Here is a 115,343-nt window from a genome sequence, read left to right on the forward strand (position 1 = left end):
GCTCCAGTTGGTGCGCGATCTTTTACAGCAGGAATTGAAGCTACAGCCGAATGTGCTAGTAAGCGGAGGTGTCCGCGCTGATCTTTCCGAGTGGGAAGTTGAAGAAGACAGAGGTGCGTTCCTCTATGTGCATAATGAAGGGAACACGTTGGCAGAAGCCAAAGTTACGCTGCCTGCCAATTATACTTCAGCAGAGCCATGGTTTGACGATGGGAATGCAAAAATTCAGCCAATAAATCCATTTGAACCTTCAACAACTCAACTGTCTATACGGGTAGAAGCAGGAGGTGTTCAAGTATTTCGATTATCTTAGCCGGCAGCAGTTAAGGTCGGAGATTATAGAGCTGGTGTAAGCCAGCCAAAGGAGTGTATCCATTTGGGTTTGTTAGATTATGTTAATCCATTACAGGGGACTAAGTCGGATTTCCGCTACTCACACGGTAATACGCTGCCGCTTACAGCGATGCCATTTGGCATGGCGGCTTGGAGCCCGCAAACCCATGAAGCAGGGGGGACCTGGTTCTTCCATCCGCACCATCGCCACCTGGAGGGCATACGACTAACTCACCAGCCCAGTCCTTGGATCGGAGATTATGGACATCTAACACTTTTGCCGCAGACTGGACCGTTATTGCTTATTCCTGATTCGCGCTCATCTTCCTTTAAACCGGAAGAGATGCAAGTGTCCCCACACTACTTCGGAGTGTCTCTTCAACGATATCGTACCCGACTGGAGCTGACCCCTACAGAGCGCTGTGCAGTGATTAGAATAACATACGCTAAGGGACAGCAGAACAGGCTCATAATAGCACCACTGAAAGGCGAGTCTCAACTCACCTTTCAACCGGAGAAACGCAGGATCATCGGCTTTACAAGAGGCCATACCGCCGGGGTACCCGATAATTTCGCGATGTATTTCGTCTTCCAGTTCGACACAGACATTCTCATGGAGGATTCGGGAATCTTTGACGGGGAGTACCAACCTTTAGGGACGTATGAAGGAACCGGCGATAAGCTGGGCGCATACGTAGAATTAAACATACCGGAATCCGGTGTAATAGAAGTGAAATGCGGCACTTCCTTTATTAGTGGGGAGCAAGCGCAATTGAATCTCGATCGGGAGGTTGGTGGGCACAGCTTCGGAGAGATCTTGAGCAAAGCAGAGGCAGGCTGGGAAGAACGGCTGAGCCGCATTGTTGTCGAAAGCGCGGATGAAGAGAACCTCCGTACCTTTTACAGCTGTATGTACCGGATCTGCCTGTTTCCTAGAACATGGCATGAATATAACGAGCAGGACGAGCAAATTCATTACAGTCCTTTTAACGGCAGCATTTGCCGGGGTCCAATGTATTCAGATATCGGACTGTGGGATGTATACCGGACTAGCTTCCCGTTATACAGTATCCTGTTTCCATCCTTGCTCGGTGAGATCATGCAGGCTTGGACATTAGCTTACGGTGAAAGCGGTTGGCTGCCAAAATGGCTGTCACCAGGCGAACGCAGTGCCATGCCCGGCACACTGATCGATGCGGCAGCTGCGGATGCCGTGGTTAAGGGCATCGGCGGCTTCGACGTAGAGCTACTATATGAAGGTTTGCTGAAGCATGCAGATCGTCCGGCTACAGACGAGAAGCTAGGTAGACGGGGGCTAGAATTGTATTTGCAGCACGGCTATCTGCCGCATGATCGTTTTCATGAAAGTGTAAGCAACACGCTGGATTATATATACGGGGACTTCTGTATAGCCCAGATAGCCAAAGCACTCGGCAAAATGGATGATTATGAGCGTTTTATGGACCGGGCGCAGAATTACAAGCTGCTGTTTGATGCCGAGGTTGGTTTTATGAGAGGCCGTAACGAGGACGGTACTTGGCAGGAAGGATTTGATCCTTTAGCGTGGGGTGATCCGTTCTGTGAAGGTGGGGCTTGGCAAGGTAGCTGGGCAGTTCCCCATGACTTCCCGGGATTAGCCAGTCTGATGGGTGGCGAGGAAGCTTTTGTTCGGCGAATGGACCAGTTAATGGCCGAGGAACCGATATTCAAAGTGGGATCTTATGGCTTGGAAATTCATGAAATGTCGGAAATGGCTGCGGCCGATTTAGGGCAGTTTGCCATCAGCAATCAGCCCAGCTTCCATATTCCTTATATTTTCGCCAGACTCGGGGCGTTGTCCAAAACACAGTACTGGGTTCGCAAAACCATAGCTAAACTATTCAACAGTGGAATGGATGGGTTGCCCGGCGACGAGGATAATGGCAGCATGGGTGCCTGGTATATTTGGAGCGCCATCGGACTGTATCCGTTAAGTCCCGGGATTCCCGAATATGTGCTAGGCAGCCCTTTATTTGATAAAGTAACGATTCGGCTTGAAAATGGGCGGCAATGGATCATTGAAGCGCAAAACAACAGCCCTGCCAATGTGTACAGTAAATCGGTCCACTGGAACCATACGCTTTGGGAGCACCATTCTTTGCCTCATGAAGAGATTATCAAAGGCGGCGTCCTGAGCTTCAGTATGTTTTCGGGTTAGCCGCAACATAAGAGCAATGCTAAGCAGTCCGGAACATTCTGGGCTGTTTTTGTATTTATAGATGGAGCATCTTGCTCTTTTTAGGCAAATGGTGAAATGGCAAACCATTTCGCAGTATTCCCGCCTGTTTTTTCAAGGGTAACATGTCTAATATCGAAGAGAATGAAAGCGCTTAATAAGAGTGCGGAGAGGAGGAATCAACTTATGACTTTAAGGCTTCATTCCAAAAGAAATCGGCTTATCGCTATTCTGACCGCTCTATTAGCGGGAAGCCTGCTGCTGATTGGCGCGATGAATGTGCAGGCTCCACAAGCAGAAGCACCACTTCTGACCCTTAACGGACAGGAGGTCACTGCAGCGGAGTTCAATTGGCATCTTCAAATGAATCGGGCACTGACTGCTGATTACTTCAAACAGACCTACGATGCCGACTACTCAGAGAAATTCTGGTCTACCGACTATTCCGGCGAAAAACCAATCCACAGGTGGATAAAAGAATCCCAGACGCAGCTACTGACAAAGCGGATGGAGTTGCAGCTTGCTCAAGAAGCAGGAGTGGTATCGGATATCAGCTTTGAAGGTTTTCTAAAAGGAATGGGGCGTGAGAATCAACGGCGGAGTCAGGCGGTAGCGAATAAGGAAGTGGTGTATGGTCCTCTTCATCTGGAAGCGCAGTCCTATTACAGTTATTACATGAGCAACCTTGAGGATGCCACGATTGAGGCAATGCGCAGCAATGGAGTTATCGTGATTTCAGATGAACAGGTAAGGCTGGAATATGAAGCAAATCTAGCTGCTAAATATTCTCGGCCGGGAGCTATACGTCTTGAATGGGCGTCACTGCCTTTTGGTCCGGAAACAGAATACAAAGATCAGCAGGAGGCCTTGGAGAAAATGGAATCGCTCCGGGCAGCAGTAATAGCAGCAGAAATAAGATCAGACACAGGCATCCGTCAGCAGGCAAAAGAGTTTGGTATAAACGTGGGCGAAGTCAAAATAACAAGTGCTTCACGACGAACAGCAGCGCTGGAAAATCCTAAGGTATTGCTTGCTGCAGATCAGCTTGCACCGGGACAGATTAGTGGCTTGTTTGCTGAAAATGGGGCCATTCATCTACTTTACTGTCTATCGATAGAGGATGCAGGAGTTCAGCCTTTCGTTCAAGTGAAGGATGCCATCACACTTCATTTGGCGCAGCAAAAATTTAGATCCATGGTGGACGATAAGTTAGGCAAAGCTATCGCAGAATGGAATTACCCGATGGCCGAAAGACTCGCAAACCAAGCCAATCAATAAATATTCAAGGGGGAATCCTACAACAATGTTAAAAAAACTCGCAAAATCACTGCTAATGATAATGCTGATCTTCACGACAGTGTTCCCTGTAATGGGTGCTTCTGCCCATGCTGAAGAGACGTATGCCGATGATTTCTCTGCTCTGCCAGCAGCGGAGCTGCGTTCGGAGAATTGGTTGATTGACAGCAGCAATCCTCAATTCTTCGGCGGAGATGCTACGCGGTTGGTCAGGACATCCACGGATACCGGTTATGCCGTTTATTCATTAACAGGAATTCAGTCGTTTACGCTTCAGGCCTATTATTTCTCTGGCTCAACAGCCGTAATCAAGTTCTACGGATCGGGCGATGCGACAGCGTGGACGGAGCTTCCGTCCATTAATGACATTCCTACAGCAACCGGTTCTGGTTGGTATGGAACAATATACACGCCCGCAGGTACACTTCCGAATGATATCAATTATCTCAAAATCGAGATCAGCGGCGACCTCGACAGCTGGCTGATGCAGCTCGGACACCTTACGCTCTCCAATGTATCACTTGCACCTCAAACGATTAACGATGAGCTTGATGACGTTTCACAGCTCTATGCATTTAGTACAAATTGGTCTTTAGATACAAGCAATCCCACTTTTTTTGGTGGAGATCATTCTCGTGCAGTGAGAACAGCAGATTCGGCAGAATCACTTGTGTACCATTTGCATAATTTGCAGCATTTCATCGTCCGTCTGCATTCCTTTGCCGGGTCTAGCGGAAGCATCAAGTTCTATGGATCGGCGGATGCATCCACCTGGACAGAGATTTCAGCAATACATGAAGCTCCACAATCTACAGGAGATGCAGCTTGGACCGGGACGAATTATACCCCAGCACAAGGGATTCCTTCCGGCATTCATTACTTAAAAATCGAGATCAGCGGCGATTCCGCCCCTTGGCTGATGCAGCTAGGATCGGTCTCCTTGTCCAACCGCTTGCCTGGAGATGGAGGGAACAGCGGTGGAGACGAAGATTATTACGTCGATTCATTTGCAGGCAGCGACAGCAATGATGGAAAAACACCTGAGACAGCCTGGAAGACCTTCTCTGTAGTTAACCAGACTACCTTTGAGGCTGGAGACCGAATTTTGTTAAAGAAGGGTGGAATCTGGAACGAACAATTATATCCTAAGGGTAGCGGAACAGACGATAAACCGATAACAATCACTGCCTATGGCAGCGGAAGTAAACCGACTATCAATGGTGGAGGCATGGCCGGAGCAGCTGTATACCTGCGCAACGCCTCAAACTGGAGCATCCGGGATCTGGAGGTCACTAACTATGATTCCGAGAGAGGAACCATTTACCGGGAAGGCATAATGGTGGAGAACGCAAACGGAGGAACTTTAAGAAATATCCGCATCCAGGATAACTATATACATGATGTATCAAGCAGCTTCCGTTATCCTACAGTTTCCGGTGCAGAAGGTGGTCCACATGCGTTCGGTGGAATCTCCGTATATGTGGGCGGAACGACGGGCACGGACAAATTTGATGGGGTATGGATCGAAGGTAACACGGTCGAACGAATTGGACGGACAGGAATTGTGGTATGGGATCAGCGTTTCAACGGAGCCGACTATGCTACGGTCAATGTTACGATCCGCGGAAATTATGTCAAACAAGCAGACAGCGACGGCATTCTCACTTTCGGTGCGGACGGAGCGTTAATTGAGCATAACATAGCTGAAGAAGGTGGGAACTACTCCGAAGAAGGCGAGTTTAACGGCTCAGCCGCAATCTGGCCGACCCGGGGCAAGAATAATATCGTGCAGTTTAATGAGTCCTTTAACACAAATAAACCAGAGGGAGATGGACAGGGCTTCAATCTGGATATCGATACTATGGACAGTGTAGTTCAATATAATTACAGCCATGGCAATAAGGGCGGATTCATGCTTTTTGTCGATGCCCGTTTAACTCCAGGAGTGCTTACCGGCTCCTCTAACAATGTAGTCAGATACAACATCAGCCAGAATGATCTGACGCATACGTTTAATTTTGCAGGCGGGGTTACGCCGGATACGCAAATCTATAACAATACGATCTATATCGGCACTGGGCAAAACACCAAAATAATCGACCATGAATGGGACGACGCGGGAAATATCAACGCTCCCTATACGTTCAGGAACAATCTGGTCTACAACCTTGGACAGGGAGGTTATAATCTGCCCGGGGTAAATGGCAGCTTCGACCACAACCTGTTGTATGGAAATCATCCAGTAAGCGAGCCGGAAAATACGAATCCCGTCACAGCGAATCCGCTCTTGGTTGCTCAGGGCAGCGGTGGAATTGGCTGGAATACAGTGGACGGTTACAAGTTAAGAGAAGGCTCCCCTGCGCTTGGAGCAGGTGCAATCATTGCAGACAACGGAGGCCGTGACTATTGGGGCAACTCTATCTCAGCAGAAAATCCACCGAATATCGGAGCCTATAATGGACCCGGACTTGATCCTGCCACACTGCCTGAAGCACCTGTGGATGATCTGCGATTATATTTTCAAGGCTTAAAAATTGCTCCTCATATTACAGATGGTAGAAACGGAGGCTTATCCCTTCAACTTCAGTTTACAAACAGTTCTGGAGTAGACCCTCTGAGAATTAACAAAATTTCCTGGAAAATAGGAGAAGGAAGTGATCAGCTCAGTGGTAGCCAGTCGCAACTAGCTGAAATCGCTCCGAATAGCGGATTTACTTATCCAATTCCTTTGCCGGGATTCTCTGAAAGCGTAAAATATCCACTAGAGTTGACCGTTGACCTTGAAGGCTATGAGACAGTTCACCTCAAGCAAAACATAGATATTAACCGGATGAAGCATCAGTCAGACACAGGAACTCCCGCGCTGATTGATCTTGCAGACGGAACCCCTTTGTTGAGCGGGTATAACGGTGCGGATGATCTTAGCGGAACAGCGCAATTACGCTGGGACGCGGATAACATTTATTTGACCGCCGATATCCGTGATGATGTATTCAGCCATAACGCTTCCGGGATTAATATTTGGCAAAATGACAGTATTCAATTCAGCCTTGCTCCCGGTGTACCGGGCGATAGCCAATCCTGGTATGAATACGGAATATCGCAGACACCAGAGGGGCCACAAATTTACCGTTGGCTCTCTATGAAGGGAGCCGCTACCGGAGTGTTAACCAAGGGAACACTAAGTGTAGACCGAAATGAAGCGACTAAGATTACCTCATATGCACTGGCACTGCCGTGGAGCGAAGTAAGTCCAATTCGAGGAAAGGGAGGCAATGTCTTGAGCTTCTCGATGTTGGTTAACGATAATGATGGTACGGGCCGAAAAGGGTATATTGAGTGGGGATCAGGCATTGGCGCTGCGAAGGATCCGGCACTTTTCCGCACCTTCCAGTTTATGAATGTCGAAGATGAGGAGGAGACACAACCGAGTGATAATGCTGATTTAAGCCTTTTGAGTATAGAGGGTTCAGAAATTCCCGGGTTTGACCGGAACACACTGACCTATACAATAAATGTACCCTTTTCTAAAACAGCCGTGATTGTAACAGGGATACCTTTAGATCCGAAAGCCAAATTAACAGTAACTGGCGGAAGTGAACTTAAGGTAGGAGAAAATAGCGTCGATATCAAAGTTACGGCCGCAAACGAAACAACAACAAAGACCTACACTTTGAAAGTGGTACGGAGTGAAGACCGCGGGGGAACGGATACCCCCGGCAGTTCGTCCGGCAACAATAATGGCGGGAACAATAGTAACAGTGGAGGGAAAATAGTTAATCCAGTGAATATAATCTCAGCCGGCCGTATTCAGATTCAGGATTCACCTGATGCTGAGGGAATGCGCCTTGCACAGCTTCCTACTGGAGAAATTCAAAAAGCGATGAAGGGTGTGCAAGATGGTGCATTGGTACTTGAGCTTACTAAATTAGATGCCACAGCTAAGGGTGTAACCTTTCAATTGCCCGTTACCGAACTGAAAGAGAATGTTACCTCTCTTACAATAAAAGCAGGTGCAACCACCGTAACGTTCCCAATTGACAAGAGGGGTAGCAATATTCCGGAGGGTTCCAAGCAGTTGGAGCTGTCCATTCATTTTGTTGATCCTTCAACCCTTTCTGTTGCATTAAAAGAGAAATGGAAAACGCATGCCGTGTACCGGATCTCCTTGATGGTAGACGGAAAGCAAATAGAAACATTAAGTCAATCTGCGGCAATGAAGGTATCGTTTGGATATAAATTGAATCCTAGTGAAGCGCCGAATCAAGCCATCGTCTATTCTATTACCCGTGAGGGGCTGGCGGAAGTGGTCAAGAACTCCAAATACGTTTCAGGTACAGAGAGCATCACCTTCACAACACGGAACTTCGGATTATACGCTGCAGCGAATGGAGATATACACTTCTCTGATGTCAATTCGGACTTCGCTGCTATCCTAGAAGCGTTGGCTTCCCGTGACCTGGTGCACGGCACAGGCGATGGCAAATATGAGCCTGCCCGCCAAATCACAAGAGCGGAGTTTGTTCAACTGCTGGTATCGGCACTGGACCTTCAGGCTGAGAACAGCAATACTTTCGAAGATGTGAGTCCAGACGCTTGGTATTACCAAGCTGTCTCAACAGCTCAGGCGCTAAAGATTGTTAACGGACGCAGCGAAGGCTTATTTGGCGCAAAAGAACCGATTACTCGCCAAGAAATGGCTGTTATTTTGTTTCGCGCTCGGAGTTTAGCTGCTCTTCAACCGGATTACTCCAGCAAAACCGTAGTATTTGCTGATCAGAAGCAAATCGGAGCTTATGCCAGGGAAGCAGTTGAGTACCTGCAGCAGTCAGGGATAATCAATGGTTATTCCGACGGAACCTTCAGACCACTGAATCTGACCACCCGTGCGGAGGCTGCTGCTTTGATTTATAGAATTATGGGATTGTAATCATCATAAAAGAGCTGGAGCCTAGTGTATTTGGCTCCAGCTTTTTTTTGCTTGCATAGTATGAATCATGTCTATATCAAGCGATATGGAGTTTACAACACGATTGGCAGAGTCTCGTTGAACCTGAACTAGAAGATAATTAATCATATCTACATAAGTTAAACCGTTATAATTGTTGATTGTGAATATTAGATAATAGCTGGAAAAAGTATCGGTACCGTTTCACGATTACGCCAAAAGATTGTTGGCTTCGGAAATGCCTGTTAATATTGGAAATAGAATCATCTCTTAGATTGGAGAGTCAATGATATGAAGGTTATTATTTTTGGAGCTACAGGTATGGTTGGTCAAAGCGCGTTGCGTGAATGTTTGAAGGATGATAGAGTTCAAGAAATACTTACGATTGGGCGTAAAAAGACAGAGCATCAACATACAAAACTAAGACAAATTCAACTATCCAATGTAGCTGAATTATCAAGTATTGAACATGAAATCACAGGTTATGATGCATGCTTTTTCTGCCTTGGGGTTTCCTCTGCTGGTATGAAGGAAGAGGAATATAAAAGAGTAACATATGATATCGCGCTATCCGCCGGAACAATATTAGCAAGATTGAACCCTCAAATGACCTTTATATATGTTTCTGGAAGTGGGACGGATAGTTCGGAAAAAGGACGCTCTATGTGGGCGAGAGTGAAAGGGAAGACAGAAAACGATCTGTTGAAGCTACCTTTTAAGGACGCATATATGTTCAGACCAGGTGTAATTCTACCCCTATATGGCATACAATCCAAAACAAAAGTGTATCAGATTTTTTATGATGTGATGAAGCCACTTTATCCCTTGCTAAAGAAGTTAAACAGTGTCATTACATCGGAACAATTGGGACGAGCTATGATTCAGGTAACGATTAACGGTTATCCAAGACCCAGAATAGAAAGCAATGAGCTCAAATCCATGATCAGGAGGTTAAATCAATGAACATAATCATTAGACAAGAAAAAGCTCAAGATATTAACGAAGTCTACCATGTAGTCCAAAAATCATTTGAAAATGCGGAACATTCAGATCATGATGAGCACAATTTGGTAAATAGACTAAGGAGCTCGACAAAGTTTATTCCGGAGTTATCTCTTGTAGCTGAATATGAGAATAAGATCGTCGGTCATATCCTTTTTTCAGAAATTCTAGTGGGTGATCAAACTCTGGTTGCGCTTGCACCTGTTGCAGTACTACCAGAAATGCAAAGCAAGGGTATAGGGAAGCTACTGATTACTGAAGGCCACAAAATCGCAACACAGCTTGGATATAAAGGCTCTGTCGTTTTGGGTCATGATAAGTATTATCCGAAGTTTGGTTATAAAAAAGCTAGTCAATTTGGTATAGAAGCACCTTTCGAAGTTTCAGACGATAATTTTATGGCCGTTGAGCTTATAGATGACGGTCTCTCAGATGTCCATGGCGTTGTCGAATACGCTAAAGAATTTTTTGAAATTAGATAAACGTAAAAAAGTGGAGCAAATGCTACGGCAGTTGCTCCACTTTTTTATTTGTTTACAGAATCAATTAACACCTTTAAAAAAAGGTTTGTGGAATATCGAGACTGAAAATGGCTTGACGAACGACACTATCCTGTATAAAATGAAGCAGTGATTTAGTAAATTAGTAAATGAGTAAATTAGTAAATAGGAGTGGTGCAATGAAAATACCAACAACGTTTAAACATAATCATGTTGTCATGTTGGAGAGTTTTGAGAAGGTGTAAAAAATAGTAAAGGATATGGGGAATTAAAATGTTTTCTAATCGTTATGTTCGAACAATTATCCTCTCCCGAGTGTTATTGCAGCTCGGAATATGGATCCGGAATTATGCCGTCCTTCTTTATGTATCTGAATTGACGAATAATAATCCGGTAGATGTATCTCTGATATCGGTTGCCGAATTTGCACCGATCTTTCTTTTTGGTCTTATTGGTGGGACCTTTGCCGACCGATGGCGGCCGAAGAGAACCATGGTATGGAGCGATTTGTTATCTAGCTTGTCCGTTGGGGTGGTGCTGATTGCGGTCATGAATGGCGGATGGATTGCGCTTCTTATCGGATCTTTTGTATCTGCCAGCTTATCTCAATTTTCTCAGCCTTCGGCGATGAAACTGTACAAGAGACATGTGCAAGCTGAACAGCTGCAAGGCGTTATGGCGATGTCCCAAACCCTTGTCGCTGTCTTTATGGTTTTGGGACCTGTTATCGGTACGTTTATTTTTATTAAGTTTGGAATTCACGTATCTCTGATCCTGACAGCCGTTATGTTTCTGGGCTCTTCGCTTATATTGTCTTCCCTTCCTCGGGATGAAGAAGAACCGAAGTCAGGTAAAGCCAGCGGCTTCATCAAAGAGTTAACGGCTGGCTTGCGTTACATCGGATCGAGTAAACCCTTAAGAACACTTAGTTTAACTTTCTCGGCGGTGGGATTGGCATCAGGACTAACTCAGCCGCTTCAGATTTTTCTTGTCATCGAAAATTTAGGTAAGGACAAACAATTTCTTCAGTGGCTTGTGATGGCTAGTGGGGCAGCCATGTTAGTAGGCGGAGCTGCAATAATCGGGATAGCCAAAAAAGTAAGGCCACAGCTATTGCTTTTGATAGGCTTACTCGTCAATGCCGTCTGTACGGTTGGAATGGGTGCTTCTAAGCAAATTTGGCTGACGATTATTTTCTTGGTGATCAGTGGTTTGTTTTACCCTTGCATTCAAGGAGGGATTCAGACACTTCTTGTGCGAAATACCGAAGGGGCCTTTATTGGCCGAGTTTCAGGAACAATCATGCCTATTTTTATGGGAATGATGGTGGTTGGCATGTTCATTTCCGGCTACCTAAAGGATACGTTCTCCTTGATGGGCGTATTTATGGCGAGTGGTGTATTTGTGATTATTGGTGCGCTTTTTCTGCTTCCTATTGTGGTTAAGAAAAGAAGTAAAGTGGAGCTGGAATCGCTGGGAAAATGAAAATCCAACTACATTTTCCATGAATTTATTATCTACGATAAGGAGAGAAAGATATGGATATGAATAAACGCAAAGAGCTGATCGAGGAGTACAAACAAATTAAGATTTATATGGGTGTTGCTCAAATCAAAAACCAAATCAACGGCAAAATATTTATCGACAGCTATCCTAATTTGAAAAACAAATGGCTTACCCTGCAAATGCAGTTGGATTCAGGGAGATTTGCAAATGCCCAGCTCCAGAAGGATTGGAAAGAATTCGGTGCGGATGCGTTCACCTATGAGGTACTAGAACAGAAGGAGATAGATAAGGTAACTGATATGCGCTGGGAACGGAAGAAAATCTTAAAGCCATGGTTAGAGAAGTTACAGCCCTACGGAGATACAGGTTATAACAAACCTCGAATTGACTAACGATGAAATCCAAGATAAGATGAAACCGTCGTTTAGTAAATTAGTAAAATAGTAACTGGAAGGAAGAAAAAAACATGAAAATACCTACAACTTTAAAACATAAGCCTGTTGTCGTGTCGGAGAATTATGAGAAGGTTGACGGCCGAATGGCTGGAAACACAGATGCAAAAGGTCTTTCCTTAGGGTTGGCGCAGTGGAATGATAGAGGAAAGGTCGATATTTCGGCTAAGGTATGGAGATATACCGGGGAAAAATGGTCCAGACAATCGGAGGAACTGCCTCTTCATCGCGTGCTTGATTTGTCCATTCTAATTTGCCGGTCGTTAGAACATTTCCGCGAAGCGTATCGATATGAGAATTTATATGACCCGGAGCAGCCCGTCATTGACAGAGTTGGCCTGCAAGGGGATGCGATGACTGTAGCGGTATGTACAGATAATGAGCGAATTAATGAAGATATTAAGCTGTTTAATCAAGCTCTTAGCGATGACGATGAAATGATCGGTGAGCGTCTGAGCACGTTATCCAAAATATTAAAGGATATGGGATATTAAACAGTGAGTGGTAGTCAAACAGGGCAAAAACGCCTTCGTGACTGCCACTTTTTTTGTATAGTTTAAAACAATTCCGGCCCCCGTCCAGGAGTATCTATTGGCAAAGTATCTTGGATTTTGATTTCATTTCTTAATTTCCGGAAATCTTTAGGTGTTCTTGTCTGATGTTTTTTAAAGGACTGAATGAAGTTGTTAACATGATTAAAACCAACTCTATGGGCAATTTCAGTTACTGTATAATCAGTTGAAATTAATAGCTCCATACTTTTCTTAATCCGGTACTTTATTAAATATTCATACGGTGTGATATGAAGGGTTTTTTTGAAACTACGGGTACATTCTGAAACACTTAAATGAGCAGCATCAGAAATATCTTGCAAAGTTATATTAGTTGCGTAGTGCTGATGGATGAAAGTAAGCATGAGTTGAAGTCGTTCTTGCTGCCGTTTTACGTATTTAGCTGTGTCCTCAAAGGAGAGAGAAATATTAGATATCAAGGTTAACCAGAGTTGTACGGTTCTGATAGAAACCTCATACTCCCATCCCCATTTCTTTGGCATATCAAATCTATTCTTCAGCTCCAAAAGCATGTTTAGTACATCTCTTTGCCAATCAGCATCTCCTTTAATTACTAGAGACAGTAAGGAAGAGTTCGTATAAGGTGATACATAATTTTTTTCCATAGCACTATCTGCATAAAAGACCAACAGCTTTTCAGGAAAATTGAAACTCACATACTGACCGTCAGGAGTCAGGTGCGTCGTAACATGAAGGGCACCTTTATTGATGAAAATGGCTTGGCCATTTTTCAATTCATAATCAATACCATTAACTTGTATAACTAGTTGACCTTGAGTAACCAAAGTGATCTGAAGTTCTTCGTGCCAATGTAAGTCATTAAATCCTCGCCCCTCAGGGATAATTTTCCGAGAGTTAGCTGTGTACATAATGTATGGAAATGAAGCATCAGGAAAAAGAATGTTCTCGTGCAGCAGTTTTGACATCTAATGACGTCCCTTCTAAAATGATGATATTTATATATAATACAACGATATAATGACACAATTTAAACAATGATGATGATATTATTATATCCAATCTTGATTTTATCACTCTGTGCACAGGAAGTAGATAGAACATTTTGGAGGATTATATGTGAAATCAAATAAACCGTCGCATCCGTACATTTTGCTTTTTATTAGTATTTTGTCTATTTCAATCTCTTCCATCATGATAAAATTTTCAAATACTCCCACTTCAGTAGCCGGCATGAATAGATTGTTTGCTTCTGTAATTTTATTGCTTCCTTTTGTATCATGGCAAAAGCTTCGCTGCCTGGAGATGAGTAAAAAAGACTGGAGTATTATTTTCTTAGCGGGTCTCTTTCTTGGGTTACACTTCTTATTTTGGATGGAGTCTTTAGTTTATACTTCAGTTGCAAGCTCCATGGTGATATTATCACTGCAGCCTTTATTTGTAATGGTTGGTTCATACTTCATCTTCAGAGAACGGGTAAATGTGGTAAACATTCTTTGTTTAGTGACTGCACTTCTGGGTTCAATAGTTATTGCTTGGGGAGACTTTGGAGTTTCTAGAGTGGCGTTAATAGGAGATGGCTTGTCATTATTAGGAACTGTTTTTGTATCAGCGTATATGCTGGCAGGACAAAAAGTAAGTCATAAAATAGGAGCAAGTTTATACAGTGTTATTGTTTTTTTCCTTGGCGGGAGCGTCTTGTTAATCTTCAATTTGTCAAACCATTTCTCTTTGATAGATTATAACTCTTCAGACTGGATCTATTTCTTTTTACTCGCATTAATCCCAACTATTTTGGGACAATCTATTATTAATATGTTATTGAAATCTTTAGGTGCAACTACTATTTCTGTAGGGATTATTGGTGAGCCTGTTCTCGCCATAATACTTGCTTATCTATTCTTGGGAGAAACAATCACTAGCTTTCAATTTATAGGAGGGATGATGACTCTACTCGGCATGGGGATGTATTTCTGGGTAAAAGCCTTCAATTACACTACTGTTAGATATCAGAATCAAAGTAGATAAGCAAATAAATTAAAAAAATATCATTTAAAGGGAGAATGCTATATGGCTACAATTGATGATTTTTTGAAACTGGATATTCGTGTTGGAACAATAATTAACTCTGAATTCTTCGCCGAAGCAAAAGTTCCTGCGATCAAGCTTGAGATTGATTTTGGAGAAGAGATCGGAATAAAGAAATCAAGTGCACAAATTACTAGAAGATATGTGGCTGAAGATATCATCGGAGAACAAGTAATTGCGGTAGTCAATTTTCCTCCTCGACGAATTGCAGGCTTTAATTCAGAGGTATTAGTCCTTGGAGGTGTACCTGAAAAGGGTGACGTAATTCTATTGAAGCCAGATATGAAACTGCCTAATGGAACACCTATTGGATGATTTTCCTGAAATATAATTAAGTCTAATACTTAACTATTTGGTCCCTTAAAAATAAGCTGAACATAAATTGATCGTATTTGAAACGAAAGGTTAAGAAAATTTCGAAGTAGTCCTCAAAGGATACAGATCCGAGACTATTCGATTTATAGGAGTTGAAGCAATGGTGACGTATGAGAAACCGAGATTGGCCATAAGTGAAATTGAAAAACTATTAGAAAATCATCTTGGGCCTGGTTCGACTGAGATTAAACCGCTTTCTGGTGGCAACATAAGTAATGTGTTTTCATTCAACCACGAAGGGAAGGGGTATGTTGTGAAATTCAGTGATCTGGAAGGAGCATATGAAACGGAACACTATGTATCCCATTTGCTCTCAGGTCAAAACATCCCATTCCCCAAATGTTTGGCGTTAGGGAGAATTAACCAGTTAACCTATTTAATTATGGAACGAATGGAAGGACGGAATCTCTCCGATTTCACAGCAGAGGAACAAACTCATCAGTTGCCTGAGATTATTGATATTTTGAAAAAAATGGCTGAAGCAGATATTGGGTCAACTAACGGCTATGGGTGGATCGCTGCTGACGGCAACGGATCCTATGTATCTTGGAAAGACTTCGTCGTTGCCGTAAATGCGGAGGATCAAAGGGGAACATTCTGGGAGAACTGGCATGATCTCTTCCGTACTTCTTGCTTGGAGAGAGATGTATATGAAGAAATATACGATCGGTTGATGGACTACGTACCTTATAATGAATCGTACAGAAGCTTTATACACGGAGATTTTCAACAGTGGAATATTTTGTCCGATGGAACACGAATTACCGGCATCATCGATGGGAATTGCATGTACGGTGATTCTCTCGTAGACCTTGCGATTCTCGATCGGCATATGCCGTGGAGTGATGTCATTAAGACATATCAAATCAATCAAGAGAAAACCAGCATAAAGATACCTTATTTTAAAGAGCGACTAATGGGAGCTTATTATTTCAAGGGGCTCGACGGACTACGCTTCTATGCTAAAATGGGATGGAACGATGCTTATCAGAACACACGGCAATTTCTTTTAAACCTGAATGCTTAACGTCAGGATACATAACTTGAAATCCCAAACAAGTCCAGTATTGATTCTAAATGACATAAAAAGATTGAGAGCCCCCATTTGTTTAAATGAGGGCTCTTTTATTTATGGAGTGCTGTCTGATACTAGCTTCAGGCTTTCAATCTGTAATATTTGCACCTGGACTTGTCATTAATCCACTATCTAGAGCTTTGTCCAACTTGATAAAATGTAAGCGCAATCATAAAATAATCGATTGGAGGAGTACGGCATGAAAAAGATTGGTGCAGGTTTTATATTCTTATTTGTGATGTGCGTAGCATTATCCACTACTGCGTTCGCTAAACAGCCTTATTCATCCTACTGGTTTCCAGAGCAATTGCTTCAGTGGAGTCCTGCATCCGACCCGGATGCGATATTCAACCGAAGTACAATTCCGTTGCAAGACCGCTTTGTGACAGATGGAGTCAATGCTCATGCGACAAAAGCGCCAAAAGTTATGGCTTTATCAGCACTGAACTCGGGAACAAGTGGTGTGCCATCACAGGGATCAGACAAATTTGGAGCTAATACGTTTACTTATTGGCAATATGTTGACAAGCTGGTCTATTGGGGCGGATCTGCCGGTGAAGGAATTATCGTACCACCAAGCGCTGATACGATCGACGCAGCACATAAAAACGGCGTACCGATCGTCGGAACGGTGTTCTTCCCGCCAACTGTTTATGGAGGGAAATTTGAATGGGTGAAGCAAATGCTTCAGCAGAACAGCGACGGTTCCTTTCCTGCCGCAGATAAGCTGATCCAGGTTGCGAAGTATTACGGATTTGACGGTTGGTTTATTAACCAGGAGACTGAGGGTGGAACACCAGCTGATGCCCAGAAAATGAAAGCTTTCCTAAGTTATCTAGAATCGCACAAATCTGCATCAATGCAAATCGTATGGTACGACTCCATGACCAAGGAGGGCAGTATCAGTTGGCAAAATGCGCTAAATGACAAGAATGCAATGTTCCTGCAAGACAATAATAAGAAAATAACAGACAATATGTTCCTGAACTTCTGGTGGAAAAATCTTAAAAGCTCGGCAGAGAAGGCCAAAAGTTTAGATAGAAGTCCGTATGACCTGTATGCAGGGATAGATGTTGAAGCCAAGGGCTACGATACGAATGTGAACTGGAATCTGCTGTTTCCGGATGGTCAACCTGCCGTCACTTCCCTTGGTATCTACCGTCCAGACTGGGCTTTCAACAGCGCAGAAAGCATGGAGGATTTCTTCGTACGCGAGAACAAATTCTGGGTGGGGCCAAACGGGAATCCGGGTAACACCGTGAGCGATCAGGCTTGGAAAGGAATTGCGAACAATGTGGTAGAATCATCCCCTGTAAATAAGCTACCTTTCATCACCAACTTCAATACAGGAAGCGGGCAGAAATATTATGTCCGAGGGCAGCAGGTACGAGATAAGGGATGGAATAACCGGAGTCTGCAGGATATCCTGCCAACATGGCGCTGGATCGCAGACAGCAAAGGAACTTCACTTACTCCAGAGCTCGATTGGTCTGATGCGTATTACGGCGGCAGTTCGCTGAAGGTTTCAGGTGATCTGAGCCATAACAATGCAACGCATCTGAAGCTCTACAAGACAGACCTTAAAATCGAAGCAAGCACAAAGCTATCGGTTACTTATAAAACGCTGAACAAGCCTAGCTTGAAGGTAGGTCTTGCTTTTGCAGACCAACCAGACCAATTTATCTTTCTTAACGTGAAGGATAAGACAGCACCAGGCTGGACTACCGAAACTTTGAATTTGACCCCATACAAAGGGAAACGAATCGTAGCAGTATCACTATATTTTGATACCAAAGATACGATTAGTAATTATAGTATTCAAATTGGCCAGCTCTCCATCCAAAATGCCAACGACCCGGTTAAAACGCTACCAGCGGTTCGTGAACTGAAGGTTTCTCATTCTGATTTCCGCGATGGAATTTATGGAGATGCTAGATTGGAGTGGAAACCACTTGACCAGCAGGTGAAGCAATACGAAATCTATCGAGTACTGCCAGATGGCAGTGAGGTATTATTGGGCGCAACGCCAAATCATGTGTTTTACGTTCCTGAGATGAGAAGAATAGACAAAGAAACGCTCACAGCATTAAAGGTCGTTGCAATCAATGGGAGATACGAGCAAGGTCAGGCCTCCAGCGTGAAGATCAGCTGGCCAGCTTATCCGAAGCCGATTGCAGAGTTCAAGGCAGATCGGACCTTGGTAGCTCCAGGTGAGAGCGTAAACTTCACCGACCTGTCGACCGAAGTGACAGAAGAATGGTCATGGAGCTTCGAAAGCGGTAGCCCAGCTGTCAGCACATCGAAAAACCCGGTTGTAACGTTCAATCAGGAGGGCATATATAACGTATCACTAACTGCAACCAACAGTTCGGGCCAAGACACAATTATGAAAAAGGCGCTCATTACAGTGAGTAAGGAAGCTGGTGCGGTGAAGAATTTAGCACTTGGAAAACCTGCAACAGCCGATCATGCATGCGGAGACAAGGAAGGCGCGCCAAACGCAGTTGACGGTAAAGTGACGGATAATAGCAAATGGTGTGCACTTGGAAATCTGCCTCATTGGCTACAAATCGATCTAGGAGCCGAGCATCAAATCAGCACTTTTATCATCAAGCATGCTCAGAGTGGAGGAGAATGGTCCGGGTTTAATACAAGCGATTATACCATTCAGGTGAGTAACGACGGAACGAACTGGACGGATGTTGTAAACGTGCAAGGAAACTCGGCAGCTGAGTCGACAGACGCGATTGCTTTGGTGAAAGCTCGCTATGTAAAATTAATAACTCTTAAGCCCACACAAGGAGCCGATACAGCAGCACGAATTTATGAGTTTGAAGTCTATGGGTTGTAGTTCGGTTCGAACCATGGTTTTTGAATAACAAAAAATAGCGGGAAACACAAAAAAGAACCTGAATAGCTTTCAGGTTCTTTTATATTGCATATAAAAAGACACGATGATATAATCGGATCACGACTACAAAAAATATAAAGGCATAGATAATGCATCTTATATTTATAAGATACCATGCAGCTAAACTCTTGTCAAATTTTTTCTCATTTTAATGGTTAGGAGAGATATTGTATGCGTTCATTGGTTCTAGGTTTTCAGGAAATAGAAACCACACAGCTTTTGCTCGTGGGCGGAAAAGGGTTGAATTTAGGGCGATTATCAACTATCGAAGGAATAAAAGTACCAGAAGGATTTTGTGTTACAACAGTGGGCTACCAAAAAGCCATCGAAAAGAACGAAAAGTATCATATTTTATTGGATCAACTATCCATATTAAACGTAGACGATCGAGAGCAAATTGGTGAAATCAGTAAGAAGCTTCGACAACTCCTTATGGAAGTAGAAATTCCTTCCGATGTTGTGACAGCAGTTACTCACTATCTCTCCCAACTTGGTGAAGAACAGGCTTATGCAGTACGCTCTAGTGCAACTGCTGAAGATTTACCACATGCCTCTTTTGCCGGTCAACAGGACACCTATTTAAATATCATCGGAAGAGAAGCAATCATGCAGCATATAAGCAAATGTTGGGTATCTCTATTTACGGATCGCGCGGTAATCTACCGCATGCAAAATGGATTTAACCACAGACAGGTATATTTATCTGTTATCGTGCAAAAGATGGTTTTCCCTCAGGCTTCAGGGATTTTATTCACAGCGGATCCGATGACTTCTAATCGAAAGCTGCTATCTATTAATGCCAGTTTTGGGCTCGGCGAAGCTCTGGTCTCTGGCTTGGTATCTGCCGATTGTTATAAAGTACAGGAAGAGGAAATCGTCGATATGATGATAGCAACCAAAAAATTGGCTATCTATGGATTAAAAGAAGGTGGAACAGAGACCCTGAAAATCGATCTCGATCAGCAAAAGACTCAAACCCTTTCCGAACAACAAATTTTACAACTGGCACGCATAGGTAGAGAGATTGAAGCTTATTTTGGTTGTCCACAAGATATCGAATGGTGTTTGGATCATGATACTTTTTATATTGTTCAGAGTCGGCCAATCACTACTTTATACCCGATCCCTGAAGTAAATGATCAAGAAAATCACGTTTACGTATCTGTCGGTCATCAACAAATGATGACGGATCCCATGAAACCACTAGGATTGTCTTTTTACCTGTTAATCACTCCTGCACCCATGCGTAAGGCCGGTGGAAGGTTGTTTGTTGATGTTACACATATGCTGGCTTCACCTGTCAGCAGAGAAAATTTCATAAATACCCTTGGGAAATCCGATCCGCTCATAAAAGACGCATTTATGACCCTAATAGAACGAGAATATATAAAATCGTTACCAGATGATAGAAAAGAACGGAGTCCCGTTAATAGCAGTAAAGATAGTTCGTCAGAAGGTTTTCAAGCATTAATCGAAAATGATCCGGCAATCGTTTCTGATTTGATTAAGAACAGTCAAACGTCGATAGAAGAATTAAGACAAAACATCCGAACGAAATCAGGAGCAGATCTATTTGATTTTATTCTTGAAGATCTTCAGGAATTAAAGAAGTTCTTATCTGACCCACAAAGTACAAAGGTTTTTATGACTGCTATGAACGCTTCGTCATGGATTAATGAAAAAATGTACGAGTGGTTAGGTGAAAAAAACGCAGCAGATACGCTTTCTCAATCTGTACCAAACAACATTACCTCGGAAATGGGTCTGGCGCTTTTGGATGTTGCAGATGTGATTCGTCCTTACCCGGAAATAGTTGATTATTTACAACATGTAAAAGATGATAATTTTTTGAATGAACTGGTTAAGTTTGATGGTGGACAGGCAACTCAAGACGCAATCTATGCTTATCTCAACAAATTCGGAATGCGATGTGCCGGTGAAATCGATATTTCGAGAACTCGTTGGAGTGAAAAGCCGATTACACTTGTCCCCATGATTCTCAGTAATATCAAAAACTTTGAGCCTAATGCTGGCAATCGGAAATTTGAGCAAGGCCGACAGGAGGCTTTAGAAAAAGAACAAGAGTTATTAGATCGATTGAAGCAATTACCGGACGGAGAACTAAAAGCTGAAGAGACAAAACGAGTAATCAGTTTTATCCGGAATTATATCGGTTACCGTGAATATCCAAAATACGGAATGATTAACCGCTACTTCATTTATAAGCAGGCTTTACTGAAAGAAGCCGAACAACTCGTAAAAGCTAGCGTTATTCATGAAAAAGAAGATATATTCTATCTCACTTTTGAAGAACTTCACGAAGTCGTACGCACAAATAAACTGGATGATCAGATCATCAGTATACGAAAAGACGATTACAATTTTTTTGAAAAACTTACTCCGCCACGTGTAATCACATCTGATGGTGAAATTATTACAGGTGAATACAAACGAGAAAATCTGCCAGACAAAGCGATTATAGGTCTCCCTGTTTCTACTGGAGTAATAGAGGGGCGAGCTCGTGTCATCTTAAACATGGAAGAGGCAGATCTGGAAGATGGCGATATATTAGTCACCGCCTTTACTGACCCTGGCTGGACATCATTGTTTGTATCTATTAAAGGCCTGGTCACCGAAGTTGGCGGACTGATGACCCATGGAGCCGTTATCGCTCGTGAATATGGCTTGCCAGCAGTTGTCGGAGTGGAAAATGCCACCAAGCTGATAAAAGACGGGCAACGAATTCGTGTGAATGGAATAGAAGGTTATATTGAAATATTGTAGAGGTATTTAAAAATAAAAATAATTATTGATGTTCTCTTTCGCTGATCTGAAATTCGGTTTAATGTAGGAAAAGAAAGTAAATAATATGGGGATATGGACAACCTCCGGAAACAAAGCCAACTTATATTTGCAAAAGGGGAGTTCGAATTAGTATTCCTTGACGTGAATATTCGTCATGAGGTATATTGAAAAAGCAATAAATTATCCCGACCAAGAAGGAGAGTATAACTTATGATTAATAAAATTGGACAAATTATGTTATATGTAAATAACCAAGAGGAATCCAAAAAATTCTGGACAGAAAAGCTAGGATTTGAGGTGATTTTAGACGAAACAAATGGCCCTATGAGATTTATCGAGCTTGCTCCGAAAGGTGCAGCGACTAGCATTGTTCTTCATAATAAAGAGTTAGTTGCCCAAATGAATCCTGAAATGAATCTCGGAACACCTTCTTTAATGTTCTTTTCGGATAATTTTGATCAATTGAATCGAGAGTTGAAGGACAAAAATGTTACGGTTGGAGATATTGTAGAAATTCCCGGTGGAAGAGTATTCAATTTCGCAGACGGTGAAAATAACTACTTTGCTGTAATGGAAAAAGGACAATAAAATTGAATGAACATGCAATAAGGCTATAGTTAAATAAATTACGTCAGCAGCTAATCAAAATGATTAGCTGCTTTTTCATTCCCATAATGACCGTTATAAACTTCAATATCTTACTTGTTAAGTAAAGAATATCATGTTATTCTGCAAAAAGAGGAGATGATCAGATGTTTGAAAAGGGGTCGTTCCAACCCGTTCAAGCCACTAAGTTAGTGGACGATGTTGTTAATCAAATACAACAAAAAATTTCAACAGGAACAATCCTGCCAGGAGACAAATTACCTCCAGAACCTGAATTAATGCAATTATTTAATGTAGGGCGATCAACGATAAGAGAAGCAGTCCGTGTGTTAGTTCATGCTGGTCTATTGGAGAAAAAGCAGGGTTTTGGAACTTACTTAAAATCCAGTCCTATTATTCAAGAACCACTTACCCATCGTTTACTTCGTGCAGAATTGATTGAGGTCTTTGAAGCTCGAAAAATGATTGAATTAGAAATCGCAAGATTAGCAGCTCTACGGCATGATGACACTGACTTATTCAACATGCGAAAACATTTGGATACAAGAGATATGGCTCTAAAGCAGAATGATCGTGAACTGTATGCCAAATCGGATATAGAATTCCACATGGCTGTAGCGATGGCAAGTAAAAACGCTGTAATCATTGACTTATATAGAACGTTTACTCATATTTTGTCAGATGCAATGAGTAAATTAAACCGTAATTATAGTTCCCATGATCCTCAATCCGATTACCATGAACAAGTGTATGAATCTATTAAAAATGGGGATTCAGATCAAGCAGTACAATCGACGCTCAAAATTTTAAATGGAACACTTTCTGAGCTTTAAGTTCAATATAGACATTCATGTAGAGGAGGAATTTGGGCATGATTATATCACTCAAAAATGTATCATGGCAACGTGATACAACAATGATCTTACGCGATATGAATTGGGAAGTGAAACAAGGGCAACACTGGTGTATCGTCGGACTAAACGGTTCAGGCAAGACGACGATGCTGAACGTAGTAAACGGCTATATATGGCCGACGACTGGGCAAGTCGAAGTGCTAGACCACCGCTTTGGCGATGTGGATCTTAGAGAGTTACGGAAGCGAATCGGTTGGGTCAGCACCTCGCTGCAACAGAAGCTATACGGCCACCAGACTGCGCTGACCATCGTCCTCAGCGGGAAATTCGCAACTATCGGTTTATACGACAAGACGAATGAAGAGGATCAAAAGCAAGCCGAGGAGCTGATGGAATTTCTAGACTGCTCTTCCTTAGCCGCTCGTACATACGATACCTTGTCGCAAGGTCAGCGTCAGAAAGTCCTCATTGCACGCGCACTTATGGCCAATCCAGATCTATTGATCCTTGATGAGCCTTGCACAGGACTCGATATTTTTGCCCGAGAACAGCTGTTGCAAATGATTGAGAAGATTACGAAGCAACCCAACGGACCAACTTTGCTGTATGTAACGCATCATATCGAGGAGATAACACCATGCTTTACACATACTTTGCTGGTGAAGAACGGAGAAATCTACAAAGGGGATGAGACAGAAAACTGCTTGCAGTCGGATGTGTTGAGCGATTTCTTTGATACCCCCGTTGAAGTTCAGGAGCATCACAATCGCAAGTGGCTTACACTTGCTGGTGATAAGTAGGATAAGCTGCCTAGCAATTGCTAGGCAGCTTTTGTTATCTTGAATGTTAGAAGCTAGTGCTCACTTCGAATAGAATTACTATATTGTCGGGGACTCATTCCTATCTTTTTTTTAAATATTTGGTGAAAAAATTTGAGGTCAGCATATCCAACTGCAGCGGCAATTTCGCTTACACCTCTATGACCTCCTGAAAGCATACGACATGCAGCATCCATTCGAATACTTTGCGTATAATCTGTAAAGCTCATTCCAGTCTGATGCTGAAAAAGGCGACTGAATTGCCGTTCGCTAAGGTTCGCTTTACTGGCAAGATCGCTAAGTTTAAGCCCATTGGCATAGTTGTAATTTATAAATGCAATCGCATCATCCACTGCCATCCATTGCGGCTTATCCCCTGATGGCGCAACAATCTGCAACCGGTGTCTAAACAAGCCTGTTAATATTTGTACGACAAGAGCATCGAGGACAGCTAGATATCCTGGCGGTTTTGCCGAGAATTCACGAAACAGTTCACGAAACATTATATGGTATGCGCCATTGACATCTTTCATAGAGAACCATAGCAATTGCATGTCTGTGAAAAATTCACAAATATCTGTAGCGTGAGGAAAGGTAGCCTGAAGTTCTGATAAATACTCTACTGGAAATAAACAGTTATAAACGATGAGCGGGCGGTCTTTCATCGGCGTCTTAGGTCGAAATACATGACTGCGCCCAATGGGGATAAAAAATAACGTACCGTGCTCGACAGGAACAGCCTCATCGTCAATGTAGTGAACGCCTGCTCCTTCACTGATATAAGTAATTTCGATAAACTCATGGGAATGCGCATTCAATTCGAACGTTTCGTAAGCCCTGTTCACATAAATTGGCACACCAGGCTCGAAAAAGCTATCTCCAGACATGACAAAAGTGCTGCGTCTAATACTCATAATCGTGGCCCCTTTCAAATTGCTAAGGCTAGACATATCGTACGAAACTAATGAATGAATGTCTAGATCCACCTATAAAAATGTCTGAAATACCCCCAATTCTAAATTCTCTCAACTCATACAATAGAAATAGCTGCCGGATCAAAGATCTATGAATACAGTTCAAAGTGTTCCGGCAGGTTACTGGATGAATATAGGAGGTTGATACAAATGTCCAATTTTGAAGTTACAAATCTTAAAGTGAACTATAGAAAGAATCCGTTGGGGATTGATGATTTACATCCGCGGCTTAGTTGGTGGATCAGAACAGAAATACGGGGATTTATCCAATCAGCCTATCAAGTTCAAGTCGCGAATGATCACAAATTCTTTTCAAAAATCATATGGGATTCTGAAAAGGTAGAGTCGGATAGCAATGTGCATATTGAATACGAAGGTCCCGCCTTACAATCCCGCACTCGGTATTACTTTAGGGTTCGAGCTTGGGACGATCATGGGATAGTTTCAGAATGGAGTGAACCTGTGTTCTGGGAAACGGCATTGTTATCGGTAGATGAGTGGCAGGCAAAATGGATAGCAGCATCTCCGAGTCATCAAGAGAATGGGGCTGATCCTTGCGACTATATTCGTACGGAATTTTCAATCCCTGATAATGTTGTATCAGCGCGTGTGTATGCAACGTCTCTTGGGATGTACCGCTTATATATAAACGGTAAACCAGCAGATAACACGTTATTTAACCCTGGCTGGACCAGTTATAATAAACGGCTTCAATATCAGACCTATGACGTGACTTCTTTGATTGCTGCTGGCAATAACGCTCTTGGTTGCATGGTGGGAAACGGGTGGTATAAAGGATATTTAGCTTGGGAAGGAAAGAAAGACATCTTTGGTGAGGATCGTGCTGTGCTTATCCAGCTACACGTCACATTATCTGATGGTTCTGAACAAATCATTGTATCGGATGACAACTGGCGTACTTCTACAGGTCCACTCTTGATGTCAGAATTGTATCATGGCGAAACGTATGATGCGAGGCTCGAGGTAGAAGGTTGGTCTTCTCCCGGTTTTGAGGATGTAAAGTGGCAAAAGACTATTCTCAAGGACCGTCCAGAGACTTCATTGGTTGCTCAGGAAAACGAACCGACCAGGGTTATAGAAACCATCAAGCCTATCGCAGTCATTACTACACCCAAAGGCGAACACGTGCTGGATATGGGACAAAATATGGTTGGATGGGTAAGATTTACGGTTCATGCTGAAGCTGGAACGATAATTACTTTAGAACATGCTGAGGTGTTGGACCGCGAGGGAAATTTCTACATCCGAAATTTACGCTCTGCAAAGCAGACTGTTACTTATATATGCCATGGCGGGGAGGCAGAAACTTTTGAGCCGTATTTATCCTTCCAAGGATTCCGTTATGTAAGAGTGACTGGCATACCGCTAGATCAATTATTGGAACAATTCATCGGCTGCGTCATCCATACGGACTTGGAGCAAACGGGAAACTTCAACTGTTCAGATGAACTCTTGAATCAGCTTCAGCACAACATTTTATGGGGACAAAAGGGGAATTTTCTAGATATCCCAACAGATTGCCCTCAACGAGACGAAAGATTGGGATGGACGGGGGATGCTCAAGTTTTTATTCGAACGTCTGCCTACAACATGAATGTCGTTCCGTTCTTTGAAAAGTGGTTAAAGGATTTGGCCGCGGATCAAGAAGAGGACGGAAGAGTTCCACATGTTATTCCCGATGTGCCAGCGGCAGGATACGGCTCTGCTGCTTGGGGAGACGCCGCGGTGATTTGTCCTTGGACGCTTTATCAATGTTATGGGGACATTCGTGTGCTGAAAACGCAATATCCAAGTATGAAAGCATGGGTCGAGTATATTCGGGCGCAAGGTGAAGACGAATATCTATGGAATACAGGTTTTCACTTCGGAGATTGGTTAGGTCTGGATGCCAAAGAAAACAGCTACGTCGGAGCAACACCAAAAGAGTTGATCGCTACCGCGTTCTATGCTTATTCAACGGAATTGCTAGCTAAGACAGCGGCTGTCATTGGAAAACCCGAAGATGCCTTAAAATATGAAGCATTGCATGAGAAGATTGTTCTGGCATTCCGTCAAGAGTTCGTAACTCCAAATGGTCGGGTGGCCTCACCGACACAAACTGCGTATACACTTGCCCTAATGTTTGACTTATTAGAGGAAAAGGATCGTCATCGGACGGTCAAGATGCTAGCTGACCACATCGAAGAAAATGGAGTGCACCTAACGACCGGCTTTGTGGGAACTCCCTATCTGTGTCTAGTTCTCTCTAGATTCGGTTATACGGATGTAGCCTACCAATTGGTACTGCAGAAAGAGTATCCTTCCTGGTTATATTCTGTAATCCAAGGGGCTACAACTATTTGGGAACATTGGGATGGGATAAAACAGGACGGTTCGTTCTGGAGCGATGATATGAACTCCTATAACCATTATGCTTACGGTGCTATTGGAGATTGGCTCTATCGCACTGCCGGTGGCATCGAACTATTAGAACCAGGCTACAAAAAAATACGGATCCAGCCGCAGATCGGGGAACATTTGACGTGGGTTGATGCTTCGCTTGAATCTGTCCATGGAATGATCAAGGTAACTTGGAAAAAACAGAACGAAGATTCAGTAGAAATGCAAGTACTGATTCCATCCAATACAACAGCTGAGATTATTATTCCAACGATGAATCAGGACAGTATTTTGGAGTCTGGGACACCAATAGAACAAGTCATAGGTCTATCCAGTGTGGAACAAATGTCAGTAGGCCTTAAACTACTAGTTGGATCTGGTGACTATTACTTCAAGTTTCCGATGACTTAAACGTTAATAAGGAATGATCCGCCAAAGAGAAAATAAGTTGAGCCAATTCATCGCTTGATATAATGAAATTTTCTAATATCCATTCCTGTATAATTGCTAAGCTTCCATTAACCAAATAAGCGTAAGTAAAACGCTTCATATTTTCGGGAACGTCAAGCTGAAGGAAAGTGTCAATATTCATCAGTACTTCCTTAAGCAAGCGTTTTGAAAACAACTCGTTTTCATTTGATTTGAGTAGCATGATGGCAAATAAATCATCATTCTTTTTGATGTAGTCTAAGAAGGTCAATATATAAGTGATGCCATTGTCATTAGCTTCGATTTTTTCTAGATATGCATTTGTGTTATCAATAATCTCCTGCTCAACATGTTCAAGCAGATCGTATGCATTTGCATAATGCAAATAAAAGGTAGAGCGATTGATGCCTGCTGAAGCGCATAATTCTTTTACGCTGATTTGGCTTATGTTTTTTTCTTTGAGCAGACGAATCAAGCTTTGCTTCAGCAGCAATTTGGTTAACCGTTCACGTTGATTCATTGTTGATTCACCCCCAATAAGAAATTTTTTTTAAACTAATCGACAGAATATCTTCGACTGTCTATATTACATCAGTTTGATAATCAACTGGTGGTTGTGAAATAGACACTGTGTCTGTATTCTGAAGGGAGACGAATGACTTGTCAATAATCTTATAATGCAGGTGAAGAATATGGTAAAGAAGAAACGAGTCATGATAACAGGTGCAGCGGGCAATATGGGTGGCGAAACATTGAAATTTCTTAGAAACGATTTAGCGAAATGCGAGCTGTTACTCTTTGATTTAGACAATTCAACCAGCCGCCAAAAGCTGAAAGAATATGAGAGACTAAGTGGCGTTAAAGTAGTCTATGGCGATTTACTAGACTGCGACCTTGTCTATGAATGTGTGAAAGATGCTGACATTGTGCTCCATATAGCAGCCTTTGTATCTCCTGCTGCAGATGAGTTTCCCGAACGAACGATGCAGATTAATTATGGTTCAGCGAAGAACATCGTCGATTCCATCAAGAAAAGTGGTCGTGCCCATGTAACGCGTTTCGTAAATATCGGTACAATTGCGGAAACGGGTGACCGTATGCCGCCGATCCATTGGGGACGTGTGGGCGACCCTCTCAAACCAAGTGTTTATGACTACTATGCCGTTTCGAAAATTGCCGCCGAGCGTATGGTAATTGAATCAGGTCTATGCTATTGGGTGAGCCTCCGCCAAACAGGTATTATGGGGCCAGCGATGAGCAAGATAGAAGACCCTATTATGTTCCATAACTGTCTAGAAAATGTGCTTGAATACGTATCAGATCGGGATTCAGGACGTTTAATGCGAAACCTCTGCATCTCGGATATAGACGGAGAACTAAATGAAGGATTTTGGCAACATATTTACAACATTGGCGGGGGCGAGAGCTGTCGAGTCAGCACGCTTGAGATGTATCAGGTGCTTTATGGTAAGTTAGGTTTAACAAATCTTGATTATGTGATAGATCCTAAATGGTATGCAACACGGAATTTTCACGGACAATATTATCTGGACTCTGATAAGCTGGAGGACTATTTTCACTTTCGCCGAGATTCAATAGATTATTTCTATCAAAGCTACCTCGATAATCTAGGCGCACTTGTGCCTGTTGCGAAAGTCATCACTAAATTGCCCGGAGGTCAAAAATTGATGGGTGCGATGATTAAGCGGACGATGAAAAAGCAAGCAGTAAAAGAGCGAGGAACGATACGTTTTATCGAGGAAAATGACATTGAGAAAATAGACGCTTATTGGGGCAGCAAGAACAACTGGGAGGCGATTCCTACAAAGGTGTCTGAAATGAAGAAATTTGCGGATTGGGATAAAGTCATCAAACTTGACCACGGGTATGATGAAAATAAGCCAACATCGCAATTAAATCTTGAAGATATCAAGGGTGCTGCGAAATTTCGTGGTGGTGAATGTCTTTCAACAGATATGGAAACGGGGAATTGGGCAGGCAAACTTGATTTCAAATGTGCGTTCGACCATACCTTTACGGCTAGCCCCAAGCTTATGCTAGAAGGTGGACATTTCTGCCCGCAGTGTGAACTCGAAAGCTGGAATTACAAAGAACGTGCGAAGCGTGAACCGTTCTTTGCTCAGGTTTGGAACCCTATTCAAAGTAAGGAAGACGGACGCGAGTATATGAAATCGTATCAGAATTAGATGGTATTACCTCACTTCAGAGATGTTAATACTTCATACAAAGGTTGATCTTTTTGAAGATCAGCTTTTTTTGATTTCATAAAGAGGGTGAGAATAAAAGCGTATTGGTTGACAATTAGTCTAATTAGACTAATAATATAAACAGTCTAATTAGACTATTGAAGAGAGGATGAGAATAATGATCAAATCATTTCTAATGATTGGACAGTCAAATATGGCTGGACGAGGATATATACATGAAGTACCCCCAATTTATAACGAGAGAATACAAATGCTACGTAATGGTAGATGGCAAATGATGGCTGAACCTATTAATTATGACCGTCCTGTTTCAGGAATAAGTCTGGCAGGATCATTTGCGGATGCATGGTGTCGTGAAAATGAAGAAGACATCATTGGCTTAATTCCTTGTGCTGAGGGTGGGAGCACCATTGATGAATGGGCCGTAGATGGGGCACTTTTTAAACATGCATTACAAGAAACTAAATTTGCTATGCAAAATAGTGAATTATCGGGGATTTTATGGCATCAAGGAGAAAGTGATAGTAGTAATGGCAGCTACAAAGTCTATTATCAGAAATTACTTTTAATGGTTACGGCGCTTAGAAAAGAGTTAGATGCTCCAAATATTCCATTTATAATTGGTGGTCTAGGGGATTTTTTAGGCAAAGAAGGATTTGGGAAACATTGCACTGAATACGAGTTGATGAATCAAGAGTTACAAAAATTTGCTTTTGAACAAGATGATTGTTACTTTGTTACAGCTTCAGGTTTAACTTCTAATCCGGATGGTATTCATATCGATGCAATATCTCAAAGAAAATTTGGGTTACGATATTTTGAAGCTTTTATTAATAAGCAACATGTACTTGAGCCGCTAATTAATGAACAGGAGTTGTTAAGTCTCCATAATGCAAGAACTCACACTAAAGCGGAAAAAATGTATATATTGAGTATGGATTTTGCTTTGGGAAAAATATCATTTGACGAATTTCAAGCCAAGTTCATACAAATCAACAATGATTAAACCTAGTAGCATTTTGACGGAGGCGTTGAGTTGATAATATTACTAATTTTAGGATTATTAAAACAAAATCCAGGGGCTCACGGTTATGAATTGTTATCCTTAATGGAAGAAAAACACTATAAATATATAGTGAATTTCACCAAAGGGTCCTTTTATTATAATCTTGGGCAATTAGTAGAGAAAAAGTATATTGTAAAAGTTGACCAAAGAGACAGCACCAGAGAGACACATAATTATAACATCACGGAATTAGGGGAAAAAGAGTTTGAAAAGTTGATGTTCAAATATGGGTCTAAGACAGACTATATAAACCTATCTTTTTATGTAGCAATGTTATTTTCAGTTGAATATAAAAAAGAAGAGCTAACTAAATTAATAGAAATACAAATCGAACAAACTAAACAGAAGATTTCTTTAATACAGCTATCTCTTGAGAACGATGAAAATATCACTGCTTATTTTAAAAAAATGTTAGAAAATTCACTTTCCCACCATATAGTAAATGTTCAATGGTTTGAAGGATTGCTTGAAGATATAAAAAAAGAAAACTGATCACAGCTCAACGATTATTCTGGTAACCTATTTGAACATACGTTTTTCTAGTTCATATAGATAAAGATCATGAATTTCTTTGTTTTCAATATCTTGACCTACAAAAAAAACTAAAGTTGGGTCACTCACGGGATATGCATAAGTAAGGTATGTTCGGTGCATAAAATCATAGTCCATCTTTTTTAACTTGAAGTCAATTTGATACTTATCTTCTAAATAGACTTCGAATTGTTTTTTATGGGCTATGGACTTCCATGGTAATCCGAAGAACAAAAAGTATATTCCTATAAGGAATATCAAAAAAATTATTAGAATGAGCGATTTTTTACTTAGAATGGGGTGTTTCATATATTAATAACCCTCCTTGTAAAATAAGACAAAAACGAGCCTCTAAAATCACTTTTAGGCTCTTTTTGCGTTTCGTGAATTGTATTTACTTATTTTAGAATCCTGCCCACTACTAGTATATATTTTAAATAGTCGCCATAATTACCTGCTGTAAACTCCGTTTTCTGCTGAAATACTTGATCTTTTGTGAGGGCTGGACGAGGACGTAGTTGTTCTGTTGTTGGGTTAAGATCAGCTTCCATTTGAAAGGTATTATTAAATATAACAATAACATGTAGATCTTCTTTACCTTTAGGCATAGAAATTCCACTAATATTTTTTGCGCTTAAATTGATATTTCCCTGTTGAAGCTTATTTTCACTTAGTTCACTAAGCGTCAAATTAAAAGTGGTTGGTAAAATTCCGTTCTGATTAGCAATTGGGGGACAATTAATCTTTGTTTGCTATCAATATAAGGTTGCTTTGGATAAGTGTAGAGAATATTGTACTCATTGATTTGCAATAGAACAGGGGAGTTTATTGTAGTAGACGCTGCAAAAGATTGATATGAAGGAGCAAATAATAGGGTGCTCGCTAAAGTAACAGCTAAACTGAGCTGTAATAATTTCAATCAAGACACCTCCAGATATTTTTAAAACAAACCCGAATAAGTGTTACTGTTATAAACACCAATTATAATATCGTGCAAGCGAACTTACAGTAAGTATATGATAAAAAATGTAATAAGGATGTAAGTAATTTTGTCCGCTACATACTACGAGTCATTAAAGGTTCTGGTAACAATCAACAGCATACTAACGGTACCTGTAAAAAACATTTTGACATATCTAACAGGTACCGTTATAATAAAAAACAACAGGTACCGTCACGAAGATTAACAGGTACCATACAAACTTTATGGAGGATCCAATATGGACATGAATACTGAATTATACGAAAAACTCGCGAAACTGCAATGGCTGCTGCAACGCCAACACTTAAAAACACACGCTGCTGTTGGCCCTATGGCCGACACATCCCGCGGGCAAGGCAGGATACTGGCATTTCTCCGGATGAAAGATGGTATCAGCACCAAAGATTTATCCTATATGCTGGACATCCGTGTATCATCCCTCAATGAATTGCTTGCAAAACTGGAGAAAGCCGAATATATCACCCGTAAGCCATCAGAAACAGACAAACGCATCATGTTGATTTACTTAACCCAAAAAGGACAAGAGGAAGAGGGGCAAGAGATAGACAGCGTCAACATATTTTCTAGCCTATCTTCAGAAGAGCAGGTTGCTTTCGGGGATTACTTAACCCGCGTAATTATGGCTTTAGAAGAAGAGCTTGGAACGGACGGAGAACGTGATGTAATGGCTATGTGGATGGAGGCTGCAAAGGAGCGTATGGGAACAGAGGAATTCGAAAAACTAATGGCCATGCGTGGACAAATGCAAAAAATGTGGGGGAATTCTAGGGACGAACGCTTTAGCGGGGAAGGGCATCGTGACATGCGCGGATTCGGCTGGCCTTCCAGAGATGGAAGGAATTCGTCACCAGACCAGTCACATGATCCGGACGATAAGTAAGCAAAGTCTTTTCGTCAAACAGTAGCAGTGGCGTGCCTTTCACAAAAGAAAGATGAACGGCAAAGGCGGCGCAATGACGTACTTTCTTGGAAACTGAAGAACAGTTAATTTCGCACACCAACCCCGTAAAGTCGATGTTACGGTACGGGGTTGTTTGTTGCTGCGTCATGGTTCATATTCAATAAATAGTTAGAATTCTAAGTAATTTGAATGCCAAATAGATGAAGAAAGTGGTGACCCACATGGATGCAGAAAACCTTCATTACTTTGAAAAAGCACCCATCTCAAAAGCCGTAGCTCACTTCGGTATACCGATGATGTTAGGCATGTCAATGAGTGTCATATATTCCATCTTGAATGCCTTTTTCCTTGGCACACTGGGCAATACGGCTATGTTAACCGCACTTGCACTAACCTTGCCGTTATTCGCGATCATTATGGCGCTAGGAAATTTGATTGGCATGGGCAGTGGTACATTCATCTCCCGCTTGCTAGGGGAGAAAAAATATGATGATGTAAAGCATGTATCTTCATTCGCTTTTTACAGCAGTTTAGTTATCGGTCTTATCGTGATGGCTGTTGGCCTCCCGTTGATTGATCCAATTGTTCATGGCCTGGGAGCGACGCCCGACTCCTTCGGATTTACAAAGGACTATGTAACGATTATGCTTATCGGCTCACCATTCGTTGTATTATGCTTCACATTGGAGAATATCGTGCGCTCGGAAGGTTCAGCAATCACATCGATGATTGGGATGATTCTAAGTGTTGTCGTGAATATTATTCTCGATGCGCTAGTTATCTTCGTCTTCCATTGGGACGTGATTGGCGTTGCTACTGCTACGGTCATCTCTAACTTGGTTGCGAGCGCATTCTACGCCTACCATTTGGGTTATAAAAGCCAATTCTTAACTGTCTCTTTAAAATGGTTCAAAGCTACCAAGGAAATACTGAGCAATGTATTCAAAATCGGAATTCCCGTCTTTATTATGAGTATCTTCTTGGGTGCAATGTCACTCGTATTGAACCATTTTCTTGTCGAATATGGAGATCAAGCCATAGCGGGGTTCGGAATTTCCTCACGTTTATTACAATTACCTGAGTGTATTCTGATGGGATTATGCGAAGGTGTCGTGCCGCTCATTGCCTTCTCTTTTACAGCAAATAAATTACGCATGAAGCATACTATTGGATTCACGATCAAAGCGATAATAGCTTTAGCTGTCGTGTTCGGCGTTATCGTCTATCTGATTTCCGACCACTTAATTGGCTTATTTACGAATGACCCGCAATTAATTGAAATGGGCAGCTACATTCTGCATGTGACATTCTTATCCTTGTTCATTACAGGAATGACTTCGTTGTTTACCGGGATCTTCCAAGCTACAGCGCAAGGAACTGCTGCATTTATAATGTCAATTATTCAAGGAGTTACTCTGATTCCTGTGTTGTATATAGCCAATCGAATGAATGGTTTCCATGGTGTGGTCTGGTCGCTCGTCATTTCGGATGCCGTTGCGTTCCTTGTTGGTGCCATCATGCTGTATGTTCTGCGCAACAAGATGCAGCCGGATTTAGATGCTTTAGCGCAGTAGAATACAGAGTCTTAAGTTGATATATTAAGTTCATCTTCTAATATAAATTTCACAGTATAAAGGTGGAGCCTAGAGTATGGTTGATTTTGAATGGTATAGAAGCTTTTGCACAATATATAAGTATCAATCGATTTCTGAAGCCGCAAAAACCCGCATGATGACGCAGCCAGCCATGAGTCAGCACTTAGCCGCCTTGGAGGCGGAGGTGGGAGAAACTTTATTTATTCGGTCGACTAGAAAAATCACCCCAACAGAGCGGGGAAAGGAGTTATACTCCCAGCTCGCTCCACTTATAGAATCATTAGAGAATACGACAATGAGCTTTAAATCGGCTTCTTTGCCTACGCTGAGTGTGATCAAGCTGGGAGCGGCGCATGAGTTTTTTAGTGAAAAAATACTGCCACAACTTACTGATTTTAATACTTGTACCATTTCGCACTTTGGAACCGCCGAGCAATTGCTAGAGCTCCTGAAGGAAGACAAGCTAGACATTCTCATTATGTCAAAAAGGTTCCAAACTCCCGGTATCGAGTATTTGAAATTAATGGATGAAGAGTTTGTTATAGTAGCTCCAAGCAATTATGAAATCCTTGAATTTGATAATCTGAAGCTTGAAGAACAATGGCTCTCTGAACAGAAATGGATCAGCTATGGCTTGGAATTGCCGATAATTAGAAGAATTTGGAGACAACATTTTAAGAAACGTCCTGAAATTAGACCTATTCATATCATTCCTAATTTACACATGATCCTGAAGGCAGTTGAGCAAGGGGTGGGCTTGAGTGTCATACCTACATACCTCTTGCGAAACTCGTTAAAAGAAGGCAAATCAAATGTTGTTTTTAAGCATTTAAAAGTAAAAAACGAGTTATATATCGCTTATCAGTTAAAGAATAAGCATTTGCCTCTGATTCATGAGATCATATCTGTCCTAAGGGAAAAGAAGATGGATTAGCTAGTATTATATATAAAATTATTTATCAATAAGTGGCTATTTCATAATTTGTTTTATTTATGTTCTAGAGCTTACAATAAAGAAGCAGCAAAATTAATAAATAGTTGAGACTGGCACCACACTTTGTCGAATGGACAAGCATCAACAGCATAGATGAGGAGGAAATATTATTATGAAAGTGTTTATCACAGGAGCTTCAGGCTATATCGGCGGGTCGGTGGCTAAAGGTTTACTTGATGCCGGGCATACTGTCTTCGGTCTGGTTCGCAATCCCGATAAGGTGGAAGCATTAAGGGACATTGGTATAGAGTCTATACTCGGCACGTTGGAAAATACGGATACGCTAACGAAATATGCTAAGCTCAGCGACGCAGTAATTCACACAGCCGATTCAGATCATTTGCTGGCAGTTGAAACTTTTATAGCTGCTTTACGTGGAAGTGGAAAGCCATTTTTGCATACATCGGGTTCAAGTGTGGTTGGAGATGATGCCCGTGGCGAAACGGCGAGCGAACAAATTTTTGACGAGGAAACACCATTTGTACCTATGGATATTAGGGAAAACCGCGTAGCGATAAACAACCTCGTACGCAAGGCTGGAATTGAGGATTGGGTGAGAAGCATCGTGATAGTCCCATCTATGATTTATGGTGATGCACTAGCGTTGCCTGTGGAAAGCGATCAATTGCCGCAAATTATTCGCAAGTCGAGAGAGCTGCAGGCAGGCGTTCACGTAGGTAAAGGCGTAAATCGCTGGTCTAATGTCCACATCAAAGATTTGGTACAACTGTATGTATTGGCACTTGAAAAAGCACCGTCTGCATCGTATTTCTTTGCCGAAAATGGGGAGGAATCTTATGGGGACATCGCCAAATCTGTCAGCGAGGCGTTAGGCTTTGGGGGCAAGACCATAAGCTGGCCCGCAGACGAAGCGATAGCAGAACTTGGAGACTGGGCGCGTTTTGCTATCGCCTCGAACAGCCGTGTGCGTGCCACCCATGCAAGAAATCTACTTGCTTGGGCTCCGAAGGAAGAGTCGCTGCTTAGCTGGATAAAAAATAATTTGCAATAATAAACCACTGAAAAATGATTTCTCCATGTTTAAATTTGACGATCACCACGAATAACATATACGCAAAAGAAGCCGCCTACAAGGTGGCTTCTTTTGCGAAAAACGTCATAAGCTAGCCTATCTTAAAAAGAACAATAGCTAAATTTTAACACTGACTTCTCCATTTGAAAGATATTCCTCGTCACCATTTTCATATCTGACTTTCAGATGGCAATCGTTATCGATATCAATGGCTGTTGCCTTAAGCTGTTCATTATTCTTTATCACTGTTACGGGTTTGCCAAGTGAAATTAACCGTTTTCTATATTCGGAAAGAAACAATCTGTCCGTTAATTGCTCATAATATCCCATGAAATTGTTCAGTACTTCTGCTACCAGTCGGTTGCGGAGATCACCATAAGAATTGTTTTCAGAAATTACAGTTGTTGCAATCTCGGTAAGGTCGTTAGGAAAGCCGTCGAACGGCAGCGCTACATTGATACCAATACCAAGAACGGCATAATCAAGCCAGCTGTTTTCCAGTGACACGGATGCTTCAGTAAGAATCCCGCACACCTTTTTACCTTCCATGAAGACATCATTCACCCATTTAATCTGCGTTTCTTTACCGGATACGCTCTCGATGGAAAGGGCGACTGCAACAGCGGCGCAAGTGGTCAGCAGAGCGGAATCTGTTGCTGACAGCTTGGGACGCAGCAGGATACTCATATAGATACCCGTTCCCGGTGGAGAAAAGAATTTTCGGCCCATTCTCCCGCGTCCAGCGGTCTGTTCTTCGGAAAGGATCACCTTACCCTCAGCTTCTCCATTTGAGGCAAGGCTTTTTACGGCTTCATTCGTTGAAGATAGTGTCTTAAAAACTTCTAAACGTAACTTTTGCCCCTGGGTATCCAGATATTTTGAAATTGCACTTGCAGATAGGATATCTGTTTGAGGTGACATGGAATATCCTTTATTAGTTACAGCTTGTATGGAATATCCGTCTGTCTGTAACGATTTTATGGCTTTCCAGACAGCGCTGCGCGTCACGGATAACTGAACGGCTATTTCCTCGCCGGAAAAGTATTCACCCTTATTACTGTCGAGCAAGGCAAGAATATGTTCTTTTACTGTCATGAACTTAAACCTCCAAAAGTATAACTCTCCGACCAAAACCCATTGAATATAATAACATCCAACGATTGCGACTGAATACTCTAATTCTATATAACAATTGGAAAAACTCAAGCTTGGTATTTCATTCTATTGTGAACTATAGATTAATTTTTGGTTTACAATCATGAATATCTCCATTATAATTCAGCTTACTGGACGTATTTACTAACCAGAATACAATTATTTATATCCAATGGAGGTCAATTTTTTGAAGACAAAAGAACTTATTTATGCTGCATTATTCGCAGCACTTATCGCGGTGCTGGGCATGATTCCACCCATCCCCCTCGGCTTCATCCCCGTTCCGATCACTGCCCAGACGCTTGGCGTCATGTTAGCTGGATGTTTTCTGGGGAAACGGATGGGCGCCCTCAGTCTAGTCATTTTCATCATTCTGGTAGCCATTGGACTGCCTGTACTGACTGGTGGCCGCGGCGGAATCGCAGTGCTCATTGGTCCTTCTGCAGGATACATATTTAGCTTCCCTATCGCGGCCGGCCTTATCGGCTGGTATTCTGAAAAAATCTGGCCGAAGGTCCGAACTTGGAAGCTGATAGCGATCAACATAATCTTTGGTGTATTACTAGTGAGTGTGATTGGTGCACCAGTCATGGCATTAATAACCAATACGTCGATCTGGGCTGGACTTGTCGGAGCGTTAGCCTTTCTTCCGGGAGACATCATCAAAGCCGTTATAGCAGCCGTCATAACGATGCAGCTGAAAGCAATTAGCCCTATTGAAGAAAAAACACAAATATAAAGTGATGTGAAACTCGGGTAAATGAAACCCGAGTTTTTTTTATTGAAAAATAATATGGTTATAGATGTGAATTTGTTTATACTATAAAAATTAAAATGAAATTGAAATAGGGTGGATAACAATGGATAAGGGATTTAATTTAGCTAGCCAACTATTAACGCTGCTTGATACAGAACAAAGATGGTTTACCTTAGCCGAAGTGGAAAAAAGTTTAGGGATCTCAGATAAGACAATACGGAAGATGGTGGAGGAAATCAGTAAGCAACTACCCTCTACTGTAACCATTGAAGTTTCTAGAGGTAAGGGAATCGTTCTTCTACGTGATGGGCAAAGTACGATAAGTGAAGTGATTTCTTCTATGTTCAGACAAACCATTTTTTATCGGCTGATGCATTTATTGTTTACGAATGCTGGTCGAATGTCTGTGGAGGAGCTTTCTGAAGCCATGTTTATGAGTACCTCGTCTTTGAAGAAGCTGATTGTAGAATTAAATAATAATGATCTAAAAGCGTATAAGTTACGCATTAGTTACTCTACACCTGTGATCAAAGGGAATGAAATGAATATTCGATATTTTTATTGGAATTTATATTGTGATGCGTATGAGTTTACAGGATGGCCCTTTGTAAATATCGATTTTGCTTATATAAATCAGTTGATCACAAATATAGAGAATGAGAATAACATTGTATATTTTATCAATTCCAAAAGGAAATTGTCCTTTTTGTTGGCAATTGTAATAGAAAGAGCTGGGAAAGGATATTGTGTAACCATCGACGAAAATGCATACCCCTGGGAAAAAGGGATGTTTTATATACCAGTGAGAGCCATAGCAGAGCGTCTTGAAGAAAAGCTGTCCATCGAATTTCCAAAGAGTGAAATATTCTTTATGCAATCCATGGTTAGTCTCTGCCAATATCATTATTATGAAGGATCAGAGATCACTCCGATTAAAGAAGTCGAATTACACAAGGATAAAGAAGAATATCAAATGGGGAATCTGCTTCTAATGTTGTTGGCAAAGGTATACCCGAACTTGGATATGCATGAACGATTTATCTTGGAGATTTACGGGTTCTTTGACAAGTTATTAATCGAAAATGCCATTCCGGAATGGATGATGATTTCAAAAAGTCATTTAACAACATATGTAGAGCAGGAGTGCCAGCAGATTTATCAAGAAATGCAAACCTGTATGCAAACGTGGAATAAAACTTACCCTTCCGTTCTCTTCAATAATTTTCATTTAACAAAACTAACCTTAATTGTCCGCTCGAGTTTACGTTATAAGAGTAAGAGGGCTTTCTTAGTGATCGGGGAGGAATTTTCAATTCGTCATTACATAGCAGATTTGATAAAGAAGGAAATAGGGGATCAGTTGATCCTTAATACCTCCATTATGAAAGGGCTAACCGACGAGATCATGCAGCAAAATAATATTGATCTTGTCATTAGTAATATCCCGGTTGCACTAAAGACCGTGCCTGTTGTTATTATTTCTACGATCCCTTCTAAAAGAGATTTGGACAATATCCGTAAAGAATTGCTTTTATAATTTGACCAATTATTTTCCGTTACCTACGTAAGTTTTTGGTCTAGTTTGTAATGTTAAAAAACCTTATGCTCAATCTAGTTTCGAAACTGATTTTACTTGAGGGCAAGTGGAAAGCGATTTCGGTAAACCTCAGTTTACTATTAAAAGTTGGAGGAAGAACTATGAGTAGGCATTTAGGTGCAAATAAGGGAGAAATAGCAGAGCGCGTTTTGCTCCCAGGAGATCCTTTACGTGCAAAATTTGTAGCAGAACACTTTTTAGAGGGGGCTAATTGTTATAACGAAGTAAGAGGGATGTATGGATACACTGGATTATACAAGGGTGTACCGGTGTCAGTTCAGGGGACAGGGATGGGAAATCCATCGATGAGTATCTATGCTACAGAATTGATCGTCGATTATGAAGTTAAGAAATTGATTCGCATTGGTACATGTGGTGCGATGCAAAGTGAAATTAATATCCGCGATATTATAATAGCCCAAGCGGTGTCTTCAGACAGTAATATGACGGAGAAGATCTTTCATGGTTGTAATTTTGCACCTACAGCAGATTTCTCATTGTTAATGAAAGCGTATCAACAAGCACAAGCTAAAAATGTAAATGTTTTTGTTGGTAACATTTATAATTCTGATGAATTCTATCGTGAAAATTTAGATCGACTTCACAAGTTTATGGATTTTGGTGTATTAGCAGTAGAAATGGAAAGTACAGCCCTATACACTTTAGCCGCTAAATATGGTGTAAAAGCGTTATCGATTTTAACAGTCGGCAGTCAATTGCTAAGACAGGAACACCTGACTCATAAAGAAAGTGAACAATCCTTTTATGAAATGGTCGAAATAGCCCTTAACACAGTCATTGATGGCTGATTTATGGATAAGAGCAGTGTTGTTAGAAAAGAGAGTGAGAAAGAAATGAAGGTAATACTGTCAGGATTGCAGTGGATGATTTTTATGATCGCTGGTGCAATTGCTGCACCCATTGCTATCGCAGATTTATATAACTTAACACCCATAGAAACTTCCGGGCTTATCCAGAGCACAATGATTACTTTAGGGATAGCTGGATTTTTACAAGGCCTGATGGGTCATAAATTCCCTATCCATGAAGGTCCGGCAGGGTTATGGTGGAGCATTTTTACGATTTACGCAAGTTTAGTGGGGGGACTTTATTCTTCTAACAATGGTGCTTTACAAGCTTTAAGTGGGGCAATGATCATTAGCGGTGTGTTATTTATCCTAATTTCAGCATTTAAGCTAATGGATAAAATCGCTCGTCTATTTACTCCCACCATCACTTTTATTTATTTACTTTTATTGATCTTTCAATTAAGTGGATCTTTTATGAAAGGGATGATGGGGATTACCATAGCCCACACCACGTTAGATGTTAAAGTATTCATCCTTAGTGTGATTGTGGTTTGCATTACTTTTTGGTTAGGGAAAAGTCGCTTTGTAGTACTCAGCCAGTTTTCAATAATTTTCAGTATATTAATAGGCTGCCTATTATTTATTATCTGCGGTAATATACCAGTGTTTTCTCATGCGGATACTCTATTTAAGCTACCGAAAATATTCCCATTTGGCAGACCTCAATTCGATGCCGGGACAATCACTACTGCATTTTTATTAACGCTGTTATTAATAACCAATGCAGTTGCATCGATCCGTTTAATGGAGACCGTTATGAAACAAAAGCAAGTGGATCACCGTCGTTATTTGCGCGCCGGGTTTACTTCTGGAATTACGCATCTTATTAGTGGCGGTTTAGGAGCGGTCGGTTCTGTCCCTATCTCGGGAGCGGCGGGATATGTTGAACAAACAGGGATGAAGGAGCGCAGATCATTTTTAATTGGATGTTGCTTTGTGATCTCAATATCCTTATTTCCGCCAATGATGAATGTTATATCAGCGATTCCAGCTCCCATAGGCTATTCCGTTACCTTCGTCATTTTTGTGAAGATGGTCGGACTAGCGCTAAAGGAATTGAAGAAGGTCATTCATGAAGAACGAACATTTATCGTAAGTGGAATTTCCCTTTTAGTGGGTGTGGGTTTAATGTTTATCCCTTCATCAGCTACGGCCCACTTATCTCCGATCGTGATAGCCATTTTAAATAATGGATTAATATGCGGAAGTCTGTTGGCGATTATTTTGGAACAAGGGTTAATGTGGAAAGATGCATTTCGATATGAGGATTCCAAGAAAATTAACCGATAATTTGGAGGGCTAAAAATGCATTATCTAATTTCTATTGCTGGTTTGGTCATTGTTCTATTACTGGCATGGCTAGGAAGTAACAATAAGAAAAAGATTAAATATCGACCAATCATTGTAATGATTGCTATTCAGATCGGTTTGGGATTAATTATACTAAAAACAAGTATAGGTGAATTCTTAATTAAAGGGTTTGCCGATAGTTTTGCAAAATTACTTGGATACGCCAATGAAGGGACTGACTTTGTTTTTGGTGGGATTGCAAATGAAGGGGCCCATACATTTTTCCTTTATGTTTTGATGCCAATTGTTTTTATGTCGGCATTAATTGGGATATTGCAGCATTACAAAATTCTCCCGTTCATTATCAAGTATATTGGTTTGGTACTAAGTAAAATAAATGGCATGGGCAAATTGGAGTCTTATAATGCAGTTGCAGCCGCAATTGTAGGACAAAATGAAGTGTTTATTTCGGTGAAAAACCAGCTTGGATTATTACCAAAACATCGCTTGTATACATTATGTGCGTCTGCAATGTCGACGGTATCCATGTCAATTGTTGGTTCATATATGACGATGCTAGAACCTCGGTATGTAGTAGCTGCATTGATATTAAACCTATTTGGCGGATTTATCATTTCATCCATCATTAATCCGTATGAAGTTACACCTGAAGAAGATATTGTTGAAGTTCAGGTAGAAGAAAAACAAACGTTTTTTGAAATGCTGGGCGAATATATTATGGATGGCTTTAAAGTAGCCATAGTAGTTGGTGTAATGTTGGTTGGTTTCGTTGGGATCATTGCATTAATTAACGGGATCTTCAGCGGAGTATTCGGTATCTCGTTTCAAGGAATTTTAGGGTATGTCTTTGCACCCATTGCCTTTCTTATCGGTGTCCCATGGCATGAAGCTGTTGATGCAGGCAGTATCATGGCGACAAAGCTTGTTGCGAATGAATTCGTTGCTATGCTTGACTTTGTTAAAATCCAAGATGGTTTAAGTGGGCGTACTACAGCCATTGTCTCGGTTTTTCTAATCTCATTTGCTAACTTTGGGTCCATTGGTACCATTGTGGGTGCAGTGAAAGGCTTAAATGAAAAACAAGGGAATATTGTGGCTCGATTTGGATTGAAACTGTTATTTGGCGCCACACTTGTAAGCGTTTTATCCGCTCTGATCATCGGTATCATTTTTTAGTTAAACTTAGCGGATTTTCGTCATCGTTATGAATTCTGCACAAGACATCTTTGTATATAAAAAGCCGCTTTCTTAGCGGCTTTTTTTGTTGTGATTATAGAACAATTATTAAGATAGGAAATAGGAATAAGAATAATTGATTATCAAATGGGTTAATTAAAGAAGAACCGCCAGTTTTTACTCTTTTTCCGAGTCAGATAGCAAAAGTATTGACAACCTGTATATACAGGTTTAAACTGTGTGAAGTGTTTGAACTTGTATATACAGGTTTAATATTTGACATAAAGTAATTCTTTTGGAGGTGTTCAACTTGAGTCAGTCCCAGTATTCGGAGTGGTGGCGCCGGTCCACGGTGTATCAGGTGTACCCGAAGAGCTTTAAGGACACTACAGGCAACGGAACAGGAGATGTTAAAGGACTTATTGAAAAATTAGATTATTTTCAGAAGCTTGGAATTGATATTGTCTGGTTACAGCCGGTCTATGTCTCGCCACAACATGATAACGGTTACGATGTTGCGGATTATGAAAATATCAACCCGGATTTTGGTACGATGGAGGATTTCGACGAGTTAGTACAGGAACTGCACAGACGTGAAATGAAGCTAATGATTGATATCGTGGTTAACCATACTTCAACAGAACATGAGTGGTTCAAACAGTCCATTTCAAGCAGGAATAATCCCTACCGTGATTACTATATCTGGAAGGACCCGGCTCCGGACGGTGGCTTACCCAACAATTGGCAGTCGAAGTTCGGAGGTCCTGCCTGGCAGTTTGATGAAGCTTCGGGACAATATTATCTTACTCTCTTCGATAAAACCCAGGCCGATCTGAATTGGGAGAACGAGAAGGTACGTAGAGCAGTGAATGATATGATGCTATTCTGGGCTAAAAAGGGTGTCGACGGCTTCCGCATGGATGTAATTAATTTAATCTCCAAGGATCAACGTTTCCCTAACGATGACGGGAGTGTTCCACCGGGGGATGGACGCAAGTTCTATACTGACGGTCCACGGGTTCATGAATACATCAAAGCGATGTACGAAGAGGTATTTGGTCCATATGAGATGGTGACAGTCGGAGAGATGTCCTCAACTACATTGGAGCATTGCATCCGATACTCGAGTCCTAAAGAGCGGGAATTTTCCATGACTTTCAATTTTCATCATTTAAAAGTCGATTATCCGAATGGACAGAAGTGGGAGCTAATGCCCTATGATTTTGAGGCGATGAAAAGCTTGTTCACAGAGTGGCAGACCGGAATGCAGAAAGGTCAGGGCTGGAACGCCTTATTTTTTAACAATCACGATCAACCGCGTGCCCTCTCCAGATTCACTGATGATAAGGTCTACCGTGTAGAGAGTGCCAAGCTGCTTGCAACAACTCTGCATGGCCTTCAGGGAACACCTTATGTGTATCAGGGGGAAGAAATCGGGATGCCAAATCCGGTATGGAAGAGCATCGATGAGTTCCGTGACATTGAGTCACTGAATATGTACCGTATTTTGTGTGAACAGGGGAAAAGCCCTAAGACTGCCCTGAGTATTCTTCAGGAACGTTCACGGGACAATTCCCGTACGCCGATGCAGTGGGATGACAGCCGAAATGCCGGATTCACCACAGGTACTCCATGGCTGAAAGTTGATGAGCGGTATTCGGACATCAATGTGCAGAAGGAGCTAGCCAATCCCGATTCCATCTTCCATCATTACCGCAAGCTGATTGCGCTACGCAAGGATTATGGGATATTCATTGAAGGTGTATTCAAGAGACTCGATGATGGTCATCCTGAAGTGTTCGCTTACGCCAGAACAGGTGATGGAGAGGCGCTTGTAGTGGTCTCGAACTTCAGCAGTAAAGAGATTACCTTCCGCTTTGAAGATAGTCACTGGGCAGAGTTATCATCAAGTGGTAAAGACGAGCTTCTGATTGGAAATACAACAGAAACACCTGCATTAACACAAGAGCTTCAGCTTAGTCCTTATGCTTCCTACATGTGGTTAATCCGCTAACGAGGTGTACTTGAGAAGGAGCACAAATCAATTATGTAAGGAGTGAAAATATGGCTATAGACCGCAAAAATGTTGAGGATATTGTACGGGCAGTTGGGGGCAAGGAGAATATAGAGGTTGCGACACATTGTGTAACCCGGCTGAGATTCTCGCTGTATGATGAGAGCAAGGTGGATTCGGAAGCCTTGGACCGCAACGAACTAGTAAAGGGACAATTTTCTAGCCAAGGGCAGTTTCAGATCGTTATCGGACCGGGAACTGTAGATAAAGTATACGATGAAATGATTCAGATCACTGGCGGTTCTCGTTCTTCCAAAGATGAAGTGAAATCCGCTGCTGCCCGAAAACAGAATCCGCTGCAGCGTGCGATCAAGACGCTGGCTGATATATTTATTCCTATTCTTCCAGCTATCGTAACCGCAGGTTTGCTGCTTGGGATCAATAATATTTTGACCGGGCCTGGTATCTTCTTTGATAATCAGTCGCTGGTGGATGTCTATCCCGCATGGAAAGACATTGCTGCGATTATTAATACGATTGCCAGCACAGCTTTTACCTTTTTACCAGCACTTATCGGTTGGGCAGCTGTTACACGTTTCGGCGGCAGTCCTCTGCTCGGGATCGTTTTGGGTCTCATTCTCGTGCACCCAGATCTATTAAGTGCCTATAACTATGCAAGTGCTTCCACTGAGGGTACTGTTCCAACCTGGAATTTGTTCGGCTGGCATTTGGAGAAGATCGGTTATCAGGGACAAGTATTGCCAGTGCTGGTTTCGGCCTATATTCTGGCAAGGCTGGAGAAGTTCCTCAACCGCCGGGTGCATGATTCCATTAAACTACTGGTTGTTGCGCCAGTGACTTTACTGATTACTGGTTTTCTAGCCTTCACCATTATCGGACCGGTTACGTTTGGCATTGCCAATGCCATCACCTCCGGACTGATCTTTGTATTTGATCATTTTGCGCTTCTTGGTGGCTTGATTTACGGCGGATTCTATGCGCTTCTGGTCATCACTGGTATGCATCATACCTTCTTGGCGGTTGATGTGCAGCTCATCGGCAGCGAGGGCGGTACTTTCCTCTGGCCGATGTTAGCATTATCCAATATTGCACAAGGTGCCGCAGCACTGGCAATGATGTTCGTAGTCAGAGAACAGAAGGCAAAAGGCTTGGCGGCTACATCTTCCGTCTCTGCATTCCTTGGCGTGACGGAGCCGGCGATCTTCGGAGTGAATATCCGCTATCGTTATCCTTTCATCTTCGGGATGATCGGCTCAGGGATTGCCGGTGTGCTTCTTACCGTTAATCAGGTTCGTGCTTCTTCCATTGGCGTAGGCGGGATTCCCGGCTTCCTTTCGATATTCCCGAACCAGTGGGGCGTGTTCTTCATTGGTATGCTTATTGTTCTCATTGTGCCATTTTTCGCCACTGTACTCTACGGCCGTTCTGTGGTGGGGCGTTCCGAAAAGAACTCAGCTACAAAGGCTACTAGTACTGTGAGCGAGACAGACAATTTGAATAGCCGCCCTACAGTTCAAGAGTCACAGGAATCCGTGAATATTCTGGAGCTTATTTCTCCGCTCAGTGGAACTGCAGTATCCCTAGAACAGGTGCCTGATCCTGCCTTTGCCGAGAAGCAGATGGGCGAAGGCGTTGCAATCGAACCTTCTGAGGGTAAAGTATATGCACCCTTTGATGCTACAGTAGCACATGTGATCAAGAGCAAACATGCGCTTATATTGGAGCATGCCAGTGGTGTACAAGTACTCATCCACGTTGGAATTAATACCGTGTCGCTTAAAGGCAGTGGTTTTACCACACATAAGAATATTGGCGACAAGGTGCAGGCAGGCGAGCTTCTGCTAGAATTTGATATGGAAGCTATCCGCGCAGCAGGTTACCCTTTGATTACTCCAATCATCATTCCTGCAGGTCAGGATATGGTGGAGAAGATTGAGGAGAAGACTGGACCAGCTGCAGCTAGACAATCTAGCATCTTGACTATTCATCTCAAGGGTTGATACAGGCTATATTGGCAAAGACTTTATATTACAGAAAGACAGCCCCTGGGGGCTGTTTTTCTGTAAATATAAGAATTCATATGTTCCACGCTATAAATTCCCCTCCAATTGAATCGATGCTTCCAAAGGCATGACGTGATACAATAAAGGGCGGTGATCAAAATTGAGAGAAAATAAATATTTGCAAATTTATAATGAGTACAGCAACCAAATTCTTTCTGGACAACTAGTACCGGGAACCAAGCTGCCCTCTGAAAGTGAACTTGCTGAAGCTTACAGCACTTCACGAGAGACCGTTCGCAAAGCGCTGAACCTGCTGTTCCGTGAAGGATACATTCACAAAATTAAGGGCAGAGGCTCCTTTGTGCTTGATATGACGAGAATGGATTTCCCCGTTACCGGTCTGATTTCATTTAAAGAGATGGCTGATACACTGGGTACTGCCTCACGGACACTGGTAGAGCGGACAATAAGTGAGCCGGCAGGCTCCGCGCTCGCCAGACATCTACAGATTCCGCCTGAAACCCTGGTTTGGAAAGTTATTCGTGCCAGAGAGATTGAAGGTGATCGGATCATTTTGGATAAGGATTATTTCCGAGCGGATATTGTTCCATTCCTAAGCGAGGAAATCGCGGAAGGCTCACTCTATGAATATCTTGAGCAGGAGTTGGGGCTTAAAATCAGTTATGCGAAGAAGCTGATATCCGTTGAGCCTTCTACCGAGGAGGATCATAGACTGCTTGATTTGAAGAGTTACACGCATATTGTAGTAGTACGAAACTATGTTTATTTGGAGAACACGGTGCTTTTCCAATATACCGAGTCCAGGCATCGACTGGATAAATTTCAGTTCGTGGATTTTGCTCGAAGGGTGAAACGTTAAGCTAAGCTTAAAGAGGGGTGTCCCAGTTTGGGATACGCCTTTTTTTCCAAAAAGGCACTAGATTACCGATACAAGAAGGCTTGAGAAGTTCATTCCTACGTTCGCAAATAACGATATATTAAGAAAAAGGCTGCCCTCAGAGGCAGCTTTTTTATATGGCGTTCTAAACAACAAGCTACCCCTGGCGATTCCTCATTCCTCATTACTCATAAAGCATCTCTCATATTTTTATATGATAATTATAGTTAATCGCTTCTGTGAAAAATAAGAGGAAGAGAGATTTATTCCAGTCTTTCTCTTAATGAGGTAGAGGGATAGAGACAATAAAACGCCTAAATCGTAATGACGTGGATAAGGAAAGTTGATTTCAATTTTCTTATGGTTGAAGGCAAAACCATGAATCGTCTTCTGGGTGCCAATAAACAGCCTTGTAATGAATATTTTCCTAGTTCAGTTTTGAAATTCTTCTGGTACTGAGGAGAATACGAAAATCCACTCTTGACTTTATAGGGTAGGGGGGTATAGTATTGCTACGTTGGTATTAAAAATTTTAATTATTGGTTACCAAAGGAGGAGAAAGAAAGTTATGAATAATCAAGCACAGACTTTACCGCAAGCCGATCCCAAACGCTGGATGGCGTTGGCCTTACTATGTCTTGCCAATTTTATGGTGATCATGGACACATCCATTATCGGCGTTGCACTGCCAGCCATCAAAGAAGCGCTCGGCTATACGCAGGCAAGTTTACAGTGGGTGTTTAATGCGTATGTCATTTTCTTTGGCGGATTATTGTTACTTGGTGGTCGATTGTCCGATCTATTTGGTCAGCGCCGCATATTCATGTGGGGATTTTCCATTCTAACGTTAGCTTCCTTGCTGGCAGGACTCGCTTGGAACGAGGAAGCGCTTAATGTTGGTCGCGCCCTACAAGGATTTGGTTCCGCGTTAATAGCCCCATCCGCGTTAACGATTGTTATGATGCTCTTCGGTGGCAACCCCAAAGAACTAGGGAAAGCATTAGGCTTCTGGGGCGCATCAGCTGCTGCTGGCGGTTCAGCCGGCGTGTTTCTTGGCGGGGTCATTACCGAGTGGCTCAGCTGGCAATGGACCTTCCTCATCAATGTACCCGTTGGCATTATTGCATTACTCCTGTCGCCTGGACTTTTAGCCAAGGGAATGCGAAGAAAAGGCAGCATTGACGTCATTGGCTCCATCTTCGTCACAGCGGCTTTGGTTTTGGTGGTATATGGCATTGTTACTGCAGAACACAATGGATGGGGAGCGCCATCCACGTTGTGGACGCTTATTTCAGGAATCGTGTTATTTATCCTGTTCCTGATCATTCAGGCAACTAAAAAAGAACCGCTTGTTCCACTGAAGATTTTTAAAACACCCAATCTGGCTGCAGGCAATATCGCGCTCATTATGCTGGCTGGGAGTTGGATTCCGCTGTGGTATTTCCTCAATCTCTATATGCAGCAGGTGCTAAAGTTTTCTGCTTTCGCCGGCGGAGTCGGCTTACTGCCGATGACGGTCCTAATTACTATCTTCATGATTTTGATTACCGGTAAATTAATCGGAAAATTCGGAATAAAAGCAAACTTGGTCATTGGATTGATTGCACTCGGGGGTTCGATGCTTCTGTTCGCTAGCAATACGCCGGTTGATGGGAACTTTATCGTTAACGTGCTTCCAGCTTCCTTGCTTGGTGCACTTGGCATGTCACTTGCCTATATTCCGGCTACGATGTCTGCCATGTCGGGGGCTAAACCCGAAGAAGCAGGGCTTGCATCGGGTCTCGCCAATACGAGCTACCAGATTGGGTCAGCTATCAGTTTGGCCATCATGGTTGCGATTGCGGGTTCAACAACTGCTTCCCAAACCGGTATTGACCCGGTCTCCGTGCTAAACGAAGGCTTTCAACAAGCTTTTATGTGGTCCGGTATCGTCGCTCTTGCAGGTGCTGTGCTAGCGTTTCTATTTATCCGTTCACCTAAGCAGGGTGAAGCAAGTGACAAGGTAGCTATGTAACCAATGAATCGAGCACCAGTGCCTGATCAACGGAGTTGACAGGACTCCATCCAATTAACAAACTTATATTTTATGTATATAGGGGTGTGGAGTATTTTAAAAGAATGGGGGATTCCGATGAGCAAAGAATCGATACTCTTTGAACAAGTGATACAGCAAGATCCGGGCTTTTGCTCACCTGGAGAGGATAAGCACAAGAGCCATCATTCCGATCAAGCCAATAGCGATCTGCTCAACCGATTGAATCGAATCGAAGGACAGGTCCGTGGCATTAAAGGCATGATTGAGAAAGATATTTACTGTGACGATATGTTGAATCAGATCTCTTCGGTGCAAGCAACATTGAATGATGTCGGGAAGCTAGTACTTGAATATCATATGAAAAGTTGTGTCATCGAACGGATTCAAGTAGGGGATACGGAAGTATTAACGGAATTCATGAAGACGATCAATAAACTGATGAAATAAAGGTCGGACCGCTTTCAGTAATGATACGGCTTTTATGCCATCATTATTATAGGGTAAGGGGAGGCTTTGCGGCTGCAGCGTGTCAAGATGCGCTCTGCATCTTCGAATTTAGATTGAAACGGAGTTGCTATAACCATGAAGAAGAAGATACTCCTCATCGCTGCTGCGGTGGTCGCTTTTAGCGTATTGGCTGCATGCGGCAAAGCGGAGGACAAGAAGCCAGCAAACGGAAATAACCATGCCGGGCATGCAGCAAGCAGCGGGCAAGAGAACGCCGAGAAGCATACAGGAAATGAGAAAGAGGAGGCGGGAGACATGGATCACAGAGGCAGCCACGGCAATCATAGCGCAGCTGCGAAGCCTGTATTGGAGGATCTTAACGTATCGTTTACCTTCCCCACAGGCGCCGCAAAAGCAAACGAAGAAACGGAATTGACTATTCAAATTACGGATAAGGACGGGAAAACGATCAATAAGTATGATATCAATCACGAGAAATTGCTTCATCTCATCATCGTCAATCACGATTTGTCATTCTTTAACCACATTCATCCCGAGTTTAAGGGAGACGGCACATTTACAGTGAACACTTCGTTCCCGGCTGGAGGTGAGTACAAGGTGTTTGCGGACTTTATTCCTACTGGCGGTGCCAATTCCACGCTTAGCGAGTGGGTGAAGGTGGAAGGCAAGGAAAGTAAACATGCCGCGATTACGCCCGAAGGGAAACTGGTGAAAGAAGTGGGTGGCAAGGAAATTGAACTGGCCTTAAGTGGTACGAAACCAAACGAAGAAGTGACATTGACCTTCAACATTCGCGATGCGAAGACGAAGAAGGGGATTGATAACCTGGAGCCTTATTTAGGAGCGGTCGGCCATGTTGTGATTCTATCAAAAGATGCGAATCAATATCTTCATGTTCATCCAATCGATGAGAAAGCTACGGGACCGGATGCGAAATTCGCGACTTCTTTTCCGCAAAGCGGGACGTATAAATTATGGGGACAATTTCAGCATAACGGGGAAGTGTTCACCGTACCATTCGTAGTTGATGTGAGGTAAGGCGAATGATCATGGGATAAAAGACGATACTGGCGGTATCATCTGCTATTCAAGTCGGGGGACGTCGCTTTACGCCGAATCTGCTTACCAAGATAGGTATGATTTGTTTCTGTCGTATCCACGCGATCGATTTATACAAGGAGCAGGCGAAAGGGAAAGAAAAGTTTAGCATGTTGTGGACCGAATTAAATCGAGCAGTGAAAACAAATTAACGCGTAAAGGAGCGAACATTTATGCTGAAAATCGATTCGAAAACACCGATCAAAATTTACACGATTCCAACTTGCAGCGATTGCCGATTTGCCAAGCGCTACTTTAATGAGCATCAAATTCCCTACATCGAATTCAACTGCGAAGAAGATTTCAATTATGCGAAGGAAGTGCTGGAGCTGACAGGCAAGCAGATCGTACCGACCATTGTCATTCAAGACAAGGTGTTCGTTGGTTTCTCTGAAAACTTGAACGAGATAAGCAATCTTCTGCAAACTTGACTGCTAAAATGATGGAAGTATGGTAGACAAAGGAGATTAGCGATGAGTGCCCTTCCTATATAAGGAAGGGCTTTTTTGAATAGAGCAATTATAAAAATGTCATCGACCTACAATGTCTAGAGTTATTTATGTGGTAAAATTAGGATAAGTGAATCTTGGGAGGCGAGTAAATTGAGTCTCGATCTTGTGATGATCATTTTTCTACTGTTCTTAAATATTCCAGTATATAAAGTATTGTTTCGCGTGTTCTTTGTGGATAATGATGATTATAACGAAACGATTAGACATACTTTTACACCTAACATCGTTTCATTATTCCGAGGAGAGTATTGGAAGGATAGAATGAATACGGCAAGACTTCAGTTTTTTATTATTCTTTGCGTTGGGATCATTGTTTTAGAATACCTTGTTTTGAATAAAGTATTTGAAATTCTTGCATAAGCTCCGCTCTATTATGGAAAACTTCTGTAGTGCGAATAAACTGCATGATTCCATTTTGGGAGGATAACATTATGACAAATCAGGATCCGCAGGAGCTTCTTAAGAGTAAACACAAGCTAGATGAGCAGAAAAGGCAGTTCACAAATTTTGCCCGAAGTGCTTCCGGTCATGGTGAAGTAGAAGCAGGCCAGGAATTCAGTAATGATCGAGTGCCTGACGATCAAAACCGCATGAAATCTGTTGAGAACAGACAAGATTGACCTTAAAAAAGATTTTAAATAAGTCGATCCTTTTCTGGATCGGCTTATTTTATAATTATTACGTTGTAAGGTGTTGTTTGAAAAGGTATCGGATGCTAGAGTTTTCTTGCTTTAATTACAGAAGTTACAGGAAGCATCTTTGCTTTTTTTGGAAAATCGCTTTTATCGTCCCGCAACTGCATAAGTTATCATCAGATTGCTCAATCATTTGCTCAATGACAAATGGATCCGATAATGTTAACGTACTTTCGTCAAGAGATACTGAACACCAAGATTCATCGAAATAACAATTTTTAAACTAGCATATCATTTTCTGTATAAATACATTTGTGTATAGGGTGAGACCATCTGTAAATAAATGATCCATCTTTTTAATCCTCTGGTAGTTTTCTTCCATGGGTGAACAGATCAATTTTGCTGAAAACCGTGCGCTGTAAAAAGTTTCCTTGTTCTTTCGATTTATTTTTCTGATAAACCCGTTCGAACATCATGATGCTCCAGGCATGCAGATGGATTCGCAGATTATAGGACAATCAGACTCGAGTAATATGGGCGGGTGAGCGTATTTTTGATGAATCTGACTTGCTTAATATTCGGATTTGCTCCTATAGGAGGCATAAGCACAAACCTTTCCTGGATAAAAGGGCAGTCCAGCCATCATTAAATTCCAGCTATAGTATAGTCCAATCCCAACTACTGTTCTTACATACGTTAAAGAGAGACTGCTAGTTTTTTAAATCTTTAATTATGGGAATTAAGGGAGGATTCGTTAGAATGGCAATTTTATCATCAGGACCTATTGATAATAGTGCTGTGAGCGGTGTCAGGCCTACTGAGCAGGTGACGGTCAAGATCGATAACCGGGATGCGCTGAATCAGTCCGCTATTCTGATCCAAGGGTACAATTTAACCCTCACAAGGACTTTGTATGTAAGCGAGCTTATTACGGCTTCTCCAGACGAGGTGATCACAAGAAATTACTTTGCCAATCTGGATGCCTTTGAGTTTGTCTTTACAACGGAAGGTCTCGCTGAATTGCAAACGGAAATCTCCGTGTGGGGCAAAAACTCAGCCGGGGAGCTGGTTACCGCCCACCGTCTTGTCTCATCCGAGCTGCTGGGAGCTGAAAATAGGGGAGCCACAGGCTCCGTTAACCGCATTTATGTTTCCAATTTCAATAGCAATGATGTTTCTGTGATCAACGGAGTAACAGGTGCGGTGATAGTAGTCATCCCTGTAGGCGTGAATCCTGCGGGAGTAGCCATAAACCCGTTAACCAATCGTATTTATGTTGCTAATTTGAACAGCGACAACGTATCCGTTATCGACGGAGCGACCAATACGGTGCTGGCCACCGTTCCTGCCGGGGATGGAGCAGGTGCAGTCGCGGTCAATACCTCTACCAATGCTATCTATGTTGCCAACTTTAATGATAATACTGTTACTGTCATTGACGGATTAACCAACACTGTCGTGACTACCATTATTCCCGCCGGCGGTTCTCCTTTTCCAACGGGGATCGGTGTGAATTCCTTAACCAATACTATTTATGTAGCTGATTTCAACTCGGATATTGTTACCGTCATTGACGGGGCTACGAATATGGTTATTACACAGATTCCCGTTCAGGTTAACCCGTTCCGGGTCGGTGTTGATCCCTTAACGAACCGGATTTATGTCTCGAACTTCACCAGTAACACCGTTTCAGTCATTGATGGAGCCACCAATACCGTGATAACTAACTTGCCTGTAGGAACGACTCCGGCTGAATTGGGAGTGAACATATCAACCAATGCCATCTATGTGCCAAACCGGGATGACGACAATGTGTCGGTGATTGGCGGATTAACGAATACGGTGATTACTACCATTCCGGTCGGGAATAACCCAAATGGTGCAGGAGTTAATCCATTGACTAACCGCATCTATATCACCAATCAGGATGATAACACGGTATCGGTCATTGATGGGGTTACCCAGGTTGTGATTAGTGTTATTCCTGTAGGTGCACATCCGTTCTCAGTCGGTGTCAATCCGTAGGAGGCAAGGACAAAGAATTTAGTACACTCTAAATTCTGTTCTTCATCTTACCGCAGGGGGTGAATTATACGATGGAAATAACATCGGCAGAAGAAATCATGATTCTGTTGTCGAGCATGGACAAAGAGCATTCTGTAGCACGTATCTACGTTCCGGGCATAGGTGAATTCACGATTGTACTGCAGAAGAAAGAAGGCAACAGCGGGGCAGCAGCAGAAGAACGCATACCGGCAGCAGGGTTAACAAGGAACCCTTATCTTTAGAGATTGCCAGTAAATCAGCTTTCTTCCGGTAAGGAAGAGGCTGATTTTGGGGTTTGTATCTGAGGGTCGTGATTGCTGATTATACACCTTATTCCTGGGACATTGGGGTATGGTATACTTCAAGATCTCGATAGTGAACATTACCATTTTGTTAGCTGAATTAGGCATCTCCTTTTTACTTTTTAAGAAGCGTGAGAAGTTACCTTTGTATGTAATAGTGCGATGGTGGCAGAAGGGTTGTTCTTACTAACTATGTGTATGGGGGGAGATAGGCTGTGAGCTTGTAGATTTTCAAGGTATTGGGAATGGACTAGTGTATTCGATAATCTGAAAAAATGAGATACTTCCCATAAATCTCATAGGCGGCTGGTTCTTTCATCCGTCGCAACGCTGGTTTTAAGATCGAGGGACAAGAACATAGTCCCTTTAAAAGTCGCTAAAACAACAGCTTATTTTGCCTAACCGTATATACACAGTTTCTTCCTCCCGCTAAAATGTACTCCCCCCGTTCAATATGAACATTATTTCCTAGAACAGTTTTAAATAGATGTAACTCATTCTTGCATAACCCGGTACATACAGCAGCAGCTTCACAGATCGGGCAATGTTTCTCAATGAATAAAAGACTGCCATCATCCTGCTCCTTAACCTCGGCCATATAACCTTCATTTGTTCGAATCTCGGCCAGTTTCTCCAGCTTCACTCTAACGTCTGCTGTATCACCAAGATGCTGAAGATATTGTTCTTGCATATTCTTATTTCGAACAGCCAGCAGCTTGTCCAGCCCCTCATTTCCGAAAGCTTCTTTCATGGAATTGATCAAACTGATGGATAAATCCGAATATCCGCTTGGAAAAAATCGATCGGCCGCGGGTGTTAAGATCCATAGCTTGGTGGGTCGCCCCATGGGACGGGACTCTTCTTTATTAGTAACCAGCCCTTCTTCTTTCAGATCATTCAAATGTTGACGAATAGCCATTCCAGATAGCGAAAACTGGGAGGAGAGTGCCATAACATCCATTCCCCCTTGTTGCTTTAACAGATCAATGATCGCTCTTCGGGTCTTGGTTGAGACATCCTTTTTAGTATGATTTCGGCTCAAGGTGCACCTCCTTTTGAAGCAACTAAATCTACATCACAGACTACATTTTAAACAAAAATGTTGACAAAGTCAAAGCTGAACTGTAGCTTAGACATTATAAACAAAAATGTTTACTAAGTGTCCGGATACGATGTATACATACCAATTTTCTTGGAGGTCACATTTCATGCCTTCTAATCATCAAAGCATTTTCAGCCCACGTTATTTTGTACTATCCATAGGTATTATTATGTCAGTGATGGCCATTGGATTCGAAGGCCTGTGTAACCACCATTGCCCCTTCAAGTGCTGTAGATTTGAACGGCCTTAGCATGTTTGGCTGGATATTAAGTACGTATCTGCTTGCGGAGATTATCGGGACTCTGGTCGTCGGTCGAATCATAGATAGAAGAGGACCTGCAGTACCGTACACTATCGCACTTCTTTTGATTATCATTGGGCTGATCGCTGCCGCAACATCAGGCAATACGTATACCAAGATAGGAACGGGTATCCAATCTTTAGGTTTGAAAAACAAATAAACGAAGGAGGAGTTCAAAATGATCATCGAGGTCAGTGATAAGGCATCAGAAAAAATCGCCGAAATCTTATTAAGTGCGAATATCCGAAATCCATTTCTTAGAGTCGGTGTTGATGAAGGGGGATGCAGTGGATTATCCTACACCCTAGTCGTAGATGAACAGCAGGCAGAAGAGGACATTGTATTAAATAAAAAGGATTTTAGTATATTGGTTCACCCGAATAGTATTCCATATATTGACGGGCTTGAAATTGACTATGAAGAGAGTGGAATGGTAGGCGGATTCACTATGAATAACCCTAATGCAAAAGCTTCATGTGGATGCGGAGCTAGTTTCAGAATGGCCAATTATCGTGGTGAAGTAAAAAAATGCGATTAAACTGCAGGAAGGAGAGAAGAGGAGTGATATCATTTGCAGTATCCGAAAAAGCATTGGATTCATTTAAGAATGAATGGGATTTGGAAGAGGGCCAATATGTAAGAATTTATGCAAAATATGCCGGTGGAGGCTCAGATGCTTTCACTGTTGGAATAAATGCAAGTGCTACACCGGTCGATCCAGCATGGGTTCAATCCATTGGCGGATTTCATTTCTTTGTTGAAAACACTGATGTTTGGATCTTACAGGATGAACTTCTTCAAATTGATTGTAATGAAAACGGCATATTTTCAACCAAAATCTCCTAAGCATCTTCTGGAGTGCAATGTACAGTAGAATATCTACTACTCTTCTAGCAATTTTTCACACTATTCTCTATACTATTTTAAATAAATATCAGAATTGGATCTGATTTTAAAAGAAGCATGGTGCTAGGAAGCAGGTGCAGAACATTGATAAATTTGGACAAATTAGCAAAGGCATTTACTAAAGGTGTCTATGATATAGAAGATAGAAGCAGATTAGTCATCCAGCCCAAAAGTTTATTAAGTGAATTTACCACCGTTAAGCATGGATTTCTGTTTATCATTCGCGGGGGAGCCAGAATACGTGTGAATGGAACGGTATATGAATTACGGCCAGGGTCAGTTTTTCATGCGGCTCCAGGCATGCAAATGGATTCGCAGGTTATAGGACAATCAGAGCTTGAGTATTACTCCCTTTTTTATAAATTGGATATGCCAGAAGAAATGAATTGTACTACCGAATTTGACTCTCATTTCAAGCTGGAGCCAGGAGCCAATCTAAAAATTATTGAATTACTAATCATGCTTCATCAGAATACCCATCCATCCGGAGAAATTGGAAAGCTGCGTATCAAAGAGCTGTTCTTAAGCCTAATGCATCAGGTTCTGATTGCTTGCAGTTACAGAGAGAACGACAGTTCACCGAATCAAAGGATGGTAGACGAAGCCCTCGCATACATTAAACTCCATTATATGAATTCACTAACACTCGGTGAGTTAGCGGAACGGCATGCAATGAGTACGAACCGCTTCTCTTACTTCTTTCACAAATACACGGGGCTGCGCCCAATCGACTATGTCGTTAATTATCGTATGGAACGAGCTTGTGACTTACTCAAAGCAGGCAATTTTCCTATCCACGAGATTGCGGACCGTGTCGGTTATGACAATCCGCTGTATTTCAGCCGATTATTTAAAAAGAAATTCGGTGTTTCTCCCTCTGCCTATAGATAAATAGATAATATACATATCGAGTTTCTTATACTTGAATTAAGTCTGCAGCTACTGGTGATGAACCAGAAGTGCAGACTTTTTTATTTAGCTTAAATAATGATGCATGTAGAATTTGAGATTTGTACATTTGAATTTATTTAAATTTTTGATAAACTCACCCTTGTAACTGAGAATCATTATCAGTAAATTGATTTATAAATGAAAGGCTGGTAGATATGACAGGAAACAGACAATTATGTATTGGGTTGTCCTTAAATGCAACCTGGATGAAAGGAGACGGCTGGCGGCACCCGGATAGCGGAGTCGAAAAGATGAGGTCTATCAAATATTATATTGATTTGGCAAAAATGGCGGAGAATTCTAAGCTCGATTTTCTTTTCAGGGCAGATTATCTGTATGTTAGCCCGCAGATGTTAGGGGATTCCTCTAATTTCGGCAGTCCGGACCCTGCATTGTTTTTTGCAGCGATAGCCCGTGAAACCGAGCGGATCGGACTAGTGACGACGATTTCTACCACTTTTAATCCGCCTTATGTTGTAGCAAGACAGCTTCAGTCTTTACACTGGCTGAGCAATGGACGTGCCGGCTGGAATATTGTCACTTCTATTGAAGGCGCCGATAATTTCAGCGATTCACCTATGCCTTCACCGGAAGAGAGATATGCCAAGGCAAAAGAGTTCACGGATGTTGTATGCAAGCTGTGGGAGAGTTTTCCGAATGAAGCGATTGTTATCGATCGTCAGTCGGGTATGTTCTCGGATAAGGATAAAGTAACTGCTATAAATCATTCCGGTGAATTTTTCAGTGTAAAAGGACCACTTACTTTGCCTGCTCACAGGTCAGGAACGCCTCCACTATTTCAAGCCGGCGCTTCGGATATTGGACGGAATTTCGCTTCTTCCGTTGCAGATGCTATTTTTGCAGCAATGCCGGATATCGAATCAGGAGTGGAGCTAAGAAATGATCTGAGAAAAAGAGCGGCAGAGCAGGGACGTGATCCGGATGCCATCAGAGTTTTGCCGGGCTTATATTTTTTCCTGGCTGATACGCGCGAAGAAGCGCTTGAATTACATAAGACCGCACATGCGAATTTAAGTCTTGAGCGCAGACATGCCTCGCTTAAATCGGTGTTAGGTCTTGATTTAACCGATTATTCCATAGATAGGCGCGTAACTACCGATATGTTATCCGATCCAAATCAGGCCGTCCGCAGTCGGACACATGCCGAACTATTGCGGCGGTATATTATCAAAAACCAGCCTACAGTGAAAGAGATCCTGGACAGGCCGGAGGTTGTCGGATCTGCTCATTGGGTATCTGTCGGGACAGTCGAGGATGTACTGAACGATATTATTGAGCGGTTTGAAGCGGGGGCTATGGATGGCTTCATCGCCTTGCCGGGCGGTTCAGAACAATCTTTGGAACTGTTTTTTGAGAAGCTGGTACCGAAGCTGGTTGAGAGAGGCTTGTTCCGAAGTGAATATACGGGGTGCACTTTTCGTGAGCATCTAGGGATATAAAAAAAGAGAGTTGAGGCGATTGAACGATGCATGAAGAGGAAATGTTTGATGTTACGATTATTGGCGGCGGTCCGGCCGGATTATTTGCTGCATTTTATAGTGGACTCCGCGAAATGAAGACCAAAATCATTGAATTTCAGCCTGTACTTGGCGGCAAAGTGCATGTCTATCCGGAAAAGATGATATGGGATGTGGGAGGCTTACAACCTATTCTTGGCTCGCAGCTTATTGAACAAATGGTTGCGCAAGGGATGACGTTCCAGCCGGAGGTTGCTTTTAATGAAAAGGTCACATCCATCTCGAAAGATGAAGCAGGTTACTTTATATTGCACACGGCCGCAAACCGGAAGCATTTCACTAGAACTGTAATATTGGCCATTGGAGGAGGCATTCTGAAGCCGATCAAGCTTGAAATCGAGGGTGCCGAAAGATTTGAAATCACAAATTTGCATTATACGGTGAAGTCACTTGCCCGCTTCAAAGAGAAGACTATTCTAATATCGGGTGGCGGACATTCTGCTGTTGACTGGGCGAACGAACTGGCCCCGATTGCCAAGAAGGTGTATTTAACGTACCGGAAAGAGAACTTAAAGGGGCATGAAGCCGATATTTCACGCTTGGCGAACAATGGCGTAGTGTGCTTGTTAAATACTTCAATCGAAAAATTGATTGCCACACCGGATCACGAAAGAATAGGGACAGTGCTGCTAAAAAGCAATGACAACGGAGAAGCATTTGAGCTGTCCGTTGATGAGGTCATCATTAATCACGGTTATGAACGCGACAAGGAACTACTGGTGAACAGTGAAATTAAAATTGATCTGTGGGAACATCGGATTTCAGGATCAGCAATGAGCGGGACATCCGTGCCGGGCATTTATGCGGCAGGTGATGTTCTGCATCATGAAGGAAAGCTGCACCTGATAGCGGGAGCGTTCCAGGATTCTGCCAATGCAGTAAACCAGGCCAAACAATACATCACGCCGGAGGCAAATTCGACCGGGATGGTGTCTTCGCACAATGACCTGTTCATACAGAAAAACCGTGATTTAATGAAGCATTTATACAGATAGTAATGATAACAACTCAAGGGGGAGCCAAATGAATAGACTATTTGGATGGATTGCATCCTTAATTTTAATAGCAGGATTACTGGCTGGATGTTCCGAAACTTCAGTCACATCTGCACCTGAAGTCGGCAAGATCGAGGAAGCGGGATGGCCAAGAACAATTGCAGATGCCAGCGACAATGGAGTGGTGCTCAAGACACGACCTGAGCGGATAGCGGTTCTTCATCCTTTGTATTTGGACTACTTTTTTGCTCTAGATACGCCTCCAATCGCATCAACTAACGCAGCTGAAGCAATGAAAGATTTCGCTACTTTACAGCCTTATGCCGGAACTGCTGAGATTATTGATTTGGGCAATAGCAATGCGAATCTGGAAATGATCATGGATGCAAAGCCTGATGTGATTGTAACCTTCAAGGGTTCTGTTGATAGCAATTATGATGAGTTGAATAAGATTGCACCTGTCATCTTAATTGACTACACCGATACCTGGGAAAAAACGACGATGCTGTGTGCTCAGATTGTTGGAAAAGAGACGTTAGCGGAACAAGCCATTAAGGAAACACAAGAAATGATAGCCAATACGAAAAAACAGTTAAATAGTCTTGAAAATAAGACCTTTGCCTTGCTACGGGTCGATGGAAAAGCCAATTTTAATGCTCAAGGCTCTAAAAACACGATGTACTACAATCAAACAGTGGGCTTTGGGTTGTTGCCACCAAAGGGATATCCCGAGGAAGGCGGGGCGCTTTCTCTGGAGGGTCTATACAGCATGAATCCCGATTATATTATTATCCAGCATGATATGGATATCGCAAAGGCGGCCATCAAGGAGAAGGAAACTTCAAAAGCGTGGAACTCACTGGAAGCAGTAAAAAACAATCATGTTCTTATCTTTGATAATTCACTAAACAGTGCAAGTATCCTGGCTGTCCGTTTGGCTGCAGATCATTTTCTGCAATTGGCGGCTGAACAATAATTTATTATACAAAAATCCGATCGCTCCCTGTAGGGTGATCGGATTTTTGTTATTTAGCTAAATATCTTGACCTGTTGTTTGGTGAAAATAAAGTAGTAGACTGCAGCTGTTGTCGTTCCAATAACGTTCCCCGTTAGCATAATCACCTTAAGTGACAAGATCATCTTACCGTCTGGTAAACGAGGCCTATGGCTCCAGAATCAAAGGTCTTGTTTTCGATTAGCTTAAGATTGATCTTCTCCTTGAGACCTTGGAATAACGGCAATCCCTTACCGATCAGAACGGGAGAAACCGTAATTTTATACTCATCAATTAAATCAAGCTGCATGAGGTGGTGTGCGAACCTAGGACTGCCGAGGATGACCATATCCTTGCCTGGCTGCTGTTTGAGGTTATTGATCTCTTTCTCGACATCTTCTTTCACGAGTCTGGAATTATTCCATTCGACTTCCTCCAGCTTCGTGGAAAAAACGATTTTGGCTGTCTTTTCGATCCACTCGGCATGATTCCGTTCATGCTGCGAAGCTGATGGGTTCGAAGGCACAGATGGCCAGTAGCTATGCATCATCTGATAAGTCCCACGTCCCCAAAGGACAGTGTCGGCAGTACTCAGAATTTCTTTCGCATGATTCTCCAAATCAGCATCGTAGGAAACCCAGCCAATGTCCATTTCACCATTCGGCCCTTCTACAAAACCGTCAAGCGATGCGTGAAGAAATAGAACGAGTTTTCTCATTTTCAGTTCTCCTTTGTTCATGAGGGATATCTACATTATACATTAACTACATTTTAGCAGTTTTCTTCAGTCTAGACCTTTATTATCTTTAGACAACTGTTATTGATAATGGTTATCATTTATGATGATCATTAGACAGATAACGGAGGGGTAGTCATTATGCACATCAACAATCAAATATTTCTTTGGGATCAAGCGACCGTCAAGTTATTGGATGTACGCCAAATTGAAATGATTCAAGGCGAAATTCTTCAAAAATATAAGATTCCTGCCAGTATATTTTTACTTTCGGTACATGGGAGCGCTCAAGTTCAGTTAGATCAGGTCGAATTTTCTTTTACAGGATTTCAAATCCTCCATAGCGGGAAAGGGGCGACCCTCAATATTGTTCCGACAAGCAAGAAATTTGTTTACTATATCATTTACTACCGTGCATGGATTCATGAAGAGGATCCCTTCCAAATACAGTATTGTTTTTCCCCTGATGCACCCATTTTACTTTATAACAAAATTCAAATGATGCATCAAAAATGGAACAGGCAAGAAGAGAGACTCAATGTTAAATCACTGTTTTATCAATTCATTGATCAGGTTTTAAAAGAATTGCATAGAAAAGAGACTGAGGTGAAACAAACAAGTGTTGCAGTCCAAGTAATCACCTATATCCAGGAATACTATGCGGAGCCAATCACATTAGATTCTCTTGCGGAAGTATTTAATTTCAGTGCTTATCATTTGTCATCCTTGTTTAAAGAGTACACAGGTATGAGTCCGATTGATTACTTAATTCGTTTTAGGCTTGAACGTGCAACAGAGCTTTTAATGACAACAGAGGCTTCTGTCGGGGAAATTGCAGGAAGCGTTGGTTATAAAGACGTTTATTATTTCAGCCGAATTTTTAAGAAAAGAAAAGGTGTATCCCCTGCACATTTTAGAACAAGAGAGTTACAGGCACATAAAGTTGCTGAAAGTCCATCAAACTTCCCCACATCCTCTATTTTTGAACACATCCTTCAACAGTATATTAATAATGATAATCATTATCATAATACGGAAAAAGGGGAATTACATATGTTTAAAATGACACCATCTCAGACGACGGCAGCTTTGCTGCTTTGCGGTTCTCTATTATTAGGTGCTTGCTCAAGCGGGACGGGCACAGCTGCGAAGGAACAGAGTACTGGGAATGGAACCGTTAATCAAACAGTATTAGAAGAAAGTTCGAAGACTCGAATAGTATCAACGCCAAAGGGAGATGTGGAAGTACCTGCAGAGCCGAAAAGAGTAGCGGCTGACCAATATATGGGGCATTTATTGAAATTAGGAATTGTTCCAATCGGTGCAAGAACATTTATGCTGGATGAAGGCTGGATGGAAAAGGCGGACATTCCGAAAGAAACGATCGAGAAAATTGAAGATTTAGGGGATTTTCCTTTAAACCTGGAAAAATTAACGATGCTAGATCCGGACTTAATTATCGGTTCAATCGATGAGAACATAGAACAATATGAGAAGATTGGAACGACTGTTTTTCTGCCTTATTGGGAGGGGTTAACAACCGCAGGGCCGCTTGATAAATTCAGGGGTGTAAGCAAGATATTCGGAAAAGAAAAAGAAGCAGAAGAATGGATTACGGAATACGAACAGAAAGTAGCTGAAGCAAAGTCGAAACTCGCCGGTATTATCAAGGAAGGGGAAACCGTTTCGGTTGTTTCATTTTCAGAAAAAGCGGTATACGTCTTAGCGGCAAAGGGAGGAAACTATGGTTCTTCCACTATATACAATATGCTGCTGCTGCCTCCAACAGAAAGTGCAAAAAATATGGCGGAGGGGTTTGAATCGATTTCACTTGAAGTGCTCCCAGAATACTTAGGGGATTATGTTTTTGTTTATAATGGCGATGCGGATGCAACAAATAAAGCAATGGAAAGTAACATATGGAAAGGCATCCCTGCAGTGAAAAATGGCAAAGTTTATTTGTATGGTGATAACTATCATGATGAATTCGTAATGGAGGACCCTTTTTCATTAGAGCTTCAGCTGGATACGATTGTGAATTTATTACTTGGCACTACTAAATAATTAATAATTATGGCACATCTGAGCGAAACGGAGCTTTTATCTGTTTCGTTTTTTTTTTGTAATATTTTCAGTGTAATTCACATGATAGAGAAGAAGCCGAAGGCACCTGCGTGAAAACGGAATTTACCTCCTGAATAAATTAAATAACCGCTCCGTTTGGACTGTGGATCAGGCCGTTCCTGATAGGAAGTGGAGGAACTCCGAGAGTGAGGTTGTCCGGTACCACATAAGGCTTTGTACTATGAGCAAGTGCCTTGGTCGACATCATCCACATAAAAATTCTAAGCGCAGCATTCAAAAGAGGATTTATATCAATGGATATTAATGACATTGACATCTATAGGTTTTTCTAAAATAATAGAATGTAATTGAATACTGGTACCTTTAATTCAGTCCAGAGAGGCTGACAAGGACAGCGGATTTTTATAATCACGTGAGAAGCAGGGCATATTCCGTCAAGGGATGCTCTGTGTCTTAGCGCGGATTATGATGAACAAAAGAGGCTACTTGTCAGTTTGATCTGACGAGTAGCCTCTTTTGTTTCTGCTTTTTTGGTATCAGGACACTTTATACTGGGGGTATTCTGATGAGTAAACAAGATCAAGAGTTTTCGTGGCAAGCGGTGCCGAAAACGCAGAGAAATCATTTTGGAAAGACGTTCTCCGTCATGTTAGCATTCACTTTCTTTTCCGCAAGCATGTTGGCAGGGGGAACGTTAGGGGTCAGCTTGACATTCATGGAGTTCATTGGAATCGTGCTTGCCGGTAATCTGGCACTCGGCATCTATACAGGAGCACTAGCGCATATCGCTGCCAAAACAGGTCTTTCCACGCATTTGCTTGCAAAATATGCGTTCGGTGAAAAAGGCTCGTACCTTCCTTCTTTCCTGCTTGGCTTCACACAGGTCGGATGGTTCGGTGTCGGTGTAGCCATGTTCGCGGTACCTGTCGCCAGAGCGATGGACTGGAATGTGTACCTTTTAATCTTCGTGTTTGGTCTCGCAATGACGGCATCAGCCATCTTCGGCATGAAGTCGCTCGTCATTCTGGGTTATATAGCAGTTCCGGCCATTGCTGTTCTCGGTGGTTACTCTGTGTTCGAAGGAGTAAACACGCTGGGTGGTCTGCAAGGGTTGCTCGATTACTCACCAACAGAGTCGCTCACCGCAGCAGCAGCATTGACCATTTGTATCGGGTCATTCATTAGCGGCGGAACGTTGACGCCCGATTTTGCCCGGTTTGCCAGAACATCCCGGCAGGCGGTTACTGCAACGGTCATTTCGTTCTTTTTAGGGAACTCACTTATGTTTCTCTTCGGTGCAGTCGGCGCAATGGCTTATAATTTGGCAGATATCTCGGAGGTCATGTTCTTGCAAGGATTGCTCATTCCTGCGATCATCGTACTGGGGCTGAACATCTGGACAACTAACGATAACGCACTTTACGCTTCCGGGCTGGGCTTTGCCAATATCACTAAAATTTCGAAAAAGTTCTTCGTTATCGTTAACGGCATCGTGGGTACCGTATTTGCCATGTGGATGTACAACAATTTCGTTGGTTTCCTGAATGTGCTGGGCGCGGCGATACCGTCCATCGGGGCGATCATCATCGCAGACTATTTTATTGTGAAGCGCAGAAACTATAAACCATTTGCTGACATGACTTTCAAAAATGTAAACTGGATCGCGATGGTGGCTTGGGTTATCGGCGTGGCCTTCGCCCAGCTGGCTCCAGGAATAACACCACTTAATGCACTGATTGGAACAGCGGTTGTATACACCGTGATAATGCTGATCGTTGCTAAGAAAGAATCCAAAGAAAAGGGGAATGAAAATGATTATACAGAACGCAAAATTGCGGGGTAAAGAAGGTTTATGGAATATTGTTGTGAAAGATGGGAAGTTTGAGCTTATCACGCAGTCAATGGAACTAACTGCGAATGAGGAAGTAATTGATGTTAACGGCTCACTTGTGCTGCCGCCGTTCATTGAACCTCATATTCACTTGGATACAACGCTAACAGCAGGTGAGCCGGAATGGAATTTGAGCGGAACACTGTTTGAAGGCATCCAGCGTTGGTCAGAACGCAAGGCCTTCCTGACGCATGAAGACGTCAAAACGCGTTCCAAAACTGCATTGAAGTGGCAGATCGCGCAGGGTATCCAGCATGTACGAACACATGTAGACGTTACTGATCCAAGCTTGACCGCTGTAAAAGCGATGCTTGAAGTGAAAGAAGAAATGGCACCGTTCATTGACATCCAGCTTGTCGCTTTTCCACAGGAAGGTATTCACTCCTTCCCGAACGGCGTGGAATTACTAGAAGAGTCGCTGAAAATGGGTGTTGACGTGGTGGGTGGTATTCCACACTTCGAATTCACAAGAGAATATGGCGTTGATTCGATGAAGGTTGCGTTTGACCTCGCTGAAAAATACGACCGTCTGATCGATATCCATTGCGACGAAATCGATGACGAGCAATCCCGTTTCTTGGAAGTTGTAGCCAAAGAAGCTTACGAACGCGGGCTTGGCTCCCGTACGACAGCAAGCCACACGACGGCGATGGGGTCATACAATGATGCATATACGTACAAATTGTTTAGATTACTGAAGATGGCTGACCTAAATTTCGTCTCCAATCCTCTGGTTAACATCCATCTGCAAGGACGCTTTGACACTTATCCGAAAAGAAGAGGGTTAACTCGCGTCAAAGAACTGCTGGAAGCGGGACTTAATGTATGTTTCGGTCACGATGACATTTTTGATCCATGGTATCCGCTTGGCACAGGCAATATGCTTTCGGTGCTGCACATGGGTATTCATGCTTCTCAGTTGCTCGGATACGATCAAATCGTAAATTCAATCGATCTTATTACGAAAAATAGCGCAAGAACGTTGAATATCGAGGATATCTATGGCATTGAAGTAGGTAAACCTGCCAACTTCATCGTTCTTGAAGCAGAGAACGAGTATGAGACTATTCGTAAACAGGCCGGAGTACTTTATTCGTTCAGAGCCGGCCGCAAAATCGCGGAAACAAAGCCGCGGGACACTTCGATCATTCTTGAGAACGGTTCGGAGAAGATTACTTTCAATAAATAATCGAATGAAGTATGTGCTCCATCAAGCAGAGCCTGCTTTTTAGCCAAAAATCCCCTCATGATAGTCAGGAATAGATGAGATCACGTGATTGTGAACTCTTCCTGTATACATGGGGGGATTTTTTAGTTTCTAGTGTAGGACACAGTTCATGAATCAGTACTTCAGCACAGTAAAATTTGTTATAAATACATTCAAAAGAGAAAAAAAGTGGGATTTTATATATTGGTTGTGATAACCGTTTTTCAATAAAGATGTTTCACTCAGCTAACAGGCAGTTTACAATAACAGTGCATGGAAATTTATGGGGTTAAAAATGGAAAGAAGGTTGAGAACATGGGAATGCGTGGTTATTACTTTGCAATGGATGACAATCTGGTGCAGAAAATCGCAGCAGGAGACATTGCATTGAAGAGTTTGAAAATAGACGATTATCCCGGACTGGACATTGATAGATCCTGGGAGGCGATTCACTACTTGCTTTGTGGAGATATCTCCGATGGAGATGCCCCTCTTGGCTATGTTGTTCCACTGACGTCAGACAGAGGCATCGATTTTGGCTCATACGGGGCGTTTTCCTTACGTGCCGAGCAAGTTGCAGAAGCGCTTCAGGCTATATCTACGCTGGATGAAGCACAGCTCCGCTTGCGGTATGATTTCCCGGCCATGGTCAAGAACGAGGTATATCCTCTAGAGCCTGATACTGTTTCAGACGAGGATAAGGACGAGTTCTTTGCTTACATGCTTCAGCATTTTAACGAAATCCGGCGTTTCTACAGTCAAACTATAGCCAAGGGCAAAGGTCTCATCTTCTATATTTTCTGATTCCAATAATTTGAATCATTCAGGGGCTAATATTTCAAATAGTGCTAAACTAACGTGAAACGTTAGTTCAATTAAACAGCGACAGTCTAGGACTATATTTTTCGTCCTTTGCTGTCGCTGTTTTAATTCTAGGGTCAGTCTAATACTTTACTTGCCGCTGACAGTTGTTATGTTTTTGTAGAAACACTTAGGACGTTCCGGACCTAAACTCCAGTATCACTAAGACTTTTTTTATAGCTTATTTCCAAGATTCGACCTTGTTTTCACCCACTGTATAGGCCGAAAGTATAAATTTACAACACTTTACAAAAATCTATGTTTTTCCTAATCCTTATGAGATAGCATATTAGACGAAAGCGGTGGACAATTATGGAAAAATCCACCGATCTATATCTTAAGGAGGAAGAATATGAAGGAGAAGCGTTCAGGTTGGAATAAGAAGCTGCTAAAAAGCATGCTGGTTGCATCTGTTGCCGTACCCCTGCATTTGTTCGCATTCGGAGCCGGCTCGGCGATATACGCTGAGGGGCCAAGCGACCCCGCCCCATTCATTGAAGCCAAAGTGGTCAACGAACATGCAGGCCAGAAAATTCTGTTTGACAATACCCACGCGCAGACGGCCGGAGCGGCCGACTGGGTTATTAATGGCGCTTTTTCCGATTTTGGTAATGCGCTTGCGCAAGAAGGCTATTACGTCAAAGAGCTTCGTAAGACCACTCCGATTACGCTAGGCGATCTTTCCAGCTATGACGTCTTCGTCGTGGCCGAATCTAACATTCCATATAAATCCAGCGAGCAGGCAGCTATGGCGGAATACGTGGAGAACGGCGGCAGCATCTTCTTCATCGGCGATCATTACAATGCGGACCGCAATAAGAACCGCTGGGACGGCAATGAGGCATTCAACGGTTACCGCCGAGGAGCTTGGGACAACCCGGCCAAAGGCATGAGCTCCGAAGAGGCCGGTTCCGCGGCAATGCAAGGCGTGGTCAGCTCCGACTGGCTGGCGGAAGAGTTCGGCGTCCGGTTCCGCTTCAATGCGCTGGGTGACATTAACGCGACCAATATCGTGACTCCCGATCAGGCCTTCGGTATTACTTCAGGAGTATCAAGTGTAGCCATGCATGCCGGCTCCACGCTGGCAATCCTCGACCCGACCCGGGCGAAGGGCATCGTCTATCTGCCGAAAACCAACAATGCTTGGGGCAACGCGGTGGACCAAGGTGTCTACAATGGCGGCGGCGTAGCAGAAGGTCCTTATGTGGCCGTGGCGAAAAAAGGTTCCGGCAAAGCCGCCTTTCTCGGCGACTCCTCCCCAGTCGAGGATGCCACACCGAAGTATTTGCGCGAGGATACCGGTGCCAAAAAAACGACTTACGATGGCTTCAAGGAAGCTAACGATGCTGAGCTCCTGGTGAACACCGTTAACTGGCTCGCCGAACAAGAGAGCTATACGGATTTCACCAAGGTAAGTGGCCTGACACTGGATCAGCCGACTCAGCTGCTGCCATTCGAAGAGCCGGCGCTTTCCACTGAGCCTCAGCCAGAGCCATGGGCCGCTCCGAATGCCGGCTACAAATGGTTTGACCGCACCAGCTACAAGGCGGGCTCTTACGGCGGACCGGCGGCTACTGCAAGTGCGGTGTACAATTTTACGCACCAAACGGTGCTGCCGAACGCGCAGGATTTCCAGATTCGTGTCAGCGCAGATAATCTCCCTGCCAATACAAGCATATCAGGCTTCCAATTGGGTATCTACCAGGTGAGTAGCGGTGCCCAGATCGCCAAGATCCAGAACAGTGACGGCACTTGGCCGAGTAGCTATGCTTACAGCGCCAACTTTAGCCTGACTTCAGACTTGAACGGCCATGCCTACAAAGATCTGACCGTGCAGATCAAACCGGGCACCACGGCTGCATCCAATCTGCGTCTGCGCCAGAACGGAACGAACCTGAAGACCGAATCAGTAACGCTCGGTAACGTCCCAGCAGAACCGCTTCCGGACGAGGAAGATCCGATTCCGGCGACCGTTTCCATCGGCGAAGCCCGGACCAAGATTGTTGGATCCTTGGTGACGGTTGAGGGGATCGTAACGACTGAGCCGGGTATATTCGGCGGGCAAACCTTTTATCTGCAGGATAAGACCGGCGGTCTTTATGTCTACCAGAGCCAAAGTGGCTTCCATGCCGGCGACACGGTCAAGGTAACAGCGTCCACGGCGCTGTTCAATTCGGAGCTAGAGTTGACCGAAGTTGTGCAGATCGAGAAGACCGGCACTGCGATGCTGCCCGAGTCCGTTGACGTGCCGGCTGTGAACGATACCAATCAAGGTCAGCTGCTCAAGCTTAAAGGCGTGAAAGTGACGAATATTATCACAGCCACTCCAAGCGGTTCCTTTGAATTTGACGCCATCGCCGATGGCGGGACAAGCAATCACATCCGGGTGGATGCCCGGACGGGCATCACGAAAGACAGCTTCCCTTATGCGGAAGGACAGAAGCTCGATATTACGGGCGTAGCCGCGATATTCAAAGACGTATACCAACTCAAACCTAGAAGTCTCGGAGACTTCAGCATTGTGGAAGAAGTGGGGGCTCCGGTAACGACGGCAACCCTGTCGGTAAATCCGAACGCTGCCGGCTGGTTGAACCAGCCCACCGAAGTGACCCTGAAGGCCGACTCCGATACAGCTAAAGTTTATTACTCGCTGAACGGCGGTGCGGAAGCCGTATACAGCACTCCGTTGGCCGTAAGCAAAGATGGACGGCATACGCTGTCTTATCATGCGGTTTCGGGCAAGGGAAAGGTGGAAGAAACTAAGACACTGAGCCTTAATATCGACACGGTTTCACCGACAGCGGAGCTGACGGAGTCCGGTCATGCGGTCGGAGATGTGGAGGAGGAAGCCCAGCTTAAGTTTGTATTGGCTGCCGAAGATAATCTGTCTGGCGTCACCTCCAAGCAGCTTCTGCTGGATGGACAGCCCATAGCAGACGGACAGACCCTGAATGCTGCGGAGCTGGGTGCCGGGTCCCATACTGTAAACTACGTCGTGACCGACGCCGCAGGCAACACTGCCGAAAAGAGCTACACGTTCCAAATTACTGTCGGAGCGGCGCTTGCAACTGACAAACCTGGACAACCAGTGTTGTCTTCGAACAGCGGCTACGGTAATGGACTCAGTGACGGCAACTTTACCGTCACCATGAACCTCTGGTGGGGCAATAACGCTACCAGCTACAAGCTTTATGAGAATGGCACATTGATCGATTCCAAGTCTCTGAAGGATGTATCTCCTTCCGCGCAGACGGCAAGCACAGCGCTTCACGGTAAGACGAATGGCACCTATATATACACAGTGGAGCTTACCAACAAATACGGCACAAGCAAGAGCCAGCCGCTCACGGTGACGATCCGCGATGCCGCACCGGGCAAGCCGGTCCTGGCCCATGACAACTGGGACGGAGATGGCTCTTATAAAGTAACGATGAATCTGTGGTGGGGCACTAATGCCACAGAGTACCGCCTTTATGAGAACGGGCAACTGATCGACACGCAGGCGCTAAACGCCAACACGCCTTCGGCGCAGAGCGCTACGACTGACGTCACTGGTCGCGCTTCCGGCAATTATGAATACCGGGCGGAGCTGGTTAATGCAGCGGGAGAGACCATAAGTGATATCATCAAGGTAACCGTCAACAAATAATACGATGAGCGTTTAAATCTTGTAAGAAGTATTCCAAGGTGTTGCATTCCGATTTGCTGTTGATCTAAATATGTCTCCAGGAGGTGCTTATATCTTTCAGATATAACGCCTCCTTTTTGACTTGTTCATATTCCGTTCATATTGTCGTCACGATGAGTACATCTTAGTTGATTACACTTTGAATATGTCGTCAAGGCGGCACTTCAGATACAGAGACAAGGAAGGGAAGAGATGAACGTGGCAAATAAGGTAGAAATAAAAACAACTGGGACTAAGAGCCACAAGAAACGGAACCTATGGTTAAAAATAATCGGAGGTATTGTAGGGGCGCTCGTGCTGTTCATGGGCATCGTTTTTATCGTTGATACAATCAGCGATGGGGTAGAGAAAAAGAAAATCGAATCCTATGGCCAGTATGTCAATGTGGATGGGAAAAAGATGAATGTGCTCATTCAAGGCAGCGGAGAACAAACCGTTGTACTCCTACCGGGACAAGGAACCCCGTCGCCTGCACTTGATTTCAAATTGCTGATCGATGAAATTACCCCTAATTATAAAGTCGTGGTAGTCGAGCCTTTCGGTTATGGCTTGAGCGATAAAACCGAGAAGGAAAGAACGACGGAGAATATAGTAAGTGAGGTTCACGAAGCTTTGCAGCAACTGGGTTTAGACAGTTACATTCTAATGGGACATTCCATCGCGGGACTTTACGGAGCGACCTATGTGAACACTTATCCGGATGAAGTTCTTGCTTTTGTCGGCATCGATAGCAGCGTTCCCAATCAACCCGGGATGGATGTCAAATTACCTTTGAAATCCATGCAATTTCTTCAAAAATCAGGTCTGATGAGATTGTTCCAAAAAGTGAGCGGAGATGCGTATAAATCGCTTGCATTCGATGAGCATACCAAAGAACAGATGCGTTTGATTTCGAATCAAGTCGCGACCAATCCAACGTTGATGAATGAACTGAGCCACCTCGGTTCCAATTTTAAAAATGGAGAAAAACTCACAATGCCAAAAGACTTGCCGTTGCTTCTCTTCGTTCAATCGAATAATGAGCACAATAAACAGTGGATTCCGCTTCATGAAGAGCAAGTCAAACAATCCGCACAGGGAAAAATGATCCCGATGGAAGGTTCTCATTACCTGCATCATACAAAATACAAAGAAATCGCTGAGGAATTCAAAACTTACATGAAACAAATCCAATTGTAGGGTTAATAATTAAACTGCGGTGCCGAAATTGAAGTGCACCCTCTAGAATTTCATCGGACAAACCAGGGGGTTTATCCGATGTCTATTCTAAGGGGTGCACTTCATAATGCTTTATGTTGTTTTTGTTTGATTCCAATTCTTGTGTCACATCTGCCGATCAAGAGAGAATCAGCGCTAAGGTCCAAGTACTTGTCCTACAAGGGACTGTACACCGATTTAATCACCTACAATTTCGTTCAGTAAAAGTTCTTCCGATAACGCATAGCGATACAGCCGAACCTCGTCGATTAGGCCGTTCATTGTGGAGGACGAGTTATGTCCGGCGGTCAACGACAGTTTGTTCGAGATGTTACCTCCGAGCAGTGAATTATTTTCTCCAACTAATATACCGTCTACATACAGTCTCAGTCCCGTGTCCCGATCCGCTACAGCCGCGACATGATGCCAGTTGCTGTCTGTATACGTCTGGGTCGATTGCACGACATCGACGGTGCTACCGTAATCGAGCCAAAATCGAATTGTATTGTTGCTCTCGATTCGCAGGGCATAGGAAGCGTTCGTATCCCCTTTATTTACGATGTATTTCGGCGTGCCGACAACATTGGTTCTAAACCAAGCGGTCAGGCTAAAGTCTTGATCTGTGCCGAAGTCGTACAAGCCGGAATCCGGATCACCAAGCTTGACGAATTGTCCACTTCCCGAGAATTGGACAGCTCCTCCTGATTTGCCTGATGAGCTGCGAGCCACGCCGTTCAAAAGCATCCCGTATTCGTAATCGCTTATATCGTTGGCTGTGATAATGCCGCTTCCCACCGTCGGTTCGTCAAAGCTCCAGCTTCCAGCGACACCACCAAGAGCAAGCATCTCATGTTCTTCTAAGTCATAATTGAATAATTTAACCTCAGAAATCAGCCCCTTTAACGTCAAAGCTGAATTAGAACCAATCGTCAGGGGGAGGTTGCTAGCTATGTCGCCTCCCAGGAACGCAGACGATTGCGCGACAATCGATCCGTCGACGTACAGCCGTAGTCCGGCATCGCGGTCTGCCGCGCCAGCGACATGATGCCACTTACCGTCCGCTAAGGAAACGGCGGACTGTACTGCATCGAACGTACTCCCGTAATCGAGCAGGAATCGGAGTGAGCCGTCCGCTTCGAAGCGAAGCCAGAAGGAGCCGTTGGTATCGCCTTTGTTCACGATATATTGGATCGATCCGGTATGGCTTGTCTTGACCCATGCCGAGACAGTAAAGTCCTGCGTCGAGCCGAAGTCAAACGAGCCGTCCGCAGAATGGCCAAGGTTGACGTGATCGCCAGCTTGGGAGAAGCTCAGTGCTGGACCAAAGTGCCCTTCCGCGCCTGGTACTGCACCTGAGATCGAGCCGTCGTGTCCTGCACCTGATGTATCGACGGCCGTCATCCCGGCTGTTTCGTTCAGCGGCCAGCTCCCGAGCAATGAACGGTTCCACCAGATACGCGACACGATGGTACTGTTAGGCTGGAGCGAATTCCACTCATTGCTGGTCACAATACTCAGCTCTGGCGTAACATCCAGCGTGCCAAAGTTCCCGAGCTGCGCACGGTCGGTCGTGTTTGGCATCACGTTGTGCTCTGTTTCCTTCTTAAGCCTAAGCGTTTCCGGATTCATCTTGGCCATCCATAGAGGCGCCCGATATCGGAACACATCCGAATTGACGGGATCTTGCCGAGTATAAACGAGATACAAGCCGTCCGGTCGCGTAATCCAATGCATCTGCGTATTCATGCTGCCGACGATGGGAGTGCCGTCTTCCCACTGTAGATCAACGGCGGGCTGCCAGTCGATACCGTTAACGCTCTTGGTCAAACGATTATTCGTGTCATCACGGCTCGTTAGGAAGTATTCGCCGCCGAACATGGTCAGCGAAGCCTCGATACCTGAACGATTGCCGTGTACACCGGTGTTCGGGACCGTACCGCTCATGCTTTCGTATATCAACGAGGTCCCGTCGAAGGAGGCGGTCACAACTTGCAGCGCGCCAGAGCCGGAGGTCGAATGGATCGGCCATAACACCTTGCCCGTCTGCTCGTCTATTTGTGGATAAGAGCTTCCCGCATGACCGAATACTTGTGGCCAATCAAAGAGTTGCCAATCTGCACTCCAGGCTTCGATAGTTGGGTCGAATACGGCGTATGCAGGATAGGTTTGCTTTTTGCCGTAATTGGCGTCGTACGACTGTGCCATGCCAAGCAGTATGATCTTGCCGGTTGCAGCATGATAGACAGGAACGGGATCGATGAGCATGCCCCTGTAGCCATTCGGAAGTGTCTTCCAATCGTATTGCGGGATAACGTTGTAAGGCGTCCAACTGTCACCAAGATTAGTGCTGACCGTGTAGGCGATGTCATAAAACACATCGGAGTGGTTGTCGTTCAAATCTTTGGATGCCGTGCACAATATCGCCGGAGTACCATTTTGACCTTGTCCCGGCAGGGTGGCACAACGCGTATGAGACCACCAGAAATCATTGGTGCCATCATTTGCATAGATCCGTTTCGGATCGACACGGTAACCGGTAGCGGCTGCTGGCACAGCCAAAGCCGCCATAAGACAAACGAGCAGCAAACAGGAAACAGCTTGTTTCAAAAGAATCATCAGCTCCTTGGACATAAATTATAAAGCGCTTACATTAAGAATCATACCAAATCAACTCTTTCTAACCTATTGGATAGAGTCTAGATTTGGTAGATTATATTAATCTTTTGAGCGGTATGGCCGATCAAGTTTCGCGATTGCGGTATTCGGTCGGTGTCAGGCCAGTCCTTTTTTTGAACAGACGGCAGAAATATTTCTCGTCTTGGTAGCCGGAGTGGAGTGCCACCTCATAGGTTTTCAGAGAGGTTTCCGCAAGTAATCGTCTCGCTTCGGCAAGCCGTATTTCGGTCAAGTAATCCGACAGGTTGATGCCTTGGACCTGCTTGAACAAAAAGCTTAGATAGACGGGCGACAAATAGACTGCCTGTGCTGCTGTCTCCAGCGTCACATACTCCCTGAAATTATCCTCGATAAATCGCTTTGTCTTTTCCACGATCGCGTTTTTACCGACTTTGCGAAAATCGAGGGTCCGCCGCAGGAGTACATCCATATAGCGTCGCATTTCTTCCACTAACTGCTCCAGCGTAGACGTTTCGAAGAACATCGTAATCTGACCGGCGGGAAGCAGTTCGTCGAGTGCCAGCTTCGGGTGCATGCCCATCAGCGAGTCCGCAGCTGCCACCATGTGCTGGAGTGCAATGGATTTGGTCACTTGTACAGGATAGTCGCGGCTCTTCAAATGTTGGATAAAGTCCTCTAGCCATCGGGTGAGCTGATCGGGATTACCGACTTTGAGCGCAAGTTGAAGCGCTTCGTCAACTGGAGTGGAAGCTGGAAACTTCTGATTCGGTGAGACGGTATTTTCCCATTCCAGATCCTCAACGAACACGACCTGGTTTGGACCGGTATAGTATTTGTACTCCAACGCCGTCCGAGCCGATTGATAGAGATGTTTGCCCTCCGTATTGAGGCTCATCCCTTGCACCGATACCCCGATCATCACCGTATAGTGAAGCGCCTCGCGCAGATTACTTACCAGTCTGCACAAATCCTCCCGAAACTGAGCCTTCTGCGACGGTGTGACATTGGCCTGCAGAATGAATCGGTTGTGCTCAGGACAAATCAAGAATTTGTCTGGCCATGCCGCAAGCGTCTCCTCAGCTATATTCATAACAGCAAAGTTCATCAACTGCTGATCTTCATAAGAGTAGTTTTTCGGAAAGTCCGGATCTTCGTCCAGCTCGATGATTGCTAGATATACGGGACCGATCCGCAGAGGGATGTGTAGGAACTCCGTTTTTTCCACGAACAGATCGTCGTTGAAGCAGGCGCCCTCCAGCAAAGAAGTAAGAAAACGGAAACGGATCAGCGGCAGATGGTCCTTAAGTTGACTTTTGAGCTTTTGCTCATCTTTCCATTGCTGTTGGATGGATAGGACAACATTCAGCAGCTGGTCGAGATCCGGCGGCTTTAGTAAATAATCCAGGGCGCCTAGCTTGAGCGCCTGCTGTGCGTACGTGAACTCGTCGTGTCCGCTCAAGATGACCGATTTAACCGGCAGCTCCCGCGCATGGATTTCCTGCAACAGCTCCAGGCCAGTTTTGCCCGGCATCCGGCAATCCAGTAACAGCAGATCGGGCTTGTCTCGCTCGATAAGCTCCAGCGCTTCATCTCCGTTATCGGCAGGCGGAAGCCAAGTAAAACCATGCTCCTCCCATGGAATAAGGGCACGAAGGGCTTTAGGTACGATGGGTTCGTCGTCAATGACCATGATTTTCATAGAGCAGCCTCCATTGGTTTTCGTCTGATATGAGCGGGATAACCAGCATAACACGCGTGCCATGCCCCAGTTCGCTCTCAATACGTAGTGCGTATTCCGGCCCGAACATCATCGTCAGTCTTTCATTGACGTTACGGATGCCATAACCGGTGCCGCTGGTATCACTTTCAAGCAGAGAACTTGCCATCTCCGGGCTCATGCCGCATCCATCGTCTTCGATGACGAATTCAACCCGCTGCTCGTCCAGTTTTCTTCCTCTGATCGAGAGCGTGCCGGGCTGTGCCCGCTTTGTACTAAAGGCGTGTAGAATCGCGTTTTCCACCAATGGCTGAAGCAGTAGCTTCATCATATAGAAGTGAATGATGTCAGGATCGATCTCATAACAAGGAATGAATCGGTTCGGAAAGCGGGCATATTGGATATGAATATAGGCCTTGACCTGGCTCATCTCCTGACGAATCGTATAATAATCTTTACCCTTGTTAAGAGAAAGACGGAAGAGCTCAGTCAGGGATTGCGTTACCTGGGCTGTATTATCATCACCGTTCATTTTCGATTTGAGGAAAATATAGTCCAGCGTATTGTACAGAAAGTGCGGTTCGATCTGAGTCTGAAGCGTCTTAAGCTCAATCATCTTTTGTTTTGTTTGACTAATGTACACTTTCTGAATGAGACTGTTCGTTTCCATGACCATATCATTGTACTTTTGGGTAAGCAATCCAATCTCATCTCGTGAGGTGACCTCGACATTCTGGTTGAAGTCGCCCCGTTTGAAGTTGTTCATGGAACGGAGTAACTTCTTAATCGGTTTTGTAATACTGCGCGATAGGAATACCGAACAGAACCCGACAAGAGCGAGCAGCGATAACGATAGGACGAGAGTCACATTTAGCATGATTCGGTGTTGGCTACGGATAATTTCCAGCGGTGTGAGGCTCACAATGTTCCAATGATATGGTTCCACGACCGTACTGGCGACGGAATAACGCTTTCCGTTAATATCATAGATCTCCGAATGCGACTTAAGTGAAAGCTGCTGCTTGAGTTTCAGATCGTCCATCAGTGTTTTTTTTAATCCGTTGTCCTGACTTTTGCTCGATACAAGATTGTAGTTGTCATCAAAAATAAAGATGTTAGACGAGCGCACAATCTCGATGTCCTGAATGATATTGCCGATAGCGTCACGATTAACACCCATAAAAAGCAAGCCGAGCTTGTTGTCCGGGTCATATAAATCGACGATCCGCCGTCCAATCATAATTTCATTGTAGCTGTGCCCGAATGTAAATAGGGGGGTGCTGTAATACGTCCAGAATGCCTCGCCGTCCCGGGAAGCAACAGCGGTGTATAGCGGCATCTCAGCGAAGTCGGAATACGGGATGACCTGCCGGAAAAACTCGCTGAAATCGCGGTACAAAAAGCCGTTTTGGCCGTAGATAACAAGGAAGCTAACGTATTTTTTGGCGGCTTTGATGTTGTCGAGATAAGCAAGTGCGGCAGCCTGTTCAGTGTTGACCGTTCCGTTATAATCCCGGCTGAGCAAGCTTTGTAAGCTAACGTTATTCATAATGTAGGAAGTAATGTCGCCGGCGTCGTCCAGCATCAGCTTGATGTTGTTGCCGATCAAGCGTACCGTCTGGGCTTGATTTTGCTCCGTTTCCTTCTCTAAAGAGGAGGTGGCGGTCCGAAACGAAAAGAAGCCGAGCGTCAGCAGCGGAATGAGGACGAGTAATACAAAGGATACGAACAGTTTCGTTTGCAGATGTCTGAATACGAACATGGAAAGCCTCCCAACAGGCGGCGCTTGATCATCCGCATAGGAAAATAATGTTATAAACAATTTATACTGTTACATTAGCAAATCCTTTCTCTACATTCAATATGGAGGTAGAAGATCGAAACCAGTTACTTGACGAAGTCCACTAAACCTTGAAATTGCCGCATTGTTGCGTATCGAATCTGCGGGTAAGATGGGATTGTGCACAAGCAAGACAAGTCCAAACGGGAGGGTGATCAGATATGCGCAGGGGGAAAAAGAGATTTGGGTTCGGCGCGGCGGTTGTTGCACTGTCGCTGTTAGCGAGCGGATGCGGAACGTCTGGCGGGAATAACTCGGCAGAGAATGGAAAGAACAGCCAGCCGCCATCGACGGCGGCAAGCGGAGAGGCCATCGACTGGAACACAGTCAAGGCTGACATCCGGTTCGTCTATCCGGGAACTTCGGAGGCGGAGAAAGAGCTGGCTGAACAGTTCAAGGCGAGAATGAAGGAAAAATATCCGAACGTCAATATCGAGTACATGTATCTGTCGTGGGCCGATATGGAGAAAAAACTATCCGTCATGTTAAATTCGGGGGACGTCCCGGATCTCACACAAACGCAAGACATCACCAATTTGGTTCGATTGAACGGCTTGGAAGACTTGACCCCCTATTTTGAGCAAGAAGGCGAGCATTTGAAGAAGGACGATTTTCTGCCGGGTACGATGGAATATGCCCAAGAGGACGGCAAACTGTACGCTGTACCGAATCTAGCGAACTCCTTCACGATGATCGTCAATGAGAAAATGCTGAACGAAGCAGGCATGAAGCTGGAGGACTTGCAAACGTGGGAGGATGTTGAGAAAGCAGCCAAGGCGATGACGAAAGACGGCAAGTACGGTTTCGGCTATCCGCTTGGAACAGCCCGGTTCGCATTCCGTGTGCCGTTCACGGCCGCATATAGCAATAATCTGCTGCTGAGCGATACGTCAGCTGAGAGCAAAAACAAATACCTGGAAACGCTTCAGCATTTCAAAAATCTGGAGCCTTATCAGCCGAAAGCGCATCTGACCTGGGGGTACCCGGAAATGTTCCGCGCATACAGCAATGGCGAGGTTGGCATGATTGCGGCGGGAACGTTCTTTACAGCCAATGTATACAGCATTAACCCAGACATCGTCAATGTCTCCCGTACGATAGCGTATCCGAAGGGGCCTTCAGGCACATCAGCCAAAGCGCCGGTATCGAACGTCGGTATCGCGATGTTCAAGGACAGTAAAAACAAGGAAGTCGCCTGGAGACTCATTCAGGAATGGTCATCCCAGGAATTCAACAGCACGGCAGCATCCGTCGTCAACGTGACAGCGATCAAGAGTACAAGCCTCGATGAAATTATCAAGAAGTCGGAAAAAATTTATCCAAAAGCGATAGAGGGACACAAGACGATGCTGAACGACTTCAGCAAGCTGCTGGATGAATCCGGCGTTCCGATGGACAAAATTCCGGGACAAAGCGAGATGGAAGTCATCGTTCAGGAACAGATGGCCAAGCTGCTTAACGACAAAGTGACGGTAGAAGAGGCATATGCCTCCATCAAAGACGGCATTGACAAAATCAAGGCAAAACTGGAATAGGCCAGACTCCCGTGGAGCTGCATGCCGAGCCATTGCAGCTTCACAGGATGTTATGGGACCGGTGAAGGAAAGGAAGCGTAAGAAATGTCCGACATACTGAGACTAGATAGGCAGGATCCGCCGCTCAACCGACAGAGGGGACGCGTTTCGGCGTTTTTTCGGGAATTCGGCTTCGGGTATTTTTTGCTGGCGCCCGTCGTCCTTTATATTGTGGTATTTCAATTTTATCCGCTTGTTGAAACGATCCGGCTGAGCTTGTACGACTATTCGCTCATCTCCGGACGTGGCATGTCATTCAACGGCTTCGGCAATTACAAGGAGCTGCTCGTGAATGACGGAGCTTTCTGGCAAATTTTCTGGAACAGCTTCATCTGGGTTCTGGGTTCCACTGCCCTTCAATTCGCGATTGCAATACCCGCCGCAATTATTCTGTTCAGCAAGATACGGTTCAGAGGGTTGTGGCGTGGATTGATGATGGTTCCATGGGTATCGCCGGTCGTCATTATCGGCATTGTCTGGAAGTGGATTTACGACGGTCATTACGGACTATTCAATCATTATTTAAAAATGTTTCACTTGATTTCGGAAAATATCGTCTGGCTTGGAGATGAACAACTGGTCTGGCCCGCACTGCTGCTAACGTCGGCGTGGAAGGGATTCCCCTATATTACGCTGATGATGCTATCTGGACTCACGGGCATCTCCCAAGAAATGATTGAGGCGGCGCATATGGATGGGGCTTCCGCGTGGCAGAGGTTTACCCGGATTACGCTGCCAATGCTCAAGCCGATCATGTACGTGACTGGGCTTGTCAGCATTGTCTCCTCCTGGACCAAATTCGAAATGATATGGGCGCTGACGAACGGTGGACCGGGCTATTCGACCAGTATTTTGCCGACGTATTTATATACGAATTCATTCGTTTACTTCGATCTCGGCAAAGGTTCGGCCATCGCTACGCTGTCGATGGCGATGGTATTGATTCTCGTCGGTATTTACTCGCGTCTGTTCGGCCGAAACCTAGAATAGGCATCAGAGGAACAATATTATACCCGATTAAAACGATGTTCTAACGAGTCTTGGTCCTGCTTGTACTATGCAGGATAGGACCACTAACAACGATGCATGATTCGAGGTGCGACTTATGAAAGAGTCTTTTGCTCAAAGAACGGCAAATTATGTCTGGCTGGCGCTGTTGATGGTATTCACGCTGCTGCCGTTCGCTTGGCTGATCGTCACGACGCTGAAGTCGGACACGGAAATGTTCTCAACGATTCCGACCTGGATCGTGGACAATTTAACTTGGGATCATTACAGCTGGGCGCTTGGCGATGTAGGATTACAGCTGCCCCGACTGCTGCTCAATTCAATTATCGTATGCGGTATCACCGCACTGGTTACAGGAGCCATCGCCTGCATTAGCGGCTATGGTCTGGCCCGTTATAAGGTACCCGGCGTTAGCCTGGTCGTAGTGCTAATCGTGCTGGCCCAGATGATTCAGGGTCCGTTGATCATGATTCCCTGGTACAAAATAGCGGCAGCGTTTTCACTGCTGAATACGAAAGCGATTTTGGTCTTAATTTACGGGACACTGACGATACCTGTTGGTGTGTGGATTATGAGCGGGTTTTTCCGCACCATACCGCCCGAGCTGGAGGAAGCAGCGGCGATTGACGGATCAGGCAAGTGGCGGACGCTGTTCACAGTCATTATTCCGCTTAGTTTGCCGGGGTTGGTGTCAATCACACTATATGCATTTATTCTCGGATGGAACGACTACCAGTACTCACTCATTTTAACCAGCTCTATCGACGCAAAGACCGTTCAGGTCGGCATCGCCGAATTGATGGAAAGCATGGGTTCGACCAACTGGGGCGGATTGCTCGCAAGCGGGGTTATCGTTATTTTACCGATTATCGTCATTTTCGCATTTATTCAGAAATATTTGATCGAGGGAATGACCGCAGGGAGCGTAAAGGGTTGATAGTTTTTTAAAAAAAGGAGCCGATAGAGATGACTAATTCTTATGATTTCAAAGGCGTGTATACCGCGCTTATTACGCCGATGCACGATGACGGCAGTATTGATCATGAGTCACTTGCCCGTCTAGTTCGACATTTGCAAAGCCAGCGCGTTAAAGGGTTTTATGTAGGCGGAAGTACTGGTGAGGGCTTCATCCTGAATACGGTGGAGAGGCAAGAGGTGCTGGAGACAGTCGTCCGCGCGGCGGAGGGGAAGTCAACGATCATTGCCCACGTCGGAGCCATCGGTACGGAAGCTTCGATCGAGTTGGCGCGTCATGCCGAACGGCAGGGCGTCGATGCGATGTCGGCAGTGGTGCCGTTTTATTACAAGACGACAGTAGAACAGATCAAGGAACACTATATTGCAATTATGGCCGCTGTCCCGCTGCCAATGCTTATCTATCATTACCCGGGAGCGACAGGCGTCCAATTATCGATGGATTTCTACGAAGAGATGGCCCAGCATCCCCAATGCATCGGCGTCAAATTCACATCGCTCAACCTGTTCGAGATGCAGCAAATTCGTGCACGCTGTGGAGACCGCTTTCTGATCTTCAACGGACATGATGAGGTGTATGCGGCTGGCGCTCTCACTGGAGCCGACGGTGCTATAGGCAGTACCTATAATATGATGGCTCCGTTATTCGTCCAGATGTATCAAGAAGCGGAGCGGGGCAACTGGTCAAGTCTTCCGGAACTGCAGGTCGAGGCTAATGAGGTTATTGCGCATATGGTGTCTTTCGATGTGATCCCTTACGAAAAGTATATTTGCTATGCGCAAGGCATTATCCGTTCGTACAGAGCAAGGCAGCCGCTAAAGCAACTGACGGACGCTGAGACAGCGGCGATTCAAATGTTTTATGAAAAGAGTGCTGTTTTGAAGGTATCGGCTTATCAAGTGTAATAAATTGATGATGACAAGGGTGCCAGGATATAACGAATACATGATGAGTAGTAAGTGATTTACCATGTGTTCTCCCAATGATCTCTTGCTATTTCGGAAATTTCCCCATAAAACCTGAACATTCACCCAAGTTTTGAGAGGATATATCCTTTACATTTACAATAGAGCTTATACTGTTATCGCTCGTACACGATTACTGGGGAGGAACATATGCCTAATGTACAACTGACGTTCCCTGAAGGGAAACATAAGGTGCTCACAATGAGTTATGATGACGGAAGATCAGCCGATAGACGATTGGTGCACTTATTCAATCAATACGGCATTAAAGGCACTTTCCATTTAAATTCAGGACTGGCCGGACATCATGATCGAATTCCTATGGAAGAAGTCAAGGATCTGTACAAAGGCCATGAAATTGCGGTGCATACGGTTACGCATCCGACACTAACACGATGCTCGAGGGAACAAATCGTTGGTGAGATGTTTGAAGACAGAAAGTCTTTAGAACGAGTCACAGGCTACCCGGTCAGAGGGTTCTCCTATCCCAACGGTTCATTCAACCGCCAGATCCAAGAGATGCTCCCACACCTCGGGATCGAATATGCCAGAACCGTCCTAAGTCATGGCGATTTTCACATGCCGGATGATTACTTCACGTGGAAGCCGACCTGTCACCACAACCAAAACCTTCTTGCATTGACCGAGACATTCAAGCAGCTTGGACGAAGACAGCATCTCTATTTGATGTATATCTGGGGACACAGCTACGAGTTCGATCAAAACAATAATTGGGAACTAATCGAAAGCTTTTGTGAATCCGTTAGTGACCGTGAGGATATATGGTACGCCACGAACATCGAAATTGTAGATTATATGCGAATCTATCAGAGCCTCCAATTTTCTGCTGCGATGGATCTTGTATACAATCCCTCTTATCATTCGATATGGTTGGAAGTGAGTGGTGCAGTCATTGAAGTGAAAGGCGGTAGTCAAATAATACTAGTACGGTAATCTACCCACGCAAACAACGAATTCGTAATCAAGATAGATTCCCTTTTGTCCATCAAGGCTCTTAACTAGAGAGAAACGATGGAACAGGAGGGAATTTTTCCTATCTCTAGAATTTTAAAGAGTGATATAGTAATTCACGACGAAATGAATTACATCCAATCATCTGCTAAGGGAGGGATATGTTATGCGCTTAAGTATTTCGGGGAAAGTTATGATGATTTATGGATCGATCTTTATCATCGTTATTATCCTTACATTTAGCTTGTCTTATTTCGGGATGGTAGGACGTCTGCGGAGCGATTTGAAAGACACACATATTGCGCTACTCAAGCAGATCGACGATAAGATCGAACTCGTGTTTCGCTCAACAGAGAAAGATTTGCTGAATTTGTCTGAACAACTTGAATACGTGTATTTCATGTATGACAGTTTCGATGATGTCTCACAGAAGTATGCGAATTTCTTCGGTTTGTCGAACAAATTGAAAACGATGGTTCATGCCAACGATCAATTTTCCTCCGTCTTTGTCTACTCGAATACGAGCGGTGATGTATTGACGGATAAAGCTTATATCAACAAAAACGAATCAGAAGATCATTGGTTAGGAAGTTATCTAGATATGGAGGGTTATACGAAGTGGATCGCGACACACAAAATATGGGATGGAGAGAAAATGAAGGATGTTGTCACGTTGATCCGGCCCTATCCGCTAATAAGTAGTCCAGATTACAGGAAAGGTCTTGTAGCTGTCAATATTAATGAAGAGGTACTCTACCGCATGATTAGCGATGTGTTCGAGGGCAATCAAGAGGGAATACATACGTTCATCATCGATGACAAAGGGAACATCGTGACGCATGATGACAAATCACAATTATATAAGAATATGACAGACATTCCTTACATCAACCGGATATTAGGCGAGAAGGGGAGTGGACAATTCGCAGTCGAATGGAATGGAGGCAAGCAGTCCATCTTTTATACAAAGTCCAATTATACGGGTTGGAGAATTGTAAGCGTTATTCCTGAGACTCAGTTGTACCATCCATTGGCATCGATTCGAAATCTCATGATCGGGATTGTTGTCCTGATGGTCGTACTCGCATTATCCGTACTGTTCTTCGTGAACCGTCGAACCTTTAGACCGCTGGATCGCTTGGTAAATAAAATGACTGGCGTATTCAAGCCAATGAAGCCGGAGCACGCCGCCAGACTCGATTATTTAGAGACGGTGTTTGACCAAATGTTCATGGATCGCGAGCAGTTGGAGCAGCGAGTTCGGGACTCCAAGCCAATCCTGAAATGGAGAATCGTGATGGATATGTTAGCGGGTTATCGAACTGAGTATTCGTCCGTAAACCTCCAGTTAGAATTTACTGGGTTTCCATTGCATCCGAGCATGTTTGTCGTCTGTACGGCCGAGATTGAGAAAGAAGGCAGTATGAGCTCCAAGGATGAGACACTATATACCTACGTGCTCTGTAATGTCGCCGAAGAATTGATCAATATGGAGACCGCCGGCATTGCAATCGATTTAGGTTCAGGTAGATCTGCCATTATTTTTAGCTTTGCAGAAGGAGATGTGGAACAGAACCATTTGCAAGCCCTAACAATTCTTGAACTCATTCTGGACATTATGAAGCATCAGTTCGGACTACGCGTAACGGCCGGGGTAGGTAGATGTTATTCCAATATGAAGGATATACCGACATCGTATGAGCAATCACAAAAAGCACTGCAATATCGCATGGTGTTCGGCAGCCATGCCGTTATCTCATTTGAAGATTTGATTGGCTCGGATAATCAATATTACTACCGGCTCATTAAAATGACAGAGCGCATTATTGAAGCGCTTAGGCACACGGAGATCGAGAAAATCAGGAAAAATGTTGCACTCTTATACCAGGAGGCGATTGGGAACAGTCTATCTCCAGAGCTTATCCGGCATTTATCCTATGAGCTGGTGATGAAATCGTTGCAGGCCATTGCTGCGACAGGCATTGAAACAGACGAAGTACTAGATAGCATGGGCAATCTTCACGAACGAATGAACCGTTGTCATGATTGGAAGATGCTGGAGCAGATCGTTCTGGACGTGCTAACGCAGATAGCATGCAAAGTTAAAGAGAAACGGGAGCAGCGGGGCAGCAATAAATTGATCGAGGCCATGTTGATCTATATCGAGGAACATTATAGAGAAAGCGAATTTTCACTTGCACAGTTGGCTGATCAGTTTGAGCTCACTCCTACGTACATCAGCAAATTATTCAAAGAGCATACCGAGAAGAACTTCATTGATTACTTGATTGAGACACGGATTAAAGCTGCTGTTGGTTTGCTCATAGATAAGAATCGCAAAATCAACGATATTGCCGAAGAGGTTGGGTATAGCAATACTCGAAGCTTTTTGCGGGCATTTAAGAAATATACAGGCATGACGCCTTCGGAACATCGGGATTGGGTGCTAGATACAAATACAGAAATCGCCGTGGAATAAGCATTTACGAACCTCATCACAAAAAAATGAACGAAGCATAAAAAATGCGACCCAATATTTTGTAAGAAAAGTCACTGATAGTATAATGCGTCTCTTTCCGGGTTAAGGCTTCTTATCCTACAATTTGAATCGTAGCACTCATCAGTCGCATGTCTTCATGCGATAAGGTGAGGCGAGATGATGTGAAAGGATGAGAACATATGAAGGGGAGGTTAGCGACAGCGGAATCGCAGGCCGGATCGCATGTAGTACGAAACGGAACACATAGGCGGTCGATCTGGAGTAGAATGCTGCAGGACAAACATTTATATCTTATGCTTGTGCCTGTCATCGGATTTTATTTTCTATTTAAATACGTGCCGATTGTCGGAGAGGTCATTGCTTTTAAAGATTACAGATTCTCGGACGGTGTATTCGGCAGCGCTTGGGTTGGATTCAAACATTTTCAAATGATATTCGCAAGCTCAGATTTTTGGAGGATTCTAAGAAACACGCTTGTTCTTAACTTGTATAGTCTGGTGTTCGGCTTCCCCGTTCCGATACTTCTAGCTCTTTTATTAAATGAAGTACGACGTAACTGGTATAAGCGGATCGTGCAAAATATGCTGTACATTCCCCACTTTATGTCGTGGGCGGTGCTAGGGAGCATTGTCATTGCTGCGTTATCGCCGAGTACGGGAATCGTGAATCTTCTATTGAAGAAAATAACCGGCGGGGAAAGCATCTATTTTATGGCAGATTCGTTCTGGTGGCCGATTGCCTATACCATTGCAGGGATTTGGCGAGAAGCTGGTTGGGGAACCATTCTTTATCTGGCGGCCATGGCTTCGATTGATCCTCAGCTCTATGAAGCAGCCAAAATCGACGGCGCCGCCAAACTGCGGCAAATCTGGCATATCACATTGCCCGGCATTCGCGGTACCATAGCCATTCTGCTCGTTCTCCGAATGGGACAAATGATGGATGTAGGATTGGAGCAGACCCTTGTCCTCCAGAATAATTCCGTACTGGATGTGGCCGATGTCATTAGTACGTATGTGTATAGGGTAGGGCTTCAGAACATGAGCTACAGCTACACGACGGCCATCGGGTTGTTTCAATCCATCATTGGGGTCATTCTTATTCTCAGCGTCAATCGACTGATCCGACTTTTCGGGGAACGGGGGTTGTGGTGATCCGATGATACGAACCGAAACAAAACTCTTAAATAAAATCGCATTGGTAAGCGCTTACGCAGTCCTAGGTGTTATTTCGTTGTTAACCTTATTCCCTTTCTGGTACGAAATCGTGGCGTCTTTCAGCAGCAGTAGGGCAATTACGTCCGGCGAAGTGTTCTTGTGGCCAATTGAATTCAACACCGTTGCTTATGATCGGCTATTTGATGATGGACAGCTCATCAAAGCAATGGGAAATACCATCATCGTTACGATTATCGGAACACTACTAAACGTAATATTGACGATTATGGCAGCATACCCGCTCTCAAGGAAGAGATTGGTGGGGCGAAGCGTATTGCTGATGTTCATTACAATTTCCATGCTCTTTGTCGCTGGGTTGATTCCGAATTTTATTTTGATTAAGTCGCTTGGGCTTATGAATTCATATTGGGCGGTATGGCTTCCGGGCTTGATCAGTACGTATAACATGTTCGTGATGAAGACGTTTATGGAAGGGTTGCCGGAGGAAATTGAGGAGTCGGCTTCCATCGATGGTGCGGGAGACTGGCGGATCCTGTTACAAATCTACTTGCCGCTGTGCAAGCCGATTTTGGCGGCGTTGTCTTTGTTCTACGCCGTCGGCTGGTGGAACAGTTATTTCAACGTGATGCTGTATATCACAGAATCAACGAAACTCACCGTTATGGTCAAGCTGTATCAGATGATTAGTCTGGTGGACAGTAACTTATTGAACAACATGGGGGGGAATGAGGCGCTGGAGCAGGTTCTTCTGACACCAGAGGCGCTGAAGGCGGCTGCCGTCGTCATCGTTGTCACGCCGATCTTATGTATGTATCCTTTCCTACAAAAGCATTTCGTCAAAGGTGTACTTATTGGGTCGGTCAAGGGCTGACTAATAATATCACAGGGCCGAAGGCTCTTGATATAGTTCATTAGGAAAAAGGGGATGAAACGATGAAAAAGCTGAAACAAGCCATGAGTACTATGATGGTGATCACGATGTCCGTGACGATGCTGGCCGCATGTACCTCGAACAAAACCGTATCGGAGCAACCGGTTAATTCATCGGGCACAGCTACCACAGTAAAAGAAGAAACCAAGAAAGAAATCAGTATTTCGATGTTTGATCGTGGAAAAGTGCCGACAGAGGAAGGGACGTACGAGAATAATCGCTGGACGAAGTGGATCAATGAGAAATCACCCGTCAATGTGAAATGGGTTCCTATTGCGCGGAACCAAGCACAACCGAAGTTGAATGCACTCATCGCCGCTGGGGAAGCACCTGATCTGATCTGGGAATACGATCGGAATTACATCAGTCAGTTGGCGAATCAAGGCGCAATCCAACCGATTGGCGATTATATCGACAAATACAGTACGACGTACAAAGCGTATCTAGAGAAGCATCCTGAGCTGCAGCCATACTTGAATTTTAACGGAAAAATTTATGCGGTGTCGTTCGCACGGGAGACGCTTGCCAATCACGGGATGTGGATCCGTCAAGACTGGCTGGATAAGCTTGGATTGAAAGCGCCGACAAACGTGGAAGAGTTCATCGATGTAGCCCGAAAGTTCAAGGAGGGGGATCCGGATGGCAATGGTCAAGCAGACACCATACCGATCGCGTTAAGCGTGAGTTCCAACTCGATTGATCAAGCTTTCTTTTTTACAAGCGAGAACCAATGGTACGTCGAGGATGGCAAACTGCAATTCGGCAGAACGCTAGATCGGTATGTGGATACGTTAACCTTCCAGAAGCAGCTATTCGACGAAGGATTAATCGATAAGGAATATATCACGGATACGAATTTCCAGCGCTCAGGTCAACTGCTGACAACAGGCAAAGCTGGCATCTACCTTGCTAACTGGGATATCGAAGAATTGAATAATAACTTAATAAAAAATGATCCCACAGCAAAGCTAGTTCCATTGGAGTCGCTCAGCAGCAAATATGGCAAAAACGGATTGTATCAAGAGGCACCACCGAGCGTATTCACCGCGTTCAATAGCAAGATGAATGAAGAGCAGATCAAATCAGCGATTCAATTTATCGATTGGATGCTGCAGGATGGTTGGGAACCGCTCAGGTATGGCGAAGAAGGCGTCCACTTTAACATGGTCGACGGCGTCCGGCAGAAAACTAACCCGGATAAATTCAAGAATGAAGTTGCCTATGCTTCTGAATATGCGATCATGCTCGATAATGTGTTACGCCCAGAGACGTTCCTAGCTATGGCGGCTAAGGATGAGCTGTCCCAAAATTATGCCAAAGAGAAGGGAAAGTCGCTTGAACTGGTCATGAAAAATAAATACCGCAGAGATATCCCTTTTAATCCCGATTTCCCAGAATTGACCCAATTAATCGCGACATTTAATCCGATCGCACAACAGATTGAAGCGAAAGTCGTGACCGGCGGAAACTCGATGACGCCTGCGCAAGGTCTGAACGAATTGCAGAAAGAATGGAAGCGTCTTGGCGGCGACAATGTGGAGCGGCTCGCGCAAGCGTGGTATGACGCAAACAAAGACAATCTGAATTAGAACGCAGTTGGAACACCCGGTAGGTATGCTTCTGAATTCCCTAAAGGATCAAAAGCATACCGTAACCAGGTAAATCTAAGGAGGAAAAACATGTCGAGCACGAATTTCAGCAGAATACACGAAGAGGAAACCCAGTGGCTTCCCTTCCTCAAGAAAGCATTGGAACCAAAACATGTAAATTACAATGAAGAGATCAAGTTGCTTCGCACACCGTTTACGAGTCCTGGGTATCATACAAAGCTTAGAAATGTAGAAAATGTTCACCCCATCCGGGAGTCTCTGGATTATGCCCTAGCCATTCTGGATTGCCATGAGGATCCTTATAAAGATCGGGCATTCGAAATACTGCGAACGATTCTATCCCTTCAGGATCAGCAACCGGATTCGCCTACCTTCGGAATATGGTCATGGTACTTCGAGGAGCCACTGTCCATGATGTCGCCGCCGGATTGGAACTGGGCCGATTTCATCGGGAGGCGCTTACTGCAAGTATTGATACGTCATAGCAACCGACTTCCGGCCGATCTCGAGCAATTAACAAGCCAGGCGATCTCCCATTGCTGCGAAGCCATCATTAAAAGAAACGTCGGACCTGATTACACAAATATCGCGATTATGGGGGCATTCGTTACATTGATCGCAGGCGAACGGTTAAAGAATCCTACCTATTTCGAGTATGGCTTGGAACGACTCAAGCGACTATACGATTATTCCATGCAGACCGGCGCATTCCTCGAATATAATAGCCCGGCGTACAGTACGGTAGCCATTCTGGAACTATCCGCACTTGTAATGTATTCGAATACAGCAGAGGCCAAGCGGTTGGCGAACGAGATGTTAGATGCGACCTGGCTGACGGTTGCCGAGCATTTCCACCCGCTGCTGAAGCAATGGTCCGGACCACAAGCCCGTTCATACCAGACATTCCTAAGTAATTCGCATCTCTCATTCCTTCAGATGGCCTGTAAAGGTGAAGTGTCATTTGTGAGCAATGACGAGTTCGTATATGGACTGGAATGGTTTGCGCAAGGCATCGTCTGTCCGGAGCGGCTGTATGGACTGTTCACTAGCATTGATGAGCGGGAATTGAGGCAGGATTTGCCTCCTTATCACGAGTTCCGGACGCGGAAGGCTTATACGTACATGACTCCTGAGTTTACGCTTGGCACGTTCAATCATAATGTGATGTGGAAGCAGTGCCGAAATCTACTGGGTTACGTTCACACTGGAAATCAGGGGCGAAGTTATATCCAGCTTCGGGTGCTGCATGACGGTTACGACTTCTGTTCGGCGGTGTATACAAGTATGCAGGAGCAGGCTTCCGTACTGTATGGCATCCAATTCGCTCTGGATGGCGGAGATACACATGTGAATTTGGATCCTATCCACGGTCGAATGATTGCGTCGGATCTGCGAATCCGGATTGAAATTGGGAGTACTGGTGATGTACCTGTATGGAAACAAATCAGTGAAGATGCATTTCAAACATATCTTGGCGAGATGACATTATCGGTCAAGGCTTTGTATGGCGTGATGGATGGATTCAGTACATTCCATTGGGATTTGGTCGAAGAGGGTTCGGTTGTTAGCTTGGATTACGTCCTGTACCAAGGAGAGCCCACGACGATTGACTTCCATGCGGTGGAGGAAGCTTTGTTCATGTTTGCATTGACGCTCTGCGGGCCGGACGAGGATTCCGACAGAAGTTCATCGCTCTCTATCTCGGAACATGAAGTTCAAACTTCGCTGGAGTCGCCTGACCAATCGCTAACGTTGAAGCTAGCGAAGAAGCCAGCCGAACGGGTCGTATTATTTCATAATTAACAAATAGGGAGGACGTAAGTTCTAACAGATGATTCTTATCAGCATATAAGAAAGCGTTTTCAATTAAATTAAACGAAGTTTGAGAACGTGAAATCAAGTAGATTAACAATAAATAATTGAGGTGAGAAGGGTGTTCAATAAGAGCTCAATGAAAGCCTCCAATCGTATCTTGGGATTAACATTGTCGTTAGCCTTGCTTCACAGTCTTGTACTGCCATGGTCTACACCAATGTTCGCAACGTCATCTATTGCCTCTGCTGATACCGCTCCGACGGTTGTCCAGTTGAATCCGCTCGAAGATACCTACGTCAATGCTGGAGGAAATGCGAGTAAAAATTATGGGACCTCTAATCTGCTCATTGTCAAAAATTACAACGCAGATATTAATTTAAATCGGCAAACGTATTTGAAATTCGATCTTAGCTCCATTACCGGTGAGATTGGCACGGCCAAAATAAAGGTATATGCCATCGATACAGAGAATTCGACGATCGGCGTTCAAGCGTATGGCATGGAGGACGATACATGGGAAGAGCAGTCGGTGACCTGGAACAATAAACCTGAAATCGATCATTATTTGTCCTCCGCTAATGTCGGCAAGACGGCAAGCTGGCAAGAATGGGATGTAACAGCCTTTGTCAAACAGCAAAAGGCTGCAGATGGTATAGCAAGCCTAGCATTGATACAGCAGGCGGCGCAAGGCCATTCGGTCTCTATCAACAGCAGGGAGAACATCGTCAACCAACCCTACCTTGAGATTTCTCCCAACAGGACGAATGCAATCGCACCGAGTTGGCAAGGCGGTGGAGCATTGAGCGCCACCAATATGACGGAGTCTGGTCTACAGCTGGAATGGTCCACAGCAACCGACCCGATTGGCGTGACTGGTTATACGGTGTATCGAAATGGCAGCATCTTAGGGACGGTGAATGGATCAACGACCTCTTATACCGTAACAGGATTGCAGCTTGGTCAGAATTATACGTTTAAAGTGGAAGCCGGAAACGCCCAGAATCAATGGAGCAATGATGGTCCGTATGTTACAGCAGCGACACCAACGACGAAGCTGATTCAGACCCGTCCAGGGAATGTCTATACGAACAATGAGCCGATTCAGTTCAAAGTCCGAACGGCGAGGCCATCTGTAACATGGTCTGTTTACGATTATCAAGGAGCATTCGTATCGGAAGGCGTGGCACCAACGGTTCATAACGAAGCCATATGGACTGTTCCACATTCCAGGTATGGATATTTCACACTGCATGTCAGAGCCGATCTTGCAGGTAGCGATCCTGTATTAATCAAAACACCATTCACTGTGCTTGCCGCTCGCGATGCAACGGGAAATGAGCATGCTCCGTTCGGAGTATCGACGCATTTGCATCGTTTTCCCCAGGCCATGACTCCTGATATCGTGAAGTTGATGAAGGATGCCGGCATCCGTATGGTGCGGGGCGGATATGAGTGGCCTGGCATCGAGCGACAGCAGGGGAACTACACCTTTACCCCTCAGCCGGACTACTACATGAACATGCTAGATTCAGACGATTTTGACTTCCTTTACGTATCCGGATACACTAACCCCAATTATGACAATAACAGTACCCCTTATACAGATGCCGGGCGGACAGGATTCGCCAATTATATGAAAGCTTACGTCGATCATTACCAAGGCCAGTTGGATGCCGTTGAAGTATACAACGAATTTTATGGCAGCTTCGGAGATCGCGGCAATGGGCCAGCCGATTCCAAACCAGAATTCTATTATCCACTCTTGAAGAAAACGTATGAGACGATCAAACCTGTATACCCTGAATTGCCTATTCTCGGCACATCGACAGTAGGTAATCTCAAATGGATTGAAGATGTGCTTAAGCTGGGTGGCATGTCTTATATGGATGGGTTCTCGATTCATCCCTATCTATATCCCGGTGCTCCGGAAGGGTATGAAACCCAGATTGCTGATTTGAAAAATTTGATTCGGAAGTACAACAATGGAAATCTGAAGCCGATCTGGATTAATGAGACCGGATGGCCAACTCAGCTTGATGCCCGCGGTGTGGATGAGAAGACCCAAGCCAATTATTTGCTTCGCGCCTACGTTGTTGCAATCGCGAATGGTGTGGATCAGGTAGTTTGGTACGACCTGATCAATGATGGGATCCAAAATATTAATGAAGATAACTTCGGGCTTTTGCGGAATCCGAACGATCCATTAGGGAGCCTTACGCCGAAGCCTGCCTATACGAGTTTTGCGACCATGACAAGGATACTGAACAACGCACAGTTCGTTGCGCGGGATGTCACGGAAGATGAGATTCGAAGTTATACGTTTGACAAGAATGGTGACCAGGTTCGTGTCTTATGGACAACAAGCGCATCGACTCCAGTCGTCATACGTACGACGAGCCCGATTCAGATCACGGATATGATGGGAAATACGCACACATATATGCCGTATAATGGCAACGTATTTGTGACATTAAGCAATGAACCGTTATATGTGGATGGGGAAGTTACAACCATTGAGAAGGATTCCACATTTACGTTAAGAAGTGAGTCATCACACGCTGGTGATTCGATGTCCCTCGCACTAGAGACGGATAACAAGATGTCCGATGACTTTGATTTCAACCTAGTTGTAGAAGGTCAGCACTATTCGGTGTCCACGCCTAGCGGTCAGCAAACGACGGAAACAATCAGCGTGCCGAGTGGTAATGAACCGGGTACTCGTCTTATTACAGGCGTACTGATGAATGGGAGCGAGAGAGTCGGCCTGTTGAGAAGTTCAGCATCGACACTTCCATCGTATAACGTTCAGGTTCGACCTACTCTTAATGAATCGGATAGCAGCAAGGCACTCATGGTTACAATTAAGAACGAATCCAAATCCAAACCGATTCAGATTAATAAAGTGGAATGGCGATTCGGAACCCAATCCGGATCGGAGGTTCTGAATGTTTCGGTTCCAGCAGAGGCATCTAGCTCCGTGAATTTCCCCCTTTCTGCCATGAACCTTGGTGTTAGTAGTGCAATCAAAGTGACGGTGGATGTCGATGGCTTTGATCCGTTCACCTACACGGGATCTGCCGAATTCAATCCTGTGCCCCTAAGGTCCGTTGCAGTAGATGGAGTGCTGGATCCGGACACGGCAGCCAGCGCATCTCCGATCGATCTGTCGAAGGGTACGGTCAAAATGACAGGCTATCAAGGGGCAGGGGATTTAAGCGGGAATGTCTGGATCAGTTACGATGCGAACCATCTCTATCTATCCGCGAAAGTAAAGGACAATGTACATTATTCATCGTTCATGGGTGCCGATATTTGGAACAACGACAGCATTCAGTTCGCCATTGCGAATGGCCTTCCGGGTGAAGAACCGTATTGGTACGAAATCGGAATTTCTCAAACACCTGATGGTCCGCAAATATACAGTTGGAATGCGCCTCCGGGCGTGATTAAAGGGCATATCACCAATGGTCAGCTAGCTATTACGAGAGACCAAGAGCAGAATACCGTCTACGAACTATCTCTCCCTTGGTCGGAGGTCGCACCGATTAAGCCGGAGAAGAATGGGAACATAAGCTTCTCATTGCTTGTTAATGACAATGACGGAAGCGGTAGGAAAGGGTTCATTGAATGGGGAGGAGGAATTGGCGACGGGAAGTTATCTTCTAAGTTTCGCTCCATGCAGTGGGTTGTTACTGACGTAACCCCTCCGACGACGATCTCTTCACTCGAAGGTTCAGAACGGAACGGTTGGTATGTGGGTAGCGTTCAAGCGACACTGAGCGCAACCGATGACAAGTCCGGAGTAGCATCCGTGGTATACAGTCTAGATGGCGGGAAAATATGGCTGCCGTACACAACTCCACTTACATTTGAACAAGACGGTATGTACACCCTCACGTATCGCTCGACGGATCGAGCAGGAAATATGGAGGCAAACCAGAAGATCACCTTCCGCATAGACAGGACCGCACCAACGGCATCAATTGTATACAGCACTACGGAACCGACCAAACAAGAGGTCATCGCTACAATGACGGCAAGCGAGCCGGTTACGATAACGAACAATGAGGGAGCAGATAGCTTTACGTTTAAAGAGAATGGCACATTCACATTCGAATTCGTCGATGAAGCAGGAAACACGGGTACGGCGGTGGCAGAGGTGAGCAACATCGTGGCGAATGCTACCGGAGGCCCCGGTAAACTCGAACTATCAAGCAATAACGGGCATGATACAGGCTTAATGAACGGAAATTATGATGTAAAGATGAACATGTGGTGGGGAAACAACGGTACAACTTACAAATTATTTGAGAATGATGCACTCATCGATACACAAATACTCAATGACACATCACCTCAAGCCCAATCCACAGTCACCTCCGTGACGTACAAGGCAAACGGTACGTACCGCTATATCGCTGAACTGACAAATGCATTTGGTACCACGCGAAGCAACATACTAACTGTGCGCGTGACCGATGCCGATCCTGGCCAACCGGTTCTCTCACATGATAACTGGAATGGGGATGGAACCTTCAAAGTGAGCATGAACATGTGGTGGGGAACAAATGGGTCGTCGTACCGGCTTTATGAGAACGGCGTGCTCATCGATACCCAGACGCTCACAAATAAGACACCTCAAGCGCAATCGGCAGTAACGGAGATCCGTGATCTACCGGCGGGCACGTATGAATATCGATGCGAGCTTGTGAACGAAGCTGGTGTGACATCGAGTAATACGATCACCGTGTACGTGCAATAATCCTTAGCCGTTAAATCACAAAGACGCCAATACATCACGTGGTATTGGCGTCTTCAACATGTTGAGCATTCGGGCTTCTGCCGCAGCTGCTGTGACTGCGTTTTAGTTTATTTTTGAGTTTGATAATCATCGATCAAATGTTGCAGGTGTTTTTTTCACATATTCAGTCGGCGTGACACCAACGTGCTTTTTAAATGTTTTTAAAAAATAGATATAATCTTTGAACCCACTTGCCGTGGCAATTTCGTGAATTGAGAGCCTATGCTGTTCCAAGAGTGTCTGCGCTAGCTTTAATCGGTATTTTATCAAATACTCAGCAAAGCCAATACCAATCTCTTGTTTGAAGAGCTTACTCAAATAAACGTTGCTAATATTTATTTTGTCAGCGATCAGGCTTAGTGAAATATCTTCAGTATAATGCACATGGATAAACGCTAGTGCTTCTTTTACATAGATTGAGGTTGGCAATGCTTCACGCATCGCAAGCGCATCGCAGAGCTTGTCGAATAGCGATAATAGCCATTCCTGTACGGATGACAGAGAAGAAAAATCACTCAGATGCTTATCAGGCAAGATTGGGTCTGCATAAACCTCACGCAGATCGATCGAATGATTTTTGCAAATCTTGTTAATAAGACTGAGTAAATCGGTGAAGACCATTTGTGCAATCGCAAGCGGTGGTTTATTTGCTCGAATTTCGCTGAATAACTGCGATAGCATGGTGCAGATGCCTTCACGGTCCTGAATAGAAATTAGATGAGTGAGCGTTGATTCTTTCTGGATGTCAAAGTAGTTCAGCATCGCCGCATCTTGCTGTTCATCCGAGCTAGTGAATACAGCTCCAGCCTCGTAATAAAACTTGGTTTTTAACTTTTTCTCGGCTTGTTGATAACTTTGCGGGAGCTGCTGGATGTGACTGCATATGTTGCCGATGCTGAAGCTGACCGAAAGATTCAGAAAGTTCTTCATGCAAGATGAGATTCGAGTCATCGTATTCTGTATAATATCCTGAATCTTTTTTTGGCTAACGATATTTGCGAATGAGAGAAAAACGGCATACTTTTCATTGACAATAGGGCATACCGCTCCGTTCTGCTGATCTTCAAGAATTTCGGAAATAATATTGTTAACAGAAAAACGCAACAGTGTAGTTTTTTTCAGATCCATGGATTGGTAGTCGTCGATGCACATGATCATGACTAACACTTGAGAGAGATCTAAATTAAGCTTAAGGGTTTGGATATGTGCTGCGATCTCATCATCATCGATATAAAAACATGTCAGCAATTGAATAAGAAACTCTTGTTTCAACGCATTGATATTGTTGGTGTCAAGCATGTGGTCAGGTTGTTTGGGGCTCTGAGTCAGCGAACGACTTGCCTTATTCAACGCCTCCTTCAACGTGACGGCTGATATTTTATGTTTGAGAATGTAATCGACGGCTCCATTTTGCAGTGTACCATACACATAGTTAAAGTCATCGTAGTTGCTAAGTGCAATAAATTGAATATGAGGATGCTCGATATGTAGTCTCTCACACAAGGCAAGCCCATCGATATTCGGCATTTTCATGTCTGAGAGTATGATATCAGGCGAACAATCCGAGATTTTATCGAGAGCTTCCTGGCCATCACATGCTTCGCCACATAATATGTATTCGGCACTGCCTACCGCACTCACCAGCTCCGTACTGAGCATGTATTTGAGATTGTTGCGTACAAGGACATCGTCTTCCACAATCATCACTTTAATCATATTGCACCCCCTTTGTGATCAGTGGAATTCCAATTTCAACGGTTGTATATAGATTAGGCTCACTCCACATGGTAAAGCTGCTAAGTTCTCCGAATAGTAGGTGAAGCCTGGCACGCACGTTGGCAAGTCCGATATGAGTTGTGTTTGAAGCTGTGAAAGCGAGTAACGCGGTGAGCTCGTCCTCTGTCATCCCTTTCCCATTATCTTTAATACGTATTCGTAACAAATCTTCCTCTATGAATACACGTATTTGAAGAATTCCAACTTCATTTTGTGGCACAAGACCATGGAGTAAGGCATTTTCCACAATTGGTTGTAGTAAGAGCTTCGGAACCATCTTATCATGAACATCATCACTCACCGAAAAATAACATGTGAATTTTCCGCTGTAACGATATTCTTGGATTTCAAGATATTGCTGTAAATAATGAATTTCCTCTTTAACCGTAATGAAACGATCGTTGCTCAAATTTACATGTAACATATCGGAAAGCGCAATGGATACATTCTCAATATTTTGTGCGCCACGCAGCGTAGCGAGATATTTAATCGTGTTTAAAGTATTGTACAGAAAATGCGGGTTGATCTGTGCTTGCAGGGCGCGCATTTCTGATTTTCGTTTCTCTTGTTCGCTATTATGTATACCGTTGATTAATTCGCGAATACGCATAATCATAATACGGATTTGCTGGTAGAGCTGTCCAACTTCGTCCTTTGAACGGATATCTACTTCGAGATTTAGATTCTCATGGTCAATTGTTGTGACTGCACGAGAAAGCTTACGTAAATTACGGGACAGAAAAAATGTAAACAATGAAACCAATAATATAAACATTACGCCGCACAGTACGGCAATGATAACGACTTGACTGCGTGTATTGAAAAAATCAGCTAGTATTCCGTTAAATGGGACGAAACCAATGATTCTCCATCCTGTTAGGAACATTTTCTGAGAAACTGCAAGACTATTTTCTCCACGTAACATAGTGAAAAACCGTCCGTCACTTACAGACGCTTTGTCTGTTAGTGAGCTCATTTCCGTTTCATTGAGTTTGTGGGCATTGGACCCGGCAGGAAAGATAGGCGTACCGGCTTCCTCATCCATTACGAACACCGCATAATCATTGATATTATCAATACCAAACATGTCGTTAAGCATGGATATCTTAATATCGGCGACCACAAGACCTAACAACTCTCCATGATACTTGATTGGGCGTGCAATTGAAAATACAAGATCAGAGTCCTGCGTACGATATGAACTATAGAAATGAGGCGGTATAAACTTCACTGCAGTATCTGATGCCATCAACTCTTCGTACCAATCTTGCTTCAATACTTCCTTTCCATTCATGGTGGGTCCATAGGACAAGCTATTGCCTTCCAGATCATACACCGCCATCCCATTAAGGTAAGATTTAAAATTACACAAGCTAATCATATAGTCTTCAGCTTCGCGACGGTATTGCAACAAAGTAGCATCCCCAACATTCTTATACTTCAAATAATTAAAAATCCGGCTATTCAGGTTGTTCCCAAAATTACTAGAAATGAGTGCTGTCACGCGGTCAATATCCTTGAGAGCGGTTTCAAAATTGCTGTTGGATATTTGCAGCATGGCATACAAGTTATTAACAGATGTGGTCGTGGCCTGTTTGGTCAAGCTATCGTACCAATAATAAGTCGTAGCCGTCGTAAATATACAAAACAGCGTCAATGTTACACCTATTATCTTAAATTGCAGGCTATGTAAGGTATGTCGGAGAAGTTTATGCACGGGCTGTATCTCCCTTTCATGAAGCGAATGATGTGATGATTGAACTTCGTATTCCGAACTTATCACTCCATCTTTCAAGAAGTCAATGCATAATCCCTGAAGGTAGAGAAGAACGCGAAAATCTGTTAAAAAAGGACAGTTCAGTTTAAAAAAGAACAATTCCTCGCATGACAGATGCTGATAAGATGAAAGTACATTACATAAGGGAGGTTACAAAATGAAATCCAAAAAAATGTTTGTGATTCTGCTTACATCCGTCATGGCGCTATCCATGGTTGGTTGCGGACAGCAGGGGGCTCATTCATCCAAATCATCGGATCCTAGTCCAAACGCAACAAATGATGTGAAAACTGTTACCGTTCTTACATTTACAGAATGGTATAAGGATGGATGGAAAGCGCTTGAAAGCTATGTCAATGAAAACTCTCAGGAGCTTGGATTTAAATTGGATATTCAAAAAATAGCAGGAGGCTCTCAAGGCGAAGATGTGGTCAAAGCACGGTTTGCCACAGGAGATTTACCAGACATTATTCAAACTTATGGCGCAAAGTGGATTGATACACAGGTAAACGCACTGGATAAAATCGTGGATATGGGCTCACTTTCTAGTGAATCGGAGTATGACGCGGCTACACTTGAAGAAGGTGGATATCGCTACGATGGTAAACTATACGGCATGCCAATCGATACAACCAACCTATTAGGTGTGTTTTACAACAAAAAAGTATTCGAAGAAGCGGGTATCACAGAAATCCCTACGAACTGGGAGCAATTTCTAGCTGCTTCTGAAAAGATAAAAACGATCCAAAAAATACCTCTTTATTATTCCGGTAAGGATGCATGGACACTTCAGTCCTTCACACATTTTGGATTTAATAAAGAAGTATTTGAAAGTGGAAAATCATATAGCCAATTTTGGGGTGAAATGAATACGAACAAACGTAATTATGCGGAAAATAAACATTTTGCTGATGCCATAGCAAAGTCTAAAGAAATGATAGATAAAGGCTATGTTAATGAAACTTACCTATCGGATACATACGATATGGCTCAGACCGCTTTGGCACAGGGCGATGCTGGAATGTATGTCAATGCAACTTGGGTGATTGATGAAATTTCAAGTAAGTATCCGGATGCAGTACAGGATATCGGGGCGTTTGCATTGCCTTTGTATGATGAGAGTGAAAATTTCACGGACTCTTCGTTGCCAGCCTCCCTTCATATTACGACCAGCGCAAAAGATGTTGACACTGCGAAGAAAGTGATTAATTTTATTAGCTCTACCAAAGGACAGCAAATTTATGCTGATGCTCAACCAGGTATTTATATTAATAAAAATGTAAAAGTGAATCTTTCACCAGGACACCAAGATCTCTTAAATCTGATGAAAGAAGGTAAGAGTATAGCATTATGGCAAGGAACAGGAAATAACTATGGTTACGGCTCTTACGACAAGTTTCTACAAGATTATTACGTGGGCTCTAAAACCGTAGATCAAGTTCTCAAAGCAATGGATGAAGAAACCGCGAGAAACGCAACAGCAGCCCAAGATCCGAACTGGAAATAAACTTAACTTAACTGATATTGAAATACTTGAAATGGGTGATCTAATGCCAAAACAACTCAAAAATATCTATGCTTACTGGATGGTTATCCCATGTTTTGTGATCTATGGATTGTTCTTTTTACTGCCTTCCATGATGGGATTTGGATTCTCTTTTTTAAATATACGTAGCTTTGAATTTTCTGCAGCCTCCTTCGCGGGGTTGCAGAATTATATCAATGTGTTTACGGACAGTTATCTGAATATTGCGATTAAAAATTCATTTATATTTGCCTTTGTCACCACAGCATTAAAAGTCGTACTTGGTATGTTATTGGCTGTGTTCTTAAATAACAAACTTAGAACAACCAATTTTCTTCGTACGGTGTTTTTCTTGCCTGCTATCCTTAGCAGTGTTGCTGTGGGTATTATTTTTACAGCGATCATGCATCCGACGCGTGGTATCATGAATATCTTTTTGGACACCATTGGGCTGGATGTATTGGCACAACATTGGCTGACGAATCCACAAATCGCTATTTTCTCCGTCGCGTTCATTGAGGTATGGAAATGGACAGGCTTTACGATGGTGATCTTACTTGCAGGACTGCAGACCATTCCTGAAAGTTATTACGAGGCGGCAGAAATTGATGGTGCAACGGCATGGATGAAATTTAAATATGTGACCTTCCCACTGATTATGCCAGCCTTTACGAATGCAATGGTCGTTAATCTAATTGGTGGGCTAAAAGCGTTCGATATTGTACAGTCCGTGACGCAAGGAGGGCCTGGTTCAGCAACCGAAGTGTTTGGTACACTCGTGTACAAATCATTTGGTAGCGGCCGCTACGGCGAGGGTTCTGCAGCAAGTATCATCTTGTGTGTCGTCGTGCTTCTTGTTGTATTGCCAGTGTATAAGTTTTTGTCCAACAAGGAGGTGGAAATGTGATACAGCGAAAAAAAGGACGCTGGGGAGTTGAAGCACTCGGACTTTTGTTCAGTCTTGTCGTCATCATTCCATTCTATATGATCCTTGTCAACTCGTTTAAGAATAAAGAGGATGCTGCGTTGATTAACTTGCATTTTCCATCGCAATGGCAAGCGATGTCAAATTATATAACGATGTTCAAAGAGGGCGGGATTTGGACAGCGTTTAAAAACAGCATGCTCCTCACCGTACCGAGTGTTCTTATAATCATCATTTTGTGTGCAATGACCGGGTTTGTGCTGCAGCGACGCAAACATAGGGTATCATCGATCATGTCTTCACTCATTATTCTAGGTCTTTTTATCCCAGGGCAGATCATTCCTACGTATTTCATCTGTCACTACTTAAATATTTCATCGTTCACTGCAGCTGCTCTCGTCTTGATTGCAGCGAATATTCCCATGGGCGTGTTTCTATATATGGGCTTCTGTAAAAGTATTCCGGCAGAAATTGATGAATCTGCAATACTCGACGGTTGTGATCCAATAAAGCTGTTTTTCAAAATAATTTTTCCGTTGCTTCAACCCATCACAGTCACGCTTTTTATCATTACCTTTATGGCGATTTGGAATGACTTTGGAACAACGATCTATTTTTTGAACAGTACCAAAAATTTCACATTAACGCTTACGATCTTTAACTTTTTCGGTGTGCACAGCTCGGATTGGAATCTTGTGTTCGCGAATGTCATTATCATATCGCTTCCCGTTGTTATCGTTTATTTTCTTGCCCAAAAGCAGATTATTTCGGGGATGACGGCTGGGGCAGTGAAAGGATGAGTTTGAGTATGGAAACAGCATTTCGCATTTTCGAAGTGCCATCACAAATTGAGCCCATTAAGAATCGGTTAGATTTTATGCGTCGTGGCGCTGACGCTTACAATGCGTATTCTGATAGTCTAGCACTTTCTCTGGATTGGGATGTTCATGTGCACGATCAAAAGGTGCCTGTATATGCAGTACCCGTCACGTCTGGTGGTCCGCACAGCTTTTGTACCATCGAGCTACTAGGCGATGACGTCGCCATAGATTTATGCATGACTTTTCAAGGGAAACTTCACTCTGCGACGGTGTTTTCACAAGACCAAGGTGTTACCTATCGTGTTGAGGAGAATCAGGTTCATTGTTCCGACGTTGGAGCATGTCATTTGCTTGTGGAAGTGAACGGACGGGTCCATACGCCTCTATCGATTTTTGTAATGCCACCTGAAAACCGCATACCCGATCTGGCATCACCTCATGTTCTATATTTTGGACCGGGCGTGCATGAGGTTAGTTACTTGGAACTTTGTGATCATCAAACGGTTTATATCGCTGGAGGCGCTATATTAAGAGCTGTTCCACCTCAAAATGATGAGGTACCTATCCTGGGTGTTGATTGGGCTGGCAAGCCGAATTTCAACGATTTTATCTTCGCTAAAGGCAAACAAGGTATTCGTATACTGGGACGCGGGATCATTGATACATCAGCACTAGATTGGCATGCGCGCCGGACGATGTGTTTTACAGATTGTGAAGACGTTATCGTTGATGGGCCGATCCTGGTTGGAGCTGCGCATTGGACTGTAGAGGCGTTCCATTGTAAGAATGTATTATTCGAACATCTTTCCTTGTTTGGCTATCGCGAGAATAGTGATGGCATTGATATCGTCAGTTCTCAACATGTTCGCGTTCGTCATTGCTTTGTTCGTACGGGTGACGATGCGATTTGCGTGAAAGCAATGTTACCGGCTCCGACCCTAGGTGGTGATGATATTGTCGTAGAGTACTGTGAGGTGTGGAATGACAAAGTACGAGGACTTGGCATTGCAGGGGAATCAAAGAGTGATATTCGAAACGTGACATTCCGCCATTGTACGGTATTCCACAGCTTTGCTCGCTGGGCGTATGAATTGGGTGCGTTGTGTATCGCGCTTTGTGACAGTGGTACCATATCCGATATTCTGTTTGAAGATATTACGATTCACCAGGAGGATTCCAGTGCGGTGAACTGCATTTTGATGCGCGACCGCTGGTCAACCGACAACGATGCAGGTCAAATCAAAAGGGTTTGTTTTCGAAATATACGTATACCGTCCAATGCACCGGTTAGGTTATGGGGCTATGATGAAGAACATCGGGTAGAGGATATATTATTTGATCACATCTACACACCTGATGGCATTGCTCACACGTCAGATACACTGTGGCTAGAAACAAATCCATACGTAAACAACATACACATCAAAGAAAGGAAGGATCATCATGGCTCATCCTAAGTTTCATTTACCTAGAGCTGTTTTTGTACTGTTTTTTTCTTTGTCGTTCATTGTATTGTTTAGCGCGAACATACCAGCTGGCTACGCACAGACGTCGGAAGATACTATTGTTACGGCCTACCCTGTACCAAGTGGTCTACCGTCAAAATATGTTTCTTCTGATTTTACGATAACTGCGGGGAATACATCTGTTCCTGTATATGTTTCTGGAGAAAACGCGTGGGGCAACAAGGTCTCCTATGCAGCATTGGATACTTCGGGTTTGACCACTGTGAATATCAACGTACATTTTTCTTTTAAATCCTATCAGTTACTTCCACAATCGCTCGGGCTTTCAGGGACACGGAATGGTAATAGCGTATCTGTACAAGTCAATCCTGACACCGACGTAACGTTACTGCTGGATGGCGATTATAACGGTCGTGTACTACATTTATTTGTTCGTTCATCTGAAACCAATATCCCTTTGATGCAGGATAGCCATGTGATCTATTACCCACCTGGATACTATGATCTGTCTGCGCAAGGACCCGTACAAATCACTTCAGGTCAGACTGTATATATTTCAGGAGGCGCTATTGTGCGAGGTCGCTTTCTCGTGCAGGGTTCTGAGAATGTAACGATACGAGGACGTGGCATATTGCTGAACGATTACGTGAACGGTGATGGGTTTGACGAAGTCGCACTTGCTTTGAAAAATAGCAAAAATGTAGAAATTCGCGACCTGATCGTAGCACGTGACCAAAATGCGTGGACGGCTTTTATGTGGAAGTCCTCACAAGTAGATGTGCTTAATTACAAAGCGATTAATGCGCGTTATGCTTCGTCGGATGGCTTTAATATCGCAAACAGTCATGATGTATTGTTTGACCATGCTTTTATTCATACGAGTGATGACAGCGTAGCGATCAAAGGTACAGGTAATGCAGGCTATGATCCTGCTGTGGATCCTGCAACATCACCACCGACCTACAATATAACATATCAAAATTCTCAGCTCTGGAGTGATGCGAACAATGCCATCGGTATCGGGGCGGAAACACTAGCAAGTACCTTTGACAATATCAAATTTCAAAATATCGATATCTTACGAAATTTTGATGATATCAATTACCCGGATCAGCTTACAGAGCGGGCGGCAATCAATATATGCGCGCTGAATGCGACTACGATCCAGAATATCACGTTCGAAGATATCCGTGTGGAGAAAGCCAAACGTCTCATTAATATTACAATGGAAGACGATTTCTGGTTCGGTAGTTTACCAGGAAACTGGCAATGGCCTGGAGTCATCCGCAACGTTCATTATAAAAATATAACATCGATGTCGGATGGTTCGAACGAGATTCGTATTTATGGTAGAGATGCAGCACACCTTATTGAAAACATTACATTTGAAAATATCCAAATAGGCGATCAATTCGTATCAGCCTTCCAAGATGCATATTTCAGAGTCAATTCATTTGCACGTAATCTGGAGTTGTATTCATCGGAGAACCCAAATGGAATCACGACAGACGGCCCGATACTCCCTGATGGTTCCACTCATCATGCGGCTGAACAGTTTTCCTTGGAACAGGGAGTGAACCATTGGTTTTATCGAACTTGGCAGGCAGGTGTAGGTACAAGGGAGATGGTATGGAATTTAGATGGTTCAATGCATTGGCGCGGTCCAAAAGCTTGGGATGCGATATGGAAAGCGGATGGAGAGCTCTATTTTCATCCGGATGTAACGCAGATTCTGTTAGATTGGGTGTCTCCACGTGCAGGGAAGATCGAGATTAACGGGATCGTTAAGAAATCGGTCGTTAATGGTGGAGATGGGGTGACGGTAAGCATTTGGAAGAACAACCAAATGATTTGGCCTTCCAATGGTCAGTGGCAAGTTCTTGAGTATAATGACAATATGGGACATCAAACAGCGGCCTCTACGATCTTGGATAAAGGCGATGTGATATCGTTTCGGGTGGATAAGCGTGGAACAACCGACTACGATTCGACCAAGTGGACACCTGAGATTACTTTCATAGATTGAACCACTAGCGATATGAATACGATAGATAAGGAGAACATCATATGCATACGACACATATTCAAATAAGGGATCCGTTTATTTTGCGTGTGGACGAGGAGCAGCTATATTATCTTTACGGAACGACCGATGCAAATCCTTGGACTGGAAAGGCTCAAGGGTTTCAAGCCTATCGAAGTCATGATTTAGAGGAATGGGAAGGACCGTATTCCGTGTTTACGCCACCACCTGGATTTTGGGCAGATCAACAATTCTGGGCACCAGAGGTACATCTATACCAGGATGCATATTACATGCTCGCTAGCTTCAAGGCAGAAAACAAGCCACGTGGCGTTCATATTCTAAAAGCGCAAACACCTTTGGGTCCGTTCGTTCCCATCAGTGAAACACCGATCACACCACCGGACTGGGAATGCCTGGATGGGACCTTGCATATCGATGAAGATCAACAACCGTGGATAGTCTTCTCGCATGAATGGACTCAAATATCAGATGGTGCGATTTGCTGCATGCCGTTATCCATCGATTTACGTCATGCCTTAGCACCGCCGCAGTATATGTTTACGGCATCACAATCAGGCTGGAGCGTATCTAATACAGGGGATGTTATTGTTCATTCAGGTGAAAACTATGTCACAGATGGACCTTTCTTGCATCGAACGCTAAGCGGGAAACTGCTGCTCCTGTGGTCAAGCTACTCAAGCTCAGGATATGCAATCGGGCTTGCTAGATCGCAAAATGGTCATATCCATGGACCTTGGATTCATGACCCTCAACCGCTGTTCGCACAGGACGGAGGGCACGGGATGCTGTTTTATACCTGGCAAGACGAGTTAATGCTTACCATTCACCAACCCAATACAGTGAGCTTTGAACGGCCTTGTTTTTTTTCAATGGAAGAGATTGGGGATAGTGTTCATATCGTCAACAGGATATGAGCACGACCTGATGCCAGTAAGCTAAAGGCACTCTTAGTACACCTCATTATGCCCATTGCGTTACAGAGTGTAAAAAAACGTTCACCCATCGAATGATGAGTGAACGTTTTTTTTGCTGATTCTACCACTTATTCCTGTGACATTGGCGTATGGTATACATCAAGACAAATTTTGGTCATATCGTCAATGGATTTTGCAAAGTCGGATTGTATCCATTTGAGGAGAACATTATAGAGGGCCCCCGCTTTAAAGTATATTCGGTACACATTCTCATCGCTTTTGTCGTGAGCAGTAGAGAGCATCATTTCATTCAAGCAATCCAGAATCACATGATCAAACTTTGCGCTTTGAAGTGCTTTGTAGATGTTACGCTGTTGAAAAATAACTTCAAAAAGAACTTTGATGAATTTTCGAGGTTCATTGGCTTTGCCTGTTATTTCATTGGTGTAAGGCAAGAGTTTTTGATTAATTTCGAAAATAAGCGAATCGACCAAATCCACCAGGATTTCTTGCTTGGAGGAATAGTTGTTGTAATAGGCCGTCCGAGAGACCCCTGCACGCTTCACAATATCGGTGATGGTGATTTTGTTAAAAGGCTGTTCCTGGATCAAGAAGACTAATGCCGTGCAGATGGCTTCTCTTGTCAAACGGTTGGTTTCTTTATTGGAACTATGCTGAGAGGTATTTGGACTGTATAATTCATGATTTGAGATGACATTTCCCCTCCGTTTGTACATTCTGGTGTTCGTTTTATTGTTTTTCATGAGTCTTTTCAATATGCTAAAACCATAAGGCATTACAAATGTAATGTCAAAATAGTAGTAGATAAAATGGGAGGGCGTCATGTTAGAAAACTTATATAGACGATTGTCAGCGGTGCTGCTTTTGATCCTAGCACTCTGTGCTACGGTATTTATTGGCAAAGAAACAGTTATCTCGATAGTGACCATTATCCTTTTGTTAGCGGAATTAGGCATCTCCTTTTTACTTTTAAAGAAGCGTGAGAAGTTACATGTGGTGTTAATTAGTGCGATGGTGGCAGAAGGGTTGTTCTTACTAACATTAGAATTTTGGCTGCTTGCGCTTTCTATCTTGCTGCTGATCGTAGCGGGCATATGGAGAGGACTCTTTGGGCAAAAAGTGAGCAGAAGAGTCACTCCATTTACAGTGGTTCGTAAAGTGTTATTCAGCATTGCTGCTCTTATCGTTATTGCACTTTGGGGTATTGGAATCTATGCAAAACCTATTACAACACCTGTGGCATTAGCAGCTGATGCGGCTGTGACGATCGATGAACGAAAATTGGATTCTGCAGCAGTGATGCTGAAGGATATTGAAGTAATGAATTCTTTTGGAAGCCGTACAACCGGCTCTGAGGGTCATAATCAATTTATTTCATGGCTGGAGCAACAGGTAACAGATATGGGGCTGAAAGTTTATCGTGATCACTATACTTTTGACCGATGGGAAGAAAAGAACAGCTCTTTAATGATTGATCAGCAGTCAATTCATGTCTCTTCAGCTTTTCCTTATTCCGGTGAAACTGACGAAAATGGGGTAACAGGGGAGCTGGTATATACGAAGCGTGGTGAGTATGACCAGGCCAGCGGAAAAATTGCTGTCATTGAAATTGAGAATTTCAGAAATTTCCCAAGTGGGATCGTTATGAACATGCGGGATTCATCTCCAACGGAAAGCCAAATTGCCCCAAATGAAGGCGATCTAGTCCTCACTACAGCTTTAAAAGAAGCTAAATTGGAGCAAGCGAAGGAAAGGGGCGTGAAAGCTGTTGTTGTTGTCTGGAAAGGGGTATCCGACGATAAGGTTGAAAAGCAGTATGTGCCTTTTACTACCGATTATGCTGGAATTCCTGCGATCTGGGTCAATGAAACGGAAGGGAAAAAGGTGATCCGTGCAGCCCAGGAGCACAAAGAAGGTACGGTTATTTTAGAAGCGGAAATACAAAAAAATGCTCCAACAGAATCCTTTTATGTGAAAATTGACGGGAAAAATAAAGATGAAGCGATTATCATAAATACCCATACGGATGGGATAAATGTGGTGGAGGAAAATGGTGCTGTGGGCATGCTGTCCATGATTCGTTACTTACAGCAGGAGCAGCCGGAACGTACGATGATTTTCACCTTTGTGACAGGCCATTTTAGATTACCGGATTTCAAAGGAACTTCTCAGGCGACTTCCACTTGGATGGAGGGGCATCGAGAGCTCTGGGATGGCAAGAAAGGCCATATGAAAGCTGTAGCTGGAATTACGGTTGAGCATTTAGGCAGTATGGAGTGGAAGGACGATGATACGGGTCACTATAGACCAAATGGAAAAATAAGTACAGAATATACCTATGCGGGGAATGAAATGATGGCGGCCATATGGCTGAAAGCTATTGAAAAGACCGACGGCACACGTACTGTATTATTACGTGGACATAACAAGTTTGAGTTTGGAGAGAGTCAGCCTTTATTTGAAGCAGGGATACCGGTGATTGGCTTCATTCCAATGCCCGACTATCTGCTCGTGGATAGTGAAGACAGAGAGATGGGCAAATTTGATGCAAAGCTCATGAATACACAAATTATATCGTTACTGAAAGCGGTCAAAATAGTGGACGGAACGGAGACGACTAAGCTTGGAAAGTCAGATGGGTATTCTTTTTTCTATGGCCGTACTAAATGATGAATTGGAGATTGGCGGATGATTAAGAACTTAGTACCAAAAGAAAAGGAGAAAAAAACTACATGTTGATCAAAAGTGTTAAGGATCTTGAATTACAAGAGTTTACAACTTGCTTTAACGAAGCCTTCTCCGACTATGTAATTCCATTTCATGTTTCTTCGGAGTATTTAGCTGATAAATTTGCAGGTGCGGGAGTTAATTATCAGATGTCGTTTGGTGCTTTTGATCAAGAGAAGCTGGTTGCATTTGTTATGCATGGCATCGGGGATCGTAACGGCGAAAGTACTGCATTTAATACTGGTACAGGAGTCGTTCCTTTATATAGAGGGAGACGGCTAGTCGAACAAATTTATCGTCATGCTCTTCCCATCCTTAAAGAAGCTCATATTCAAAAGTGTTTGCTTGAAGTGATTCAAACGAATGATAAAGCTATAAAAGCGTATACCGCCATAGGATTTCAAATTCATAGAGAATTAGTTTGTTTCAAGGGGCGTATTGATGTCACCCTTCCGGACGATCATAGACATACATTCATTACTATGGTTCGACCGGAAAAATTCGATTGGACATCGGTACATTCTTATTGGAATTTTGAACCTTCTTGGGAACAATCTGTTCATGCAATTTTACGAAACCCGCATTTATACGATGTGGTCACGATAAGGGAAGAGAATAAGATTTGTGGATACGCGGTAATAAAATCGGCCAACGGAGCAGTTCTACAGTTCGGTATTTTGCGAGAAAAAAGAAACCAGGGATTTGGGCGTTCCTTATTTCATTGGATGGGAGAGAGACATTCTATCATCACCGTCAATAATGTAGACAAAAGAGATACAAATTCTATACTTTTCCTTCAAAGTGTTGGTCTTGACGTATACATCGAGCAATATGAAATGGAGAAAGATTTGTCATGACGAAGATGACATTAGCTTTAATTCAAAAACACTGATGATTTGAGTCAGTGTTTTTTTGTTGCAAAAGGGGGTATATATTAGAGGTTAAAATGAGGAAATATCGTTTTTTTTTCTAACATCGAAGTAGGAGGAGACTTGTGTAATCATATATACGCTATTGATTCAATAGCTCTTTTGGGTTATTTTTGTGTTATTCACTGAGTTGTCAGAAAGATTTGACCCTTTCTTGAACGTTTAGGGATTAAGAGATATCTGTGATTGAATTACTTGCAATTTAAGATAAGATGATTTTAATCGTTAGGTCACGTTATTAATTTGACTGCTCAGTATCAGGTAAATCAGGCTCGCCAACTCATGCTTTGTGAATTTTTTCTCTTTTTACATAGCAAAGAACGAGGAACGTCATACTAAAACGAACAGGCAACGATGTCGCTGAGCCCTGCTAAGCCTGATATTGAATGCAGCCCAAGAATTAGCCGGCCTAATCACAAGCATCAAGTTATGACGAAAAATGAACAGCGTTTGAAGGGAGCAGTAAAGAATGGCAATTGATACGGTGCTATGGAGCAGGCTGGTGACAGGCTTGACTCTCGGGTTCCACGTTATTTTTGCGACGATTGGCGTCGGTATACCGCTAATGATCGCTATTGCAGAGTTCATCGGGATCCGCAAAAAGGATCCCCATTATACACTTATGGCAAAGAGATGGTCTCGGGGATTTGTCATTTCTGTAGCGGTTGGTGTCGTGACCGGTACAGCCATATCACTACAATTAGCCCTGGTATGGCCGAATTTTATGAAACTGGCTGGGAATGTTATTGCACTTCCGTTATTCATGGAAGTGTTCGCGTTCTTTTTTGAGGCCATCTTCCTGGGCATTTATTTGTATACGTGGGATCGGTTTAAAAATCCGTATATCCATTGGCTGTTGACGATTCCTATTGTCGCCGGGGCAGGCATGTCTGCCGTTTTTATTACGACGGTGAACGGATTCATGAACCAGCCTGGAGGCTTTGTCATGGAAGCGGGCCAATTCACAGCGATTGATCCGGTGCAAGCGATGTTGAATACGGCGACGTTCTCCAAGGTGTTCCATGTATTAAGCTCGGCCTATTTGACAGGAGCTGCCTTGTTAGCCGGGATTGC

Annotated in this window: 88 protein-coding genes (2 of these 88 running past the window's edge); 74 read left to right on the forward strand and 14 right to left on the reverse strand. The window is 43.8% G+C overall.

Going from position 1 to position 115,343, the window contains the following annotated elements; all coding sequences use genetic code 11:
* The 9 genes from PAENI_RS13755 to PAENI_RS13795 form a co-directional block, all read left to right on the forward strand.
* Positions 1-313: the final stretch of a beta-galactosidase gene (locus PAENI_RS13755; RefSeq protein ID WP_188114561.1), read on the forward strand. It extends 1,865 nt beyond the left edge of the window; the window shows 313 of its 2,178 coding nt (coding positions 1,866-2,178); its start codon lies beyond the left edge, outside the window; the stop codon is at positions 311-313.
* Between the two features lie 57 nt (positions 314-370).
* Positions 371-2,530 carry a GH92 family glycosyl hydrolase gene (locus tag PAENI_RS13760; protein ID WP_149645657.1) on the forward strand — a complete coding sequence of 720 codons (2,160 nt, stop codon included), beginning with the start codon at positions 371-373 and terminating at the stop codon, positions 2,528-2,530.
* A 204-nt stretch (positions 2,531-2,734) separates the two neighbouring features.
* Positions 2,735-3,826, forward strand: a complete 1,092-nt coding sequence (locus PAENI_RS13765) for a peptidyl-prolyl cis-trans isomerase (protein ID WP_188114563.1) — start codon at positions 2,735-2,737, stop codon at positions 3,824-3,826.
* Between the two features lie 25 nt (positions 3,827-3,851).
* Positions 3,852-8,774 (forward strand): S-layer homology domain-containing protein, encoded by a 4,923-nt coding sequence (locus PAENI_RS13770; protein WP_149645659.1) that lies wholly within the window; start codon positions 3,852-3,854, stop codon positions 8,772-8,774.
* Between the two features lie 309 nt (positions 8,775-9,083).
* Positions 9,084-9,755, forward strand: coding sequence for an NAD-dependent epimerase/dehydratase family protein (locus tag PAENI_RS13775; RefSeq protein ID WP_149645660.1), 672 nt, complete (start codon positions 9,084-9,086; stop codon positions 9,753-9,755).
* Entirely contained in the window at positions 9,752-10,276 is a 525-nt protein-coding gene (locus tag PAENI_RS13780; RefSeq protein ID WP_149645661.1) for a GNAT family N-acetyltransferase, read from the forward strand. Before PAENI_RS13775 ends, PAENI_RS13780 begins: the two co-directional genes overlap by 4 nt.
* 291 nt (positions 10,277-10,567) lie before the next feature.
* Positions 10,568-11,779: an MFS transporter gene (locus tag PAENI_RS13785; RefSeq protein WP_149645662.1), complete on the forward strand. Its 1,212-nt coding sequence runs from the start codon at positions 10,568-10,570 to the stop codon at positions 11,777-11,779.
* 53 nt (positions 11,780-11,832) lie between these two features.
* Positions 11,833-12,192: a GIY-YIG nuclease family protein gene (locus PAENI_RS13790; protein ID WP_149645663.1), complete on the forward strand. Its 360-nt coding sequence runs from the start codon at positions 11,833-11,835 to the stop codon at positions 12,190-12,192.
* A 74-nt stretch (positions 12,193-12,266) separates the two neighbouring features.
* A complete protein-coding gene (locus PAENI_RS13795) occupies positions 12,267-12,746 on the forward strand; it encodes a DUF6530 family protein (protein WP_042188373.1) in 480 nt (159 codons plus the stop codon).
* Between the two features lie 62 nt (positions 12,747-12,808).
* Here the strand turns inward: PAENI_RS13795 and PAENI_RS13800 are convergent, their stop codons facing one another.
* Positions 12,809-13,750 carry an AraC family transcriptional regulator gene (locus PAENI_RS13800; RefSeq protein ID WP_149645664.1) on the reverse strand — a complete coding sequence of 314 codons (942 nt, stop codon included), beginning with the start codon at positions 13,748-13,750 and terminating at the stop codon, positions 12,809-12,811.
* A gap of 151 nt (positions 13,751-13,901) precedes the next feature.
* On the opposite strand from PAENI_RS13800, the gene PAENI_RS13805 reads away from it, so the two are divergent.
* The 8 genes from PAENI_RS13805 (at position 13,902) to PAENI_RS13840 (ending at position 24,296) form a co-directional block, all read left to right on the forward strand.
* Positions 13,902-14,810, forward strand: coding sequence for a DMT family transporter (locus PAENI_RS13805; protein ID WP_149645665.1), 909 nt, complete (start codon positions 13,902-13,904; stop codon positions 14,808-14,810).
* Positions 14,811-14,852: 42 nt separating this feature from the next.
* Positions 14,853-15,185, forward strand: coding sequence for a chaperone CsaA (gene csaA / locus PAENI_RS13810; protein WP_149645666.1), 333 nt, complete (start codon positions 14,853-14,855; stop codon positions 15,183-15,185).
* A 160-nt stretch (positions 15,186-15,345) separates the two neighbouring features.
* The gene (locus PAENI_RS13815) at positions 15,346-16,272 is read left to right on the forward strand and encodes an aminoglycoside phosphotransferase family protein (RefSeq protein WP_149645667.1); all 927 of its coding nucleotides are present in this window, start codon (positions 15,346-15,348) and stop codon (positions 16,270-16,272) included.
* Between the two features lie 247 nt (positions 16,273-16,519).
* Positions 16,520-19,171 (forward strand): endo-beta-N-acetylglucosaminidase, encoded by a 2,652-nt coding sequence (locus PAENI_RS13820; protein ID WP_149645668.1) that lies wholly within the window; start codon positions 16,520-16,522, stop codon positions 19,169-19,171.
* 231 nt (positions 19,172-19,402) lie between these two features.
* Positions 19,403-22,015, forward strand: a complete 2,613-nt coding sequence (gene ppsA, locus PAENI_RS13825; RefSeq protein ID WP_149645669.1) for a phosphoenolpyruvate synthase — start codon at positions 19,403-19,405, stop codon at positions 22,013-22,015.
* Positions 22,016-22,246: 231 nt separating this feature from the next.
* Positions 22,247-22,624 carry a VOC family protein gene (locus PAENI_RS13830; RefSeq protein ID WP_042188380.1) on the forward strand — a complete coding sequence of 126 codons (378 nt, stop codon included), beginning with the start codon at positions 22,247-22,249 and terminating at the stop codon, positions 22,622-22,624.
* 164 nt (positions 22,625-22,788) lie between these two features.
* Positions 22,789-23,475 (forward strand): FadR/GntR family transcriptional regulator, encoded by a 687-nt coding sequence (locus tag PAENI_RS13835; RefSeq protein WP_149645670.1) that lies wholly within the window; start codon positions 22,789-22,791, stop codon positions 23,473-23,475.
* Between the two features lie 38 nt (positions 23,476-23,513).
* Entirely contained in the window at positions 23,514-24,296 is a 783-nt protein-coding gene (locus PAENI_RS13840) for an ABC transporter ATP-binding protein (RefSeq protein WP_149645671.1), read from the forward strand.
* A gap of 53 nt (positions 24,297-24,349) precedes the next feature.
* Here PAENI_RS13840 and PAENI_RS13845 read toward each other — a convergent pair whose 3' ends face one another.
* Positions 24,350-25,228 carry an AraC family transcriptional regulator gene (locus tag PAENI_RS13845; protein ID WP_149645672.1) on the reverse strand — a complete coding sequence of 293 codons (879 nt, stop codon included), beginning with the start codon at positions 25,226-25,228 and terminating at the stop codon, positions 24,350-24,352.
* Positions 25,229-25,438: 210 nt separating this feature from the next.
* Between PAENI_RS13845 and PAENI_RS13850 the strand changes: the two genes are divergently transcribed.
* Positions 25,439-28,099, forward strand: a complete 2,661-nt coding sequence (locus tag PAENI_RS13850) for an alpha-L-rhamnosidase (protein ID WP_149645673.1) — start codon at positions 25,439-25,441, stop codon at positions 28,097-28,099.
* On the opposite strand, the gene PAENI_RS13855 is transcribed toward PAENI_RS13850, so the two are convergent.
* Complete coding sequence (locus tag PAENI_RS13855; protein WP_149645674.1) at positions 28,080-28,637, reverse strand: TetR/AcrR family transcriptional regulator; 558 nt, start codon at positions 28,635-28,637, stop codon at positions 28,080-28,082. The genes PAENI_RS13850 and PAENI_RS13855 overlap by 20 nt on opposite strands.
* 172 nt (positions 28,638-28,809) lie before the next feature.
* On the opposite strand from PAENI_RS13855, the gene PAENI_RS13860 reads away from it, so the two are divergent.
* From PAENI_RS13860 to PAENI_RS13870, 3 genes are all read left to right on the forward strand, one after another.
* On the forward strand, positions 28,810-30,324 hold the full coding sequence (locus PAENI_RS13860) for an NAD-dependent epimerase/dehydratase family protein (RefSeq protein ID WP_149645675.1): 1,515 nt from the start codon (positions 28,810-28,812) through the stop codon (positions 30,322-30,324).
* A 178-nt stretch (positions 30,325-30,502) separates the two neighbouring features.
* Positions 30,503-31,351, forward strand: a complete 849-nt coding sequence (locus tag PAENI_RS13865; RefSeq protein ID WP_149645676.1) for a sialate O-acetylesterase — start codon at positions 30,503-30,505, stop codon at positions 31,349-31,351.
* Between the two features lie 30 nt (positions 31,352-31,381).
* Positions 31,382-31,903 (forward strand): PadR family transcriptional regulator, encoded by a 522-nt coding sequence (locus tag PAENI_RS13870; RefSeq protein ID WP_149645677.1) that lies wholly within the window; start codon positions 31,382-31,384, stop codon positions 31,901-31,903.
* A 27-nt stretch (positions 31,904-31,930) separates the two neighbouring features.
* On the opposite strand, the gene PAENI_RS33185 is transcribed toward PAENI_RS13870, so the two are convergent.
* On the reverse strand, positions 31,931-32,251 hold the full coding sequence (locus tag PAENI_RS33185) for a YfjL-like protein (RefSeq protein WP_076299791.1): 321 nt from the start codon (positions 32,249-32,251) through the stop codon (positions 31,931-31,933).
* An 89-nt stretch (positions 32,252-32,340) separates the two neighbouring features.
* The gene (locus PAENI_RS13875; protein ID WP_223178947.1) at positions 32,341-32,631 is read right to left on the reverse strand and encodes a hypothetical protein; all 291 of its coding nucleotides are present in this window, start codon (positions 32,629-32,631) and stop codon (positions 32,341-32,343) included.
* 531 nt (positions 32,632-33,162) lie between these two features.
* On the opposite strand from PAENI_RS13875, the gene PAENI_RS13880 reads away from it, so the two are divergent.
* From PAENI_RS13880 to PAENI_RS13895, 4 genes are all read left to right on the forward strand, one after another.
* Entirely contained in the window at positions 33,163-33,825 is a 663-nt protein-coding gene (locus tag PAENI_RS13880; RefSeq protein ID WP_149645679.1) for a MarR family winged helix-turn-helix transcriptional regulator, read from the forward strand.
* A 242-nt stretch (positions 33,826-34,067) separates the two neighbouring features.
* Positions 34,068-35,420, forward strand: coding sequence for an MATE family efflux transporter (locus PAENI_RS13885; RefSeq protein ID WP_149645680.1), 1,353 nt, complete (start codon positions 34,068-34,070; stop codon positions 35,418-35,420).
* A 76-nt stretch (positions 35,421-35,496) separates the two neighbouring features.
* Positions 35,497-36,375: a LysR family transcriptional regulator gene (locus PAENI_RS13890; RefSeq protein WP_149645681.1), complete on the forward strand. Its 879-nt coding sequence runs from the start codon at positions 35,497-35,499 to the stop codon at positions 36,373-36,375.
* A gap of 172 nt (positions 36,376-36,547) precedes the next feature.
* Positions 36,548-37,447, forward strand: coding sequence for an NAD-dependent epimerase/dehydratase family protein (locus PAENI_RS13895; RefSeq protein ID WP_149645682.1), 900 nt, complete (start codon positions 36,548-36,550; stop codon positions 37,445-37,447).
* 138 nt (positions 37,448-37,585) lie between these two features.
* On the opposite strand, the gene PAENI_RS13900 is transcribed toward PAENI_RS13895, so the two are convergent.
* Positions 37,586-38,563 (reverse strand): biotin--[acetyl-CoA-carboxylase] ligase, encoded by a 978-nt coding sequence (locus PAENI_RS13900; protein WP_076299795.1) that lies wholly within the window; start codon positions 38,561-38,563, stop codon positions 37,586-37,588.
* A gap of 247 nt (positions 38,564-38,810) precedes the next feature.
* On the opposite strand from PAENI_RS13900, the gene PAENI_RS13905 reads away from it, so the two are divergent.
* From PAENI_RS13905 to PAENI_RS13985, 16 genes are all read left to right on the forward strand, one after another.
* Positions 38,811-39,362 (forward strand): biotin transporter BioY, encoded by a 552-nt coding sequence (locus PAENI_RS13905; protein WP_149645683.1) that lies wholly within the window; start codon positions 38,811-38,813, stop codon positions 39,360-39,362.
* Between the two features lie 121 nt (positions 39,363-39,483).
* A complete protein-coding gene (locus PAENI_RS13910; protein WP_149645684.1) occupies positions 39,484-40,917 on the forward strand; it encodes an AcpB/EbpR/MafR family transcriptional regulator in 1,434 nt (477 codons plus the stop codon).
* A gap of 161 nt (positions 40,918-41,078) precedes the next feature.
* Positions 41,079-41,786 carry a purine-nucleoside phosphorylase gene (gene deoD, locus PAENI_RS13915; protein WP_149645685.1) on the forward strand — a complete coding sequence of 236 codons (708 nt, stop codon included), beginning with the start codon at positions 41,079-41,081 and terminating at the stop codon, positions 41,784-41,786.
* Between the two features lie 3 nt (positions 41,787-41,789).
* Positions 41,790-43,136 carry a purine/pyrimidine permease gene (locus tag PAENI_RS13920; RefSeq protein ID WP_262495603.1) on the forward strand — a complete coding sequence of 449 codons (1,347 nt, stop codon included), beginning with the start codon at positions 41,790-41,792 and terminating at the stop codon, positions 43,134-43,136.
* Positions 43,137-43,151: 15 nt separating this feature from the next.
* Complete coding sequence (locus PAENI_RS13925; protein ID WP_149645686.1) at positions 43,152-44,333, forward strand: NupC/NupG family nucleoside CNT transporter; 1,182 nt, start codon at positions 43,152-43,154, stop codon at positions 44,331-44,333.
* Between the two features lie 310 nt (positions 44,334-44,643).
* On the forward strand, positions 44,644-46,347 hold the full coding sequence (gene treC, locus PAENI_RS13930) for an alpha,alpha-phosphotrehalase (RefSeq protein WP_149645687.1): 1,704 nt from the start codon (positions 44,644-44,646) through the stop codon (positions 46,345-46,347).
* A 50-nt stretch (positions 46,348-46,397) separates the two neighbouring features.
* Positions 46,398-48,368 (forward strand): PTS system trehalose-specific EIIBC component, encoded by a 1,971-nt coding sequence (gene treP, locus PAENI_RS13935; RefSeq protein ID WP_149645688.1) that lies wholly within the window; start codon positions 46,398-46,400, stop codon positions 48,366-48,368.
* A gap of 163 nt (positions 48,369-48,531) precedes the next feature.
* Complete coding sequence (gene treR / locus PAENI_RS13940) at positions 48,532-49,251, forward strand: trehalose operon repressor (RefSeq protein WP_149645689.1); 720 nt, start codon at positions 48,532-48,534, stop codon at positions 49,249-49,251.
* Positions 49,252-49,837: 586 nt separating this feature from the next.
* A complete protein-coding gene (locus tag PAENI_RS13945) occupies positions 49,838-51,283 on the forward strand; it encodes an MFS transporter (protein WP_149645690.1) in 1,446 nt (481 codons plus the stop codon).
* A gap of 117 nt (positions 51,284-51,400) precedes the next feature.
* Positions 51,401-51,751, forward strand: coding sequence for a metal-sensitive transcriptional regulator (locus PAENI_RS13950; RefSeq protein WP_149645691.1), 351 nt, complete (start codon positions 51,401-51,403; stop codon positions 51,749-51,751).
* A gap of 135 nt (positions 51,752-51,886) precedes the next feature.
* Positions 51,887-52,810, forward strand: a complete 924-nt coding sequence (locus PAENI_RS13955; protein ID WP_149645692.1) for a hypothetical protein — start codon at positions 51,887-51,889, stop codon at positions 52,808-52,810.
* A gap of 233 nt (positions 52,811-53,043) precedes the next feature.
* Positions 53,044-53,301, forward strand: a complete 258-nt coding sequence (locus PAENI_RS13960; RefSeq protein WP_149645693.1) for a glutaredoxin family protein — start codon at positions 53,044-53,046, stop codon at positions 53,299-53,301.
* Positions 53,302-53,472: 171 nt separating this feature from the next.
* A complete protein-coding gene (locus PAENI_RS13965; protein WP_149645694.1) occupies positions 53,473-53,742 on the forward strand; it encodes a hypothetical protein in 270 nt (89 codons plus the stop codon).
* Between the two features lie 71 nt (positions 53,743-53,813).
* The gene (locus PAENI_RS13970; protein WP_042188410.1) at positions 53,814-54,002 is read left to right on the forward strand and encodes a hypothetical protein; all 189 of its coding nucleotides are present in this window, start codon (positions 53,814-53,816) and stop codon (positions 54,000-54,002) included.
* 774 nt (positions 54,003-54,776) lie between these two features.
* A complete protein-coding gene (locus tag PAENI_RS13980; RefSeq protein ID WP_149645695.1) occupies positions 54,777-56,042 on the forward strand; it encodes a beta-propeller fold lactonase family protein in 1,266 nt (421 codons plus the stop codon).
* Between the two features lie 71 nt (positions 56,043-56,113).
* Positions 56,114-56,305, forward strand: a complete 192-nt coding sequence (locus tag PAENI_RS13985; protein ID WP_149645696.1) for a hypothetical protein — start codon at positions 56,114-56,116, stop codon at positions 56,303-56,305.
* A gap of 436 nt (positions 56,306-56,741) precedes the next feature.
* On the opposite strand, the gene PAENI_RS13990 is transcribed toward PAENI_RS13985, so the two are convergent.
* A complete protein-coding gene (locus tag PAENI_RS13990) occupies positions 56,742-57,407 on the reverse strand; it encodes a helix-turn-helix transcriptional regulator (RefSeq protein ID WP_076283730.1) in 666 nt (221 codons plus the stop codon).
* A 245-nt stretch (positions 57,408-57,652) separates the two neighbouring features.
* On the opposite strand from PAENI_RS13990, the gene PAENI_RS13995 reads away from it, so the two are divergent.
* The 7 genes from PAENI_RS13995 (at position 57,653) to PAENI_RS14025 (ending at position 63,134) form a co-directional block, all read left to right on the forward strand.
* Positions 57,653-57,928 (forward strand): MFS transporter, encoded by a 276-nt coding sequence (locus tag PAENI_RS13995; RefSeq protein WP_262495604.1) that lies wholly within the window; start codon positions 57,653-57,655, stop codon positions 57,926-57,928.
* A gap of 18 nt (positions 57,929-57,946) precedes the next feature.
* Entirely contained in the window at positions 57,947-58,306 is a 360-nt protein-coding gene (locus PAENI_RS14000) for a HesB/IscA family protein (RefSeq protein WP_410477467.1), read from the forward strand.
* A 23-nt stretch (positions 58,307-58,329) separates the two neighbouring features.
* Positions 58,330-58,614 (forward strand): HesB/YadR/YfhF family protein, encoded by a 285-nt coding sequence (locus PAENI_RS14005; RefSeq protein WP_149645697.1) that lies wholly within the window; start codon positions 58,330-58,332, stop codon positions 58,612-58,614.
* Between the two features lie 153 nt (positions 58,615-58,767).
* Entirely contained in the window at positions 58,768-59,565 is a 798-nt protein-coding gene (locus PAENI_RS14010) for a helix-turn-helix domain-containing protein (RefSeq protein ID WP_262495605.1), read from the forward strand.
* A gap of 215 nt (positions 59,566-59,780) precedes the next feature.
* On the forward strand, positions 59,781-61,085 hold the full coding sequence (locus PAENI_RS14015) for an NtaA/DmoA family FMN-dependent monooxygenase (RefSeq protein ID WP_149645698.1): 1,305 nt from the start codon (positions 59,781-59,783) through the stop codon (positions 61,083-61,085).
* A 26-nt stretch (positions 61,086-61,111) separates the two neighbouring features.
* The gene (locus PAENI_RS14020; protein WP_149645699.1) at positions 61,112-62,158 is read left to right on the forward strand and encodes an NAD(P)/FAD-dependent oxidoreductase; all 1,047 of its coding nucleotides are present in this window, start codon (positions 61,112-61,114) and stop codon (positions 62,156-62,158) included.
* A 28-nt stretch (positions 62,159-62,186) separates the two neighbouring features.
* A complete protein-coding gene (locus tag PAENI_RS14025; RefSeq protein WP_149645700.1) occupies positions 62,187-63,134 on the forward strand; it encodes an ABC transporter substrate-binding protein in 948 nt (315 codons plus the stop codon).
* Positions 63,135-63,294: 160 nt separating this feature from the next.
* Here the strand turns inward: PAENI_RS14025 and PAENI_RS14030 are convergent, their stop codons facing one another.
* Positions 63,295-63,870, reverse strand: a complete 576-nt coding sequence (locus tag PAENI_RS14030; RefSeq protein ID WP_149645701.1) for a dihydrofolate reductase family protein — start codon at positions 63,868-63,870, stop codon at positions 63,295-63,297.
* A 159-nt stretch (positions 63,871-64,029) separates the two neighbouring features.
* Between PAENI_RS14030 and PAENI_RS14035 the strand changes: the two genes are divergently transcribed.
* The 6 genes from PAENI_RS14035 (at position 64,030) to PAENI_RS14060 (ending at position 74,799) form a co-directional block, all read left to right on the forward strand.
* Positions 64,030-65,952, forward strand: a complete 1,923-nt coding sequence (locus PAENI_RS14035; protein WP_149645702.1) for an AraC family transcriptional regulator — start codon at positions 64,030-64,032, stop codon at positions 65,950-65,952.
* Positions 65,953-66,538: 586 nt separating this feature from the next.
* On the forward strand, positions 66,539-67,816 hold the full coding sequence (codB, locus tag PAENI_RS14040) for a cytosine permease (RefSeq protein ID WP_149645703.1): 1,278 nt from the start codon (positions 66,539-66,541) through the stop codon (positions 67,814-67,816).
* A complete protein-coding gene (locus tag PAENI_RS14045; protein WP_149645704.1) occupies positions 67,785-69,053 on the forward strand; it encodes a cytosine deaminase in 1,269 nt (422 codons plus the stop codon). Before codB ends, PAENI_RS14045 begins: the two co-directional genes overlap by 32 nt.
* 333 nt (positions 69,054-69,386) lie before the next feature.
* Positions 69,387-69,875: a YfbM family protein gene (locus PAENI_RS14050; protein WP_149645705.1), complete on the forward strand. Its 489-nt coding sequence runs from the start codon at positions 69,387-69,389 to the stop codon at positions 69,873-69,875.
* Positions 69,876-70,284: 409 nt separating this feature from the next.
* On the forward strand, positions 70,285-73,581 hold the full coding sequence (locus PAENI_RS14055) for a chitinase N-terminal domain-containing protein (RefSeq protein WP_149645706.1): 3,297 nt from the start codon (positions 70,285-70,287) through the stop codon (positions 73,579-73,581).
* A 231-nt stretch (positions 73,582-73,812) separates the two neighbouring features.
* Positions 73,813-74,799 (forward strand): alpha/beta fold hydrolase, encoded by a 987-nt coding sequence (locus PAENI_RS14060; RefSeq protein ID WP_149645707.1) that lies wholly within the window; start codon positions 73,813-73,815, stop codon positions 74,797-74,799.
* 216 nt (positions 74,800-75,015) lie between these two features.
* Here PAENI_RS14060 and PAENI_RS14065 read toward each other — a convergent pair whose 3' ends face one another.
* The 3 genes from PAENI_RS14065 to PAENI_RS14075 all read right to left on the reverse strand — a co-directional run bounded on the left by PAENI_RS14065 (position 75,016) and on the right by PAENI_RS14075 (position 80,756).
* A complete protein-coding gene (locus PAENI_RS14065; RefSeq protein WP_188114564.1) occupies positions 75,016-77,424 on the reverse strand; it encodes a LamG domain-containing protein in 2,409 nt (802 codons plus the stop codon).
* Positions 77,425-77,557: 133 nt separating this feature from the next.
* Complete coding sequence (locus PAENI_RS14070; RefSeq protein ID WP_188114565.1) at positions 77,558-79,153, reverse strand: response regulator; 1,596 nt, start codon at positions 79,151-79,153, stop codon at positions 77,558-77,560.
* Positions 79,134-80,756: a sensor histidine kinase gene (locus tag PAENI_RS14075; RefSeq protein WP_410477468.1), complete on the reverse strand. Its 1,623-nt coding sequence runs from the start codon at positions 80,754-80,756 to the stop codon at positions 79,134-79,136. The genes PAENI_RS14070 and PAENI_RS14075 overlap by 20 nt, the downstream gene beginning before the upstream one ends.
* A gap of 416 nt (positions 80,757-81,172) precedes the next feature.
* Between PAENI_RS14075 and PAENI_RS14080 the strand changes: the two genes are divergently transcribed.
* The 11 genes from PAENI_RS14080 to PAENI_RS14130 all read left to right on the forward strand — a co-directional run bounded on the left by PAENI_RS14080 (position 81,173) and on the right by PAENI_RS14130 (position 99,302).
* Positions 81,173-82,546, forward strand: coding sequence for an ABC transporter substrate-binding protein (locus tag PAENI_RS14080; RefSeq protein ID WP_149645711.1), 1,374 nt, complete (start codon positions 81,173-81,175; stop codon positions 82,544-82,546).
* 84 nt (positions 82,547-82,630) lie between these two features.
* Complete coding sequence (locus PAENI_RS14085) at positions 82,631-83,575, forward strand: carbohydrate ABC transporter permease (RefSeq protein ID WP_149645712.1); 945 nt, start codon at positions 82,631-82,633, stop codon at positions 83,573-83,575.
* Between the two features lie 232 nt (positions 83,576-83,807).
* Positions 83,808-84,530, forward strand: a complete 723-nt coding sequence (locus PAENI_RS14090; RefSeq protein WP_188114566.1) for a carbohydrate ABC transporter permease — start codon at positions 83,808-83,810, stop codon at positions 84,528-84,530.
* 29 nt (positions 84,531-84,559) lie between these two features.
* On the forward strand, positions 84,560-85,474 hold the full coding sequence (locus PAENI_RS14095) for an N-acetylneuraminate lyase (protein WP_149645714.1): 915 nt from the start codon (positions 84,560-84,562) through the stop codon (positions 85,472-85,474).
* A gap of 210 nt (positions 85,475-85,684) precedes the next feature.
* A complete protein-coding gene (locus tag PAENI_RS14100) occupies positions 85,685-86,488 on the forward strand; it encodes a polysaccharide deacetylase family protein (RefSeq protein ID WP_149645715.1) in 804 nt (267 codons plus the stop codon).
* 184 nt (positions 86,489-86,672) lie between these two features.
* A complete protein-coding gene (locus tag PAENI_RS14105) occupies positions 86,673-88,985 on the forward strand; it encodes a helix-turn-helix domain-containing protein (protein ID WP_149645716.1) in 2,313 nt (770 codons plus the stop codon).
* A 200-nt stretch (positions 88,986-89,185) separates the two neighbouring features.
* On the forward strand, positions 89,186-90,160 hold the full coding sequence (locus PAENI_RS14110) for an ABC transporter permease (protein WP_149645717.1): 975 nt from the start codon (positions 89,186-89,188) through the stop codon (positions 90,158-90,160).
* 4 nt (positions 90,161-90,164) lie between these two features.
* Positions 90,165-91,055 (forward strand): carbohydrate ABC transporter permease, encoded by an 891-nt coding sequence (locus PAENI_RS14115; protein ID WP_149645718.1) that lies wholly within the window; start codon positions 90,165-90,167, stop codon positions 91,053-91,055.
* Positions 91,056-91,117: 62 nt separating this feature from the next.
* Positions 91,118-92,704 (forward strand): extracellular solute-binding protein, encoded by a 1,587-nt coding sequence (locus PAENI_RS14120; protein WP_262495606.1) that lies wholly within the window; start codon positions 91,118-91,120, stop codon positions 92,702-92,704.
* Between the two features lie 90 nt (positions 92,705-92,794).
* Entirely contained in the window at positions 92,795-94,528 is a 1,734-nt protein-coding gene (locus tag PAENI_RS14125; protein ID WP_149645719.1) for a hypothetical protein, read from the forward strand.
* Positions 94,529-94,676: 148 nt separating this feature from the next.
* Positions 94,677-99,302 (forward strand): CBM96 family carbohydrate-binding protein, encoded by a 4,626-nt coding sequence (locus PAENI_RS14130; RefSeq protein ID WP_223178948.1) that lies wholly within the window; start codon positions 94,677-94,679, stop codon positions 99,300-99,302.
* Positions 99,303-99,428: 126 nt separating this feature from the next.
* Here the strand turns inward: PAENI_RS14130 and PAENI_RS14135 are convergent, their stop codons facing one another.
* Together PAENI_RS14135 and PAENI_RS14140 are read right to left on the reverse strand one after the other, a co-directional pair.
* Positions 99,429-101,057 (reverse strand): response regulator, encoded by a 1,629-nt coding sequence (locus PAENI_RS14135; RefSeq protein ID WP_149645721.1) that lies wholly within the window; start codon positions 101,055-101,057, stop codon positions 99,429-99,431.
* Positions 101,050-102,834, reverse strand: coding sequence for a cache domain-containing sensor histidine kinase (locus PAENI_RS14140; RefSeq protein ID WP_149645722.1), 1,785 nt, complete (start codon positions 102,832-102,834; stop codon positions 101,050-101,052). The genes PAENI_RS14135 and PAENI_RS14140 overlap by 8 nt, the downstream gene beginning before the upstream one ends.
* A 217-nt stretch (positions 102,835-103,051) precedes the next feature.
* Here PAENI_RS14140 and PAENI_RS14145 point away from each other — a divergent pair, with 217 nt between their 5' ends.
* The 6 genes from PAENI_RS14145 to PAENI_RS14170 are packed head-to-tail and all read left to right on the forward strand — an operon-like array spanning position 103,052 to position 110,592.
* Positions 103,052-104,401, forward strand: a complete 1,350-nt coding sequence (locus PAENI_RS14145) for an ABC transporter substrate-binding protein (RefSeq protein WP_149645723.1) — start codon at positions 103,052-103,054, stop codon at positions 104,399-104,401.
* The gene (locus PAENI_RS14150; protein ID WP_223178949.1) at positions 104,349-105,326 is read left to right on the forward strand and encodes a carbohydrate ABC transporter permease; all 978 of its coding nucleotides are present in this window, start codon (positions 104,349-104,351) and stop codon (positions 105,324-105,326) included. The genes PAENI_RS14145 and PAENI_RS14150 overlap by 53 nt, the downstream gene beginning before the upstream one ends.
* Positions 105,323-106,144, forward strand: a complete 822-nt coding sequence (locus tag PAENI_RS14155) for a carbohydrate ABC transporter permease (RefSeq protein ID WP_223178950.1) — start codon at positions 105,323-105,325, stop codon at positions 106,142-106,144. The genes PAENI_RS14150 and PAENI_RS14155 overlap by 4 nt, the downstream gene beginning before the upstream one ends.
* An 8-nt stretch (positions 106,145-106,152) precedes the next feature.
* Positions 106,153-107,622 carry a glycosyl hydrolase family 28 protein gene (locus tag PAENI_RS14160; protein ID WP_188114567.1) on the forward strand — a complete coding sequence of 490 codons (1,470 nt, stop codon included), beginning with the start codon at positions 106,153-106,155 and terminating at the stop codon, positions 107,620-107,622.
* The gene (locus tag PAENI_RS14165; protein WP_149645726.1) at positions 107,609-109,657 is read left to right on the forward strand and encodes a glycoside hydrolase family protein; all 2,049 of its coding nucleotides are present in this window, start codon (positions 107,609-107,611) and stop codon (positions 109,655-109,657) included. The genes PAENI_RS14160 and PAENI_RS14165 overlap by 14 nt, the downstream gene beginning before the upstream one ends.
* A gap of 41 nt (positions 109,658-109,698) precedes the next feature.
* A complete protein-coding gene (locus PAENI_RS14170; protein WP_149645727.1) occupies positions 109,699-110,592 on the forward strand; it encodes a glycoside hydrolase family 43 protein in 894 nt (297 codons plus the stop codon).
* Between the two features lie 128 nt (positions 110,593-110,720).
* On the opposite strand, the gene PAENI_RS31825 is transcribed toward PAENI_RS14170, so the two are convergent.
* The gene (locus PAENI_RS31825; protein WP_223178951.1) at positions 110,721-111,329 is read right to left on the reverse strand and encodes a TetR/AcrR family transcriptional regulator; all 609 of its coding nucleotides are present in this window, start codon (positions 111,327-111,329) and stop codon (positions 110,721-110,723) included.
* Positions 111,330-111,435: 106 nt separating this feature from the next.
* Between PAENI_RS31825 and PAENI_RS14180 the strand changes: the two genes are divergently transcribed.
* The 3 genes from PAENI_RS14180 to PAENI_RS14190 all read left to right on the forward strand — a co-directional run.
* Positions 111,436-113,283 (forward strand): zinc-binding metallopeptidase family protein, encoded by a 1,848-nt coding sequence (locus tag PAENI_RS14180; RefSeq protein ID WP_149645728.1) that lies wholly within the window; start codon positions 111,436-111,438, stop codon positions 113,281-113,283.
* 62 nt (positions 113,284-113,345) lie between these two features.
* Entirely contained in the window at positions 113,346-114,197 is an 852-nt protein-coding gene (locus PAENI_RS14185; protein WP_149645729.1) for a GNAT family N-acetyltransferase, read from the forward strand.
* 541 nt (positions 114,198-114,738) lie between these two features.
* Positions 114,739-115,343, forward strand: the start of a protein-coding gene (locus PAENI_RS14190; protein ID WP_149645730.1) for a cytochrome ubiquinol oxidase subunit I. Its footprint extends 760 nt past the window's final position; only the first 605 of its 1,365 coding nucleotides appear in the window; its start codon is at positions 114,739-114,741; its stop codon lies beyond the right edge, outside the window.

The organism is Paenibacillus sp. B2(2019) (assembly GCF_008370385.1).
Lineage (GTDB): Bacteria > Bacillota > Bacilli > Paenibacillales > Paenibacillaceae > Paenibacillus_AQ.

What these genes read in the sequence shown, in the direction of transcription:
- PAENI_RS13765 (WP_188114563.1), top strand. Translation starts at nt 2,735, where the DNA reads ATGACTTTAAGGCTTCATTCCAAAAGAAATCGGCTTATCGCTATTCTG.
- PAENI_RS13770 (WP_149645659.1), top strand. Translation starts at nt 3,852, where the DNA reads ATGTTAAAAAAACTCGCAAAATCACTGCTAATGATAATGCTGATCTTC.
- PAENI_RS13775 (WP_149645660.1), top strand. Translation starts at nt 9,084, where the DNA reads ATGAAGGTTATTATTTTTGGAGCTACAGGTATGGTTGGTCAAAGCGCG.
- PAENI_RS13780 (WP_149645661.1), top strand. Translation starts at nt 9,752, where the DNA reads ATGAACATAATCATTAGACAAGAAAAAGCTCAAGATATTAACGAAGTC.
- PAENI_RS13785 (WP_149645662.1), top strand. Translation starts at nt 10,568, where the DNA reads ATGTTTTCTAATCGTTATGTTCGAACAATTATCCTCTCCCGAGTGTTA.
- PAENI_RS13790 (WP_149645663.1), top strand. Translation starts at nt 11,833, where the DNA reads ATGGATATGAATAAACGCAAAGAGCTGATCGAGGAGTACAAACAAATT.
- PAENI_RS13795 (WP_042188373.1), top strand. Translation starts at nt 12,267, where the DNA reads ATGAAAATACCTACAACTTTAAAACATAAGCCTGTTGTCGTGTCGGAG.
- PAENI_RS13800 (WP_149645664.1), bottom strand. Translation starts at nt 13,750, where the DNA reads ATGTCAAAACTGCTGCACGAGAACATTCTTTTTCCTGATGCTTCATTT.
- csaA (WP_149645666.1), top strand. Translation starts at nt 14,853, where the DNA reads ATGGCTACAATTGATGATTTTTTGAAACTGGATATTCGTGTTGGAACA.
- PAENI_RS13815 (WP_149645667.1), top strand. Translation starts at nt 15,346, where the DNA reads ATGGTGACGTATGAGAAACCGAGATTGGCCATAAGTGAAATTGAAAAA.
- PAENI_RS13820 (WP_149645668.1), top strand. Translation starts at nt 16,520, where the DNA reads ATGAAAAAGATTGGTGCAGGTTTTATATTCTTATTTGTGATGTGCGTA.
- ppsA (WP_149645669.1), top strand. Translation starts at nt 19,403, where the DNA reads ATGCGTTCATTGGTTCTAGGTTTTCAGGAAATAGAAACCACACAGCTT.
- PAENI_RS13830 (WP_042188380.1), top strand. Translation starts at nt 22,247, where the DNA reads ATGATTAATAAAATTGGACAAATTATGTTATATGTAAATAACCAAGAG.
- PAENI_RS13835 (WP_149645670.1), top strand. Translation starts at nt 22,789, where the DNA reads ATGTTTGAAAAGGGGTCGTTCCAACCCGTTCAAGCCACTAAGTTAGTG.
- PAENI_RS13840 (WP_149645671.1), top strand. Translation starts at nt 23,514, where the DNA reads ATGATTATATCACTCAAAAATGTATCATGGCAACGTGATACAACAATG.
- PAENI_RS13845 (WP_149645672.1), bottom strand. Translation starts at nt 25,228, where the DNA reads ATGAGTATTAGACGCAGCACTTTTGTCATGTCTGGAGATAGCTTTTTC.
- PAENI_RS13850 (WP_149645673.1), top strand. Translation starts at nt 25,439, where the DNA reads ATGTCCAATTTTGAAGTTACAAATCTTAAAGTGAACTATAGAAAGAAT.
- PAENI_RS13855 (WP_149645674.1), bottom strand. Translation starts at nt 28,637, where the DNA reads ATGAATCAACGTGAACGGTTAACCAAATTGCTGCTGAAGCAAAGCTTG.
- PAENI_RS13860 (WP_149645675.1), top strand. Translation starts at nt 28,810, where the DNA reads ATGGTAAAGAAGAAACGAGTCATGATAACAGGTGCAGCGGGCAATATG.
- PAENI_RS13865 (WP_149645676.1), top strand. Translation starts at nt 30,503, where the DNA reads ATGATCAAATCATTTCTAATGATTGGACAGTCAAATATGGCTGGACGA.
- PAENI_RS33185 (WP_076299791.1), bottom strand. Translation starts at nt 32,251, where the DNA reads ATGAAACACCCCATTCTAAGTAAAAAATCGCTCATTCTAATAATTTTT.
- PAENI_RS13880 (WP_149645679.1), top strand. Translation starts at nt 33,163, where the DNA reads ATGGACATGAATACTGAATTATACGAAAAACTCGCGAAACTGCAATGG.
- PAENI_RS13885 (WP_149645680.1), top strand. Translation starts at nt 34,068, where the DNA reads ATGGATGCAGAAAACCTTCATTACTTTGAAAAAGCACCCATCTCAAAA.
- PAENI_RS13890 (WP_149645681.1), top strand. Translation starts at nt 35,497, where the DNA reads ATGGTTGATTTTGAATGGTATAGAAGCTTTTGCACAATATATAAGTAT.
- PAENI_RS13895 (WP_149645682.1), top strand. Translation starts at nt 36,548, where the DNA reads ATGAAAGTGTTTATCACAGGAGCTTCAGGCTATATCGGCGGGTCGGTG.
- PAENI_RS13900 (WP_076299795.1), bottom strand. Translation starts at nt 38,563, where the DNA reads ATGACAGTAAAAGAACATATTCTTGCCTTGCTCGACAGTAATAAGGGT.
- PAENI_RS13910 (WP_149645684.1), top strand. Translation starts at nt 39,484, where the DNA reads ATGGATAAGGGATTTAATTTAGCTAGCCAACTATTAACGCTGCTTGAT.
- deoD (WP_149645685.1), top strand. Translation starts at nt 41,079, where the DNA reads ATGAGTAGGCATTTAGGTGCAAATAAGGGAGAAATAGCAGAGCGCGTT.
- PAENI_RS13920 (WP_262495603.1), top strand. Translation starts at nt 41,790, where the DNA reads ATGGATAAGAGCAGTGTTGTTAGAAAAGAGAGTGAGAAAGAAATGAAG.
- PAENI_RS13925 (WP_149645686.1), top strand. Translation starts at nt 43,152, where the DNA reads ATGCATTATCTAATTTCTATTGCTGGTTTGGTCATTGTTCTATTACTG.
- treP (WP_149645688.1), top strand. Translation starts at nt 46,398, where the DNA reads ATGGCTATAGACCGCAAAAATGTTGAGGATATTGTACGGGCAGTTGGG.
- PAENI_RS13945 (WP_149645690.1), top strand. Translation starts at nt 49,838, where the DNA reads ATGAATAATCAAGCACAGACTTTACCGCAAGCCGATCCCAAACGCTGG.
- PAENI_RS13950 (WP_149645691.1), top strand. Translation starts at nt 51,401, where the DNA reads ATGAGCAAAGAATCGATACTCTTTGAACAAGTGATACAGCAAGATCCG.
- PAENI_RS13955 (WP_149645692.1), top strand. Translation starts at nt 51,887, where the DNA reads ATGAAGAAGAAGATACTCCTCATCGCTGCTGCGGTGGTCGCTTTTAGC.
- PAENI_RS13960 (WP_149645693.1), top strand. Translation starts at nt 53,044, where the DNA reads ATGCTGAAAATCGATTCGAAAACACCGATCAAAATTTACACGATTCCA.
- PAENI_RS13970 (WP_042188410.1), top strand. Translation starts at nt 53,814, where the DNA reads ATGACAAATCAGGATCCGCAGGAGCTTCTTAAGAGTAAACACAAGCTA.
- PAENI_RS13980 (WP_149645695.1), top strand. Translation starts at nt 54,777, where the DNA reads ATGGCAATTTTATCATCAGGACCTATTGATAATAGTGCTGTGAGCGGT.
- PAENI_RS13985 (WP_149645696.1), top strand. Translation starts at nt 56,114, where the DNA reads ATGGAAATAACATCGGCAGAAGAAATCATGATTCTGTTGTCGAGCATG.
- PAENI_RS14000 (WP_410477467.1), top strand. Translation starts at nt 57,947, where the DNA reads ATGATCATCGAGGTCAGTGATAAGGCATCAGAAAAAATCGCCGAAATC.
- PAENI_RS14015 (WP_149645698.1), top strand. Translation starts at nt 59,781, where the DNA reads ATGACAGGAAACAGACAATTATGTATTGGGTTGTCCTTAAATGCAACC.
- PAENI_RS14020 (WP_149645699.1), top strand. Translation starts at nt 61,112, where the DNA reads ATGCATGAAGAGGAAATGTTTGATGTTACGATTATTGGCGGCGGTCCG.
- PAENI_RS14025 (WP_149645700.1), top strand. Translation starts at nt 62,187, where the DNA reads ATGAATAGACTATTTGGATGGATTGCATCCTTAATTTTAATAGCAGGA.
- PAENI_RS14030 (WP_149645701.1), bottom strand. Translation starts at nt 63,870, where the DNA reads ATGAGAAAACTCGTTCTATTTCTTCACGCATCGCTTGACGGTTTTGTA.
- PAENI_RS14035 (WP_149645702.1), top strand. Translation starts at nt 64,030, where the DNA reads ATGCACATCAACAATCAAATATTTCTTTGGGATCAAGCGACCGTCAAG.
- codB (WP_149645703.1), top strand. Translation starts at nt 66,539, where the DNA reads ATGAGTAAACAAGATCAAGAGTTTTCGTGGCAAGCGGTGCCGAAAACG.
- PAENI_RS14045 (WP_149645704.1), top strand. Translation starts at nt 67,785, where the DNA reads ATGATTATACAGAACGCAAAATTGCGGGGTAAAGAAGGTTTATGGAAT.
- PAENI_RS14050 (WP_149645705.1), top strand. Translation starts at nt 69,387, where the DNA reads ATGGGAATGCGTGGTTATTACTTTGCAATGGATGACAATCTGGTGCAG.
- PAENI_RS14055 (WP_149645706.1), top strand. Translation starts at nt 70,285, where the DNA reads ATGAAGGAGAAGCGTTCAGGTTGGAATAAGAAGCTGCTAAAAAGCATG.
- PAENI_RS14060 (WP_149645707.1), top strand. Translation starts at nt 73,813, where the DNA reads ATGAACGTGGCAAATAAGGTAGAAATAAAAACAACTGGGACTAAGAGC.
- PAENI_RS14070 (WP_188114565.1), bottom strand. Translation starts at nt 79,153, where the DNA reads ATGAAAATCATGGTCATTGACGACGAACCCATCGTACCTAAAGCCCTT.
- PAENI_RS14075 (WP_410477468.1), bottom strand. Translation starts at nt 80,756, where the DNA reads ATGCTGGACGACGCCGGCGACATTACTTCCTACATTATGAATAACGTT.
- PAENI_RS14080 (WP_149645711.1), top strand. Translation starts at nt 81,173, where the DNA reads ATGCGCAGGGGGAAAAAGAGATTTGGGTTCGGCGCGGCGGTTGTTGCA.
- PAENI_RS14085 (WP_149645712.1), top strand. Translation starts at nt 82,631, where the DNA reads ATGTCCGACATACTGAGACTAGATAGGCAGGATCCGCCGCTCAACCGA.
- PAENI_RS14090 (WP_188114566.1), top strand. Translation starts at nt 83,808, where the DNA reads ATGTTCTCAACGATTCCGACCTGGATCGTGGACAATTTAACTTGGGAT.
- PAENI_RS14095 (WP_149645714.1), top strand. Translation starts at nt 84,560, where the DNA reads ATGACTAATTCTTATGATTTCAAAGGCGTGTATACCGCGCTTATTACG.
- PAENI_RS14100 (WP_149645715.1), top strand. Translation starts at nt 85,685, where the DNA reads ATGCCTAATGTACAACTGACGTTCCCTGAAGGGAAACATAAGGTGCTC.
- PAENI_RS14105 (WP_149645716.1), top strand. Translation starts at nt 86,673, where the DNA reads ATGCGCTTAAGTATTTCGGGGAAAGTTATGATGATTTATGGATCGATC.
- PAENI_RS14110 (WP_149645717.1), top strand. Translation starts at nt 89,186, where the DNA reads ATGAAGGGGAGGTTAGCGACAGCGGAATCGCAGGCCGGATCGCATGTA.
- PAENI_RS14115 (WP_149645718.1), top strand. Translation starts at nt 90,165, where the DNA reads ATGATACGAACCGAAACAAAACTCTTAAATAAAATCGCATTGGTAAGC.
- PAENI_RS14120 (WP_262495606.1), top strand. Translation starts at nt 91,118, where the DNA reads ATGAAAAAGCTGAAACAAGCCATGAGTACTATGATGGTGATCACGATG.
- PAENI_RS14125 (WP_149645719.1), top strand. Translation starts at nt 92,795, where the DNA reads ATGTCGAGCACGAATTTCAGCAGAATACACGAAGAGGAAACCCAGTGG.
- PAENI_RS14130 (WP_223178948.1), top strand. Translation starts at nt 94,677, where the DNA reads ATGAAAGCCTCCAATCGTATCTTGGGATTAACATTGTCGTTAGCCTTG.
- PAENI_RS14135 (WP_149645721.1), bottom strand. Translation starts at nt 101,057, where the DNA reads ATGATTAAAGTGATGATTGTGGAAGACGATGTCCTTGTACGCAACAAT.
- PAENI_RS14145 (WP_149645723.1), top strand. Translation starts at nt 103,052, where the DNA reads ATGAAATCCAAAAAAATGTTTGTGATTCTGCTTACATCCGTCATGGCG.
- PAENI_RS14150 (WP_223178949.1), top strand. Translation starts at nt 104,349, where the DNA reads ATGAAGAAACCGCGAGAAACGCAACAGCAGCCCAAGATCCGAACTGGA.
- PAENI_RS14160 (WP_188114567.1), top strand. Translation starts at nt 106,153, where the DNA reads ATGGAAACAGCATTTCGCATTTTCGAAGTGCCATCACAAATTGAGCCC.
- PAENI_RS14165 (WP_149645726.1), top strand. Translation starts at nt 107,609, where the DNA reads ATGGCTCATCCTAAGTTTCATTTACCTAGAGCTGTTTTTGTACTGTTT.
- PAENI_RS14170 (WP_149645727.1), top strand. Translation starts at nt 109,699, where the DNA reads ATGCATACGACACATATTCAAATAAGGGATCCGTTTATTTTGCGTGTG.
- PAENI_RS31825 (WP_223178951.1), bottom strand. Translation starts at nt 111,329, where the DNA reads ATGTACAAACGGAGGGGAAATGTCATCTCAAATCATGAATTATACAGT.
- PAENI_RS14180 (WP_149645728.1), top strand. Translation starts at nt 111,436, where the DNA reads ATGTTAGAAAACTTATATAGACGATTGTCAGCGGTGCTGCTTTTGATC.
- PAENI_RS14185 (WP_149645729.1), top strand. Translation starts at nt 113,346, where the DNA reads ATGTTGATCAAAAGTGTTAAGGATCTTGAATTACAAGAGTTTACAACT.